This is a genomic window from Peribacillus deserti (assembly GCF_002863585.1).
Taxonomy (GTDB): Bacteria; Bacillota; Bacilli; order Bacillales; family DSM-1321; genus Paraperibacillus; species Paraperibacillus deserti_A.
The window spans coordinates 1-115,343 of record NZ_PGUY01000013.1; the positions used below are offsets into that span (position 1 = coordinate 1).

The 115,343-nt window shown below is 41.4% G+C and carries 103 protein-coding genes, 4 pseudogenes and 1 riboswitch (1 of these 108 running past the window's edge); of the genes and pseudogenes, 82 read left to right on the top strand and 25 right to left on the bottom strand.

All coding sequences use genetic code 11. The features are described 5' to 3' along the window. Nucleotides 1-98: 98 nt before the first annotated feature. Nucleotides 99-464: a hypothetical protein gene (locus CUU66_RS04175; protein ID WP_101640422.1), complete on the bottom strand. Its 366-nt coding sequence runs from the start codon at nt 462-464 to the stop codon at nt 99-101. A gap of 378 nt (nt 465-842) precedes the next feature. Between CUU66_RS04175 and CUU66_RS04180 the strand changes: the two genes are divergently transcribed. Together CUU66_RS04180 and CUU66_RS04185 are read left to right on the top strand one after the other, a co-directional pair. After that, nucleotides 843-1,352 (top strand): DUF2628 domain-containing protein, encoded by a 510-nt coding sequence (locus CUU66_RS04180; RefSeq protein ID WP_180955150.1) that lies wholly within the window; start codon nt 843-845, stop codon nt 1,350-1,352. A 43-nt stretch (nt 1,353-1,395) separates the two neighbouring features. Beyond that, complete coding sequence (locus CUU66_RS04185) at nt 1,396-1,758, top strand: hypothetical protein (RefSeq protein WP_101640424.1); 363 nt, start codon at nt 1,396-1,398, stop codon at nt 1,756-1,758. 563 nt (nt 1,759-2,321) lie between these two features. On the opposite strand, the gene folE is transcribed toward CUU66_RS04185, so the two are convergent. From folE to ytkD, 3 genes are all read right to left on the bottom strand, one after another. After that, nucleotides 2,322-2,966, bottom strand: a complete 645-nt coding sequence (folE, locus tag CUU66_RS04190; protein ID WP_101640425.1) for a GTP cyclohydrolase I FolE — start codon at nt 2,964-2,966, stop codon at nt 2,322-2,324. Between the two features lie 138 nt (nt 2,967-3,104). Beyond that, on the bottom strand, nt 3,105-3,884 hold the full coding sequence (locus tag CUU66_RS04195) for an SDR family oxidoreductase (protein WP_101640426.1): 780 nt from the start codon (nt 3,882-3,884) through the stop codon (nt 3,105-3,107). 565 nt (nt 3,885-4,449) lie between these two features. Beyond that, nucleotides 4,450-4,917, bottom strand: a complete 468-nt coding sequence (gene ytkD, locus CUU66_RS04200) for an RNA deprotection pyrophosphohydrolase (protein ID WP_101640427.1) — start codon at nt 4,915-4,917, stop codon at nt 4,450-4,452. Between the two features lie 298 nt (nt 4,918-5,215). Here ytkD and CUU66_RS04205 point away from each other — a divergent pair, with 298 nt between their 5' ends. Beyond that, the gene (locus tag CUU66_RS04205) at nt 5,216-5,401 is read left to right on the top strand and encodes an Imm53 family immunity protein (protein WP_101640428.1); all 186 of its coding nucleotides are present in this window, start codon (nt 5,216-5,218) and stop codon (nt 5,399-5,401) included. Between the two features lie 388 nt (nt 5,402-5,789). Here CUU66_RS04205 and CUU66_RS04210 read toward each other — a convergent pair whose 3' ends face one another. The 3 genes from CUU66_RS04210 to CUU66_RS04220 all read right to left on the bottom strand — a co-directional run bounded on the left by CUU66_RS04210 (nt 5,790) and on the right by CUU66_RS04220 (nt 9,799). Next, complete coding sequence (locus CUU66_RS04210) at nt 5,790-7,328, bottom strand: YndJ family protein (RefSeq protein ID WP_101640429.1); 1,539 nt, start codon at nt 7,326-7,328, stop codon at nt 5,790-5,792. A gap of 277 nt (nt 7,329-7,605) precedes the next feature. Continuing rightward, nucleotides 7,606-8,442 (bottom strand): protein phosphatase 2C domain-containing protein, encoded by an 837-nt coding sequence (locus tag CUU66_RS04215; protein WP_101640430.1) that lies wholly within the window; start codon nt 8,440-8,442, stop codon nt 7,606-7,608. Between the two features lie 409 nt (nt 8,443-8,851). After that, a complete protein-coding gene (locus CUU66_RS04220; RefSeq protein WP_101640431.1) occupies nt 8,852-9,799 on the bottom strand; it encodes an ankyrin repeat domain-containing protein in 948 nt (315 codons plus the stop codon). Between the two features lie 680 nt (nt 9,800-10,479). Here CUU66_RS04220 and CUU66_RS04225 point away from each other — a divergent pair. The 3 genes from CUU66_RS04225 to CUU66_RS04240 all read left to right on the top strand — a co-directional run bounded on the left by CUU66_RS04225 (nt 10,480) and on the right by CUU66_RS04240 (nt 14,644). Beyond that, the gene (locus CUU66_RS04225) at nt 10,480-11,439 is read left to right on the top strand and encodes an ADP-ribosylglycohydrolase family protein (RefSeq protein WP_101640432.1); all 960 of its coding nucleotides are present in this window, start codon (nt 10,480-10,482) and stop codon (nt 11,437-11,439) included. 327 nt (nt 11,440-11,766) lie between these two features. Then, nucleotides 11,767-14,178, top strand: a complete 2,412-nt coding sequence (locus CUU66_RS04235) for a hypothetical protein (RefSeq protein WP_101640434.1) — start codon at nt 11,767-11,769, stop codon at nt 14,176-14,178. Nucleotides 14,179-14,320: 142 nt separating this feature from the next. Beyond that, entirely contained in the window at nt 14,321-14,644 is a 324-nt protein-coding gene (locus CUU66_RS04240; protein WP_101640435.1) for a hypothetical protein, read from the top strand. Between the two features lie 127 nt (nt 14,645-14,771). Here the strand turns inward: CUU66_RS04240 and CUU66_RS04245 are convergent, their stop codons facing one another. Next, complete coding sequence (locus CUU66_RS04245) at nt 14,772-15,953, bottom strand: S1C family serine protease (RefSeq protein WP_180955151.1); 1,182 nt, start codon at nt 15,951-15,953, stop codon at nt 14,772-14,774. Between the two features lie 193 nt (nt 15,954-16,146). Between CUU66_RS04245 and CUU66_RS04250 the strand changes: the two genes are divergently transcribed. From CUU66_RS04250 to CUU66_RS24710, 4 genes and pseudogenes are all read left to right on the top strand, one after another. After that, nucleotides 16,147-16,713, top strand: coding sequence for a sigma-70 family RNA polymerase sigma factor (locus tag CUU66_RS04250; protein WP_257967888.1), 567 nt, complete (start codon nt 16,147-16,149; stop codon nt 16,711-16,713). Beyond that, nucleotides 16,706-17,767 (top strand): DUF4030 domain-containing protein, encoded by a 1,062-nt coding sequence (locus tag CUU66_RS04255; protein ID WP_101640437.1) that lies wholly within the window; start codon nt 16,706-16,708, stop codon nt 17,765-17,767. The genes CUU66_RS04250 and CUU66_RS04255 overlap by 8 nt, the downstream gene beginning before the upstream one ends. Nucleotides 17,768-18,008: 241 nt before the next feature. Then, nucleotides 18,009-19,889 carry a S8 family serine peptidase gene (locus CUU66_RS04260; protein WP_101640438.1) on the top strand — a complete coding sequence of 627 codons (1,881 nt, stop codon included), beginning with the start codon at nt 18,009-18,011 and terminating at the stop codon, nt 19,887-19,889. A 247-nt stretch (nt 19,890-20,136) separates the two neighbouring features. After that, nucleotides 20,137-20,277 (top strand): annotated as a pseudogene (locus CUU66_RS24710) (IS3 family transposase); the annotation flags it as partial. Nucleotides 20,278-20,328: 51 nt separating this feature from the next. On the opposite strand, the gene CUU66_RS04265 reads toward CUU66_RS24710, so the two are convergent. Together CUU66_RS04265 and CUU66_RS04270 are read right to left on the bottom strand one after the other, a co-directional pair. Next, nucleotides 20,329-22,623: a YhgE/Pip family protein gene (locus CUU66_RS04265; RefSeq protein WP_101640439.1), complete on the bottom strand. Its 2,295-nt coding sequence runs from the start codon at nt 22,621-22,623 to the stop codon at nt 20,329-20,331. A gap of 401 nt (nt 22,624-23,024) precedes the next feature. Beyond that, nucleotides 23,025-24,548, bottom strand: a complete 1,524-nt coding sequence (locus CUU66_RS04270; RefSeq protein WP_101640440.1) for a sugar porter family MFS transporter — start codon at nt 24,546-24,548, stop codon at nt 23,025-23,027. Nucleotides 24,549-24,877: 329 nt separating this feature from the next. On the opposite strand from CUU66_RS04270, the gene CUU66_RS04275 reads away from it, so the two are divergent. Further along, nucleotides 24,878-25,306 (top strand): NUDIX hydrolase, encoded by a 429-nt coding sequence (locus CUU66_RS04275; RefSeq protein ID WP_101640441.1) that lies wholly within the window; start codon nt 24,878-24,880, stop codon nt 25,304-25,306. A gap of 57 nt (nt 25,307-25,363) precedes the next feature. On the opposite strand, the gene CUU66_RS04280 is transcribed toward CUU66_RS04275, so the two are convergent. After that, the gene (locus CUU66_RS04280) at nt 25,364-26,167 is read right to left on the bottom strand and encodes a transglutaminase domain-containing protein (RefSeq protein ID WP_101640442.1); all 804 of its coding nucleotides are present in this window, start codon (nt 26,165-26,167) and stop codon (nt 25,364-25,366) included. 202 nt (nt 26,168-26,369) lie between these two features. Between CUU66_RS04280 and secA2 the strand changes: the two genes are divergently transcribed. From secA2 to CUU66_RS04305, 5 genes are all read left to right on the top strand, one after another. Further along, nucleotides 26,370-28,775 (top strand): accessory Sec system translocase SecA2, encoded by a 2,406-nt coding sequence (gene secA2, locus CUU66_RS04285; protein ID WP_101640443.1) that lies wholly within the window; start codon nt 26,370-26,372, stop codon nt 28,773-28,775. Further along, nucleotides 28,762-29,649 carry an accessory Sec system S-layer assembly protein gene (locus tag CUU66_RS04290; RefSeq protein WP_101640444.1) on the top strand — a complete coding sequence of 296 codons (888 nt, stop codon included), beginning with the start codon at nt 28,762-28,764 and terminating at the stop codon, nt 29,647-29,649. The genes secA2 and CUU66_RS04290 overlap by 14 nt, the downstream gene beginning before the upstream one ends. Before the next feature lie 70 nt (nt 29,650-29,719). Beyond that, on the top strand, nt 29,720-29,908 hold the full coding sequence (locus CUU66_RS04295; protein WP_101640445.1) for a hypothetical protein: 189 nt from the start codon (nt 29,720-29,722) through the stop codon (nt 29,906-29,908). Further along, nucleotides 29,892-30,134 (top strand): nitrilase-related carbon-nitrogen hydrolase, encoded by a 243-nt coding sequence (locus CUU66_RS04300; protein ID WP_101640446.1) that lies wholly within the window; start codon nt 29,892-29,894, stop codon nt 30,132-30,134. Before CUU66_RS04295 ends, CUU66_RS04300 begins: the two co-directional genes overlap by 17 nt. A 1-nt stretch (nt 30,135) precedes the next feature. Then, the gene (locus CUU66_RS04305; protein ID WP_180955152.1) at nt 30,136-30,483 is read left to right on the top strand and encodes a carbon-nitrogen hydrolase family protein; all 348 of its coding nucleotides are present in this window, start codon (nt 30,136-30,138) and stop codon (nt 30,481-30,483) included. 259 nt (nt 30,484-30,742) lie between these two features. On the opposite strand, the gene CUU66_RS04310 is transcribed toward CUU66_RS04305, so the two are convergent. Beyond that, complete coding sequence (locus tag CUU66_RS04310; RefSeq protein ID WP_101640526.1) at nt 30,743-32,896, bottom strand: transglycosylase domain-containing protein; 2,154 nt, start codon at nt 32,894-32,896, stop codon at nt 30,743-30,745. Between the two features lie 467 nt (nt 32,897-33,363). Here CUU66_RS04310 and CUU66_RS04315 point away from each other — a divergent pair, with 467 nt between their 5' ends. Both CUU66_RS04315 and CUU66_RS04320 read left to right on the top strand, forming a co-directional pair. After that, nucleotides 33,364-33,921, top strand: a complete 558-nt coding sequence (locus tag CUU66_RS04315; protein WP_101640448.1) for a sigma-70 family RNA polymerase sigma factor — start codon at nt 33,364-33,366, stop codon at nt 33,919-33,921. Then, nucleotides 33,911-34,954, top strand: coding sequence for a DUF4030 domain-containing protein (locus tag CUU66_RS04320; protein ID WP_101640449.1), 1,044 nt, complete (start codon nt 33,911-33,913; stop codon nt 34,952-34,954). The genes CUU66_RS04315 and CUU66_RS04320 overlap by 11 nt, the downstream gene beginning before the upstream one ends. Before the next feature lie 128 nt (nt 34,955-35,082). Here the strand turns inward: CUU66_RS04320 and CUU66_RS04325 are convergent, their stop codons facing one another. Continuing rightward, complete coding sequence (locus CUU66_RS04325) at nt 35,083-35,583, bottom strand: SMI1/KNR4 family protein (RefSeq protein WP_257967889.1); 501 nt, start codon at nt 35,581-35,583, stop codon at nt 35,083-35,085. A 278-nt stretch (nt 35,584-35,861) separates the two neighbouring features. Here CUU66_RS04325 and CUU66_RS04330 point away from each other — a divergent pair, with 278 nt between their 5' ends. Further along, nucleotides 35,862-36,134: an IDEAL domain-containing protein gene (locus CUU66_RS04330; protein ID WP_101640451.1), complete on the top strand. Its 273-nt coding sequence runs from the start codon at nt 35,862-35,864 to the stop codon at nt 36,132-36,134. 162 nt (nt 36,135-36,296) lie between these two features. On the opposite strand, the gene CUU66_RS04335 is transcribed toward CUU66_RS04330, so the two are convergent. Both CUU66_RS04335 and CUU66_RS04340 read right to left on the bottom strand, forming a co-directional pair. Beyond that, nucleotides 36,297-36,707 (bottom strand): hypothetical protein, encoded by a 411-nt coding sequence (locus CUU66_RS04335; RefSeq protein ID WP_101640452.1) that lies wholly within the window; start codon nt 36,705-36,707, stop codon nt 36,297-36,299. Nucleotides 36,708-37,007: 300 nt separating this feature from the next. Continuing rightward, nucleotides 37,008-38,015, bottom strand: a complete 1,008-nt coding sequence (locus CUU66_RS04340) for a C40 family peptidase (protein WP_101640453.1) — start codon at nt 38,013-38,015, stop codon at nt 37,008-37,010. Nucleotides 38,016-38,425: 410 nt separating this feature from the next. On the opposite strand from CUU66_RS04340, the gene CUU66_RS04345 reads away from it, so the two are divergent. Then, on the top strand, nt 38,426-42,235 hold the full coding sequence (locus CUU66_RS04345; protein ID WP_180955153.1) for a PA14 domain-containing protein: 3,810 nt from the start codon (nt 38,426-38,428) through the stop codon (nt 42,233-42,235). A 265-nt stretch (nt 42,236-42,500) separates the two neighbouring features. On the opposite strand, the gene CUU66_RS04350 is transcribed toward CUU66_RS04345, so the two are convergent. Both CUU66_RS04350 and tagD read right to left on the bottom strand, forming a co-directional pair. Beyond that, nucleotides 42,501-43,667: a CDP-glycerol glycerophosphotransferase family protein gene (locus CUU66_RS04350; protein ID WP_101640455.1), complete on the bottom strand. Its 1,167-nt coding sequence runs from the start codon at nt 43,665-43,667 to the stop codon at nt 42,501-42,503. Next, nucleotides 43,667-44,059 carry a glycerol-3-phosphate cytidylyltransferase gene (tagD, locus tag CUU66_RS04355; protein WP_101640456.1) on the bottom strand — a complete coding sequence of 131 codons (393 nt, stop codon included), beginning with the start codon at nt 44,057-44,059 and terminating at the stop codon, nt 43,667-43,669. The genes CUU66_RS04350 and tagD overlap by 1 nt, the downstream gene beginning before the upstream one ends. A 460-nt stretch (nt 44,060-44,519) precedes the next feature. Between tagD and CUU66_RS04360 the strand changes: the two are divergent. The 6 genes and pseudogenes from CUU66_RS04360 to galE all read left to right on the top strand — a co-directional run. Further along, a pseudogene (locus CUU66_RS04360) lies at nt 44,520-45,830 on the top strand (CDP-glycerol glycerophosphotransferase family protein); the annotation flags it as partial. 99 nt (nt 45,831-45,929) lie between these two features. Then, entirely contained in the window at nt 45,930-46,667 is a 738-nt protein-coding gene (locus CUU66_RS04365; protein WP_101640458.1) for a WecB/TagA/CpsF family glycosyltransferase, read from the top strand. A gap of 389 nt (nt 46,668-47,056) precedes the next feature. Further along, complete coding sequence (locus CUU66_RS04370; protein WP_257967890.1) at nt 47,057-48,133, top strand: glycosyltransferase family 4 protein; 1,077 nt, start codon at nt 47,057-47,059, stop codon at nt 48,131-48,133. 675 nt (nt 48,134-48,808) lie between these two features. Next, on the top strand, nt 48,809-50,314 hold the full coding sequence (gene galT / locus CUU66_RS04375; RefSeq protein WP_101640459.1) for a UDP-glucose--hexose-1-phosphate uridylyltransferase: 1,506 nt from the start codon (nt 48,809-48,811) through the stop codon (nt 50,312-50,314). A gap of 44 nt (nt 50,315-50,358) precedes the next feature. Next, entirely contained in the window at nt 50,359-51,540 is a 1,182-nt protein-coding gene (locus CUU66_RS04380; RefSeq protein WP_101640460.1) for a galactokinase, read from the top strand. A gap of 15 nt (nt 51,541-51,555) precedes the next feature. Further along, the gene (gene galE, locus CUU66_RS04385; protein WP_101640461.1) at nt 51,556-52,545 is read left to right on the top strand and encodes a UDP-glucose 4-epimerase GalE; all 990 of its coding nucleotides are present in this window, start codon (nt 51,556-51,558) and stop codon (nt 52,543-52,545) included. A 223-nt stretch (nt 52,546-52,768) separates the two neighbouring features. Here galE and CUU66_RS04390 read toward each other — a convergent pair whose 3' ends face one another. Then, a complete protein-coding gene (locus CUU66_RS04390) occupies nt 52,769-53,800 on the bottom strand; it encodes a family 43 glycosylhydrolase (protein WP_257967891.1) in 1,032 nt (343 codons plus the stop codon). Between the two features lie 302 nt (nt 53,801-54,102). Between CUU66_RS04390 and CUU66_RS04395 the strand changes: the two genes are divergently transcribed. The 4 genes from CUU66_RS04395 to CUU66_RS04410 all read left to right on the top strand — a co-directional run bounded on the left by CUU66_RS04395 (nt 54,103) and on the right by CUU66_RS04410 (nt 59,335). Next, nucleotides 54,103-55,368 carry an ABC transporter substrate-binding protein gene (locus tag CUU66_RS04395; RefSeq protein WP_101640462.1) on the top strand — a complete coding sequence of 422 codons (1,266 nt, stop codon included), beginning with the start codon at nt 54,103-54,105 and terminating at the stop codon, nt 55,366-55,368. Between the two features lie 257 nt (nt 55,369-55,625). Further along, the gene (locus CUU66_RS04400) at nt 55,626-56,513 is read left to right on the top strand and encodes a carbohydrate ABC transporter permease (RefSeq protein ID WP_101640463.1); all 888 of its coding nucleotides are present in this window, start codon (nt 55,626-55,628) and stop codon (nt 56,511-56,513) included. Between the two features lie 5 nt (nt 56,514-56,518). Beyond that, nucleotides 56,519-57,349 carry a carbohydrate ABC transporter permease gene (locus tag CUU66_RS04405; protein WP_101640464.1) on the top strand — a complete coding sequence of 277 codons (831 nt, stop codon included), beginning with the start codon at nt 56,519-56,521 and terminating at the stop codon, nt 57,347-57,349. 222 nt (nt 57,350-57,571) lie between these two features. Beyond that, entirely contained in the window at nt 57,572-59,335 is a 1,764-nt protein-coding gene (locus tag CUU66_RS04410) for a glycoside hydrolase family 2 protein (protein WP_101640465.1), read from the top strand. Between the two features lie 455 nt (nt 59,336-59,790). Here the strand turns inward: CUU66_RS04410 and CUU66_RS04415 are convergent, their stop codons facing one another. Further along, nucleotides 59,791-61,029: an ROK family transcriptional regulator gene (locus CUU66_RS04415; RefSeq protein ID WP_101640466.1), complete on the bottom strand. Its 1,239-nt coding sequence runs from the start codon at nt 61,027-61,029 to the stop codon at nt 59,791-59,793. A gap of 291 nt (nt 61,030-61,320) precedes the next feature. Here CUU66_RS04415 and CUU66_RS04420 point away from each other — a divergent pair, with 291 nt between their 5' ends. Further along, nucleotides 61,321-61,629 carry a hypothetical protein gene (locus CUU66_RS04420; RefSeq protein WP_101640467.1) on the top strand — a complete coding sequence of 103 codons (309 nt, stop codon included), beginning with the start codon at nt 61,321-61,323 and terminating at the stop codon, nt 61,627-61,629. Between the two features lie 39 nt (nt 61,630-61,668). On the opposite strand, the gene CUU66_RS04425 is transcribed toward CUU66_RS04420, so the two are convergent. Beyond that, nucleotides 61,669-62,700: an LCP family protein gene (locus tag CUU66_RS04425; protein WP_101640468.1), complete on the bottom strand. Its 1,032-nt coding sequence runs from the start codon at nt 62,698-62,700 to the stop codon at nt 61,669-61,671. Between the two features lie 153 nt (nt 62,701-62,853). Then, complete coding sequence (locus CUU66_RS04430) at nt 62,854-63,489, bottom strand: YigZ family protein (protein WP_101640469.1); 636 nt, start codon at nt 63,487-63,489, stop codon at nt 62,854-62,856. 675 nt (nt 63,490-64,164) lie between these two features. Here CUU66_RS04430 and CUU66_RS04440 point away from each other — a divergent pair. The 27 genes and pseudogenes from CUU66_RS04440 to hpf all read left to right on the top strand — a co-directional run bounded on the left by CUU66_RS04440 (nt 64,165) and on the right by hpf (nt 86,325). Next, a complete protein-coding gene (locus CUU66_RS04440; RefSeq protein WP_101640471.1) occupies nt 64,165-65,325 on the top strand; it encodes a sensor histidine kinase in 1,161 nt (386 codons plus the stop codon). 88 nt (nt 65,326-65,413) lie between these two features. Next, entirely contained in the window at nt 65,414-66,097 is a 684-nt protein-coding gene (locus tag CUU66_RS04445; protein ID WP_101640472.1) for a response regulator, read from the top strand. Between the two features lie 472 nt (nt 66,098-66,569). Continuing rightward, nucleotides 66,570-66,806 carry a hypothetical protein gene (locus CUU66_RS24715; protein ID WP_257967892.1) on the top strand — a complete coding sequence of 79 codons (237 nt, stop codon included), beginning with the start codon at nt 66,570-66,572 and terminating at the stop codon, nt 66,804-66,806. Nucleotides 66,807-66,816: 10 nt separating this feature from the next. Then, a complete protein-coding gene (locus CUU66_RS24720) occupies nt 66,817-66,993 on the top strand; it encodes a hypothetical protein (RefSeq protein ID WP_257967893.1) in 177 nt (58 codons plus the stop codon). 122 nt (nt 66,994-67,115) lie between these two features. Then, complete coding sequence (locus CUU66_RS04460) at nt 67,116-67,958, top strand: DegV family protein (protein ID WP_101640529.1); 843 nt, start codon at nt 67,116-67,118, stop codon at nt 67,956-67,958. Nucleotides 67,959-68,021: 63 nt separating this feature from the next. Next, entirely contained in the window at nt 68,022-69,470 is a 1,449-nt protein-coding gene (locus CUU66_RS04465) for a DEAD/DEAH box helicase (RefSeq protein ID WP_257967894.1), read from the top strand. Next, nucleotides 69,467-70,174 carry a ComF family protein gene (locus tag CUU66_RS04470; RefSeq protein ID WP_101640475.1) on the top strand — a complete coding sequence of 236 codons (708 nt, stop codon included), beginning with the start codon at nt 69,467-69,469 and terminating at the stop codon, nt 70,172-70,174. The genes CUU66_RS04465 and CUU66_RS04470 overlap by 4 nt, the downstream gene beginning before the upstream one ends. A 56-nt stretch (nt 70,175-70,230) precedes the next feature. Then, complete coding sequence (locus tag CUU66_RS04475) at nt 70,231-70,632, top strand: TIGR03826 family flagellar region protein (protein ID WP_101640476.1); 402 nt, start codon at nt 70,231-70,233, stop codon at nt 70,630-70,632. A 158-nt stretch (nt 70,633-70,790) separates the two neighbouring features. Further along, nucleotides 70,791-71,054, top strand: a complete 264-nt coding sequence (gene flgM / locus CUU66_RS04480; RefSeq protein ID WP_101640477.1) for a flagellar biosynthesis anti-sigma factor FlgM — start codon at nt 70,791-70,793, stop codon at nt 71,052-71,054. Nucleotides 71,055-71,108: 54 nt separating this feature from the next. Beyond that, nucleotides 71,109-71,603 carry a flagellar protein FlgN gene (locus CUU66_RS04485; protein WP_101640478.1) on the top strand — a complete coding sequence of 165 codons (495 nt, stop codon included), beginning with the start codon at nt 71,109-71,111 and terminating at the stop codon, nt 71,601-71,603. An 18-nt stretch (nt 71,604-71,621) separates the two neighbouring features. Further along, nucleotides 71,622-73,211, top strand: coding sequence for a flagellar hook-associated protein FlgK (gene flgK / locus CUU66_RS04490; RefSeq protein WP_101640479.1), 1,590 nt, complete (start codon nt 71,622-71,624; stop codon nt 73,209-73,211). A 12-nt stretch (nt 73,212-73,223) separates the two neighbouring features. After that, entirely contained in the window at nt 73,224-74,102 is an 879-nt protein-coding gene (flgL, locus tag CUU66_RS04495) for a flagellar hook-associated protein FlgL (protein ID WP_101640480.1), read from the top strand. A 53-nt stretch (nt 74,103-74,155) separates the two neighbouring features. Beyond that, nucleotides 74,156-74,737, top strand: coding sequence for a DUF6470 family protein (locus tag CUU66_RS04500; protein WP_101640481.1), 582 nt, complete (start codon nt 74,156-74,158; stop codon nt 74,735-74,737). An 11-nt stretch (nt 74,738-74,748) separates the two neighbouring features. Next, nucleotides 74,749-75,186, top strand: coding sequence for a flagellar assembly protein FliW (fliW, locus tag CUU66_RS04505; RefSeq protein WP_101640482.1), 438 nt, complete (start codon nt 74,749-74,751; stop codon nt 75,184-75,186). A 6-nt stretch (nt 75,187-75,192) separates the two neighbouring features. Further along, complete coding sequence (csrA, locus tag CUU66_RS04510; protein ID WP_101640483.1) at nt 75,193-75,423, top strand: carbon storage regulator CsrA; 231 nt, start codon at nt 75,193-75,195, stop codon at nt 75,421-75,423. Nucleotides 75,424-75,555: 132 nt separating this feature from the next. Then, nucleotides 75,556-75,972, top strand: a pseudogene (locus CUU66_RS04515) (flagellin N-terminal helical domain-containing protein); the annotation flags it as partial. 2,274 nt (nt 75,973-78,246) lie between these two features. Next, a pseudogene (locus tag CUU66_RS25320) lies at nt 78,247-78,513 on the top strand (flagellin); the annotation flags it as partial. Between the two features lie 77 nt (nt 78,514-78,590). Continuing rightward, nucleotides 78,591-78,830: a hypothetical protein gene (locus CUU66_RS04525; protein ID WP_101640484.1), complete on the top strand. Its 240-nt coding sequence runs from the start codon at nt 78,591-78,593 to the stop codon at nt 78,828-78,830. Nucleotides 78,831-78,918: 88 nt separating this feature from the next. Beyond that, nucleotides 78,919-79,050, top strand: coding sequence for a putative motility protein (locus CUU66_RS04530; RefSeq protein WP_374702968.1), 132 nt, complete (start codon nt 78,919-78,921; stop codon nt 79,048-79,050). 276 nt (nt 79,051-79,326) lie between these two features. Next, nucleotides 79,327-79,698, top strand: a complete 372-nt coding sequence (locus CUU66_RS25325) for a hypothetical protein (protein ID WP_374702967.1) — start codon at nt 79,327-79,329, stop codon at nt 79,696-79,698. Next, a complete protein-coding gene (locus CUU66_RS25330) occupies nt 79,686-79,865 on the top strand; it encodes a flagellin (protein WP_374702969.1) in 180 nt (59 codons plus the stop codon). The genes CUU66_RS25325 and CUU66_RS25330 overlap by 13 nt, the downstream gene beginning before the upstream one ends. A 156-nt stretch (nt 79,866-80,021) precedes the next feature. Beyond that, nucleotides 80,022-80,387 carry a flagellar protein FlaG gene (gene flaG / locus CUU66_RS04540; RefSeq protein ID WP_101640485.1) on the top strand — a complete coding sequence of 122 codons (366 nt, stop codon included), beginning with the start codon at nt 80,022-80,024 and terminating at the stop codon, nt 80,385-80,387. A 15-nt stretch (nt 80,388-80,402) separates the two neighbouring features. Next, nucleotides 80,403-82,448 carry a flagellar filament capping protein FliD gene (gene fliD / locus CUU66_RS04545; protein ID WP_101640486.1) on the top strand — a complete coding sequence of 682 codons (2,046 nt, stop codon included), beginning with the start codon at nt 80,403-80,405 and terminating at the stop codon, nt 82,446-82,448. Nucleotides 82,449-82,465: 17 nt separating this feature from the next. Further along, complete coding sequence (fliS, locus tag CUU66_RS04550; protein WP_101640487.1) at nt 82,466-82,867, top strand: flagellar export chaperone FliS; 402 nt, start codon at nt 82,466-82,468, stop codon at nt 82,865-82,867. Then, nucleotides 82,867-83,214: a flagellar protein FliT gene (locus tag CUU66_RS04555; protein WP_101640488.1), complete on the top strand. Its 348-nt coding sequence runs from the start codon at nt 82,867-82,869 to the stop codon at nt 83,212-83,214. Before fliS ends, CUU66_RS04555 begins: the two co-directional genes overlap by 1 nt. A 105-nt stretch (nt 83,215-83,319) precedes the next feature. Continuing rightward, nucleotides 83,320-85,503, top strand: a complete 2,184-nt coding sequence (locus CUU66_RS04560) for a hemoblobin-interacting domain-containing protein (protein WP_101640489.1) — start codon at nt 83,320-83,322, stop codon at nt 85,501-85,503. A gap of 255 nt (nt 85,504-85,758) precedes the next feature. After that, nucleotides 85,759-86,325 (top strand): ribosome hibernation-promoting factor, HPF/YfiA family, encoded by a 567-nt coding sequence (gene hpf, locus CUU66_RS04565; RefSeq protein ID WP_101640490.1) that lies wholly within the window; start codon nt 85,759-85,761, stop codon nt 86,323-86,325. Nucleotides 86,326-86,374: 49 nt separating this feature from the next. Here hpf and CUU66_RS04570 read toward each other — a convergent pair whose 3' ends face one another. Then, entirely contained in the window at nt 86,375-86,944 is a 570-nt protein-coding gene (locus CUU66_RS04570) for a class D sortase (protein ID WP_257967895.1), read from the bottom strand. A gap of 25 nt (nt 86,945-86,969) precedes the next feature. Then, entirely contained in the window at nt 86,970-87,305 is a 336-nt protein-coding gene (locus CUU66_RS04575; RefSeq protein WP_101640492.1) for a helix-turn-helix domain-containing protein, read from the bottom strand. 351 nt (nt 87,306-87,656) lie between these two features. Here CUU66_RS04575 and CUU66_RS04580 point away from each other — a divergent pair, with 351 nt between their 5' ends. Next, entirely contained in the window at nt 87,657-88,019 is a 363-nt protein-coding gene (locus tag CUU66_RS04580) for a hypothetical protein (protein ID WP_101640493.1), read from the top strand. Between the two features lie 66 nt (nt 88,020-88,085). On the opposite strand, the gene CUU66_RS24725 is transcribed toward CUU66_RS04580, so the two are convergent. Further along, the gene (locus tag CUU66_RS24725) at nt 88,086-88,400 is read right to left on the bottom strand and encodes a hypothetical protein (RefSeq protein WP_257967896.1); all 315 of its coding nucleotides are present in this window, start codon (nt 88,398-88,400) and stop codon (nt 88,086-88,088) included. A 10-nt stretch (nt 88,401-88,410) separates the two neighbouring features. Here CUU66_RS24725 and CUU66_RS25335 point away from each other — a divergent pair, with 10 nt between their 5' ends. From CUU66_RS25335 to CUU66_RS04595, 3 genes are all read left to right on the top strand, one after another. Then, entirely contained in the window at nt 88,411-88,494 is an 84-nt protein-coding gene (locus CUU66_RS25335) for a hypothetical protein (RefSeq protein ID WP_374702970.1), read from the top strand. A gap of 416 nt (nt 88,495-88,910) precedes the next feature. Beyond that, nucleotides 88,911-88,997: riboswitch (cyclic di-GMP riboswitch) on the top strand. Nucleotides 88,998-89,029: 32 nt separating this feature from the next. Beyond that, nucleotides 89,030-89,161: an anti-repressor SinI family protein gene (locus CUU66_RS04590; RefSeq protein ID WP_257967897.1), complete on the top strand. Its 132-nt coding sequence runs from the start codon at nt 89,030-89,032 to the stop codon at nt 89,159-89,161. Nucleotides 89,162-89,393: 232 nt separating this feature from the next. After that, nucleotides 89,394-89,837 (top strand): DUF6557 family protein, encoded by a 444-nt coding sequence (locus CUU66_RS04595; RefSeq protein WP_101640496.1) that lies wholly within the window; start codon nt 89,394-89,396, stop codon nt 89,835-89,837. A gap of 134 nt (nt 89,838-89,971) precedes the next feature. On the opposite strand, the gene CUU66_RS04600 is transcribed toward CUU66_RS04595, so the two are convergent. Then, nucleotides 89,972-90,292 carry a helix-turn-helix domain-containing protein gene (locus tag CUU66_RS04600; RefSeq protein WP_101640532.1) on the bottom strand — a complete coding sequence of 107 codons (321 nt, stop codon included), beginning with the start codon at nt 90,290-90,292 and terminating at the stop codon, nt 89,972-89,974. Between the two features lie 359 nt (nt 90,293-90,651). On the opposite strand from CUU66_RS04600, the gene secA reads away from it, so the two are divergent. The 20 genes from secA to CUU66_RS04705 all read left to right on the top strand — a co-directional run. Then, nucleotides 90,652-93,165, top strand: coding sequence for a preprotein translocase subunit SecA (gene secA, locus CUU66_RS04605; RefSeq protein ID WP_101640497.1), 2,514 nt, complete (start codon nt 90,652-90,654; stop codon nt 93,163-93,165). Nucleotides 93,166-93,324: 159 nt separating this feature from the next. Further along, nucleotides 93,325-94,426 (top strand): peptide chain release factor 2 gene (gene prfB, locus CUU66_RS04610; RefSeq protein ID WP_101640498.1). Its coding sequence is split into 2 segments (ribosomal slippage): nt 93,325-93,396 and nt 93,398-94,426, totalling 1,101 coding nucleotides; the frame shifts between segments, so codons are not numbered across the junction. A 376-nt stretch (nt 94,427-94,802) separates the two neighbouring features. Continuing rightward, a complete protein-coding gene (locus CUU66_RS04615; protein ID WP_101640499.1) occupies nt 94,803-95,669 on the top strand; it encodes a YitT family protein in 867 nt (288 codons plus the stop codon). Between the two features lie 107 nt (nt 95,670-95,776). Further along, nucleotides 95,777-96,100, top strand: coding sequence for a cytochrome c551 (gene cccB, locus CUU66_RS04620; RefSeq protein ID WP_101640500.1), 324 nt, complete (start codon nt 95,777-95,779; stop codon nt 96,098-96,100). Nucleotides 96,101-96,497: 397 nt separating this feature from the next. Next, nucleotides 96,498-97,331, top strand: a complete 834-nt coding sequence (locus tag CUU66_RS04625) for a manganese catalase family protein (RefSeq protein WP_101640501.1) — start codon at nt 96,498-96,500, stop codon at nt 97,329-97,331. A gap of 316 nt (nt 97,332-97,647) precedes the next feature. Next, nucleotides 97,648-98,334, top strand: coding sequence for a cell division ATP-binding protein FtsE (ftsE, locus tag CUU66_RS04630; RefSeq protein ID WP_101640502.1), 687 nt, complete (start codon nt 97,648-97,650; stop codon nt 98,332-98,334). Then, nucleotides 98,324-99,217: a permease-like cell division protein FtsX gene (ftsX, locus tag CUU66_RS04635; RefSeq protein ID WP_101640503.1), complete on the top strand. Its 894-nt coding sequence runs from the start codon at nt 98,324-98,326 to the stop codon at nt 99,215-99,217. Before ftsE ends, ftsX begins: the two co-directional genes overlap by 11 nt. Nucleotides 99,218-99,490: 273 nt before the next feature. After that, the gene (locus CUU66_RS04640) at nt 99,491-100,939 is read left to right on the top strand and encodes a S41 family peptidase (RefSeq protein WP_101640504.1); all 1,449 of its coding nucleotides are present in this window, start codon (nt 99,491-99,493) and stop codon (nt 100,937-100,939) included. 259 nt (nt 100,940-101,198) lie between these two features. Then, entirely contained in the window at nt 101,199-102,956 is a 1,758-nt protein-coding gene (locus tag CUU66_RS04645) for a methyl-accepting chemotaxis protein (protein WP_101640505.1), read from the top strand. A 306-nt stretch (nt 102,957-103,262) separates the two neighbouring features. Continuing rightward, nucleotides 103,263-103,859: a TerD family protein gene (locus CUU66_RS04650; protein ID WP_101640506.1), complete on the top strand. Its 597-nt coding sequence runs from the start codon at nt 103,263-103,265 to the stop codon at nt 103,857-103,859. A 457-nt stretch (nt 103,860-104,316) separates the two neighbouring features. Continuing rightward, nucleotides 104,317-104,895: a TerD family protein gene (locus CUU66_RS04655; RefSeq protein WP_101640507.1), complete on the top strand. Its 579-nt coding sequence runs from the start codon at nt 104,317-104,319 to the stop codon at nt 104,893-104,895. A 118-nt stretch (nt 104,896-105,013) separates the two neighbouring features. Beyond that, entirely contained in the window at nt 105,014-105,592 is a 579-nt protein-coding gene (locus tag CUU66_RS04660) for a TerD family protein (protein WP_101640508.1), read from the top strand. Nucleotides 105,593-105,769: 177 nt separating this feature from the next. Beyond that, nucleotides 105,770-106,510 carry a TerC family protein gene (locus CUU66_RS04665; RefSeq protein WP_101640509.1) on the top strand — a complete coding sequence of 247 codons (741 nt, stop codon included), beginning with the start codon at nt 105,770-105,772 and terminating at the stop codon, nt 106,508-106,510. A 175-nt stretch (nt 106,511-106,685) separates the two neighbouring features. Continuing rightward, nucleotides 106,686-107,891, top strand: a complete 1,206-nt coding sequence (locus CUU66_RS04670; RefSeq protein ID WP_101640510.1) for an HpcH/HpaI aldolase/citrate lyase family protein — start codon at nt 106,686-106,688, stop codon at nt 107,889-107,891. Further along, the gene (locus CUU66_RS04675) at nt 107,830-109,200 is read left to right on the top strand and encodes a phosphoribosyltransferase family protein (protein WP_101640511.1); all 1,371 of its coding nucleotides are present in this window, start codon (nt 107,830-107,832) and stop codon (nt 109,198-109,200) included. The genes CUU66_RS04670 and CUU66_RS04675 overlap by 62 nt, the downstream gene beginning before the upstream one ends. 1 nt (nt 109,201) lies before the next feature. Beyond that, nucleotides 109,202-110,299: a cysteine protease StiP family protein gene (locus tag CUU66_RS04680; RefSeq protein ID WP_101640512.1), complete on the top strand. Its 1,098-nt coding sequence runs from the start codon at nt 109,202-109,204 to the stop codon at nt 110,297-110,299. Further along, nucleotides 110,296-111,105 carry an HAD hydrolase family protein gene (locus tag CUU66_RS04685; RefSeq protein ID WP_101640513.1) on the top strand — a complete coding sequence of 270 codons (810 nt, stop codon included), beginning with the start codon at nt 110,296-110,298 and terminating at the stop codon, nt 111,103-111,105. The genes CUU66_RS04680 and CUU66_RS04685 overlap by 4 nt, the downstream gene beginning before the upstream one ends. A 62-nt stretch (nt 111,106-111,167) precedes the next feature. Further along, on the top strand, nt 111,168-112,778 hold the full coding sequence (locus tag CUU66_RS04690) for a YceG family protein (RefSeq protein WP_101640514.1): 1,611 nt from the start codon (nt 111,168-111,170) through the stop codon (nt 112,776-112,778). A 15-nt stretch (nt 112,779-112,793) separates the two neighbouring features. Next, nucleotides 112,794-113,891 (top strand): toxic anion resistance protein, encoded by a 1,098-nt coding sequence (locus tag CUU66_RS04695; protein ID WP_101640515.1) that lies wholly within the window; start codon nt 112,794-112,796, stop codon nt 113,889-113,891. A gap of 429 nt (nt 113,892-114,320) precedes the next feature. Continuing rightward, on the top strand, nt 114,321-115,343 hold the 5' portion of the coding sequence (locus CUU66_RS04705; protein ID WP_101640517.1) for a PDZ domain-containing protein. Its footprint extends 165 nt past the window's final position; 1,023 of the gene's 1,188 nt are visible here — the first part of the coding sequence; the start codon lies at nt 114,321-114,323; its stop codon lies beyond the right edge, outside the window.

Sequence of the window (115,343 nt, forward strand, 5' to 3'; positions counted from 1 at the left end):
TTCTATAAAATACTGAGAATACTGGAGAAAACGTGAGTTTTCACTTTGTTTATTGAGGGAGGTAGTAAAAAAAGCTATTGAACACAGCATATCTTTGCTTACATACCCCTTTCATCTGCAAATTTCATCATTTCTTCATCTATGGTTTTAACTAATACTTGATTACTATACATATTTAAAACAACTTCTTTTAAATCATCTTCAATATGGATTTCTGCTTCCATACGTATTTTAGCTGGTTCTCCTTGATAAATAACATGAAAGCTCCCAATTTCTTTTATTTCGTTATTTTCCTCCATTTTTTCAATTTTAGATTGAATCGCTTTTATGTCAGATTCAGTAAAACCAGAGTCTAAAACAGAAGACAATTCTATTAAAAACGGTTGTACCTTTTCAAGGTCAAAATTCATTGCCGCAGCAGGTGGTGGTTCAGTGTTGTTTACATTGTTCTTTTTGATAAACATATAGATCGTAACTCCAATTAAAACTATAAGTATAAGACAAGTGATTACATTTTTCATATAGAATTTCATGCCTTTCTTTTATCAGCCAAAGATAAAGGGATTCTTAATAAACTAAAGGTTGAGCCTACTTGGGGAACGCTCTCCATCAGCAATAAAGATATTTTCTGTTCCTATCAAAAATACACATGTACACGGTCACTAGCAAAACCTTACCTTACCAAAAGAGATTTTAGTTCAATAGCTGTGGAGGCAAATGATTTTTTTCAAAACTAGTTTAGTAAGAGTTCTTTCTAACGGATAAATAGTAAGAGGTAGTATAATTAAATGTAGTATGATTTAAAATGAAAACGAACCACCCCATCTAAGGAGTTGAATAAAGTGAATACCGAATTAGAAAACGGAATTGAGGTACCATTAACAGATATAGATCGATTAAATGCTTATGTAAAGAAAAAAGTAAGTACCTATCAAAAGAAATGGGATATAAATGGCTCTTTAAATTTAAACGAGAAGATCAGGTGGTTTATTTCCTGGAACTGGGCAGCCTTGCTGTTTTCATCTCTATGGTTCGCCTACAGAAAGATGTATAAGATTGCATTAATTATAGCAATTGGAACACTCTTAACTTCCAGTCTATCAGACTATTTACTTGGTAATGCAAGCTGGATATATACTATTGCCGAAATGATTGGAATTGGTATAATAGCAAACTATCTATACTTAAGAAAAGCAAACAAGGATATATTAAAGATAAAAGAAAAAGGCTTAAAAACTCAAGATGAATTAAACGAATTGGGCAGGGCTGGTGGAACAAGTGTGGGTGCTGTGTGGTTACTCATAGGATTAAATATTATTCTGGCGATAGCGATGTACTTGATTTTTGGATAAATAGGTAACATTGAAACTAGTACTACCCATGGGAGTGATGAAGGTGGAAATTCCAGACGAGTTAAACCTAATATCTGTATTCGCTTCAATTCCTAAAAGAATAGATAAAACAGAATGTTTTTATTATGATAAATCCACCTATTCATTTGAAAATGATAATGAAGTATTTAAGATAATAATGTCGCCTTTCTATCAAGAGTTTACCCTCAGAGTAACAGATAAGAAATCGAATACCGTTTTGTCCTATTTAGAATTACTTTCAGTAAGGAAACTTGAAGTTGTAGAGGATAGCAAGGATCATTCAGCGATCCGATTGTTTCACGGAGAGGCAGACAGATTCGAAAATGTTATTGATATTTCATTTAAGCCTAAATACAAAATAATTTTCAGAGAACAAAACCGTTAATTAACTTTAATTTTTAACTTTTTTACAAAGATTGTTAATAAATGTATTTAAAATAATGGGCGTTATTTCAACAAGTAACGCTATTAGAGGGGGACACACAAAGTGGAGGATGTATTGGAATAGATGATGAAAAAAATGCAACTAAATTATCCAGGATTGAAGATTGTTCTCCAGTCGTTAGATATTTGTACCATAAGAGTTCATCAGTTAGAGAATCTACAATTCTGTCATTAAAGGCGTGTAAGAGTTCTGAGGCAGAGAAAGAATGTCCCAACCAGCCTCAATCATGTTTCTACAAGTAGGGGACGAACGTTTAGCTGACGAGGTCACGCCCCACGGGTGCTTACGTTCTACCCCGGCTACCGTTTATAAATAAAACCATATAAAAATGGTCAACCAGAAATATCTGGCTGACCTATAATACGAACGGGTGCTTTAATTGTACAAAGTGTTTATATTTTATGTTGGTAAAATATCGAAACGTATTTATTGTTGAATTATGGGCCATTAATGAATAGAAAAATGAACCTATTTGTAGTCAGACAGGTTCATTTTTTGCCAAATTATTTTAGAAGATGTAGAACTTCTGCCCTTGCATGTCTGTCTTCTTCAAACATCCCACGCATAGTTGATGTAACGGTAGTGGCTCCCGCTTTTTTAACTCCACGTCCACACATACAATAATGTTCTGCTTCTAAAATAACTGCAATTGCTTTTGGGTTCAGTACCTTATTAATAGCATCGGCAATTTCCTGCGTGAGACGCTCTTGTACTTGAAATCGATTAGCATAACCGTCCACAAGGCGGGCAAATTTTGAAAGACCCGTAATCTTATCACTAGGTATGTAAGCAATATGTGCCATCCCAAAAAATGGAGCGAAGTGATGTTCACACAGTGAGTTGAAAGGGATATTCTTAACTAAGACAATATCATCATGAGTTACTTCAAATGTTTTGTCTAAATGTTCACTTGGGTCCTCTTGGTACCCTTTTGTGTATTCCAAAATGGCTTTCAAAAATCGGTATGGTGATTCTTGTAAACCATCACGGCTGGGATCATCCCCAGCTAATTGGATTAAATCTTGAATGGAAGACATAATATTTTCTGCCAGAGCTATTTCTTCTTGATTTAAGTTACGTCCAATAACATTCTGTAATTTCATTAATTGATTTTCATTAATATTTATATTTTTTAAAAGTATATTCATGTGTGGTAACCCCCAAAAATATTTGTGAAAGCTAGATGCTTAACAAAAAGGATAACTTTTTCTGGAAGTTATCCCTTAAAATCTTTTTATGTGTACATGTGTTTGGTTCGAAACAAAAATGCCATTCTAATTTATCTTCTAAGAAGATAAAGATTTAAGCAATCTTTTCCGATTTACAACATGTACTCCACCAGATGCGGAAATTACACTGCCAGTAATCATCTCTGAATCTTCTTCGCATATAAACCTAATAAGCCGGGCAATATCTTCGCCTGTACCAGAGCGGCCGATCGGTGTATTTTCATCTTTTATCTTCCTTGCTATTTCAATATCTGTTTCTTTCATTTCTCCTACAATATCTCCGGGACAAATCATATTAGCTGTAATGCCGTATTCTGCCTCCTCAAGAGCTATTGTCCTAGTTAAAGATACAAGCCCCACTTTCGCTGCACTAAAGGCAGAACGATATATCCAGCCCGGTGTATGTTCCGCATCTTGAAAGCCGTAAGTAATGATTCTGCCAAACTTTTGTTCCCTCATAATAGGAATAGTTAATTTAAGGAAATGAAACACAGAACTTAAATTTCCGTCTATTAACTCATGCCATTCACTATCTTCATAATCAACTAATTTTTTCCGTTCAAATATGTATGGACCTGCATTATTTATAAGGTAATCAATACGTCCAAATCTGTTCATTGCTTGTGTAACAATATGTACTATATCTTCTTTCTTAGTAATATCACCTTGAATAAATTGCAATTGGTCCTTATATTGATCCCATTCCTTCACTAATTCCTCTATTCTAGTGAAATCACTTCGATAATTTACTGTAACAGAGCAGCCTTTTTGAAGAAATTGCTCTGTTACCTTCTTTCCAAGTCCTTTAGAACCAGCTGTTATCACTGCATGCCTCATAGAATTCCCTGCCTCAATATTAAGATAATCAAAAAATAATTTAACACTTAAGTTCTATAGACCTTATAAAAATACTTCTTTACCCACGACCTAAATAATTAATTTAAGGCCTTGTAAAGTAACTATTGCCTCTTAACTAATCTGTATATTGTTTTATGGTTAAGATTCTGTTAATGATCTATTATAAAAATATGCCAACATTTTTAATACCTAAAACCCCTTAATTTTCAAACCGAACAACTATTAAACGGCTTAAACTCTAGTTCCAACATCTTCCCCAATGTATTCCGGTAAATTAATTGTATTAATAATACAGCATTTTCGATAAATACACTACCAAAATTTTCATATTAATAATTTTTTAGTGAATATACTCAAATATTAAGATAGTCTTAACTTAATTCTATTATTTTCATAAATATCGTCGGCTTATCTCCAAGGTTTTTCATGAAGGATAAGCCCATGCTGGAACCAAAGAGGAAAGTTAATCCATTTTCATAGATTAAACATAAACTTATTAGTTTTAATTTTTATGGGGATTGAATTTTCACTTTTACGTAAGAATTTATATCAACTCTAATTTTTGAATTTGTATTAAACATTGAGGCAAAATCTCATCTTTCATAATAAAACTAAATTCAGAATGGTTTTTAATATTTTCAGGTAGTTTTGCCAGCAACACCGGTCCATTAGTTTCAAAATAATCGTGTTTTGGTTTTAATTCACAAAGATGAGTAAAATATACGGATTTCACAAATGGTTCGGCTACGCCATAGACCTTATACTGTCCGAGAAATTGCAAATTAGAAGCAATCCCACCTGTTTCTTCATAAACTTCACGAATGCCAGCCTCTTCGATGGTTTCTCCTTTTTCTCGCTTTCCACCTGGAAATTCTAGGCCTCGCTTATTATTGTGCGTTAACACCCAGTGGTCTTGAAATCTACATATCACTAATGTATGCCATGGTTCGCCAAACTCAGGCTTAGGTGAATACTCCACTAAACAATCATTTACATCTCTAAATTGTATCATCTACGTCGCTCCTTTTCTCTAAGATACAAGAACTCTTGAGATGGGAAAAGAAAAAAGTATACCCCATTCACAGAAAAAAATGAATATTATTTATATATGAATTTATCCTTTTTTACTCTTTAGTAAAGGAATCAATTTGTGAGAGTCTTTGAAAAGTTTTTCATTCAAGGTGAAGCCTCTAGAAAGAAAATCGCATCCTTAAACGCTAACTCAACCCTTTAGTAACAGAAGGAGGGGTAAGTTATGTCAGTAGTAGAATGGATTGAAACAATGCATTTTAACCAACGTGATGGAGTAAATGGATAATCCACGCTGGTACGTTACAATCAATCTTTTGGGAACGAATCTGGAAGCAAGAAGTATGGAAAAAGTGGAAATTGAACGCAATGATAACGATCGGCTTCATTGTTGGATTAAAGATAGTTCATGCGAATATGTTACATCGGCCATTGCCAGCCTAATTATGGCGTGCCGCTGGGAGTAAATGCAAAACTCACAACGTCGCCGCCTCGATTGGTGATCGAGTGAGGCGTGATGTGAATATTAAGTTAGTTAAAAACGTCTATATTTTGTGAATAAATGTAAATGCACTTAAACAAACAGATGTATTAGTCGAAAAAAACAGTTAAAAGATTTAACACAACAGGACCTTCCTTTAAGGTCCTGTTAATGCCTTAAAAGTATCACGTTAATGACCTTTAACGTGAATACCGATTTCTTCTGTCCACTTAACCCGCTTATTAAACTAAAAGGAGGTGTATTAAAACGTATGACTACTTCCCAGAGTATTTACTATTTCTTATAGGCAAGAGATAGACCTAGACCTGTCTAACAAAAAATTGTTCTAAAAAAGTATATTAAACGATTGTTCCCTAATGAAACGTGACTTTTTTCTTAATTTGGTAATGTAATTGCAATACGGGAATACCAAAGAGATAACTAATATGATAGGCTTTTATCACTCTATCTTCATTCCAAACATCTATGGTCTCGTTAATGGGCAGCCTGATTTTCTTTTTAAGAATGGTAAGGTAAACCCCATTATGGTCATCCTTTCTTTTGTCGGAAAGAGATGTAAGAGAAACACCGCCCCCTGAAAAATGATTGATACGAAGTACACTTGTCATTCCTCCAAAAGGAAGCGGAAAATAGACATTATAGAACCGTTCATTCTTGTTGTTCTGATGGGTGGAATATGCAGCAACGTATATCGCCTTTTGGTTTTTTTTATCACTTCTTACCCAAGCTCGGACATTATTTCTTCCGTCTTTTTCGTCCTTTATTTTAAACATCTCGCTGTTGACCTTCGTGTCGTTTTCATCCTGGAGGGTAGGAAAGTTCATCTGTTCCATCTTCATGGACCATCTTTTATATAAAAGGGCAAACGGGTAGACCAGTCTGTTCCACTTTGGCTGGACATCCATATCATAGCTGACAGTGTTCACATAAAAGTCAACAATATTCGGATGAATATCAGATGGATGGAACCCTGTATGCTCGAACATGTTCATCTCGTCCACCATTCCGTGTGGGTGATCTTGGACCATGTCAATTAAATCGTGCCGCTCAAAAAAGTCAATGCCGATTTTATTGTCCCCAATGATCGATGAAAATGGAATAACGGTCATATCGAAATGACTTTTTGGTGACAGTCTCAAGTAGCCAATCAAACCTAGACCCGTAAAGAGGATAGCGTTCACGATTCCGTGGAAATAAATCATAAACGGAATATCCACCGTTCTAAAGGAATACAGAATAGATAAGAACATGGTAAATAGTATGGTTGCAGAGGACAGGCTGATGAATGTGCTTTTTAATCTAAAAGAGAAAAAGGCATATAGGATTAAGCCAATGGCAAACAAGATAACTGAAAAGATTTCGAAGGTCCTTGAATACGTGATGCCGATCGCAACCAAAATGGGAGATGAAATGAAGACCATACTGATAAAGGTATACCATTTAGGCAAAGATGCCAGGTTTTTCAATTCTCTCCCCATCAAGCTGAGAAACAATAGGGCAAAAAGACTGGAATAATGAAAGTGAATCGCTGTGAGAAGTGCTATCGTAGAAGAAAATCCATAAAGACTCCAATCCATTTGATAAACAATAAACCAGATTCCCCCAACAGGCAGGTACATCAATGAAAAGTCAATTAAAGTTTCTTCAATATAAAATCCTCCTCTTTTGAACAAACGCCACATTGCATACACGCATGCCATCAAACAAAAGAAAAACCAAAAGAAGGATAATACAGGAAACCAAAAAGAAAAAACAGCTGATAACGCAAAAACAGGGTGAGTAGTACGTAATAGTTTTAACATCCCGCTATTGTCTTGGATAAGTTTGAAATGCAGTGGAATATAAAACACAATTGATAATAAGATGATGATTTGTAAGAATAATAATTCCATATGGGTTACCCCCTTTTATAACTAAAAGTTGAATAAAACAATGATAGTAGACAGGATTTAGTTGAATAAGAGAAAATTAATTTAACAATATAAGATGGCGGCTTAATTGAATGTTAAAGGGGCAGAGGATAACCTCTGACCTTTTTTGTTGTAGTAATTCTCTTGAACCGTTAAGAATTTTATAGGGACTGAGACTATTAAAAGAAGAACACCAATGATGAAGATGATGTTAACTTTTACATATTTATTAAGGGACTCACAGCTGTAAGTCCCCAGTTTACAAATAAACCACGATTCCCGTTTTATCATCCGACTTTTTGAACCGGATATATTCTACACATTCTGGATCGTTTTCTTCAAGGTCAATCAGCTCTTTTGCATATTGTTCAAGACCGCGGGAAAGGATTGCATCTGCAGTCTGCTTCCAAGGTTCACTCTCAGCCAATTCAGGAGGCAGAAATAAGCCATCTGTTAACAGGATAAGATGGGTCAGGCAGGCTGAATTAATTTTCCCATATTCTAAGAAGTCTGCCGCCTCAGCTTCTCCATTTAAAACTCCGTATCCGCCTCTAGCATTACTCTGGTAACGATTGTTTTTTAATTTGTCTGCAACAGTCGCAAATAGTTCTTCTCGGGTTTTCAGCCCTCGCGCCATCCCGTCTTTCCAGATATCGAAAGCCTCTGCTTCTAAGTGGGAAACCTGCATACGGGTCAAAGGGCGGACCTCTCCATCAGCGTACACCGCAAGGATCATGCAGTCGCCGGTCTGTATGAATTCAACGCCGTCTTCTGTTATTTTTACTATAGCGAGGGCGGTGCCCCAGAGTTCGTCTTTCTTAATGATATCAATATTTTCTTCAGTCATTCTCTTGTTAAGAATGGTGTTTGCGGACATAACATGGTCCTTTAAGTTCTCAATTTGGTGGAGCGATTCAAAATAAGATTTAACAATTTGGGAAGCTAAAAAACCACCTGTATCCCCTTTACTATTCAGGTAAGGAACTAAGGAGGAAACCCCGTCTAAAACGCCAAATACTTTTCTTTCCGGATTGATAAACAGTGCATCTTCATTTAACAGTCCGACTCCTTGGTGGGTGTACGATTCATAGTTCACGTTATTTCCCCCATTTATATTTTATATATAGGATAAAGCATAAAGTTGAAGTGCACAAAGTTGATTTATCGATTTGAAGCTTTTTTTTGGTGAGAACCAATTTCGGACAGCTCTTTTTCGACTGTCGGATTTGTTTCAATCCGGGAAAACACTTTAACGAATCATTGACAGGGATATTTGATTAAAAAGAGGTTTTATCGCTGCATCAAAATTCGATTTCCGAACCTGCTGGTTATTTTTTTACGATCCATTTACACACAAGAAAAAAACTGCCAGGTTATCCGGCAGTCTTGCGGTGTCCCATGAAGCTACTTGTGGTGACATTCTATTAAGGGGTCATAAGCATAACTCAATTACAAAAAGCAGCGGGAACTGCATTATGAAATCAATAATAAATACTTTGATAACCTCAATAAATTTTTCTGACTCCAGAACTAATTCCACCGAGCCTTTTTATCCAGTTAATTATTTGTTTGTCACCTGTAAGATTTGCAATATCTAAAGGGGTTTCATCTTCATGAATGAAGTTAATATCCGCGCCGTAATCCAGAAGTAGCTGGATCAGGTGACCTTGACTTTGGTCAATAGCTGCGAGAAGAGCTAATGAACAAATGGTTCTTCTTTCTTCTATATCCTCTGGAAGACCCTTCTGTATCATTTTTTTGACTAGATCTTTGTTTCCTTTATGAGCTGCCATACTCAAAACGTTATGCTCCTGATTGGATGACAAAACAAAATGAGTATCATGCTCTAATAAATAGTTTGCCATTTCTTCATTGTTACGGATCATCGCCGTAAAGTAGGTCTTCGAAAGTATCTTTATCTCCTTCTTTACTAAATAATCAACTACGTCTTTATGATTTCCGAATGCCGCGCTGTCGAGGGCGTCACTATTAACCTTTGCCCCTTTTTCAACTAAATATCTTACGACGTTTAGATCCCCTGATCCAGCTGCGGCATTTAGTGAACCCGCATTCCATTTGTTTTTTAAATTAATATCTGCACCAAAGTGGAGTAATATCTCTAGGATGCCTAAATCCGTTTGATTAGAGGATATAGCAAGATTGAACGCCCCCTGACCATGCTGATTCAATTTATTTGGATCTGCACCTTTTTCTAAAAGTAATTGAACGGCTCCCTTATTTTTATAAAGAAGTGCTTGATAAAAACATTGTTGAATATCTATCTTATCTTCAATTTCTTTTATTAGTTTTAAAATGAAGGTGCTTTTGGTCCCCATATATTGCTGTATCATTGCTGCTTTTTGTTGTTGTAAGAGATTTTGAAAGGGTAAAAGCTGTTCAGCTAACGCCATTTTGCGTTTTATTAGAGCTTTTTCAAATAAGAAATCAGTCAATACATCAGCCCCTTATCACTTGATATTAAATGCATTGTAAAGGAGGACCCCTTTTACGATAAAAGGACAAAGACCTATAAATCTATGGATGAGTTTTTCGTGTGAAATTGGTTCCACTTGCCGATTAGCAAGGTCCTTCTTTTTCCTCCTAAATATCTCGCACCGTTGAAAGCCAGATGTAATACGGCCATTATATTAACAGCCGGAGCGCCATATACCTCCTTCTTATTGTTTTATGACGATAACTAGTACTTATTGAGTTATGGATGGATAGTAAAATAATCATACATTATTGGAATTTTATAACATATTTTCCTTTGCTTATAGTAAAATTTAAATAGTCTTTACAAGAAAGATCTTATTTTTGACGGCCATGAGTGTAGGCTATAACTGCTTTTCAGGTGTGGTTGGGAACTAACTTGTTGGTCAAGGGTCATCGCATTTCCTTCACGATGCTTATCGAGACTTACAAAGATATATACAAAATGAGGACAAAACCCTAACTTGAACAAGTGTATTTAAATCTCCTGGATCACCCATAGGTACAGCTAGAGAAAAATGGACCAGGACGTGGAATGAGTCAGCTTCCTTCATATTTAATGAACAGACAAAAAAAGGGCAAGAAAGAATGCGTGCTGTTGACCTTAAAGTAACATGAAACGTATAAAGGAGGGGGATTAATGGAAAAAAGAGATCGATTTATTGGTAGTATGGTTGGATTAGCTGTAGGAGATTGTGTAGGAGCCAGTGTGGAATTTTGTCCGCCTGGCACCTTCCCGCCAGTTACAGATATGGTCGGGGGTGGTCCATTTGGTTTAGGTGTTGGGGAGTGGACCGATGACACTTCGATGGCATTATGCCTAGCAGAGAGTTTACTTGAATGTCAGGGATTTGACCCTGATGATCAGATGCAAAAATATGTAAGCTGGTACAAACATGGATACCTGAGCAGTACCAACGAATGCTTTGACATTGGGATAGCGACCCAAGAAGCACTTGAACAATATTTAACAACAGGAGAACCGAATAGTGGCTCCAGTGACCCATTAAAAGCTGGAAATGGATCAATCATGAGGCTGGCCCCAGTTCCACTGTTGTGGTCAAATGACATGGAGCAGGCAATCCACTATTCTGGGGAAAGTTCAAAAACAACACATCAATCGGCAGAAACAATTGATGCTTGCTATTATTTTGGGGCACTTATAGCAGGTGCAGCGAATGGGGTAGAAAAAAACCGGCTTTTATCAAAGCAATTTGTTGATTTTATTGAGAGTAAGCTTGAGAGAGAGTTAAGCCCTAATATTAAAGAAGTCGCTGCAGGAAGCTATAAACACCGTCAACCACCTGAGATAACAGGTGAGGGCTATGTAGTTCGGTCTTTGGAAGCGGCACTATGGGCATTTTATCTTACCAGTAACTTTAAAGAAGGTTTATTAAGGGTGGTGAACCTCGGCAACGACTCAGATACAACCGGCGCGATATACGGACAGTTAGCCGGCGCGTATTATGGTATTTCAAACATACCAAACCAGTGGCGCGAAAAGTTAGTCCGATCCGAACTAATTACTAGGTCCGCTGAGGGTTTGTATGAACTTCAAAAAAAAGCTGAAACCGTTTCTGTTAAAAGGACAATTTGGTGAATAACATTCGTTTTTTAATAAACAGCAGTAGACATTTAGGAAATAGCCTTCGATAGTAAGATGGAAATTCGGATGAAACATTAGTTCAAGCAATGCTTAAACATCATGTATTTGTACGGATTATGGGTGGCGGATGCATATCCCCAGCAAAAAAGAGTTTTGCCAAACCCGGTGGAACAAAAGTTAGACTCAGCAAGGAAGCCTGGGACGGATACCAAAACCGAGAAGAATCCAATGTTTTCCACCGTGGGCGAAGGAGAACTGAGCAGGAAAAAAGGGTTGGATTATAAAAACTTCCAATTTTATTTTATGTGAATGAGGTGTCGTATGATTGAGAAATTAATTTCCCTTTCTAAAAAATGTTGGAATGATTATGAAGAATTCAGCCGCATTAACGGAGTGAAACAAGCACTGAAAACACAAGAAATGCGAGAAGCCATGCCCATTTTATTTTTCGGAGATCACAAACGGTATGTAAATTCTAAAGTTAAAATTATTACAGTGGGTATAAATCCTTCCAGAATCGAATTTCCGGCTCAAGATCCATTTCGGAGATTTCCTGATATGAAAGGGATCATTAAAAATAAAAGTAACAGTGACTCTTTTCATAATACTTACTTACATTCTTTAAGCAATTATTTTCAAAGTGACCCATACCTTTTATGGTTTAATCATTATGAACAAGTATTAAGAGGAATAAATGCAAGTTATTTTGAAGAAGGGTTATCGGAGAACATAAGCCTACATACCGATTTATATTCTGTATTCCCGACCGATCCTGTATGGACTACTTTGGAGAAGGAACCTAAACAGCAATTGGCAGAGCATGGAATAAAAATGTGGAGAAATCTGGTCGACATACTACAACCTGATGTTATCTTGATGTCTACTTCGGAGGAAATGACAACAAAACTCGGTCTTCAATTTACTTCCGGTTGGAATACAATCCACTCGTTCCATTATAAAGCAAATGGTGAAGATCGCAGGAGGCCATATGAGGTTAAAAAGAGAACGCTGAAATTATCAAATGGTAAAGAAGTGCAGTTATTTTTTGGAGCAGCTGGAGTTACGCCTTTTCAGTTAATTACTAATGAACAAAAAAGAGAAACAGGGAGAACTATTATGAGTTCATTCAAACAAGAGTGCAATAAGTCATTTGTGCAGTTTATGCACCCTGGAGCTGAGCATGATGGCAGGAAGGCTGATGGGGAAATTTTCCCTTGGAATGTTGGCGAACATAAGCGCAAGTTTATGGTCAATAACGGTAAGTATGTAAATGATTTGGCCGATAAAGAAGTAAAAAAAGTTAGCTTGACTTTTTGGGGAGAATGGGAAGCGGAAGCAAAGATTGTTCAAAGATTGGATGGGATTAATGGACCGCGATATTTGATGCAGCCCTTTTATGAAAAGCCTAATAACTATATAGGCAGGCAGAACACGGATCCATTTATCTTTGGCGATCATTTTTATTATACATGCTGCAGACAATATAAAAAGACAAGGAATGATCGACTAGTTCCAACTTTATTAACGAGATTGCAGTTTGGTTCTGTTATATTGTTCGGTTCAAACTTTGAAGGAGGTTTTGTTTTAGATACGGTATTCGTTGTCAGTGATGATGTTAGGAAGCACAATAAACATAATATTGATGATATTGCCGAGGAACTATCAGAGACCTATGCCGATGTAACTCTTGCTCCTCTTTATCCAGAATATTACTCGGAAGCTGATGTACCTGCAATGAATCCTTCTTCTACTTGTTTAGAAGATTTTGAGACTGAAGAGGTAACTGAAGATGGGACAGCCGATGACCCATCGAACTTGTTGTTTTCACTATATAAAGGGATAAACTACTATGAGCGAGGCTCGGCCAACGGTATGTTTAGCTTTTTCCCAAGTAAACCTTATGATGAACAATCCATTGGTTTTAAACGGCCGACTATTCAGATTGACAATTTTATTAATGATAACTTAAATATGGGTTTTAAGAATTCATATGTAAGTGAACAAAAAGTAAAAGAACTTTGGATGGATGTAGTAAATCAGGTTGTTGAACAAGGTTTTGTTCTTGGAATCCAAACGGAACTTCCTGAACAAATAAAGGAATTTGGAAAAGTGGGTTCGAGTCTTCCAGAAGAGGAATCTATGATAGGAAGCAGAGAAGAGGTACCGGCTTCGAGGGATGATATAAATGGATTTGTTCGTGCCTATAGAACACTCAATATAAATAGAGAAGATATAACAAACCATTATCTGCATCATAAATTTTATAGTAACCATAAAGAGTTTTGGTTTGCTCCACTTGCATTTAAAAATGTGATTCCTCCTTTAGATCCTGTTTATATAAACAAGGTGCATCCATGGAAGTCCTGTTATGCATTTTCCTATTTCTTTTATAAAGTACCGAATGGAAAATTGGCGTTAAAGCTAGAGTTAGGTCCATATAAACCGGAAAACGGTTCTAGGAATAAGCTGCTAAAATTTCTTCATGAGGTCGACAATGCAACAGATCGCCGGTTTAATATAACAAAGGGTGCGTTAGTAAATAAAGAGGCGAAGACGACAAGGCTGGTAAAAGCGGAATGCGAGATAAATGATTGGAATGATGAAAAAGAGATATTGAATAAAATGGAACAACTTTTAATGGCTGTTGAGTTCGATAGCTTAACAAAATACGCAATTGATTTATTTGAAAAATATAACACTAGTTTCCATTCAATGATAGGTACTCAACAGTGAGTTATGTGCCGCCGCTGTACTGGAAGAACAAGGGAGAAATCACGATTGTGTGCCCCCAAGACTATGCAGAAGAAGAGCCAGGGTTATAAACGGTAATTTCTTATTAGAAACCTATAAATTATTTTAATATAAGGGAGATATTATGAAAAAAGAAGTTTTGGCAGTGAAAATAAAGAATGCTGTCCATAAGGATGGAAAGGATTATTACGAAGCTACTAAAGGGGACTGGAGAGCAGCTCGAGATAGAGTTCGAAAAGTTGAATATGTGATAGGTGTCTTAGATAAGGAAGTTGTATGTGTTTACAAACCTTTAGTATGGGAAACCGTAGAAAAAAATGGACGGAAAAGACAAAGGTTTGAAGGAAAAGAAGTGGATAAATCTACATTTAATACATTTAAAGATATGCAAGATGATATATTAAAAGGTTTTGGTGTAGGAGCATCTATTTCTTATAAACAAATTTGATCGAATAGCCAGGGGCGTTCTTTTTTATGAGAAGTAATCAAGATTGCGGAATTTTATATACCTAAGAAAATTAACTGGATGAAACACCCAAAAAGACCTTTTGACGGGTCTTTTTGGTGTTAGGGGTTTAATTGGCGGGTTCACCGTCTGCAGAGGCATCCTCTTCAGATGGAGAGTCCGAAGAGCCTTCAGTTTCCTGCCCATCTTCCGGCAGCTCCTCGTATATCTCATCATCTGTTGACTCAGTTTCATCTATCATTTCTTCTTCCGGTTCAGCAGGGTATTCCTCTTCAGGCTCTGTAAACTCTTCTTCGGGATCAGAAGGTTCATACACATCATAGCCCGAAGGATCCTCATAGGATTCCTCAGAGTCGTAGTTCTCCTCGTCAGAGACCGACTCGTCTGAATAGCTGTCCGTTCCTTCCTCTTCAGCAGAATCATCGTATGTACTGTCCCAATTCTCTTCATAAGCCTCTTCCGGAATGTCCCAGATGTCCGTATCATTGTAAGTGTCTCCATAATCGTACAGCTGGTCTAAATCCATGGGATTTTGGATCCAGCCGTCAATCAGAGGGACTGCCTGCTGGATTGGTATGGAAAAACCGAGTGCTTCTTCGTTTATATAGGAAGCACTGTTTATTGCAATAACCTGGCCAGTTTCTTTGTTCAATAATGGCCCACCACTGCTTCCAGGCCAGATGGGAGCCGTTGTTTGATAAATATTTTCGTAGACAAAGGGAGGAATCTCGAAGCTGCGGTCAATTCCGCTGATAATACCTTCAGAAACGGAATCCTTTAGTCCTTTTGGGCTCCCAAAGGTTATGACCTCCTGTCCTTTTTCAGACATGGCGGACGCTGTCTGTAAATAACCTTTTCCGGCCAATTCTGGTACTTCGATCACAGCGACATCGAGTGTTTCTCCAATGCCAATTACGGTTCCATGCAGTGTAGTATCATCTACTGTAAGGATCTCTACATCCTTAAACCCAGCAACCACATGGGCGTTTGTGACAATGTGCCCCTTGTTGTCATACAGAAATCCTGAGCCGAGTCCTGTACCTGTTACAACCTGAAACACCTTATCCTGGGAGTCGCGGATGATATCCTTTAGATTCTTTTGCTTAGGGGCAGCTTGTGCAGCTGGTACTTTTTTTTCCACAACTTGTACCGTTTTTACTTCTTTTACAATGGTCTGTGCTGGTTCAGCCTTAGGTTCCGCTGCTTCCTTTTGCTGAAAGAGACTGCAGCCTGAGAGAACGGATAAGATTAATAAACTAATGATACTTGAAAATAGCTTTACGGATTTCATAGATATTCCTCCTAATAGGGCTTTCATCCTATTTTTTATATCGGAATATTGTGCAGGAATTAAAGGGAGAATCAAAGAATCAGGAAGAATAATGGAAATTTCGTTACATTATTAAAAGAGAGATTTATATTTTGGTACGGAACCTAGGACCGATCATCCTCGTCTAATGTTTGTGAAGGAAAGGAGGATATGGATGCAAGTGAAGATGATGAGAATAGAGACAACAAAGCCGGCTGAAATCAGCCATCTGTCAAAAGAGCAGCAGCTTGTCTGGCTGATGGAGGAGTATGGGGATATGATTGTCCGTCTTGCCTATACATATGTTAAACAAAAGCAGGCAGCCGAAGATATCTCACAGGAGGTATTTATCAGCTGTTACAACAGCCTGGACCGTTTTCAAAAAAGGGCCGCCTACAAGACGTGGCTTTACCGAATTACCGTCAATAAATGCAAGGACTATGTAAATAGCTGGTCTTTTAAACATATTCATTATAAGGATTACTTCAGCAGCATTTTAATGAGGGGTACATCAAAGGATTCCGAGGGTTTGGATCGTGAAGAGAAAGAGATTATTTTTAAAAAAGTTCTATCGCTGCCGATCAAGCTAAGGGAAGTCATTATTCTTCATTATTATGAAGAGCTGTCGGTCAATGAAATCTCGAGCTTGTTAGCAATCAATGCAAATACAGTAAAAACGCGCCTCCATCGGGCAAGAAAGCAGCTGAAAGGGTTATTTGAGGGGGATGAGATAGATGGTTAATAAATTGAGATACCCTGAGGATGAGGATCTGCGTTTTGAGGAAAAGCATAAGCAGAATGTGCTGCAGGCTGTTAAAAAAGACAATGTGGTGCATCTGAAAGGGGCAGCCCGCAAGAAAAGAAGGAAGATATTATATAGCGTAATCACAGCCGCGGCTATATTTGTTGTATTCATAGTATCCTCTTATTTTTCACCTGTGATGGCCAAAGTGGCGGCGAATATTCCGTATTTCAGTTTATTTATTAAGCAGGAAGAATATAAGTATGCCATCTATGAAGTCATCTCGGAAGTGGGCAGGGATAAAAAGTATAACTTTAATACAATTGACGTTTCAGTGCCTGACCGTGAGATGACGATTTCGGTTGTCGGAACTAAGGCTGAAGTTAAAAAACTTAAAACAGATGTTATTAAGAACGTAAATGCTGAATTAAGAGCTCAAAATTTTGGTGCATATGAGATCAGGGTTAAGCAGGAAAGTCCTGATATCTTACAGCCGGAGCGGGAATTAACTGCTGAAGAAAAGCTGAATGAGCAGAAAACCAATGAGCTTCAGGGAAAGGTAGAGGAGTATCTGAAGAAAAACAATTATATAACTCCATTCCCGCCCCAGGTCCGGATCAATAAAATAGAGAACTATATGTATGTATCCATTACAAAAACGGAGAAGAGAGAGGCTGAGCTTGAACAGGCAATGCGTGGCCTATCCCAGCCTTATGGCGGAAATTTCAAGATTGATATCCGGAAATCAGACATGACAGCCCGCCAGCAGGAAATCCGATGGGAGGAGAAGGGGCTGATCAGCATTATTGTCGGCGGCCTGATGGAAAATAAAGAATTCAAGGTAAAAGGATTTTCGTATTCTTTCCATCCGCTGCCGCTCCAGATCAAAGTGAAAACCTCGGTGAAATCAACAGATTCTGAAGCCAAAGAACTGGCAGAAAGAATCAAAAACGAAATTGACACCTTCATCCAGACCGACGAACTCACAAAAGAAGTGCGAAACGACCCGTATGTCGTCACGGTATATGGAAAAGACAAAAAGAAAATAAAATAAAAGGTAGCGTCTCCGCCTGGGCGGAGGCGTTTTTTCGTATGTAGCTGGGAAATAAAGGGCTGTCCCCATGAAGAAATGGTGAAAGAGAAGGGAATACGAACCCGGGAAATGGGGGACAGTCCCCAAAAATAGGTCTATGCACAGATGTGCTAGCCTCGATTTTGTTAGATAATAGAATGATAACTATTATACATAAGAGTATAATAGTTCATAATTATTCTTCTTTAATTGGAGGACACACATGTTAGGTACTTTTTTTAAGGTGATGGCCCCTCTTGCCCTTACGACTGCTCTTGTTTCTATTATTCCTCATGCAGCTTCTGCCGATGAGAATGCCGACCGCCGGCAGAAGACATTTTATTCTGGAAATGAAGTTCGAACTCCGGCAAGTTCAGCTGATTTGGCTTCAGTTCATGACCGGCAGGCCGTCATAAAGTCTTCCAAGCCGATAAAAGGTTTGTTAGCTTCGTTTCATTTAACATTAGTGGACCAATTTAAAAGCGGTTCTGAAACTGTATATATTATAAGAATACCAGCTTCTCAAAATTACCACTCTATTCTTAAAGTCGCCGGAAAGTTTCCTGGAGTCATTACGGCCGAGCCAAACTATGTGAAAAAACATTTGGCTGTTACGGCCCCAAATGATACATATGCCGCCTCGCAGTGGTACTTACCGAAGCTTGGTATTACTGATGTGTGGGAGACTTATACATTTACTCACCCTGTAAAAATCGCTGTTCTTGATACAGGTATTAATTATGATCATCCAGATCTGTCATCAGGCCAGATTCTGCCAGGCTACGATTTTGTTAACGATGATGCAGATCCACTGGACTATGTTGGACATGGAACGATGGTTTCCGGCGTAATAGCCGCTCAGGCAAATAATCATAAAGGTATTGCAGGTGTAGCAGCCAAGAATCCAAATATTAAAATTCTGCCAGTTAAAATAGGCAGTGCTAAGGGTGCGGAAATAGCAGATGAAATTCGTGGAATAGATTATGCCATCAAACAGGGAGCAGACATTATTAATATTAGTTTTGGAAGCGAAGAATCCAGCCAGGCAGAATACGATGCAATTTCCCGTGCTGTATCAAAGGGTATATTAGTTGTTTCTTCTGCAGGGAATGAGGGAGAATACAAGTTTCCTGTTAGCTTTCCTGCTGCTTATCCCGAGGTGCTAAGCGTTGGTTCGACGGACTCTAAAGACAAGCTCTCTGTCTTTTCAAATACGGGTGAAGCAATAGACTTAGCCGCTCCTGGTGAAAATATTGCAGTTCCGACCAGACGCGGCGGATATGACCTTAAAGCGGCTGGTACTTCATTTTCAGCTCCTATTGTAAGCGGCCTGGCAGGTTTAATGCTGTCTGCCGATAACACACTGGAACCTTATGAAATTGAATACCTATTAGAACGATCTGCTTATAAGATGCCAGGGTATACAAGTTTTTGGAACAAATATACAGGTTTCGGCCGGGTAAATCTATTAAAAGCTTTTCAGACAGACCTGCCCAACCTAAGTAAAGACGCAGGCGATTTACGCACAAAAGCTAGAGTTATAGCTGTAAATAAAACCTATACAGATAAATTTGATACACCCCTTGATAGTGACTGGTTCGTGCTGAAAGCTGTGAAAAACATGAAAATAAAAGTGGATGTGAGCGCAGTATCCTATACAGATCCAGTCATTTGGACTGATCGTCTTGTTAATGGGAAACCAGCTGAGGAAAAAGAGTATGATGCTAAACGAATCAGTTCAGGCGAAAGCTTTACGATCAGCATCAAACCTGGAAGCAACTATATCCAGCTATTTGAGAAAAATAATCATTTTTCACAAAATTCATATACTATGAAAATCACTGAGCTAGATATTACAGCACCAGCTGCACCTTATGTATATGCGGTGAACTCTAAATCCACGGCAGTCAAAGGGAAAGCAGAAAAAGCCTCTACTGTAAAAGTATATTACGGGACAAAATTACTTCGTTCCGTAAAAGCAACAACATCCGGCACATTTTCGGCTGCCATCACCAAACAGCCCGCTGGAAGAGTCCTAACCGTAACGGCCACAGACGCAGCCGGCAACAAAAGTAAGATTACCAAAGTAACCGTAAAAAAATAATGGGGACTGTCCCCCATTTCCCAGATTATTTCCCGAGAGGAGCGTCTCATGAGTGAGGCGCTCTTTTTTGGTTGGGGACGGTTTGCCACATATAAGTCAGGTTCAGCCACATAAATGCTCACTTAGCCACATAAAAAGCGGCTCTAGCCACATAAATCCTTGTGTTAGCCACATAAGCAGCTACTGAAACCGCTATATAATATTTGTTTCCCGCAGGCGCCTTGGGTCTGGCAGTACTTTTCATATTCTTAAGGAATTTAAAAGTGTAGAACACTTTATACTCGAACTTTAAAAATATATAGAATAATATAACCACTAACGTATCAGGGTAAAACTAAAAGGCCTAAGCCCGGTTCAATACCGGGTTCAGACCTTACAAGCTGCCTAATTGAGTTATCCTGTCTAATTTTATGGGGTCACTTCAAACCAGGACTTATTATTACGCGACTAGCTTAATCTTTCCATCCGTTTTTCTGGAACGAAGCAGAGCAATTGCGGCACCTAAAACAGCAAAGATAGCTAGGTACACAACTAAAGTGCCTGTATTGTCCCAGATAAAGTCTGTGTTATGGAGTGTAATGATTGATTTGAATCCGCCGATTGAATAGGTTAATGGCAGGAAGCTGCTTAGGGCACGAAGGTTTTCCGGCAGCAAGTCGATCGGCAGGCTGGAGCCTGTTGTAGACAGCTGGAGAACCAGGAATGCTAAAGCAATGAACCGGCCGATATTGCCTGCGGCAGATACAAAGAAAAATACGATTGTTAAAAAAGTTAAGCTTGCCAGCACTGAGAATAAAATTAAACCGATACTGTTTGAGAAGTTGAGTTTTATGAACATGAGTGAGAATATACTGATGATTAAGGCCTGTGCAATGGCTAATGCAGCCATGCTGCCAAATCTGCCCGCATACCATCTTACTGCCGAAACAGCGGTTTCTGCCGGTTTTCTCAAATCAAAGAAGAAGCTCATAACGAGAATGCCCACAAATAGTGCTAGTGATAAAATGTATGGCGCATTTGCGTAACGGTAGAGCGGGAATTTGTTGACCACTTTGCCGTCAAGCTCAACAGGAGAGGAGAACATGGCAAGGTTCGCAGCTTCTGCATTAATGCTGCCTGTTTCGTCCGCCCCGTCTTTAAGACCGGATGCCAGCTGGCTTGATCCATCCTCCAGCTTTCCAACTCCATTATCCACCTGGGCTACGCCATCTGTTAGGGCACTCCAGCCTGTTTTCACCGTTTGGGTTCCAGCGGAGACCTGCTGCATTCCATTATTCAGCGCTCCAGCCCCAGCGGTTAAGGTTTTCCAGCCAGAGTCTACCTGCTGGTTACCGTCGCTGATTTTAGCAGCGCCGCCCTTAAGCTGGGCAACGGAGCTGGTCAGCGTTCCCCAGGATTTGTTAACAGTGGCATTTCCATCAGCAAGCTGTGCTGCTCCTGCAGCCAGTCTCTGGGCGCCTTTATCAAGCTCAGCCTGTTTCGCAGCGAGTGTATTTACACCCTCAGAGATTTTGGACATCCCGGGAGCTACCTGGTTCAGGCCGCCAGCGATGTCTTGTGCCCCTTTTTTAATTAATGGTGCCTTTACAGCTAATTCAGCTAATTTACCGGCAACTGCTTCTTGGGTGCCGAGCATTTTTTGGAAGCCGGGGTCCTGTAAAAGAGCCGGGTTTTTAGCCGCCATTGCCTTCAAACCGTCGAGTACACCTTTAGCAGCGCCAGACAAAGCAGGGGCCCCATCAGCAATCGTGCCGACAGCATCCTTAAGGCTCTCGCTTCCGGGTGCTAACCGATCATTAAGGGCTGAGCTGATATCCTTGACCGGTCCCTGTACACTTTGAATGCCGCCAAGAATTCCTGCTGTGCCGCCTTTTAGTGTATCCAGTCCTGCCTTTAAATCCTTAGCACCGGTGGATAGCTGATTGATTTTTTCAGAGTTATCCTGCAGTGATTGCAAAAGCTGGCCTGTACCATTTTCAAGCGTTTTAGTTCCTGCGGCAAGTTCAGCAATTGAACCCGATTTAGCCTGCAAAGATTGAACCATATCCTGAGTGCCGGCTTGAAGCTGCTGTGATCCGGCTGCAAGCTTATCAATATCAGGTGACTTTTCTTTAAGCGAAGAAAGAATCTTGCCAGTACCTGCGCGGAGCTCTGTAGAACCGTTATTTAACTGAATTGAGCCATCTGCGGCGTTTTTGAAACCGCTTGCAATTTTCTCCATGTTGGCAAACAGGTTCTTCACATAGGACTCCGTAATTTTGTTGCCAAGCTGTTCACGAAGTTTTTCAGTGGCTCCAGTTGTCACTTTGGCAGCCAGGAAGTGAAGGCCCTCGTTCTGAATATATTTAATTTCAGGCTTTTTTGGACTTTCATCCATTACAGTGATGGCATCCGCTGAAAATGTTTCAGGGATTTGAACCACCATGTAATACTTGAGGTCCTTAAGACCCTCATCGGCTTTTCCGGCATCGACAAAATCCCAGCCAAGAGCCTTGCTTTTCTTCAAATCATCCACCAGATCTCTGCCGATGTTAATTTCCTCGTCCCCGGACATCGCGCCCTTATCCTTGTTGACTACAGCTACAGGCAAATTGGAAAGATTGTCATACGGTCCCCAGCTAGGAGTAAGAATAATTGCTGCATAAATAAGAGGAACCAGTAAGACGGCAGTTAGAGAAATCATAACACCTTTCCTGCTCATAAGCTCAGACAACTGTGATCCAAATCCTTTCATACACAACCCCCTTGAACTATTTTTTACAGCAAAAATGAATGGTCATTCATTTTTGCTGCTAATACATTATATTCTTAATAATAGGTCGAAATTCCTGCTGGGAGGGAAAATATTCCTCGCGGGAGCCGGCAGTATATCAGTTCACATCCCATAAATCGCTAGTAATCCACATAAATGTAAATCTACCCCTCATAAATTTCGATTTACCCCTCTTAAAATCCCGATTAGCCCTCATAAGTATCAGATTACCCCCCTTAAATATGAAGAAGGGTTATTATTGATAGCCTTAACACGATAGAATAATAGAAAAAAGCTATCTGTATAGTGAAAAGTACAGTATTCACCGGCCAAATAAAGAAAACGAGACCCCCAGCTTAATTGGGGGCAGTCTCGTTTTTAAATTATATATTAGCGTTCTTTGCCAAAACCTTTTTCTTCCCTGCGAAATATCGTTTCTCTTTCTTCTGGAAAGAGCGTTCGATTTCTTCTAGAGAACGGCCTTTTGTTTCCGGTACATATCGTTTCACAAAGAGTATGGATACGATACCCAGTGCAACGAAGATAAAGAAGGTTGATGACAATCCAAATGCGTTAAATAAAACCGGGAATAACAGACCTACCAGGAAGTTCATGGTGAAGAGACAGAAGACGGTGATCCCCATGGCTAATCCTCTCAGGTGAAGCGGGAATATTTCTGACTGCATCAGCCATGTTACCGGCGATACGGCACCCTGCTGGAAGGCAAGGAATAAAACGGTCAGCCCTAGAATGATAAACGGAAGGGCAGAGCTGCCTTTTAATGCAATTGAAAAGATACCAATGAGCAGAAGGGATATTGTGGTTCCTAACAGCCCGGTAAACAGCATGGGCCGTCTTCCGACTCTGTCCAGCAAGGCGATCCCCACGAATGTTGCTATAACTGAAATCAATCCGTTCGCGATATTACCGATCAATGCGGCCTGTGTTGAAAAACCAGAGTCTTTAAGGATTTCTGTTCCATAATACATGATGGAGTTAACTCCAGTCAGCTGCTGTGTCATGGCAATCCCGATCCCGATTAATAGAATTCGGCGGACATGAGGCAGTTTGATATCTTTGAATGTTGCTTTTTTAACTTTACCTTCTTCTTCAATGGTTTGTTTGATTGCATTTAATTCTTCATGTGCTCGTTCATTTTTACGGATCTTTTGCAGCACACTGAGGGCTTGTCCAAAGCGGCCTTTTGATGCCAGCCAGCGCGGGCTTTCAGGTACGAATATCATTCCGAGCCATAAGATAACGGCGGGAAGCGTGGCGACTACGAGCATGTATCTCCATACATGTGCCATTTCTCCCATTGTATTGGCAAGAACAGCATTGAATGTATAAGCAAGAAGCTGTCCGGTAACGATCATTAATTCGTTGATTGTCACCAGTTTGCCTCGGCTTTCTGCAGGGGCAAGTTCCGCTAAAAAGGCAGGAACGGTAACGGATGTCGCTCCGACAGCCAGCCCCAGAACAATACGCCAAAATACCATTACACCAACGCTTGAAGCAAAGGTACATCCGAGTGTTGCAGCGATGAAGATCAGTGCTACACTAAGGATTGTTTTCCTTCTTCCTTTCCGGTCAGAAAATCTTCCGCCAAGAACCGCACCAAATGCGGCTCCTAATAGAAGGGAAGAGGCGACTAACCCCTTAGTGAAAGGAGTTAAATTCAATTGGTCCTCCCTGGACATAAATGGAAGGGCGCCGTTTACTACACCTGTGTCATATCCGTATAACAGACCGCCAAATGTAGAAACAAACGTAATTAATCGTAAAAATACTTTTCGTGAAAATTTCTGTTTGGGGGATCCAGCCGATGTGTCAGCCAAAGCAGAAGCTTTATTCATTGAGGAACTTGACTGATTGCTAAAGTCCGGAACATCTTCGTTGTTTTTCATTCTCTTTTCTCCCTCTCTACTAATGTAAATGATATATCGTTATAATTTCTTAAAATCCGTAAGAGAACCAATTTTCCAAACTGCCCGACATCGCTCCTTTCCTAATAAAGTTTGTTACTTTCTTCACAAGTCGAATATATACTAATAACTACCACACATCCCGGGACTCCTAAACATCTTTTAACAGACAAATTTTGGGGACAGTCCCCCATTTCCCGAACCTCAATCCTTTGGTATCGCTTACATCTTTTGGGGGACAGTCTCTATTTCCCAAAAGCTTATTCTGGTATAATCAGGTAAAAAAGAGGATGTTGAAAGGGGAATGGATGATGGAAAAGTGGTTTGGTTCGGCGGGAATTTGTGTGAATGGTGAGGGGAAGATTTTGATGGTCTTGCAGGGCCGGCCTGAAGAGAAAAGGGTATGGTCAATTCCTTCTGGCGGCTTGGAACCGGGAGAAACTTTTGAAGAGTGCTGTGTCCGGGAAGTATGGGAAGAGACGGGCTATGAAGTGGAAATTGCCAGGCCATTGTTCATTAAGGAAGGTGTGACATTCGGAATAGATGTTGAGGTTCATTACTATGAATTGAAACTGATAGGCGGCTCAGCGATTATTCAGGATCCTGATGAATTGATTCATGAAATAGCCTGGAAATCGGCGGACGAAATAAGCGATCTCGATTTATCTTTTCCAGAGGACCGGTCATTTTTATTAGATTTTTTAAAAGGCCAGACGTATCGAATGGTTACACAACTATGAAAGGATAGAGGCGGCCCCAAATAAAAAAGGACAGCCGCAGCTGCCCTAACCACTCCATTACATCTTCGGTTTTACTGAAACAGCCTTAGGAAGGCCAGTCCTTGTCCAGGAATGATCATTATCTATCGTTGTATCAGGAACAAGGAAATAGTTGTAGGTTAACATTGGTTTGCGGTTACTCGTTATTGGATCATCAAATGTAGCATCGACATGATAGTATTTCCCGCTTACTTTCACCAAATTCCAAGCATGTGGACCGCCGTTTGCGTACCCATTCACTTTTACCGCCCAGATTCCGGATTTGTTCAATAGCAGTTTCATAGATTTTGCATATCCATCGCAGACGGCTTTTTTATTTATTAGGGCACCGTAGACTGAATAGGAGGAATCAGGGATCGTCCCCTTAAGGTAATTATCATAATCATATTGAGCAAGATTAACGAGATAGTTATGGATATATAACACTTTTTGCTGCTCCGTTTTTTTAGTCTTGGCAGCAGCCACAATGGAATTTACTTTGGCATTCAGCTTTGTTTTCATAGACGTGATCTGCGCCTTAGAGTATTTATAGGTTAAGAGAAGCTGACCCGTTGAACCGTTTGAAGATACTCTGTAGCTGTTAGGTGCATAAAACAATTCAGGCCGTTCATTCAGAACCTGCTCATATGTTTTCCGCACTCTATTGAAATCAGTTCCGCTTTTCCCAAGCGAGATAGAAGTTTGTACATTAGTAATACCAGTGACAATCGAATCATAGAGCGGATCACTGGCGGCCTTTGCCTTATGAAGCCCGCGTGAATCTACTAAACCAGTCAGCAGCAGTAAAGAAACCATTAAAATAACAGGACCTATTTTTCTCATATGTTCCCCCTTTAAACAATAACCCTATATTACATAAAATCCCATTTGTTAGAAATAGGCAATAAGTCCTGAGTGGGTTTTTTCCCCCTGTCTGTCACAAAACGCTCACCTTTATGGTAATTACTGCCACCAATTAAAATATTTACATAATATGATATAATTCTACTAGTACAACACTTATTGGTAACGGGAGAGACGCCGAATGATTACTAGAGTAAAAGACCTGTTCAATGATAGCTCCAAAGACCTGAAGAAATTACAAAAACAGGTTGCTCAGGTCAATAAATTAGAAGCTAAGTATGAGAAATTTACTGATGATGAATTAAAAAATATGAAAAATAAGTTTCAAGAAAAATTAGCAGGGGGGAAGACGCTGCTGGACATTCAGCTGGATGCATTTGCGGTGGTCAGGGAAGCGGCCAAGCGTGTCATTGGGCTGAGGCATTACGATGTTCAGCTGATTGGCGGATTTGTGCTGAATGACGGCAGTATTGCCCAGATGAATACCGGTGAAGGAAAAACATTGGTATCAACGCTGCCAAGCTATCTTCATGCACTAGAAGGAAAAGGCGTCCACGTTATTACTGCTAACGAATATTTGGCGCGCCGTGATAAGGAACTGATGGGCCAGATTCATGAATTCCTTGGTTTAACCGTTGGACTAAACATTTCCCAAATGCAACCAGAGGAAAAAATGACTGCTTATCAGGCGGACATTACTTATGGGACCGGGACAGAGTTCGGTTTTGACTTCCTTCGCGATAATATGGTCAGCGACCTGGAAAGCAAGGTTCAGCGCGGCCATTACTATGCGATTGTCGATGAAGTGGATAGCATTCTGATTGATGAAGCTAAGACCCCGCTTATCATTGCCAATAAAAACAGTGAAGGCGCGGAGTTGTTTTATATCACGGCTGATATTTTAAGCAAGTTTGTAAAAGATGAAGATTATGAAGTATTCAATGAATCGAAGCAGGCCTTTCTTTTAGACAAAGGAGCCGCGAAAATCGAGGCTGCATTCGGAATTGACAATCTATATGACGCAGATCACCAGGAGCTGCTTCATCATATCATGCAGTCACTTAGAGCCCAGGTGTTAATGAGAAGAGACGTTGATTATATCGTAAAAGACGGCAAAATCGTCATCATTGACGGGTTCACGGGCCGGATGATGGAAGGCCGCACGTTCAGTGACGGGCTTCACCAGGCGATTGAAGCAAAAGAGGGTCTTGAAATTTCTGAGGAAAATGAAACACAAGCTACGATTACCATTCAAAATTATTTTAGACTTTATGGAACATTGGCAGGGATGACAGGAAGCGCCACTCCTTCGAAAACTGAATTTTGGGAAACGTACCACCTGAAGGTCATTACGATCCCGACAAATAAAGAAATTCAGCGGATTGATATGGAGGATCTTGTCTACCAAAAGGCTGAAGACAAAGTAAAGAAGATTGTATCAGAGGTTCAGCGCCTCAATAAGGAAGGACGCCCCGTTCTAATTGGAACAACTTCTATAGCACAGTCGGAGGATCTTTCTGAGCATCTTGAAAAAGCTGGGATAAAACACCAGATACTGAATGCAAAAACCGAGGAAGATGAGGCAAAGGTCATCTCCATGGCTGGTCAAAAAGGGCAGGTCATGCTTGCGACCAATATGGCGGGGCGCGGTACGGATATCATGCTGGGTGAAGGAGTAAGGGAATCAGGCGGACTTCATATCATTGGAACGGAGCGTCATGAGAGCAACCGGATCGATATGCAGCTGAGAGGACGTTCAGGACGGCAGGGAGATCCGGGTTCCACGCAGTTTATCATTTCGCTCGAAGACGACCTGTTCACTTACTATGATGAAGAAGAAAAAGAGAAATTTGAGAAAAAAGTGAAGACGGATGAGACAGGGCTTGTCCTAAGTCCTGATCCGGTTAAATATGTGAAAAAGGTGCAGGAAACCATTGAGAATATGTTCTATTCTTCAAGAAGCCACCTTCTGAAGCTTGAAAATGTAATGGATGAACAGAGTAAAGTGGTTTACTCCATGCGCGACAGAATCCTTACGCTGTCTCCTGAAGAAATGTTCGAAGAGTTACTGGAATACATGGAAAGATATGTACGCTTTGTCATTGAAGGGGCGTACCCGGAGGATGCTTCAGCTTGGAATCCGAAAGGCCTGCTTGAGACGCTTTCTGTTGTGTTTATCCATTCAGAGGTAACGCTCGAAGGCATTGCTGATTTAGAGCCTTCTGAAACGGAAGAGATCATGCTTGCTGAACTGGATAAGCTTAAGAAATTTGTCCTGAGCATGAAGGAAGATGAAATTCTCGGCGGCCAGCTAAAGCAGTTCATGCTTCAGCAGATTGATTATAATTGGATTCAGCATTTAACGATCATGAATCAGATAAAAGATGGCATTCAGCTTAGAAGTTATAGCCAGGAAGATCCATATATCTTGTTTGAAAAAGAGGCCCTTCACGAGTTCAATGGTCTGATGCTGAATATCGAATCGGGCATTACGGTCAGCTTTATGGAATTTGTAAAAAGCCAGTTTGAATTTGAAGAAGTTGCAGCTGATGAGGAAGAGGGAGAATTTGAAGATGGCACTTTTTAAATTTAAGAAGAAAAAAACAGAAGATAAGCCGATAGAAGCTCCTGTTTTAGATCAGCAGGAACTGGATGCGGAAGAAGGAGTCCGCACGGTTCTAAACTTTCATCCTGACTGGGAAATGTCTAGTTCAGAGCGCTACATCTATCAATACCGCCATCAGCAGCTAGAGAAATTAGAACGAAACCAGCTGTCCATCTCCGGATTAAAATTAACGGAAATGTACGGGGATATTTTCGTAACAGCCTTCTTGAGAAATACACTGCCAAAACCGATCCGCTTTGAAACCGTTGATTTACTGCTGCTGGACGTGAATGGCCAGCCATTCGCCAGACAGCAATTCGAACTCGACGACCTTGGGGAGCTTCCTGCTATGAGCTGTACTCCGTGGAGATTTTTGTTTGAGAATGAAAGCGTCCTGACTGCCGACATTCCGGAAGAAGGCTGGAAGATCGCCTTCGAATTAAAGAAAAAAGCAGACCCTGCCAGTCACTCTCTTGATCTAGAAGCAAGCTGGGAAGATCAGATTTCGCAAATACAGCGCGAGAAGCTTACTAACCTTGTAGCCGGTCTGCCGAACTTAGCCCAAGGCGAAGTAAACTTCATGGGCATCGAAGCCGCACCAGCACCCGACGGAGCATTTGCTGTGACCGTTCTGATCCGAAACGGCAGCGAGAAAAACATCAAGCTCGAGCAGATTCCGTTGATTGTAGAGGATGCCGAGGGCGATGTCATCTGCAGAGGCGGCTTTACCCTGGGTAATTTCGAGGTGAAAGGGAATACTAGCAAACCATGGACGTTTGTATTCCCGGCGTCGTTAGTTATGAAGCAAAATCCAGACTTGAGCAGGTGGAAGGTATATCCGCCTAGTGCGGGATAAGTAGACCTGTAGAGGATTCAATTATGAATCCTCTATTTTTTAACCCGAAAATGGAAAAGGAGGGTCATGTATGAAGCTGGCAGTAAACGTCGTTCAATTTGTTTCTGAAGACGGACGTGTAAAACAAAATCTAGAACGGATTTTGGATTTAACGAAAAATGTGGAAAGGGGTCAGGTAATTGTCTTCCCGGAAGGAGCTTTATCCGGGTATTCGGATGACCTTGATTTTCTGGATAAAATCAATGATCGAAGAGCTTGAAGCAGGGCTGCAGGAGCTGCAAAGAGAAGCAGTGGAGAAGGAAATACATATTGTATTTGGTACCTGTTTATATGAACAGGACGAAAGGTACAATGCAGGAATATACCTTTCTCCAAAAGGAGACAAACATATTTATAAAAAGGTAAACCTTGCTTTTCATGAAAGAAAGGTTATGAAAGCAGGAAATGTTTTACGTACATTTGAACTCCGTGTGGGGGGGGCATAAAGTGAAGGCTGGGATCCAGATGTGCAGAGAAATCAGGTTCCCGGAACAATGGAGACATCTTGCGGTTCATGGAGCGGAAGTTATTTTCTATTTAACCAATGTAAAAGGCGAAGATAATTTTCCTGTGTGGAATTCACATTTAATCAGCAGGGCGGCTGAAAACCAGCGCTTTATAATCTCGTCCAATATTGCTGCATCTGAACAGGGATGCTCTTCCATGGCAGTGTCGCCAAAGGGAAACATTTTAACTGAACTGCCTGCCGGTGAAGAGGCGGTTCAGAAGGTGGTAATCGACTTGACTGAGGTCTCTGATTGGTATTTGAGCCAGAGCCGGATGGATTTAATGTGATCAGCATGTTTTTTGCTAGATATTAAGCAGAATTTAAACGTTTTTAGTCAAAGTAATCTCGTTTTACTGGATATTTGAATTTTAAAGCCGAGATTTACTAGATTAAAAGGGTAGAATGATAGTGCCTTGCTGTTTATGCTTATATCTAGCTAGCCACAAATTTCATAACCTCATAATGAAAAAAGGAAGCGGCTCTTTCCTGAGCCGCTTCCTTTTTCAAAATCTGGGAAATAATCCGGGAAATGGGGGACAGTCCCCATCAGTCTTTCTTTTTCCCTTTTGCCTTGCCTTTGCTCTTTGTTTTTGCTGGTTTCTTGCCTTTGGCAGCTGATGCCTTATGCTTGCTTTCTTTTTTCTTCGACACTCCTTTTTTCGGCTTCGCCTTAGGTTTAGGGGCAGGCGGCACCATGTCTCGTTTGACACCTTTTATATATAGCTCGTTGCGTATTTTCTCAACAGAAGCAGGCTGTGCAAACCGTTCGCTGCCGGCGTAGTTCTGCATCATGGTTTTAAAGATGGTGTGGGATATTTTCGTATCCGCTTTGTTCATATAATTTCCAGGCCCATTCTTCGCATAGCCGGTCCAAACTGTCATGGTATATCGCGTAGAATAGCCAGAGAACCAGCTGTCGCTTGTTCCGTCTTCGGGATAACCGAATTTACGGATGACGTTTTCATCAAAATTGGTTGTGCCCGTTTTCCCGGCGATATCGGCGCCTGCCACTGCGGCCATTTTACCGGTACCATTATCCGCATTAATGACTCCGCGCAGCATATCCGTAACCATATACGCCGTATAATCCTGCATGACACGCTTGCTCTTAGGTGTAAAGTCAATGACTTTACCATCCGGCATAACTACCTTAGAAACGAAGTGCGGCTCTGTGTATATTCCCTTGTTGGCAAAAGCCCCGTATGCGCCTGCCAATTCAAGAGGGGACACCGAGTTGCTGCCAATCGAGTAGGATTCGTATACATTTCCACCTGGATAATGGATGCCCAGTCCCTCAGAGAAGGTTTTTGCTTTTTTTAACCCGACACTTTCAAGCGTCTTTAGAGCCGGGATGTTCCTCGATTCGACCAAAGCATCCCGGATGGACATCTTACCCCGGTAATTCTTATATGCATTCCGGATCGGATCTCCGGTTGAATATTTGTAAGGGGCATCTACGATCTGGTGATAGGTGGACCATTTCAAATATTCAATTGCAGGTCCATAATCAAAGATCGGCTTAAAGGTAGAGCCAGGCTGGCGCTTCAATGTCGTAACAAGGTTATGCCCGCGGAAGGTCGTTTTGTATTCATTCCTTCCGCTTCCGATTGCCCGGATTTCGCCTGTTTTAGAATCCATAAATGTAAATGCGGTCTGAAAGCGGTCATTAGGATAGCTTACTAACCGGCCTGACATGATGGAATCAGCAAGCTGCTGCGCTTTCGGGTCGAGTGTTAGATGAATCTGAAGCCCATCCTCACTGATATCCACATTCTTCAGCTTCGACTCTACCTCTCTTACTGCGGCATCTAAAAACGCCTGATAAGGCATGCCATTCTGATCTTTTTCCTGAACAAGCCCCTGAGTGACCGGAACTTTTTTAGCATCGGCCATTTCTTTTTTGGAAATATAGCCATGCATATTCATCAAAGTTAAAACAATGTTCCGGCGCTTCGTTGCAGATTCAATGTTTTCTTTTTTAGTAGGATCATAGTTATTCGGACTTTGTGTGAGGCCGGCAATCATCGCGGCTTGCGGAAGCGTCAATTTGCCAAGGTCTTTAACCTCCATACCGTAATAGTTTTTAGCAGCCGCTGCTACACCATAGGAACGATTGCCAAGATTGATCTTATTCACGTACATAGCGAGAATCTCATGCTTGGTATACTGTTGTTCGAGCTCATAAGCCAGGTACCACTCCTGGACCTTGCGCTTTACCGTTTTTTCCGGAGACAAGAAGGAGTTCTTAATCACCTGCTGGGTGATCGTGCTGCCCCCCTGGCTGCCAAAGCCGCCCGTTATATTCGCCATAATCGCTTTCGCCGTTCTTTTCACATCAATTCCTTGATGCGTATAAAAACGGCTGTCCTCTGTCGCGATAATAGCATGCTCCAGGACTTTTGGGATCTGATCATAAGTGATTTTAGTCCGCTGTTCCTTCCCGTATTCGTGGAGGAACGTACCGTCTTTGTCAAAAAACTTCGATGACAGCGGATCCTGCAATTGCTCTGGATTGATTTCCGGTACATCCTTAATAAAGGCATAGCCGGTGCTTGCAACAGCAACTGCACTGAAAAAACTCAGTAATAGAAACACAATGAATAGCTTTTTAAAAAACGACCTGGGTCGTTTCCTCTTATTTCTCTTTTTGGCCTGTTCAGCCAGCCGGCGTTCTTCCCTGGTTTTATATGTATCTGCCATGATGATTTTTTCCCTGCCTTTACATAAAAAGGCTGATAGTTTCTGAGCCTTCATTTTTTAACTAAATTCTTATTGTATACTATTAGATTAGAAGATTCAGGTGTAATGGTTTGATTCCCATATTTTAGCAAGGGTAAACGGAAGTTTAGTTGAGTTAATGAATGAATGAATGTATGTTACTGGGCATAGGGCAATTAGAGTATCGAGCATAAAAGCTGAGAATCGAGTAATGAGTGACCACAATCGAGTACAAAATCTCAAAATAAAGCAATGGCATTCTATAATGGCGCACAAATTCTCAAAATAGAGCAATGACATTCTATAATCGTGCACAATTCTTCTAACTGGAAGGAGCGGGACCCCCCATGTAAAGCAAATCTGCTAGTAAACGATACAATTTTTCACAAAAAAGGGAACCATCCTATACATTTGTCGTCTATATAGGCAGGAAGGGAGGGCGGCAGTTCATGCTGAGCGCACGTAAAAAGGAGAAGGTAACTGCATTGGAGACGAATGAAATCGATTTAGACTGGATTATGAAGGAGTATGGCCAAAGCATTCTCTGGCTGGCTTATTCCTATGTGAAGGATAAAAGTATCGCCGAAGATATCACGCAGGAGGTTTTTATCAGCTGTTATAACCATCTAGCAGACTTCCGCGGAGAAGCTTCCTTGAAGACCTGGCTGTACCGGATTACCGGGAACCGCTGTAAGGATGTCATGAAGAGCTGGTCGTTTAAAAGCAAGAAAATTACACAGTCGCTTTTCGATGACCACCATTCGTTAGAGCAGACGCCCGAAGAGGCAGTATTAAAAAGAATAGAAGACCGTGAGCTTTCGTTAAAGGTCCTGGCACTGCCGATTAAGTATAGAGAGGTGATTTACCTCCATTACTTTGAAGACTATAAAATTGAGGAAATCAGCAGTTTGCTGGGCATCAAGTCGAATACAATAAAAACCAGGCTGCATCGGGGCCGTGTTTTAATCAAGGACATGTATGAAAGAGGTGGTAGGAGTGGAAAATAAGCTGAAAAATCTTCGGGAAAGCATGACCGAAACGGTATTTGAGGACGTGACCTTCGATAAGGCCCTGCAGCGGAAAATAAAAGAAAAGGCCTTGCAGCAAGGGCTGGGAAGAAGGAAGGCAAAGTGGGGCATAGCAAGGAAAATGGGAGTATACACAGCCGCCGCAGCCGTACTGATAGGATTATTCATCAGCTCCGCATATGTTTCACCTGCCATGGCAGAGGTGGCCTCTAAAATTCCGTACGTGAAGCTGCTGTTTATAAAGAAGGATGTTACCCAGCTGGTGGCTGAGAGGTTAGACGAAAAAAAATATAAATACGATGGCATCGGGCTGTCGTACCGGCCGAAAAAGGAGCTGGTCATCCAAATTCCAAGCTCTAAGGAATATTACAATAGAGTGAAAGCGGATGTGAAAAAAATAGCCCAGGATATTCTTGACTCTCAGGATTACGATGCTTTTACCGTAAATGTAATGAACTTTAATCCAGAACCGGTGGCTGAAGAAGAAGATCCTAAATTATTAGTCTTACAGACCCAAATCTTCGACGAATTAAAAAAACAAAAGTTCGATGTACTGTCCTTATATATAGTAGAAATTCCGGATTCTGGCGGAGAACGAGAAGTTCAGGTCGAACTGGCGGACACGGAAAAGCGGGTTGCGAAGCTTAAAGAACTCATAAATAAAAGGATCGAAGCAGAACAAAAAGAGACTTACGGGATTAAACTCCAAAAAGTGAACCTGGCTAAGAGGGAGCAGGAGGGAAGATGGGGCTCTGTCATTTCGGCAATGGCCCAGGAATTGATGGGTAAAAAGGACTTTCAGGTAAAAGGGCTCAGCTATACCGTACATCCCGAACCGAAACTAACGATACACACAACTGTAAGCGCAGGAGACGATCATGCAAAAGAATATGCACAGGATCTTGAACTGATCATCCATCATTTCGTTACATCCGACGAAATGAAGGAGTTTGTGAAGGGAGAGCCGTACGAGCTGGTGATTAACAGCAAAGAAAAAAAACAGCTGAACTGAAAGGTGTGCGAAAATGCTTTAAGATACAATTTCTTTTCCTGCACACATCTAAAATATTTAAGGCAGAGCCATTCAAAGGAATCAGCTCTGCCTTTTTATGGATAAGTAAATTTTATAAATTACTATTTTTACTCATCATTAAACAAATCTTCGTTTACTAACCCACTGATGAATGCATCAAAGTTTTCAGCGAGAAAGGTAATGTTGGGATTTTCAAAATCCTCCACATCGACATGAATGACACGGGGTTCCCCATTATTTCCGCACTTTGAATAATCCAGCATAACGGCATCATGCCCGCCAGAGGGAGTGGAACATAAAACAATTCCAATGTCCGGGTATCCCCATTCCTGGATCATGAATTGGCTGCCGCTGTCCGTATCGATGCCCCATTCCCCGCCGATTCCATTTATAGAACTAATTGCAATGTGATCCTCTGCCCACGAAGTAGGTGAAGCTGTGGGAAAGCAAGTGTTTATAGGTGTTCCCCCGTTGCGGATTTTAATCAGATCCATATAAGATTTTGGCAGCTTGTAACCGAGGAGGTCTTCCGTTTTCTTAATCATAGTATCGGTAACCGGTTGTGGATTTGTAAAATAATTTTCTGATTCATCCCAAAACATGTTCATATATTCCCCACCTAATAAAAATAATTCTCTACTACGAGTTAGTGCGTTGTAAAAAGGCACACTGAATTTTAACATATTTTACCGGTCAGAAAAATTGTAAAGATTGAATTTTCTTGGGATTTTCCTGAAAGCTAAAGAAGGATATACGCTCATGTTTCCATACCTCGACAGGTGAAGGAAAAAGGGTGTAAAAATGGAAATTGTAAAACTTTTGTTATAATTTATTTTTTTGGGGTATTTATATACACAAATAACCTTTTAGGGAGGCAGGGATCAAGATGAAACACGAATACAAATCCAATCGAAATAATTCGGACCAATATGGCAAAGGACAGGCAGAATATATTATGGATAAGGATGCGTTGAAAACTCGCAAAATCCTGACCCAGGCCCACACAGAATACACAAAAGGAGCTACAAGCCTGATTGAAAATGTACAGCGTGAATTCCTAAACAACAGACGATATATTGAAATTGACAAAGCCCTTGACCAAAGAGACGAGGAACGTTTTATGGCGCTAACCTCCGAGGGTTGGGAAAAGGTGCTATGAACATAGAGCAACATCATAAAACAGCTGGCTGACAAATTCGTTACAATCAGAATAATGTCAGCCAGCTGTTTTTTTTGTTTGGGAAATAATCGGGAAATGGGGGACTGTCCCCCATTAAAAAAGCCTGCCCCGAGAGGAGCAGGGGACAGGCTGTAATGTATATTATGAGAAGTCCGGCCAGTTGGTCTGGATTTCGTCGCCTTCGATTTGTTCGAGGGTACGATACTTGAATGGTGTTAGTTCGGCTTCTTCTTTTTTAATGAATTCTTTGGCGATTTCGAATGGAAGAAGTTCAAACTCTTCGTTTTTCTCGGAAATGAAGTAGGCACCGGCAACTTGTCCTTTTTTTGACATGTCCAAAGTTAAAAATGCTGGATAATAGGTTTGATCACTAGCCTCCAATATTGCTTTTGCAGTCACTGATGATCCGTCCGGCTCATGCTCAACAGAATCATTGCTTATTTTTTCGAGAACCTTTAGAGCCCAGCCTGGCTTTTTGTAACCCCCTATGATTTTTGGCGGGTTATTTTTCAGCTGTTCTATAAGGTCTGTGTTTCGATTCTGGTTATCCATGTTTATCTAACGCCTCCATTAGTGCAATGAAATCTGAAATTATATAAGATTTCAGTATTTCTGCTATCTCTCTATATATGAAGAAGATATGAAAATGATATTAAAAAATATTAAACTGCATGTTTATAAAAAAGTCTGTCTATTTTTAAATTTAGTATAAAAGAACATCGAAAACAATGTCAAAGAATACCAATGTAGTATTATATTAGAAAACTCTGAAGAAAGATAGTGAAACCCTAATTTACCTCATCAAAATGAAACAGGGCAATGCTGCGATAGCGCTAACACTGCCCTGTCCCGTTAAAATAATCTTTTATAGCCTTGAAATCTAGTTTTATAGTAATTCATATTAATGGAGGTGATTTCAACTCCCTTACCCGAACTTGCGTGGATAAATTGCCCGTCCCCGATATACATTCCCATATGAGAGATGCTGGATGATCCATCTATTGTAGAGAAAAATAGCAGATCACCTGGTATTGGTTCTGTGACAGACTGTCCTTTGCTAAAGTAACTAGCAGATGATTGTCTGGTTATCTTATATCCAGTCTTATTGTAAATATAGTAGATAAACCCGCTGCAATCAAATCCGCTTGGTGTGCTGCCAGAATATACATAAGGAACTCCAATATGTTTTTTTGCTTCATCTATTAGAGCTTGAATTTGGTTAGCGTTTGTTTGAGTTGGAACAGATGCTGATTGGTCACTATCTTTAATAGGCTGCGCTGCTGGAATCAGAAGGGATTGTCCGACTCGAATACCGTCTTTAGTTAATTTGTTTGAAGCACTTAAAGTCTCGACAGTAATGCTATATTTACTTGCAATCTTCCAAAGACTGTCACCCGGCTGGACAATATAGGACTGAGGCAGTGCAGGTTTCGGACTTGTCTTTTGCGGTGCAGGTGAAGGTGAACTTTTGGAGGTGCTGGATACTATAAGTTTTTGACCGATCAGTATTTTTTCATTTTTTAAGTTGTTCCATTTTTTTAAATCAGACAATGAAATCTTGAATTTCTTTGAAATTTTATCTAGCGAATCCCCTTTAGCGACTACGTAAGTGGATTGCTTTTTGGTAGATTGAGAAACCGGAGTTATCGTCTCAGGCAGTTGAAGCTTCTGGCCTGCGAAGATAGAATCGCCCTTCAGCTTATTTAACTCTTTTAATTTCGCAATTGTTGTAGAACTGCTTTTTGCTATTTTACTAAGTGAGTCGCCGCTTTTAACGGTATATGTACTTGCTGAAGCTGATGAGATAAAACAGCCAGAAATTAGAATGGAAGCAGTTAATGCTGCAATTGTTTTCCTCAAAACCTACACCCCTAAATTTTCCTCTTTTACATTATTCTACATAATTATTCATTTCAAAAACATTACAGTTATATTACAAAATATGTGTTTCTTCATTATTTCAATTGAAAGGACTTGTAGGTCCAAAAAATAGAGACGATTCCCTTACTGCTTTTTTAAAACAAACGTTTAGTTAACTTATTCAGAAATCTTGGTTTATCAAGGGTTCACGATAAAAATTTCCTGCTAAAGATAGCGAATATTGTCTGGGAAATAAATAGATTTAAATTAAAATAAGATAAATACCCTGTTTTTATGATGTTAAACTAGGTATTTCGACCCTTTTTTCAAAAACTATTAACATTTATACCATTTTTTTGCATACTAGTAGGAGAATGGTTATAAAGAGAAAAAAAGGGAGGATTAGATTGTTGGCTATCAAACTAAAAGTTCTATTTGCCCCAATAATTACTATGTCACTAGCTTTTGTTTTATCAACTTTCGTCTTAGTATCTAATGCTAGCGCAAGTGAATCTACTTGGAGTGCCACCTATTATCCTCGTGTTGACTTCAAAGGTACCGCTGTTAAAACTACAGCAAGCCAGCTCAATTATAATTGGGGAACAAACTCACCTAGCACCAAAATTCCAAAAGACAACTTTTCAGCGGTATATACTAAAAAAATATCACTCTCCAAAGCTGCCAAATACCGCATTTCGGGTAAAGCTGATGATGGAATTCAAATCTATGTGAACGGTGTAAAACAAGTAGATTTTTGGAAAGACGGATCTCATTATTTTAATAAAGAGCTTACGTTAAAATCAGGGACTAACAATATTCAGGTAAAGTATTATGAGCGTGGATCCAGTGCTTATATTCAGGTCAATATCCAGGCAATTGAAGATCTGCGCATCGATAAATGGACCGCTTATTTTTATCCCAAAGTAAATTTTACTGGGACCCCCGCGAAGCAATATTATACCGACCTTAAGTCTGCCTGGAGTGGATCTCCTGCAGCAGGTATACCCGCAGATAACTTTTCAGCAACCTTTGAGAGGAAACTAGTTATCCCTCAAACGGCTAAATACAAATTTTCCGGGAAAGTAGATGACGGAATACGGCTGTATGTGGATGGCGTGAAATATATCGATTACTGGAAGGATGGAGTACATTCCTTCAATAAAGATATTTCCCTTACGGCTGGGACACATACTGTTAAAGTAGCCTATTATGAACGAGGATCAAAAGCTTCCATTGATTTAAATGTTCAGCAGCTTCAGCCGACTATTCCTTCGGATAAATGGCTTGCTGCCTATTACCCAAAATCAAATTTAACTGGCATTGCGTATTACCAGATCGTTAATGCCATTAACTTTGCCTGGGGTTCTGGATCACCAGCTGCCTACATTCCTAAAGATAATTTCTCTGCTGTCTATCAAAAGAATGTAAAGATCACAAAAACGGGCAAGTATAAGCTATCAGGCACTTCTGACGATGGCATCCGGGTTTATGTGGACGGAGTCAGACAGGTAGATTTGTGGAAAAAATCAACGAACAATGCATTTAATAAAGAAATTTCTTTGAGTGCTGGTACACATTTAGTTAAAGTAGAATACTGTGAATTCTATTACGGTTCTAAAATCAAGGTCGACCTAGAGCCATTACCTGTAAATCCTGCACCTCCAGTAAGCTTTGACCACTGGAATGCAGCATATTATCCTTCTTCTGACTTCACAGGTACACCGGTCTACACAGAATTAAAAGAACTGGATCTTAATTTGGGTTCTAATTCTCCGATTTCAGGGATACACAAAGATAACTTTACTGCAATTTACGAAAAGAAAGTAAATATCAGTGAGGCTGGCAAGTATAAGCTTTCTGGTACCTCTGATGACGGTATCCGCATATATGTAGACGGCGTCAAACAGGTTGATTTATGGAAAAAGTCAACGGACAATGCCTTTGATAAGGATCTCTCATTGAGTGCAGGTGCTCATACCATTAAAGTAGAGTATTCGGAGAATTACTACAGCTCAAAAATCAAAGTGGATCTAAAGCCGGCTGCTGTAACGCCTCCTCCTGAGGTTACTTTTGACCACTGGACGGCCGCCTATTATCCTTCCACTGATTTTACAGGAACACCTATTTACACAGAAACAAAAAATTTGGATCTAAATTGGGGTTCAAACTCACCGATTACAGGGATACCTAAAGACAACTTTACCGCCGTTTACGAAAAGAAAGTAAATGTTAGTGAGGCAGGTAAATATAAGCTGTCAGGGACTTCCGATGATGGCATTCGGATTTATGTAGATGGAGTCAGACAGGTGGATTTGTGGAAAAAATCGACTGATAACGCCTTTAACCAGGAGATTTCCTTGGCTGCAGGTACTCACTTAATTAGGGTGGAGTATTCGGAGATATACTACGGCTCAAAAATTAAGGTAGACTTGCAAAGAGCTGCTGCACCGGAACCTCCGCCAGTTACAGAAGGAAGCTGGACAGCAGCTTACTACCCAACCAAGGATTTGTCGGGTACGCCGCTCTATAAAACTGAGAATCAATTAAATTTCTCATGGGGAACAGGGTCACCTGACCCAACAATATCAGCAGATTATTTTTCCGCCGTCTATGAAAAGAAAGTGAACATAGCTAAATCAGGAAACTATCGCCTGGTCGGAAATGTAGATGACGGTATGCGAGTGTATATAGATGGAGTAAAGGTCTATGATCTTTGGAAGGTTGGAATTCAAACCTTTGATCAAAATATATATCTTGCAGCCGGAACACATGATCTGAAAATTGAATACTTCGAAAATGCAAAAACTGCTGGGATAAAGTTTGATATTATAGAAGATTATTGGACTGCTTTATATTATCCACTGCAAAGTTTTGGCGGATCCCCTGTTGAACTTAGTCATGAGGAGTTAAATTTTGACTGGGCAGCCGGATCTCCTGCGCCAGGTATTCCTGATAATAATTTCTCAGTAAAATATAGTAAAAAGGTCTTTATCCCTTCCTCAGGAAAGTATAGATTTTCCGGTCGATCCGATGACGGCATCCGGATTAAAGTGGATGGGACTACTCAGCTGGAGGACTGGACACCGGGTCTCCATACCATTAATAAAGATGTTACATTAACTCCTGGTATTCACTCTATTGATATTGAATATTATGAAGCAGATGCTGAAGCTGTCCTTGATTTAAGTTTTGAGCAAGTAATCATCAAACAAGTAACCCAATATACAAATTATTCTTATACTCTTCAATCTGCTGTTGATAAGCAGGTTGCATCCGCGAATCCGCAGACTGATAAAAAGTATGATGCGTATGTAAGTGCAGGTGCTTTTTCAAGTATCACTGGAACAACTACAAGGGTTGGAACAGTAAGTGGAACGTGGAATGTTAGGGGAGGAATCGGGACTTCGTATTGGGCAATGGGTGAAATAAAACAAGGTCAGAAGATTACAATCCTTTCTGAAAAACTAAAGGCATCGGACGGCAGTTATTGGTACAAAATTACGTACCCTCAGACTTGGAAGACTGCGAATGCATCTGATGTTAAATATTATATGGATGTAAAGAATTTTGGAACCAGCACTTCTGGATACTACCAATTCTTAAAGCTTACTGGTACTGCCGGGACAAATGCATATGAAGTAAACGACAAAATTCTTACAGCCTCTGCTGGAGTACTGAAGGGGAAAGCTCAAGTATTTAAGCAGGCAAGCCAGGCATATAACATTAATGAAGTGTATTTAATTTCCCACTCTTTGCTGGAAACAGGCAATGGAACTTCCCCATTAGCAACAGGTGCCAAAGTCAGACAGAAACGGGATGCAAATGGACAAGTAATACTTGGTTCTGACGGAAAGCCACAAACTATTGTTGTGACATCCGCGGATGCCGATCAGAGCTATGATGCTATTGTTTATAATTTGTATGGCATTGGAGCAAATGATAGCTGTGCCCTGGACTGTGGAGCAAAGCGAGCGTTTATTGAAGGATGGACCTCGATTGACAAAGCCATTATTGGCGGAGCGAAGTTCGTTTCTGAAAACTATGTGCAGCAGGGTCAGGACACTCTCTATAAAATGCGTTGGAATCCAGCAGCGCCGGCAACTCACCAATATGCAACCGACATAGGCTGGGCATATAAACAGACAACAAGGTTTTATCAATTATACAGCACATTAGAAAGCTATACCGCTGTTTATGATATTCCTCAATATTCTTTATAAAATAAAGCAAAAAGCCATTCAGTTTAAAATACTGAATGGCTTACTTTTTGGCTAATTTTCTGTATTGATTGGTCGCTGGAGGTGTCGCTGGCTGGCAATTGATTGTTGATTTTACGCACTATGTTGATTGTAACGGATATGCGAGACTCCTGCGGGAAGTAGCGGTTGAGGGAAACCCCACAGGGGAAAACGCCGAGGAGGCTCCCGGACCGCCCCGCGGAAAGCGAGTGCCTGTAGCGGAAATCAACAGACACATTTAATAAGATCACTTTTTAAATAAGAACTCAACTAACTTTTTACTAGAAGCACCATCAGAATACTCGTTCCATTTTCGTTTAAAACGTCCTACCGCTTCTTGATCAAACGTATTCCTCAACACTTCTTCTAAGATAGATTCAGTGGAATAAACGACAGGTCCGGGCATGGATTTTTCGTAATCTTCCCAGAAACCTCTTTCTTTTTTATATTCTTCTAAATCATAAGGATAGAAGATCATGGGCTTTTCAAGTAAAGAGTATTCAAAAGGAATGGACGAATAGTCCGTTATTAGTAAATCAGTTATCAAAAGTAATTCGTTGATGTCATGATAGCGGGATAAATTATAAAGAAAGCCGGGATACTCTCTTTCAAAGGATTGAGAAACAGTGACTGCAGGATGCAGTTTTAGTAACAGGACGTAACCTTTACTAGACAGCTCTTCGTGGAGCAAACTAATATCCAGCGATAATGTGTCTGTATACAACTGATCCTCTCTATATGTTGGAGCATATAAAATGGTCTTCTTTCCAGGTAAATCAGGAAATTCATGTTCAAGTGTTCCCAGAACCTTTGATTTAGCTGCTTCATCAAAAAAGAAATCCGTTCTCGGTACACCGGTTTTTAATATGTTTCGTTCCTCGAGTCCAAAACTTTCTTTATAAATTTGAGCCATTATCTCCGAACCGACAGTGGCATAGTGAAATTGTTTATATACCTGCAGAAAACGTTTGTTTGCACGGTTACTTCTGTTTATATTAGATGGATCTTTGAGTCCAAATTGTTTAATGGCACCCGCTGCATGCCACACTTGCACACATTTTACATCAGGCTTAAAAGAAGCTGCAGAAAGGAAAGCGAAATAGTTATCAATAATAATAACCTTAGATGTAGCAAGGTGATAGATGGATGCCAGCCAATGAGTGATATTTAGCGTTCCGTAATTAAAGACGATGGTATCCCCATCGTCTTTAATGTTTGCTTTTGATTTGTTTGTTTTTAAGAACACCGTTTTATAAGGGATGTTCTGTTGTTTAATCTCTTCCAAGATGAAGAGGCAATTGTCATCAAAAGAAGAAACAAATGTTACTTTGTTTCTTATAGGGAACATGCTAAATAGTAAAAATACCACTCTGAATATAGTGAGGTAAATACCTATAGCAGCTTCCCGTAACATCACTTAACTTTTAAGAGGTCTTTTTTAATTTTGGTAGTAGAGATACCGATTGTTCTTGGAAGATATACAACCTCACAGTACTCCTTTAATTCATCAAAATGACCTTCCCAGTCATCTCCCATGACAAATACATCTACACCCTCGCGGATAATATCATCCTTCTTTTGTGCCCAATTTTCTTCTGGGATTACTTTATCTACATAACGGATGGATTCAAGAATTTTTTTTCGGTTTTCAAAGCTATGATAAGCTTTCTTATTTTTTATGTCGTTAAACTCGTCTGTGGAGATTGCGACAATCAAGTAATCTCCTAATTCTCTTGCACGCTGTAAAAGATTAATATGGCCCCAGTGAAGTAAGTCGAATGTTCCGTAAGTAATTACTTTTTTCATGTGAATTCCTCCTGTCTTACTCATGTTAACTTCTATAATATTAGACGATCTGATTTAATTTCAGGTGACAATTTGCGACAAAATCCATATAGTATATAATTTATCTTCATACTCTAACTATATCCGGTAATTGTTCAATTAAACAAGTTACTCGAAAATCTATACATAAATGGTATTTTACTTGTTTTTTAGTTTACATACAAGTAAATCGAAGATAAATCGCTGGGTAAATCCAATAAAATGATGGAAATTCAATCAATGATTTCATGTAGTGAAGCTGTGGATTTTTCATATTTTGTCCGCACATTTCTACAAAATTCCAAGAAGTTTTTAACAATATTCAGACGTGAATTTGGTAGAATGATTACCAGCTATGTATATGCACTAAATCAAATTGATGATTAGACTTATGTTCATATAGCTTGGACAAACTGTATCAGCTGTATTGTATGGTAATATGATAAAACAAAATGAATTCAAGTTAAGGATTGTGAAAAACATGGAACTGACTGTAAATCATCCAAATAAAAAGAAAATCTTGCCGGTTAAATTTTTGAGTTCCTTTAAGCGGAGAATGGGGACGCTTATCCAAAGAGCTTTTAAATTCTCATTCCGGCTGGTTGGTAAACTGCCTGCAAAAAAAAATCTTGTCATTTTTGAGAGCTTTCTTGGGAAACAATATAGCTGCAATCCACGGGCGATATTTGAATATATAGAGAAACACCATCCAGAATATGATATGTACTGGAGTGTCGATAAAAGGTACACCAGTGTCTTCGATAAAGAGGGAATTCCATATCTTAAGCGTTTCTCTTTAAGCTGGCTTCTTAATGTACCGAGGGCACAGTACTGGGTCTCTAACAGCAGGATGCCCCTCTGGATCCCTAAGCCTAAACACACCACATATCTACAGACATGGCATGGTACACCGCTGAAAAAATTAGCCGCTGATATGAAGGAAGTTCATATGCCGGGAACAAAAACCGAAAATTATAAAAGAAATTTCCTGGCCGAATCCAGTAAATGGGACTATTTAATTTCACCAAACCCGTATTCTACAGAGATTTTTTCAAGAGCCTTTGCAGTAGATAAATCAAAAATTATCGAATCCGGCTACCCTAGGAACGACATCCTTTATACGGGACTAAACGCTGAAAATATTACTGATACTAAGAAAAGATTAGGCATTTCATTGGACAAAAAGGTAGTCTTATATGCCCCTACTTGGAGAGATGACCAATTTTATTCTGTAGGTAAATATAAATTTGAACTTCAGCTGGATTTAAATAACATGAAGCAGGAGCTTGGGGATGATTATGTGATTCTGTTAAGGCTTCATTATTTGATCGCTGATGATCTGGATTTATCTGCGTTTAAGGGCTTTGCTTACAACTTATCAAGGCATGGCGATATTAACGAACTGTATTTAATATCTGATTTATTAATAACGGATTATTCCTCCGTCTTTTTTGACTTTGCGAATTTAAAGAGACCGATGATTTTTTATGTCTACGATATCGAGACCTACAGGGATAAACTTAGGGGCTTCTACTTCGACTTTGAATCTCAGGCTCCAGGTCCTCTTGTCAAAACCACGGAGGAAATAATCGCAGAGATAAAAATGTTCGAATCAAACGGCTTTAATCCTGGAGAATCGATGGAGGAATTCAATAATAAGTTTTGCGGATTAGAGGATGGAAGGGCTGCTCAAAGAGTTGTTGAAAGAGTCTTTCAGGCAGAACCATCAAAACAAGTGATGAACAACTTTTAATAAGTAGCTGGTCCTGTCAGGGCCGGCTATTTTTAAAAAACTTTAAGGAATAATTAAGAAATTGGGTTTATCTTTAGTATGTAATGAAGGAATGAGATTATGAATGAAAGAACTGTAAATATCCTTGGTTTTCCTTTTATAAACGGTACAAGAGAAGGGTTTGTTCAGCATGAATTAAAACCTAAAATCATGAAACAAGAAAAAGCTTTTATAGTGACGGCTAATCCTGAGATCGTGGAATTGGCGATCGGAAACGAAGAATATAGAAAAACGGTGGAGTCAGCCGATTATATCGTTCCGGATGGGATCGGTATTATTGTGGCTTCCAAAATGCAAAAAACACCGCTGGCGGAGCGGATTACCGGTTTTGAAGTGATGCAGGACCTTATGACACTTGCGGACAAGCAAGGGTTAAACGTATACATGCTTGGGGCACAGGAGCATGTGGTTGCGCGTGCGGCAAACCAAGTAAAGGAGCAGTACCCGAATTTGAATCTGGTTGGCTATCACCATGGTTTCTTCGATATAAATGATCAAGCTTTCGCCGAGAGTGTTGCGAAGCTTCAGCCGGACCTCATTTTTGTAGCTACCGGTGCACCGAGACAGGAAAAATGGATATCCCTGCATGCTGATACATTTGATAAAGGAATATTTATGGGAGTCGGCGGCTGCTTTGACGTCCTTGCTGGTGAAGTGAAGGGAGCTCCCGATCTTTGGAAAAAGTACCATGTCGAATGGCTGTACAGGCTGATCCGCCAGCCCTCGAGGTGGAAGAGAATGCTGGTCATACCTAGATTCCTTTTAAGAGTGGCTAAAAACAGGGCCTCAGATTCGTAACCTTTTTTGCAAAACTCTCGTCTATTGCAAAGAACCGCTTAAATAAATCAAAAAACAGCCGATATAGAGGAAGTAGTGTCTCGACATAAATTTCTTCAATTAGGTTAAGGTAAGAATGGGGGATTTTCTGTCTATAGACCAGTCTGCATGGGTTAAAAGAACGTTCCTCCGTTACAAAAATGTCTAGAATATGACAGGTTTAGTAGTATATCTTCAAATATCAACCTTGTACGAAATTTTCATGGAGAAAAATGCGAAAAGCGTTTATAATGTTTAATTAGGATCTATTGAAAGTAAATGGAATAAAAGACCAGTTCATGGTAATATGTTATAGATTGTGCAACAGTGGGTAATTGTCTAAATACATTTAACGAAAAGAGGTGGGTATCTTGTTGCTGTTAGCCTTCTGTATAGCCTTAATTCTATCACTGCTTGTTACACCGCTAGTCATCCGTTTTTCATTGATGGTAGGGGCTGCAGACAAGCCTAATAGCCGCAAGGTACACGCAAAAGTGATGCCTTCCGCTGGAGGGCTTGCCATCTTCATCAGCTTTGTAGCCGTTTATCTGATCATGACTCCGTACGTACCTTTCGTGGAGTATAACAAAATCGCAATTTTGGCTGGGGCATTTGTCATTGTTTTATTCGGCCTCATGGATGATATCCATGAAATGAAAGCAAGAACAAAGCTCGTCGGACAGATTGCCGCCGCACTGATTGTCGTCTACTGGGGCGGAATCCAGGTGGAATTCATCAACCTTCCATTCGGAGGGAAGCTGGATTTTGGGGTAATGAGCGTACCAATCACCATCATATGGATTGTGGGTATTACAAATACAATCAACTTAATTGACGGGTTAGACGGGCTTGCCGCAGGTGTTTCTTCATTCGCACTGCTTTCCATCTCTGGCATGGCCTTGATCATGAACGATACATTCGTTGCCATCATTGCCTTGATTGTAACTGGAAGCACATTAGGCTTCCTCAAATTTAATTTCTTCCCGGCAAAAGTCTTCATGGGTGATACAGGAGCATTGTTCCTGGGCTATATCATCTCTGTCCTCTCATTGCTCGGGTTCAAGAACGTAACATTTATCTCATTAGTAGTACCGATCATCATCCTGGGTGTACCGATTTCTGATACATTCTTCGCAATCATCAGAAGAATCGTCAACAAGCAGCCAATTGCGGCTCCGGACAAATCCCATCTGCATCACTGCCTGCTGCGCATAGGTTTCACGCACAAACAAACTGTGCTTCTAATCTACGCGATTGCAGCATCATTTGGACTTGCAGCCTTCATATTCACCATGTCAACCGTATGGGGCGCGATGCTGTTCATAGCGGTCATCATCATTGCCATTGAACTCTTTGTAGAATCAATCGGCCTTGTGGGACACGATTATCGGCCATTATTAAAGTTCCTGAATTTAAAAAGCGCCAATAATGTTAAAGATCGGCCATAAAATAAAAGCCTCATTCAGAATTGTGTTTCTGGATGAGGCTTTTTATTTGTGTTTGGAGAGAAATTCTTAGGATTGTGGACATTCTATGTCTATAGAGTGGTGGCAGGCGTGAAATAGCGGAGGAATGATAGGGAAACCTTTTTCGCATTTATCAAAGAATGTGCTGGATTTACGAAGGATTGTTACTCGATAATAATTTTTTCTCGATCAAAAACGACTATACATATTTTGGATTTTACGGGAATGAGATTGCCTGAACTTTTAAGTTGTGAATTACTTTCCTACCAGCGATTAAGTTAAGCCCGTTTGCGAGCATAAATATGGATATGCGAGCAACTCTAATTCACGGCAGAAGCTCAGCTCATGATGAATTTGGTCCATCTTCGAACATGTGAATCTCCTTCCAAGCAAACTAACACCTGAGATAGAGAATGCAGTTATACCGGTAGAATTCCCTCAATCACGCAGCAACTACGACACATAAAGAGACCCCCAAACCTTAAGAAACATCCGTTCAAACCTAATTTAAAATAGCCCCTTCTATCCAATTTTCCACAATCCTTTTAGAAAATCGTTGAAATATCATCTGGAAAGTTCTATTATGAAAGAAAGATAATTAATTAATTTAATTAAGTTATTCATAAATAATTTTTCCAAAAGAAGAGGTGAACTCAGGTGACGATCTATCAATCTATTCAAAGTTTACTAAATTACGGAGTTCAGCAGGGTTTATTGGAAAGTGAGGATGTTGTTTATTCACGCAACCGCATTCTGGATATACTGGGGCTTGATGATTGGGAAGAGTGTGAAGGCTTCACTTCTACTTTAGACAATATACTAAACACAATCCTGGACTGGGCAGCTGGGCAGGGGATCCTTACATCCAATACAACGACAGAGAGAGATATTCTTGATACGGAGATTATGAACTGCCTGATGCCGCGCCCATCTGAAGTAGTACGTACTTTTAAAGAGAATTATACAAAGAGTCCAGAAACTGCAACGGACGCTTATTACCATTTATCGCTGACGTCCAATTATATCCGCAAAAACCGGATCGCCAAGAACAAACAGTGGAAAAGCGAGACGCCGTACGGGGATATTGATATTACGATTAATTTGTCCAAGCCTGAAAAGGATCCTAAAGAGATATTACTTTTAAAGAGCGCTCCCCAGGGGAATTATCCAGCCTGTGCTTTATGCAGGGAGAATGAGGGCTACCGGGGGAATCTTCGGAACGCAGCCAGGGCGACACACCGCATTATCCCGTTAACTCTAAATGACGAAGGCTGGTTCCTGCAGTATTCACCTTATGTTTACTATAATGAGCATTCGATTGTGTTCAGGGAAGAACATCTGCCGATGAAGATTTCCGGAGATACGTTTACTAGACTTCTAGAGTTTACCGAGCAGTTCCCGCATTATTTCATTGGTTCAAATGCGGATCTTCCGATTGTAGGCGGTTCCATTCTGACTCACGACCACTTCCAGGGCGGAAGGTATGAGTTTGCCATTGAGAGAGCGGAGATAGAAGAATGGATTACGCTGGGACGCTATCCTTCTGTCACGCTTGGGATTGTAAATTGGCCTATGTCTGTGATCAGGGTCCGCGGCGATAAGGATGAGGTACAGGCTGTAACGGAATATATCTGGAAAAGCTGGCAGACGTACAGTGACCCGGAAGCAGATGTATACGCATTCAGCGGTGAGACGCCGCATAACACGGTAACGCCGATTGCCAGAAGACGCGGTGATTTGTATGAAATGGATGTAGTTTTACGGAATAACCGTACATCTGAAGAGCATCCTCATGGTATCTTCCACCCGCATGACGAGCTACATCATATTAAGAAAGAGAATATCGGTTTAATCGAAGTAATGGGTCTGGCCGTACTGCCAGGAAGGCTTGCAGAGGAGTTAAAACAGGTGGCTGAGTATCTCCTACACCCGGTTCCGAAAGAGAATTGGGAGGAATCAGTACTCAAGCACTGGGAGTGGACGCAGAACATATCAGCCAGGTATGGCTCTATAACAGCAGAAAATGTGATGAATATTATTGAAGCGGAAGTTGGTGCCGTTTTCCAGACTGTCTTGGAGCATGCTGGTGTTTTTAAAAGGACGGAAGAAGGAAAAGGGGCTTTCTTAAAATTCTTGCACAGGCTTAAGGAAAACGCAGAGTAATAGATTTCTAGTTTTGAATATTATAAAGAAAGTGGGTTGAAGGTATGGATCAGATTCAGCTGAGAGAATTATTCAGGAATCAATTTGGATATGAAGAAGGGGTAAGGATCTTCTTTGCTCCCGGGCGTGTGAACTTAATTGGCGAGCATACGGATTATAATGGGGGGTATGTATTTCCAGCAGCTTTAACTTTCGGGACATGGGCGGCTGCGGCACCCCGAAAAGATAAGGAGTACCGATTTGCTTCTGCCAATTTTCCTTCATCAGCAGCTTGTACGGTGACGGAAGAGCTGGTTTACCAACAGGAGGACGATTGGGCGAACTATCCGAAAGGTGTTTTAAAGGAGCTGCTTGAGCTGGCCGGGCAGGAAGGCCTTGAACAGTATACAGGTGCCGATATCCTTTATTATGGCAATATACCAAATGGAGCTGGCCTTTCTTCATCCGCATCCATCGAGCTTGTAACCGGGCTTGCGTTAAGTAAGCTTGCGGGATATGAAATTCCAATGATCGAGCTTGTCAAAATAGGCCAGAGAGCTGAAAACCGCTTTGTCGGCGTTAACTGTGGAATTATGGATCAATTTGCAGTCGGGATGGGCAAAGAAAACCATGCGATGATGCTGAAATGCGACACATTGGAATTTCAATATGTGCCTGTAAAGATTGACGGCTATAAGCTTGTGATTACAAACACAAATAAACGCCGCGGACTTGCTGATTCTAAATACAATGAACGACGTGCGCAGTGCGAGGAAGCGCTGTCAATCATTCAGAAGCAGCTGCCCCATGCTCAAAATTTGGGAGATGTCAGCGCAGACCAGTGGGGAAATGTAAAAGGTTTTATAGAAGATGATGTAATCCGCCGCCGCGCTGAGCATGTGATTACGGAAAACGAGCGTGTGCTCTCTGCAACGAAAAGTCTAAAGGATAATGATTTAAACGCATTTGGCGAGATGATGAAACAATCACATATATCGTTACGGGATTTATATGAAGTAACCGGAACCGAGCTCGATACACTATTTGAAGAAGCTTCTAATGTGGAGGGCTGTGTGGGAACCCGCATGACCGGGGCTGGATTCGGAGGCTGTAATGTGAGCTTAGTAAAAGCTGATGTGGTGGATGAATTTAAAAGCAAAGTGGCTGAAAACTACACGGAAAAAACCGGCCTGGAACCTACCTTTTACGTGTGTGAAATAGGGGACGGTGCAAAAGAAATTTTATAAGGGGAGGAAAATAGAATGGCAATTTTAGTCACTGGCGGTGCAGGATATATTGGAAGTCATACGGTTGTTGAGCTGTTGAATCAAGGCGAGGAAGTAGTCGTTGTCGATAATATCCGTACTGGACACGAAAAAGCTGTTTCAGGAGGGACCTTCTATACTGGAGATCTTCGTGATGAAGGCTTCCTAGACTCTGTGTTTGAAAAGCATGACATTGAAGCGGCTATTCACTTTGCCGCATGCTCGCTGGTAGGGGAAAGTGTACAGCAGCCGCTTAAATATTATGAGAATAACCTAATTGCATCTCATACTCTTGTTTCCGTTATGCTTAAGCATGATGTGAAAAAGATTGTATTTTCTTCTACAGCTGCAACCTACGGGGAACCGGAACAAGTGCCGATTTTCGAGGATGACGCAACCAATCCAACCAGCCCTTATGGTGAAACCAAACTGGCCATGGAAAAAATGTTCCGCTGGTGTGACGGGGCTTATGGCTTAAAATCCGTTTCCCTTCGATATTTTAATGCGGCAGGTGCACATCCTGACGGAATCATTGGTGAAGACCACACACCAGAAAGCCATTTGATCCCGATCATTCTGCAGGTAGCCCTTGGACAAAGAGAGCATATCGGCATCTTTGGCGATGATTACCCGACAGAGGATGGAACATGCATCCGCGACTATATCCACGTAATGGACCTTGCCAATGCGCATTGGCTGGCGCTGAAGCAACTGCGCAGCCATAATGAAAGCGGTGTGTTTAACCTTGGCAATGGCAAAGGCTTCTCTGTAAAAGAAGTCATCGAAACAAGCAGGGAAGTGACCGGCCATGAAATTCCAGAGGTTGTCAGTGAACGCCGTGCGGGTGATCCGGCTATCCTGATTGCTTCCTCTGAAAAGGCTCAAAAGGTGTTGGGCTGGAAGCCAAAATACAATGATCTGAAGACCATCATAAAGACGGCTTGGAAATGGCATAAGGCCAATCCTAATGGTTATCAGGATAAATAAGAACAAAAAGCTAAAGCAGCCCTTGGTTCATAGGAGCTGCTTTAGCTTTTTATAGCGATTTAACGAATGTGATCTTTATAAGGGTTCAGAATCCGCCTGGCATAGCAGGATTACTCCTATCATTAGTCAGTACATGCGCTGTTAGCTAATCTGTTCCTTAGGTAAGCATCAGTATAAGTACTAAAAAACAAGAAGAAGGCTGTCCCAGCTGGGCAGCCTTCTATCACTTCTTTATAACCGGTGCATTCTGTAATTTTTCACCAGGTTCTTGATTCTTGATTTGCGGCCAGCCGTCCTTCCAAGTGATTGGGTCAATCATTAGGGGCCGGCGGGTGATGCCGCTGATCATTTTTGGTTCTTTCACATCTATGGCGTGATAGACGATCCAGTCTTGGTCTTTGTCATCCGTAATGATCGCATTATGTCCGGGGCCGGCAAATTTCTTGCTGCCTGTCAAGATGACGGTTCCTTCCGTGGATACAATATCATTCCCTGACCTATCAAGGTATGGACCGGTAATACTTTTGGATCTGGCTAGTGCCACATGGTAGGTGCTGTCCGCACCTTCACAGCAGGAGCCCGATGAAAGGAACATATAATAGTAGTCTCCGCGTTTTATCACATATGGAGCTTCAAAAGCATTGCCTGCCACCTGGAACGGTTTTCCGGCCACCTTAAAGCCATCATTGGAAAGCTTGACTCCATAGATGCCATGGAAGCTTCCCCAGAAAAGATAGGGAGTTCCATTGTCGTTATAAAAAGCAGGATCGATAGAGTTTTCTACGCCAATTTTTTGGCTGCGGAAGAGCGGTCCTTTATCGGTAAATGGCCCTTCAGGCTTATCACTCACTGCTACGCCGATACCCGGATCTAAATCTCCCCAGGTGGACATCGAGTAGTATAAATAATATCTGTCTTGATAAAACGAAATATCAGGAGCCCAAATGCCGCCTTCCTTCCAGGCCGGCTTATCTACTGCTTCGAAGGCCTCTCCAGTATACTTCCATTTGACAAGATCCTTGGAGCGGATTACAGGAACATACCGCGGGCCCTTGCCGTCTCCCCAGTTATCTTCTGTTCCATATGCATAGAAATAACCGTCTTTTCCTTTAATAATGGAAGGATCGGCAATCACGGGCTCGAATACCGGGTTCTGATACTGTGGACTCTTTGTTTTATTTTCAGCAGGAGAATCCGAACAACCTCCTAATGCAAGGAGGCTCATACATACTGCAGCTGCCAATCTTTTTCTCACTCTTCCACCAGCCTTTGGATTCCTTAATTAAATAACTTAATTTACCACCTAAGATTCTATCTTACTTTTTCCTAAGCATCAATATAATTCTCAGCGGTAAAGGCAGGGGATATAAGAAAACTAGTAAGTAATTCGAGTTTAGTAATCTTAAAATTTTTTGGATTGAAAGCGTTGACAAAAATAGGCTGTGAGATTATGATAAATATACAAAGTAAATTAATTTAACTAACTAAATTTACTTCATCAGTAAAGCTTTATTTCTAGGCTATTCACTAACATTTACCCAAGGGGGAAAACAAGGGATGAACAAGAAAAAGTGGCTTGGCGTTGCGATGACAGCAGCACTTGCGATTGGTTCTTTAGCTGGCTGTTCTTCCGACAAGGAAGCAACATCTTCTAAAGGCGGCAAGGATAAAATTACTTACTGGGCTCCATTCTCAGGTGCAGATGGCCCGCGTATGAAGAACATTGTAGCAAACTACAATAAGTCTCAGGATAAATACGAAGTAGATTTACAGATTGTACCGCAAACTGATTATTATAAAACGGTTGACCTTGCATTCTCTGGACAGAAGAGTGCACCAGATCTTATGATCATGCACACTGACCAGCTGACAAACTATGCTGAAAAGAATCTATTAAAAGATATGACAGACACAATTGAAAAGAATGGCGTGAAGGCTGAAGATTACTCTGATACTGCATGGCAGGCAGGATCAATCGGCGGCAAGCAGTATTCCATACCGCTCGATATTCACCCGCTTGTTCTTTACTACAACAAAGATATGTTCAAAGCAGCCGGTCTAGATCCGGAGAAGGCTCCAACAAACCGTGAAGAGTTTGTCGCGGCAGCTAAAAAACTTACAGATGAGTCTAAAAAGCAATATGGTTTCGTAGTACCTACACTATGGCCAAACCAGTTCATCTATCCAACAGTTTTCTTCCAGAATGGCGGAGAGCTGATGAAGGATGGCAAGCCTAACTACAACAGCCCAGAAGGCGTTGAGGCACTTACTTTCCTAAGTGAACTTGTTACGAAGGAAAAAGTTTCACCGGCTAACGTACAGCAGGATGGAGAGGTTACACTATTCCTTCAAGGCAAGAACGCTATGCAGTTAAACGGTCCTTGGATGATGGAACAGTGGGATAAAGCAGGCATCAACTACGGTGTAGCTCCGGTTCCTCAATTAGGTACGAAGCAGCAGGCAGTTTATGCAAACGGTCATAACTTCGTAATCCCTGCTTCTGTTAAAGACTCCAAGAAGCTTGAAGGGATCTCTGACTTCTTGAAATATGCAGCTGACAACACAATGGAATGGGCTAAATCAGGCCAGGCACCAGCGTCTAAGGCAATTTACGAACAAAACGATGAGTTCAAAAAGATGGTTCAGCAGCCACAGGTTGCCAAACAATTCGAATATGCGAAATTTGCTCCGCGTGTAGCGAACTGGGGTCAATTGTCGGAGCCGCTATGGGCTGAAGTAAACCTTGCATTACTTGGCAAGAAAGATCCTCAAAAAGCACTTGACGATGCTAACAAAAAGGCTGAGCAGCTGGTTCAAAAATAATCAGGTAACCAGGCAGACAAAGAAAGGAGACGGACAGGTGGATAAAGAAGTACTCACCTGCTCGTCTCTTCTTTTATAAAGATGGATAGTTAAGAGAAAAAGGACTTGTCGCTTAGGCATTCAAATGTTCTTCGGCAGTAAAAGTCCTGGCAATAGACTTTTATTGCCCAAGGTTATTTGACCGAGGAAAGCCGCTATACGATTAAAAAGAATAACAGATAAATCATTTTAAAAAATTTGAAAGGGGGATGTAAGACATGAACACAACATGGAAATCGAAATTAACATCAAGTTTGTTCGTTCTTCCGTATTTAATACTGTTCACTGTTTTCCTTCTGATCCCGATTGTGTATGGGGCTTGGATGAGCTTGCATAATTGGGATTTGTTAAATCCTGTACATGAATTTGTAGGACTGAAAAACTACGCAAAGATATTTGATCCCAAATCATATGTTCATAACCTGTTCTTTGAGGGACTGAAAAACACCCTTAAGTTCGTCGTATTCAGCGTTCCGTTACTTGTAGTTGTAGGACTTGGGCTGGCCCTGTTGATCAACAGCCTCCCTGGAAGACTAAAGGGACTATTCCGTACTGTGTACTTTATCCCTTACTCTGTGTCCGTATCAGTCGTTGCGATCATTTGGCTGTGGCTGCTTGATACAAACAGCGGTTTAATCAACAATTATCTGACAGGCTTGAACCTGCCGGCCATTCCATGGCTGACTGACATGCCTTGGGCGTGGGTATCCATTGTCATTGCGACCCTATGGTGGACAATCGGGTTCAACATGGTTATTTTCATCAATGCCTTAAATGATGTTTCTGAAGAATTATATGAAGCAGGCTCACTGGATGGTGCAAACAGATGGCAGAGATTAATCTACATTACCCTGCCAAGCATCAAGCCTACCATGCTGTTCGTCTTGATTACTTCAACAATCGCTTCCTTTAATATTTATGGTCAGCCGTACTTGATGACAAGGGGCGGCCCGGGAACCGAGACGAAGGTTTTATTAATGAATATCGTGGATGAAGCGTTTAAACAAAGACAATTAGGAAATGCAGCAGCTATGTCATTATTGATGGCCTTACTGATGATCATCATCTCAGTTGCACAGCTCCGTATTTCAAATAGAAAGGAGTAGCAGACATGCAAAGTAAAGCAAGTAAAACGGTTGTCATCATTGTTGCCATTCTGATCGGGTTGATTTTCATCGTTCCGATTATCTGGATGCTGGCTACTTCTTTCAAAACTGACCAGGAAGCCTTTACAGCCGGACTGAAATGGCTGCCTGAGGTTTTCACTCTAGAAAATTATCAATATGCCTTGGGGGGAAATGCAGATACCCCAGTACTGCAGTGGATGGGCAACTCCCTTTTTGTAGGAATCGTCGGGACTCTCATTGTTTTGGTAGTAGATACACTCGCAGCCTATGGCCTTGCAAGACTGGATGTTCCTTTTAAAAAGTTCTTCATCGCCATGTTTATCGGATCTCTAACGATCCCTTGGGTGATCACGTTCCTACCATTATATATGGAATTTAACACGTTCGGACTTTTGGATACGTATGCTGTGCTGATTCTTCCGTACTCAGCCAATGCCTTTGGTGTCTTCCTTTTATATCAATATTTCAGAGGTTTCCCAAAAGAGCTTGAAGAAGCCGCATTCCTTGACGGAGCTAACAAATGGCAGGTCTTCACGAAGGTTGTACTGCCATCTGCGCGCCCGGTCATCTGGACACTCGCAATCTTCACATTCATGGGAATATACAATGATTTCCTATGGCCATTAGTCACAACGAACTCACCGGGAATGAGAACGATCACAACCGGTATCGCAGTTATGCAGCAGGGAAGCTTCGTATCATCGCCGGCTAAATTAATGGCGCTGACATCGATTGCCACCATCCCAGCGGTTCTACTGTTCGTGATTGGACAGCGTTCATTTATTAAAGGTGTTACACAATCGGGAATTAAATAAGCCTGGATTTCTTTTGAAAAAAGCAAGATGATTTGTCCACTATGTTGATTGGAGCGGAAGGTGCGAGACTCCTGCGGGAATAGCGTGTCAAGGGAGACCCCACAGGCGTTAACGCCGAGGAGGCTCCCTGACCGTCCCGCGGAAAGCGAGTGCCTGCAGCGGCAATCCACAGAATGTTTAACAGATCGAACAAGAACTAGTATCAGGAAGGATTGAACACACATGTCTATTCCCCGCAATGATTATCCTAGACCACAGTTTGTCCGCAATGAGTGGAAAAACTTAAACGGACAGTGGGATTTTGCATTTGATGATGAAAATAAAGGACTTACGGAAAAATGGTTTGAGCAGTTCCCGGCAGGTCAGACGATCACCGTTCCATTTGCCTACCAGACAGAAATGAGCGGGATCAATGACCCATCGTTCCATGATGTAGTCTGGTACCGCCGCAAGCTTAGCGTTCCTGAAAAATGGGATGGCAAACAGATTATCCTGCACTTCGGTGCCGTTGACTACCGTTCATGGGTATACATCAATGGTAACCTTGCCTGCCACCATGAAGGAGGAAACACGCCGTTTTCCGTAAACATCACACATCTTTTAACTAAAGATGGCAGTGAAAATGAAGTTACATTACGTGTTGAAGATCCATCTGAGGATGTTACTATTCCCCGTGGAAAGCAATACTGGCATGAAAAATCTGAATCCATCTTTTATACAAGAACAACAGGAATTTGGCAGACTGTATGGATGGAGCCTTCAGAAGAGGTTACATTAAGCAGCATCCGCTGGACTCCAGATATCGACCGCGGTGATATTGACCTGGAGTTTGAGGTTGACGGTGGGGTAGCTGAAGGTCTTTCCTTGTCAGTTGAAATCTCCTTTAACGGTCAGAAAATCATCTCTGATTCTACGAATGTATTTGAGATTTATAATAAGCGCAGCTATAATGTGCGCAATCGTTTTACGGACCGAAGCAATATCCATGGGCCGGGCTGGTACTGGTCTCCAGAGCATCCTAATCTGTTCGATGTAACTCTAACCTTGAAAAATGGGGAGCAGGTCCTGGATCAGGTGGATTCCTATTTCGGGATGAGAAAGGTATCGATCGAAGACGGTATCTTCATGATGAACAACATGCCTTATTATCAGAAACTTGTCCTTGATCAAGGATATTTTCCAGGGGCGTTGTTAACTGCTCCTACCGATGAAGCCTTAAAGAAGGATATCGAACTTGCTAAAGAAATGGGCTTCAATGGCGCAAGAAAGCACCAGAAAGTTGAAGACCCGCGCTTCCTTTACTGGGCAGACAAACTTGGCTTCCTTGTATGGGGAGAGATGGCTAATGCATCTGAATACAGCGAAGAAGCTGCGCGCCGCCTGGCAACTGAATGGTTTGATGTCGTAAAGCGTGACTACAGCCATCCATCCATCATTGTATGGCTTCCGCTTAACGAAAGCTGGGGCATCTCACGAGTTGCCTATGACAAGCAGCAGCAGGCCCACGCAACGTCCATGTACTGGCAGACAAAGTCCATCGACCAATCACGTCCAGTGCTGTCAAACGACGGCTGGGAGCATACGACCTCAGACATCTGCGGCATCCACAACTACCGCAGTGCTGAAGAAATGGCCGAAGCATACAAAGATGTGGAAAGTGCCATCACTACAACACCGGCTAATCGCGTCATCTATGCCAAAGGCTTCTCATATGGCGGAGAACCGATTCTGATCACTGAATACGGCGGCATTGCCTATAAAGTGGACGAGCAGGAAGGATGGGGCTACTCAGCCGTCCAGTCCGCTGAAGACCTGGTAGAAGAATACCGTAAAGTAACTGATGCATTGTTCAACAGTCCGGTTGTCCAAGGCTTCTGCTACACGCAGTTAACAGACGTAGAGCAGGAAATTAACGGACTGCTGACCTATGATCGTGAGCCTAAGTGTGACCTTAGTAAGATTAGAGAGATTAATAGTAAGAAGTAATATGTTTGTGATCCCCGTGCTCTAGGTGAGTGCGGGGATTTTTGTGGTACATGCGGGAGAGTAAGTTGGTGTGTTTGGGGCGCATGGCGGAAAAAGCTAAAGGGGAGTGTGGCAGAGGTGAAGTGGGTGAAATTTGTTATAAGAATTGCTGGAACTTGATTAAATTGTTATCCGCTAAGTGTTTAATATTAGATGCGCACAGTTTTAGCAGAAAATAATGCCATACTAACTAGTTTAATGTTCGCTCTATAATTCCGCGCAATTAATTCGTTATATGTAGCAATTATTTTTTTATCCGCTACAAAAATTTAGTTATACGTTACAATTAATTTTTTATCCGTAGTAATTATTTACGTATTCGCTACAATTAAAACAGGTACAAATAATCCTAAAAATGCCGTAATTATCCCAACTATGCACCCCTCAGTATTACATATCAAAAAAACAACCCCCACTCAAAGAGCGGAAGCTGTTTCCGTATTCCTAGACGTAAACAATTCAGCCAGTATGAGCGCCACAGCACCCATTGCTGTGGCATCCTCGCCAAATTTAGATAAGATAATCTCTGTTTCTTGCGCTGGACGAGTCAGTGCCCGCTGAGAGACGGTTTCCACAATGCTATCCATGATAAGGTCGCCGGCATTGGAGACGCCGCCGCCGATGATGATTCGTCTTGGGTTGACGGTGTGGATGAGGTTGGTTAATCCTACTCCCAGATATCGTCCTGCCCGCTGCAGAATGCCTCTGCATAGGGTGTCTCCGTCCATGGCGGCTTGGTATATGAGTTCGCCTGTGACGCTCTCCAGATCGCCTCCTGTAAGCTCAGACAGCAGGCTGAATTGCCCCAGCCGTATTTCCTTCTTGGTTCTATCAACGATTGCGGGGCCTGAGGCAAAGGTCTGCAGGCAGCCGTAGTTGCCGCAGGTGCAGCGAGGGCCGTCGATGTCTATCACCATATGTCCGATTTCGCCGCTGATATAGTGGCTGCCGTGATAAAGCCGGCCATTCATGATGATTCCTGCGCCGATGCCGCGGCCGACGTTGATGCAGACAAAGCTGTCGATTCCCGCGCCATTCCCGAACCATAACTCGCCAAGGCCCATGGCACGGCCGTCATTTTCTACTTTTACAATCATGCCGAATTGTTCTTCGAGGACTTCTTTAATAGGAATGTTGTGTAAGTTTAAGTTGGGAGCGAATACAGATATCCCTTGATCGGCGTCTACAATTCCATGCATTCCGACTCCGATGCCGACTACTTTTTCTTCATCAATTTCCGTATCTTCTAAGATGCTCCGTACGGAATCTGTTATGGCTGATAGAAGGGTATCATTCGTAACCTGTGCTGGCAGAGGAACGACGGAGTGTTTAAGGATGGCCCCATTAATGTTGGTCAGGATCGTTTTAATATTTTGCGAGCCAATGTCCATACCAATTACGTGGAACATTTCACTGTTTAATGTTAATAGGGTGGGTTTACGCCCGCCGCTGGATTCGCCTAGATTTGTTTCTATTATAATTTCAGCCTGAAGCAGCTCTTTGACCAGACTGCTTACAGTAGGAGGTGTCAGCTTGGTAAGCTTAGCTATTTCAGCTCTCGAAATGGAGCCTCTTTCCCGGATGATATTTAATATTAATGAGCGATTCATGGATTTCATCAGTTTGAAACTGCCTCTGAGAAGGTTTTTCACCATATAGATACCCCCGGTACATAGTTACTTAATTAAATTTAATTATAAACTATGTTGCTCAGTTATTAAACACCCTGATAAAGGTTTAACAATTTTCCCAAGTTTAAAAAGGGTAAATGATTAATCTGACCTATTTTGAACTTTAAAATATAAAGGTAAATATATATTAAATTTTACCAATAAAACCTCTTATTGACACTCTGGCCTTTTTTTAATAGAATTCTTGCGTAAATACTAGCTTTAAAGGGGTTTGTTGGGCGACTTGGGATAAATAGACAGAAAGGGTGCTGAACAATGGATAGTGGGAATACTCCTACATTACCTTATGATCCGGGGACGAGGCTTACTAGAAATGAACTGAAGGATATATTAGAGGACAGTATCAGCTCTTTTAGGGACTTATCAATTAAAATAGCTGAAGAGAATGAAGTGAAATTAACTAAAGGCCGGGCTACCAATATTCTATTAGACGGATGTAATAAAAACCAATTAGTCGAAATTATTAATCAGTTATATTTAATTAACCAGCGAAATTCGAATGAGATTTCATTTTTAAAATGCATTTTAACAGGTCTTTTAAGTGAACAGTTAAAAAATAAATAAAAAAATGCCATAGAGCGTAAGAGCCCTATGGCATTTGGTTTATTCCTGAACAGTAGTTTCATTTTCTGCTGAAGCGCTGAACTTATCCGTTTCTTCCGGTGTCAGCTCTAAGTGAGTTTTCAGGGTATTTCTAATTTCTTCGAGCGACATATCATCGAGCTGGTAGTAGTAAACTCCATTGATGTTATCGTCTGTACCTTTGAGGTCAAGAGATTCAAGCTGAAGTCCGTCGCTTGAAAGTACATAGTCCAGGAATGCTTTCATTTCTGAGAAAGTAAGGTTTGTTGTCATATTATCGCCGATAGCGTCAATTACCTCGGTATATTTAGAGATAGCACCCGCTGACGCTGCTTTGGCTGCAATTGCCTGCATGACTTGCTGCTGGCGCTTACCGCGGTAGATGTCACTGTCTTTATGTCTTGTACGGACAAATGCGAGAGCTTCTTCGCCGTCAAGGGTCTGTTTACCAGGCATCAGGTGGATGGCATCTTTACGGTCTTTTGAATCTTGTTCTAACATTTCATATGGAACGTCGACTTTGATACCGTTAAGTGCGTCAACAACATCCATGAAGGCATTGAAGTTCATTTTTACATAGTAGTCAACCGGGATCTGCATTAATTCTTCAACGGTTTCAACCGTTGCTTTTGTGCCGCCGATTGCATGTGCATGTGTAATTTTGGTATACGTATCATTTTCCGGAATGTGAACATATGAGTCACGCGGGATACTGACCAGCTTAATTGTTTTGTTTTTTGTATTAAAGGTTGCCAGCATCAGTGCATCGGAACGGGTATTCCCTTTCAGATTCCGTTTCTGGCTGTCATCAATCCCGATGAACAGGACACTGATATTATCTTCGCTAGGATCGACAGCTGCTACCCGTTTTGACGATTTACCGATAGATTCGTAGGCTCCGCCTAAAACATTTTCTGCTTTGTTGTATAAAAAGGCTGCATAGCCTGTTCCTACTAAAGCTAAAACGAAAATAGGAACGAGTATGAAAGATAAAAGCCTTTTACGCTTTCTCTTTTTCTTATAAACTTTATAAACTCTTCTCGTAGAAGACATGATAGTTTCTCCTTTTATGGATTGTGTAAAGGCTCTGTATATTTATCGACAGATTCCTTATCATATTTTACAATTTATTGCAAAATCCGTAAACAACATTTCTTCACGGGAAAATGGCCCTATTGTAAAACGACTGTATCTATGAAATAAAACTTATTTATAATCTTGCTCTAAATAAAGGACTTCGCCTTTAGTAATGATGCCCTGACCATTTGTAAGCTCGGTCATCCAATCTGTAAAGGTGCCGATTGAACCTTCTTCAACAAAAGTTTCAATTTCGACCAAGTCACTGTAATGAATATCTTTTAATGTGTAAACAGAAGAACGGAGCTCGTTTTCCAGTTTCCCCAGCCAGGTGTAGTCGACTTTCACATGCATGACACGCATCAGCTTTCGTTCGACTATTCCGGTTGCTTCAAGCCCCTCGGAAACTGATTTCCCGTAAGCACGGATCAATCCGCCTGCCCCAAGCTTAATGCCGCCAAAATACCTGGTTACCACAACTACTGTATCCTTTAAATCCTTCTTTTTAAGGACCTCCAGCATCGGAACTCCGGCTGTACCGCTCGGCTCGCCGTCATCATTGGCCTTCTGTATCAAATTATTTTCACCTATTAAATAAGCAGAGCAATTATGGTTTGCATCCCAGTGCTTTTTCTTAATCAAAGCAATAAACTCCTGGGCAGCTTCCTCCGTCTCCGCACGTTCGACATATGCAATAAACCGAGACTTCTGAATCACAATCTCATGCTCTCCGTACCCTCTAACCGTCAAATAACTCGCAAGCATACTCTCACCCTTTATGGGGACAGTCCCCAATTTCCCGTAGTTATTACAGGCCTTGCCAGGAAAAGTAAAATATTTCCCAACATCCTAAACACCTATTATAATATTTTACCGCTTACAGGGCAATGGAGGAAGTTAGGTAAGCTGTTAATGTTTAATAAAGCTGGAATATTCCATGAAACGACACGTTTCGTAACTTTAATTATGCAAGATTGTAAAGAGATTTTAATATTACTAAAGACATAGCATGATATAATGAAAAATATTCTAATAGATAATTTTTATTATTTTGCAATACATAAGTTTCATTTTGCTTTTCTTGAAAATGGCGGAGAATCAGGGTTTGCCGCGAATAAGGTGAAAAAAGGGATAGTTAAAAAGGTATACAAAAGAAATTATCATAAGAAAATGGTTCTATTCATTTTCCGATGTGTCTTTAGGTCCTTTTCACTCTTTTACCCAGAGCAATATTTTCCCAACCTCAAAGTTCGCTGAATTCTGAAAATTTCTGTTACAATATAAGTAGAGAAAATCACTAAATAATAGAACAAATGGAATTTAATGAGAAAAATACATAATAGAATCTAGTAGAATAGTAGAGTATGAAAATTGGGTACTAATGATTAATTATATTTTTGATTCAGCTGGGTCTGAATTCGTAATCGGTGGGGGAGTAGGATGCCTTTTAAAAAAGTGGATTCCAATGTATTGGACTCTATATTACAGACGATGGTCGATACTGTCGGGAATAGTAAAAATGAAATCTTCCATATTGGCGAACAGTGCCGCCAGGATTACGTATCTCTGTCCACTGAATTAAAAGAAATTAAAACGACTGTCCTGAAGGTCATTGATCAAGGCGATAAGCTGGAGATCAATGCGAGGTTTGCCCGCAAACGGCTTTCCGAGGTCAGCCGCCATTTTAACCAATTTAATGAGGAACAGGTGCGGGAGGCTTACGAAAAGGCTCATTCCCTGCAGGTCGATCTGCAGATGAACAGGCAGATGGAGAAGCAGCTTCGAGCAAGGCGTGATGATCTGGAACGCCGCCTTCATGGACTTGAGGAAACCATAGATCGTGCGGAGCAGCTAAGCTCCCAAATATCCGTAGTCTTGAATTATCTGACCAGTGATCTCCGCATGGTCGGTGAAGCGCTGGCTGATGCTAAAAGAAAACAGGAATTCGGCCTGAAAATAATCGAGGCGCAGGAAGAGGAACGTAAAAAACTTTCACGTGAAATCCATGACGGGCCGGCACAGATGCTGGCGAATGTAATGATGCGCTCGGATTTAATTGACCGGGTTTTCCGGGAAAGAAGTGTTGAAGAGGGGCTGAAGGAGGTTAAGGACCTGAAGCGGATGGTGCGCAATGCATTATATGAAGTGCGCCGGATCATCTATGACCTTAGGCCGATGGCTCTCGATGACCTTGGATTGGTTCCGACCCTCAGAAAATATTTGCAGACCATCGAAGAGTATAACAATACCGTTAGAATTACGTTTACGAATCTAGGTGAAGAAAAAAGGCTTCCTTCCAAAATGGAAGTGGCTCTGTTCAGGCTTATTCAGGAATCGGTTCAGAATGCTTTAAAACACGCCCAGCCGAACACTATACATATTAAAATGGAAAGCTTAAAGGATCGGGTCACCGTCGTAGTCAAAGACGATGGAGTCGGATTTGATTCATCTGCTAAGAAAGAGGGCAGCTTTGGTTTAATAGGAATGGGAGAACGGGTGGAGCTGCTTGAAGGGAATTTGAGCATTGATTCAAATATAGGTGCAGGTACAGTGATCATCATTCAGGTTCCGATCAAAGTGTCGACGGCTGCTACTATGTAAATTTTGAAGATCTCCACATTCTTGGAGTTTCATATAAAAACTAACACGATAAAAATAAAAAGTACTCAAAAATAGGGAGGCGAAGGCGTTGACAACAAAAATCATCATTATTGATGACCATCAACTATTTCGCGAAGGGGTTAAGCGCATACTGGATTTTGAACCATCATTCGAAGTTCTTGCAGAAGGCGATGACGGCTCTGAAGCTATGAGATTAGTTGAAGAAAATAACCCGGACGTTATTATTATGGATATCAATATGCCTACAACTAATGGAATTGAAGCAACACGCCAGCTGGTAGAAAAATACCCTGAATCAAAGGTTATCATTCTATCGATCCATGACGATGAAAACTATGTAACACATGCACTGAAAACAGGTGCCTGCGGATATCTGTTAAAGGAAATGGATGCCGATGCGTTAGTTGAAGCTGTTAAAGTGGTCGTTGACGGAGGATCATACCTGCATCCTAAGGTTACACACAACCTTGTGGCTGAATACCGCAGGCTTGCTGCTGAAGAAGGGCAGGATCAAGGTCACAGACCTACCTACGACATCCGCAGACCGCTTCACTTGCTGACACGCCGTGAGTGCGAGGTTCTTCAGCTATTAGCGGACGGACAGAGCAACCGCGGAATTGGTGAAACGCTGTTCATCAGTGAAAAAACCGTAAAGAACCACGTAAGTAACATCTTACAAAAAATGAACGTAAACGACCGTACCCAGGCTGTAGTATTAGCCATTAAGAATGGCTGGGTTGAAGTAAAATAATAGGGAAGGCGCCTTCTATTGGAAGGTGCCTTTTTTGCGGTTTGGGACTGATCCCGATCGGGGGACTGTCCCCCATTTCCCAAGACCTAAACCCAAGGCATTCTTGAGTCTGCTAGAGGGTCAGTGTTTATTTCCCGGCTTGTTTTTGGCTCCGGCAAAGGTGGAACCTGCAAGCTCTACGGACGCGGAACTTCCGTGCGAACTAAATAGTAAACCTTGCCCGGCCGTCGGGAGTGCAATGAATCTATTTTATATCCAAGATGGTCTTTTTTTACCTTTTTTGTACTATATTGTAATAATTTGTGATTTTCGACAGTTACTATTTTCCAGGGAGTGGGGTGAAATTTCTGACTAAGGAGGGATACACCCCATTAAGAAAGTGGTCAAATTTCTAATCTTACCCTTAGTTTTTCTGTGTGCCATAGGTTATGGAGTTTATCATTATGGTACGAACATAGCGTCTGAAAAAATTATGGATAAAGTAACTACAGATTTAGAAAATAGCGGTGAAATTGAAGAAGTGAAACAGGCAATTGAAAATGACCCTGAAATCAAAAAATTAATAACCGATTCTAAGGAGAATACGTCAACTGATAACAACGATACGGTGAGTGATACAGAACAAGCTTCTCAACAAGCATCAGCAGAAACAAAGGGTGACGTCAATTCAGTCGACGAAAGCAATCCCCCTTTTACTACTAAAGAGTAATGTAAGAGTAGTGATCAAAAAGGTAGGGATTTCAAAGCTGAATGAAATACGAGCGGACGTGCAGGAAGGACATCTCTCCAAGGAAGAAGTTATGCAGGAGCTGCAAAGCAAGCTGTCCCAAGAAGAAATAACAGCATTAAAAGTGATTGCTTATAAAGAGATGAGTAAAGGAAACGGGACTGAGTAAATCAGTCCTTTTTTTATTGCTGCGGGAAATAATTCGGGAAATTGGGGACTGTCCCCATTTCCCGTTTTGGGATAGAATGGGGATAGATTATGGTGTTATTTTATGATAAGGCAGGTTTTGCTATGAAGACGGCTGTCGTTACGGATAGTACGGCGTATATTCCTCACGATATTCTACAAAAGTATGATATACATATGGTTCCGCTTAATGTGATTTTCGGTGACGAATCTTACCGGGAGGAAGTGGATATTACTGCGGAGCAGTTTTATGAAGAGGTCAAAAATCATGATAAGCTCCCGACGACTTCACAGCCTTCAATCGGGCAGCTCGCTGAAAAATATGAGGAGCTGTCTAAGGATTTTGATGCAGTAATCAGCATTCACTTATCAAGCGGCATAAGCGGCACCTACCAGGGTTCGGTTACGGCTGGCAGCATGGCTGAGAATATCAAGGTGTACAGCTTTGATACGGAAGTCAGCTGCATGGTTCAGGGATTTTATGTGATTGAAGCGGCTAAAATGGCACTGGACGGCCGCAGCCCCGACGATATTATGGAGCGCCTGAATGAGATGAAGCAGACTTCTGATGCCTATTTTATGGTGGATGACCTTTCACATCTTCAGCGGGGAGGACGTCTCAGCGGTGCCCAGGCTTTGATCGGCAGCCTGCTGCAGATTAAGCCGCTATTAACCTTTGAAGATAAGGTGATCGTGCCTTCTGAAAAAATCAGGACCCGCAAAAAGGCGATGAAGAGAATTGAAGAAATACTTCAGAATGCACAAACAGGAGAACCGATGCAGGCCGTCGTTATCCATGCAAATCGAGAACAGGAAGCTAAGGATTGGGTGGCTGAGCTCCAACCACACTTTTCAAACGTAGAATTTTCTATCAGCTACTTTGGCCCGGTGATTGGGACTCATATTGGCGAAGGTGCCATGGGTCTTGGCTGGGCAAAAAGATATTAAAGGATATTTCCATTCGGTGCCGAACTACTATGTGTTGGCACCGGATTTTTTGGAGGTGAAAAGTTGCCTATTTATTCTTCGCAAACTGCTCCGTTTGAGCTCTCTTCTATAACAAGGAATCCCCTAACTCCATTTAATTTTTCTCCAGAGCTGCAAAAGTACCTCACCGGCAGGACTCTTCTCCTTGATGAACTTGCTGTTTTTCATGAAATGTTAGAAGAACATATTGCACATGGGTATGTCGGCTGGTATCAAGGACTTCATGATCCAAATGGAAAGTATACCTGCGGCCGCTGCGGTAATAAGGCAAAGCATTTGTTTGCTGAATTTCCCTGCAGCAGATGCGGAAACTCCTGTGTTTATTGCCGGAATTGCATCATGATGGGAAGGGTCAGCTCCTGTTCAAAGCTGTATACCTGGACAGGGCCGCACTATGAGTTTTCGCACAAGCAGAATTCGCTTGCATGGACTGGCACCCTGTCCGAGGCCCAGGCTGCTGCATCACAAAAAGCAATCGAGGCCGTAGAGCAGAATAACGAACTTCTCGTGTGGGCGGTATGCGGTGCCGGAAAAACCGAGATACTATTTCAGGCTATTGAAAAAGCGTTACAGACTGGGAAAAGAATCTGCCTGGCTACGCCTCGTACGGATGTGGTGCTTGAGCTGGTGCCTCGCTTTAGAAAAGCATTCCCTCAGACAGAAATAGCAGCGCTGTATGGCGGAAGTGACGAGCGGAACCTCGCCGGGCAGCTCATAATCAGCACCACCCACCAGCTGTTTCGGTTTCAAGATGCCTTAGACGTCCTTATTATTGATGAGGTGGATGCCTTCCCTTATTCAGCGGATTATTCCCTGCAGGCTGCCTCTCAAAAATCCCGCAAACATATCTCCTCCCGCATTTATTTAACCGCAACACCTTCTGCTGCATTAAAAAACGAAGTGAAGAGCGGCAAACTAGAGTCCACGATTATTCCTGCGCGCTTCCACCGCAACCCCATCCCTTTACCCCGAATCGTCTGGTGCGGTAATTGGGAGAAAAGTCTTCGGAAAAAGAGAATTCCTAAGAAACTATTAAATTGGATTTCCTTCCGCCTGCAAAACAACTCCATTCCCTTTCTCATATTCTTTCCTACGATAAAAATCATGGAACTAGCTCTGCCTTTATTTCAAAGTCTTCATGAGGATATAGCAGCTGTCCACGCAGAGGATCCCAATCGAAAAGAAACAGTAGTTTCGCTTCGAGAAGGAAGAGTGCCGGGCCTGCTGACCACCACCATTTTAGAACGGGGAGTAACCATTCCACGCCTGGAAGTGGCTGTCCTTGGTGCGGAAAGTCTTATCTTTACCGAAAGTGCCCTTGTTCAAATTGCAGGCCGGGTGGGAAGGAAAGCTGATTTTCCTACCGGGAATGTGACTTTCTTTCACTACGGGAAAACGGAAGCCATGCTCGCTGCAGTACGGCATATCCGAACGATGAATAAACATGCGGAGGAGAGGGGTTTGTTTGGTTGAAGTATTGTTTATATTGCGGTAATCAGCTTGAGAATAACATAACCTGGGTGTCCATATTAGGAAGGGAAAGCAAGGATCCCAGCTTCTGTGAGGAGTGCACGGCTGGGCTTGAGAAAATATCCGGTGAAAGATGCAAGGTATGCAGCCGTTCTTTAGACCGGTTAGATGAATCTTTCATCATCGAGGATTTGTGCCTGGACTGCCACCGCTGGGAACGGGAGCCAGAATGGCAGCGTGTGTTGAACAAAAATTTATCTCTCTACACCTATAACGATTTTTTGAAAGATTTAATCGCACGTTTTAAATACAGAGGGGATTATATTTTAATCAAAGGTTTTAAAAAGATGCTTTTCGAAGTCTCCAAACAATTAACCTTTGATATAGCTGTACCTATACCATTGAGCAGTGAACGACTGCTGGAACGAGGCTTTAACCAGTCCGAGGCCGGGCTGATAACAATAGGCTTAGATCCCGTACATGCATTAACAAGGATTCATTCGGAAAAACAGTCGAAGAAGACCCGGCATGAGCGTATCCAACATGAACAGGTTTTTTCAATAGTAAGCGGAATGGATATCCAAGGGAAACGTGTCCTCATTTTGGATGATATCTATACCACCGGCTCAACCCTCAGGCATGCGGCAAAAATGTTAAAAGAGGCAGGTGCGGAAGAGGTTTCCTCGATTACATTGGCAAGAGGTTAAAAAGCAAAGCGTTTCGGCCGATATAACTCATACCTACACTAAGGGAGAGAATAAATATGGCTGAATTGCTGAATTGTCCAAACTGCAATGCCCTTTTCGTACAAAACAGCGTACGCGACGTTTGCGAAGCATGCTATAAGGCGGAACAGGTCCAGTTTGAGACTGTTTATACCTATATAAAAAAGAGAGAAAACAGGACCGCCACGATTGACCAGGTGATTGATCATACTGGCATTGAAAAGGAACTCCTTTTAAAATTTATCCGTACAGGCAAACTTAAACTAGCACAGTTTCCTAACCTGGGATATCCCTGTGCGAAATGCGGCGATTTAATTAGGGAAGGCAAGCTGTGCAGCAGCTGTAACACAGCTTTAAAAGGACAGCTGAATGCGCTCGAAAAAGAAGAAACCAGGAAACAAAGTGTTGAGCACCGAAGTACCTATTTTACTAAACGATAAGTGCCTGGCGGATACCCGCAGGCACTTTTTGTATGTTAAGTAATATTCCTGAAAAATTTGTCAACAAAAAGTAACACAGAAAAATTTAAAGTTTTTCTGTGCCATCCGATAAAATAGATAGGGACAAAATTGAACGGTTGAAAGAGAGGTTATCTATTATGAAAATCAACCATGTTGGTTCTGCAGGAATGAACCCATACAAACGTCAATTAAATAAGATGGATGAAGTGAAACAAAGCTCATTCAAATCAGATAAAGTGGAGATCTCACAGTCTGCAAAAGAACTTCAGCATACATCCCAGATCCCGGCCCAGCGTGAAGCAAAGGTTGAGGCCCTAAAGGAACAAATTAAGAACGGAACCTATAAGATAGATGCCGGTGAAACGGCTAAAAGCATCATTAAGTATTACTTTGATAAATAAAACAGTATGCACCCATACTGATTACTTTTTTGAACTTGCAAGGAGGAGCGGAACATGTCTGCCCAGCACATCATAACAGCCATGGAAAAGCTGGTGAAGCTTCATAGAAGTCTGCATGACCTGGCTGAGAAAAAAACGAATATCATCAAGGCGGGCAGCATGGAAGCCCTTAACAAAATCATGATTGATGAACAGAAGCATGTGAAGGCGATTGGGATGATCGAGCGTGAAAGGGAGCAGGCTGTTTCTGAATTTTTGCAGAAAAAAGGTTCTATGCCTTCAGCCAATGTATCGGCTTGTATAGAACTGGCTGAACACAGTGAGAAAGAAACATTGACTGTATTAAAGCAGAGCCTGCTGGAAAGCGTGCTTAGCTTAAAAGAGATTAATTATCTCAATCAGCAGCTCATCTATCAATCTCTTCAATTCATCAATCTATCGCTCGATATGGTACGGCCAAAACAGCAAGTCTTTAATTACGAAAAGCCGGTGCAGCAAAAAGGGCAATATCAGACTGGAAACAGATCATATTTTAATTCGAAAGCTTAACAAACGGAGGAACATCTCATGATTTCTACTTTTCATGGCTTAGAAGTGGCCAAGCGCGGTATGTCTGCCCAGCAGAATGCCCTTTACGTCACCGGCAACAATATATCGAATGCAAATACCCCAGGCTACACCCGGCAGCGCGTTAACTTCGAACAAACAGAAGCCTATCCTCCTGCATCCATGAACCGGCCGCAGATACCGGGCCAAATGGGTACGGGTGTTAAGGCTGGCAGCATTGAGCGGATCAGGGAAGGCTTTCTTGACATCCAGTACCGCAATGAATCTACGAAACTCGGATACTGGGAATCCCGGGCCGATGCACTTCAAAAGATGGAAGAGGTCATGAACGAGCCGTCCGATGCCGGATTGTCGGCTGTTATGGATCAATTCTGGCAGTCGCTTCAGGATCTATCGATTAACCCGAATAACTCAGGTGCACGCTCCGTTGTAAGGCAGCGTGGAATTTCTGTAGCGGAGACCTTCAATTACGTTAGTTCCACTCTTAAAGGTGTGCAATCGGATCTGAAAAATGAAATTAAGGTCTCAGTTAAAGAGATCAATTCACTATTGAATCAGATTAATAGCATCAATAAGCAAGTTGCTGATGTAGAACCGCATGGTATGCTTCCAAACGATTTATATGATCAAAGAGACCTTCTGGTGGACCAGTTATCTTCACTTGTCAATATATCCGTAAAATCCGTACCTGTTGGCGGAATGCCGGCAGCTAAAGCGGATGGAACTCCGATGGCGCTTGGGAGATATACGATTGAGCTGGTCAATGCTAATGGTACTTCCATTCCGTTAGTCAGCGGTTCTGCTGATTCTGTTAATGAGATCAAAGTGAACTTGAATCCTGACAGCCAGCTGGTGGAAAGTATTACGGTCGGGTCTCGGGTAAGGGACGCAAATGGGAGTCCAACAGAAGAAGTGAAGGGCAGTCCGATTTCTATTAATAGCTTTACTTCAAGCGGAAAGCTCCGCAGTTTAGTGGATTCCTATGGCTTCCAAGAGACATCCGGGGCTAAAAAAGGCTTGTATACTGAAATGCTGGATAAGCTTGATCAAATGGCGTTCACCTTCGCTACTGAATTTAACAAGCAGCACATGCTAGGGTATGATGTTAACGGTATTAAAAATACACCGCCGACTACAACAGTTAATGCATTTTTCAGTATCGGTACAACAGCGGCAGGTGCGGCTAGTTTAATTGCAGTTGATTCGTCCATTTTAGCGTCCCTTGATAATATTGCGGCAGCCTCAAAAGGGAACTTGGGAGACGGCGGAAATGCGCTTGCACTGGCATCGGTTAAAAATAATACCTTAAGTGTTGGCGGGCAGACCAGCACCATTCAAAGCTATTACGAAGGAGCAATCGGCTATATGGCCGTCCAGTCACAAGAAGCTGTCAGAATGGCCGGCAACAGCAGTGTTCTTCAGCAATCAGTAGAAGAGCGCCGGCAGTCAGTCAGCAGTGTTTCTTTAGACGAAGAAATGACCAATATGATTAAATTCCAGCATGCGTACAACGCAGCTGCACGAAATATCACAATGGTAGACGAGATGCTAGACAAAATTATTAACGGCATGGGTACCGGCGGAAGGTGAGGTGAAAGATAAATGCGCGTAACACAGAATATGCTGGCTAACTCTTCTCTCAAACATATCAGCAACAGCTATCAGCGGATGGGGAAGTACCAGGATCAGCTGTCGACAGGGAAAAAGATCACCCGGCCGTCTGATGATCCAGTTGTGGCGATGAAGGGGATGTACTATCGTACGAACCTGACTGAGGTTGAGCAATACAAGCGGAACCTTTCAGAGCTGAATTTGTGGATGGAGAACTCGGATGCCAGCCTGGACCAGGCGAATTCATCCCTGCAAAGAATCAGGGAACTGCTTCTCCAAGCAAAGAATGGTACCAACACGGTAGACGAACGGACCGCTATCGCTACAGAAATTAACCAGTTAAAAGAAGATTTAGTTAACGTAGCAAACTCTAAAGTAGCGGATAAATTTATCTTTAATGGCACAGATGTAAACAAGGAACCGGTTACCCTGATGGATGGCAAAGCTGTGGTAAGCAAAAACAATGAAGATTTTAATGTAGAAGTTGGACCGGGTGTCAAAATCAGGGCTAATATTCACCCGGGTAATGTGTTCTCTGAAAATTTGTTCGGGGATATAGAAAAAATTGTAACGGATTTGAAAGCAGATAATACCTCAGATCTCGATAACCTGCTTACAAAGGTTGACGATCATATGGATAATCTTTCTTCAGAACGAGCTGATTTAGGGGCACGCTATAACCGGCTTGAAATGGTAAGCTCCCGTATTGATACCCAAGAGATTTTTGCTAACCGGGTCCTCTCGGATAATGAAGATGCAGATATCGAAAGAGTCATTACCGACTTAAAAACACAGGAAAGTGTCCACCGAGCAGCATTAAGTGTAGGGGCACAAATTATTCAACCGACATTAATGGACTTTTTAAGATAAGCTATTCAAATTGAATAGCTTTTTTTACTATCTTAAATAAGAGGAGTGGTATAGTGAATATTCCACAAATACGCCTTGAATCTACTAAAGGGCAGATTGAATTAAGGACAATCCAGCCAAAACAGTCTATTGAACAAAAGCCGGCCGATCTTTCTATCGAACAGCCAAAAGCAGAGCTCCGGATAAAAACCACTCCTGGAAGATTGACAATCGACCAGGCGAAGGCGCGGGAAGACGTTGATTTAAAAAGTATGTTCAAGCGGACTGAAGAAGCTGCCCAGCAGGGGTATCAGGATTGGCTGAGCGGATTAGCGCGTGTTGCCAGTGATGGGGAAGAGCTCATGAAGATTGAGAACGGCTTTCATGCGCTTGCCAATCAAGCAAAAAGTAACAGCGAAAGTCCTATATATGACTTTAATATTGGCTGGATTCCGTCTGAAGGCAGTGTCAAAATAAACTATGAGCCTGCAAAAGTAAGCATTGAGGCTGATCCACAAAAACCGAGAATAAATGTGAATGTTAATAAACCTTTTCATGAATATACGCCAGGCAGGACAGAAGTATCTTTAAAACAATATCCCTCATTAAAAATTGACTTTACCAATCATGATCCGACTTTGGACAAAAAATATTAAGGAGATACCCTATGCTCATACAAACGAAATACCATGATCAAGTTGAGATTAAAGAACAGGCCATCTTACAATTTCAAGATGGCATTCCTGGATTCTTAGATGAAAAAGAGTTTGTTTTACTTTCCTTGGCTGAAGAACTTCATGTCCTGCAATCAATAAAAACAAAGGAAGTCGCCTTTATTATTATCAACCCTTTTATTTCTTTTAAGGATTATGACCTTACATTGGATGAGAATACTATTGAGCAATTAAAGATAGAAAAGTCGGAACAGGTTCAGGTTTTCACCATTATGTCTGTAAAGCATCCTTTTAATAAATCAACGATCAATCTAGCGGCTCCAGTCGTAATAAATGTAACCCATAAAAAAGGAAAACAGGTTATCTTGCAAAAAACGGACTACTCTATTAGAACTCCATTACCAGAACTAGTTTTAGGAAAAAAGGGGTGAGAAGCTATGCTGATACTGACTAGAAAAAAAGGGGAGTCCATTCAAATAGGTTCCAATATTGAAATAAAGATAATCTCGGTGAGCGGCGACCAAATTAAAATTGGGATAGATGCCCCTAAGCATATAGATGTATTTCGAAAAGAACTGTATGTGGAAATACAAAAAGAAAACCAGGAGGCACTATCAACCGAGGACAACTTAAGTGTTTTGATAAATTCTTTCAAAAAAAATGATTAATTCTTAGGGATACTATTAAAACAATCCTAACTCCTCCGATAATAATAGTGTAAAGGTTGAAAGGCGGCCGACTTTCGACCTTAAACGGGCACACAAGGACGTGAGCCATACAATTCAAGGAGGAAATTACTAATGAGAATTAATCATAATATTGCTGCACTTAACACGTATCGTCAGTTAAATAGTGCTTCAACAGGTCAAGCAAAATCTATGGAGAAATTATCTTCAGGTCTTCGTATCAACAAGGCTGGAGATGATGCAGCAGGTCTTGCTATCTCTGAGAAAATGCGTGGGCAAATCCGCGGTTTAGATCAGGCTTCTCGTAACTCACAAGATGCCATCTCTATGGTACAAACTGCTGAGGGAGCATTATCTGAAACACATGACATTCTTCAACGTATGCGAGAGCTATCTGTACAAGCATCAAATGATACAAACACAGCTGATGACCGTGAAGAAATTCAAAAAGAGGTTAACCAGTTAACTTCTGAAATCAACCGTATCGGTAACACTACTGAATTTAATACAAAAAAGTTATTGAATGGTAGCGTAGCAGTAACTGGAGATGGACGCAAAGTAACGACTGACACGTATACTGTGGGCACAGCAGGGGCATTAACAAACGCAAAGATTGGCCAAACTTCTGATTTAGCTTCTGGAAATTATAAAGTAACAATCACAAATGATGCACAAAACGTAATCTCATCAGCTCAGAATAGTGAAATTACTGATGCCAGCGTACTAACAGTTGGATCCAGTACTTTAGCTGAGGGAAGCTATAAGGTTGCTGTCAAACAAGAAACGGTACAAGCGTTATCGGCAACACCTACAAATACAGACAACTTATTAAATGACGCAAATAGTAACGAGGCAATTAAAATTGCCGGTAACTCTAATTTAACGGCGGGAACATATAGTATTGACGTAACTAAAAACGTTACAAAAACAGCAACAGGAAGTAATGCTGCTGGTATCAGTGCTTTGGATGTATCAGCACTTGCGGATAATACTAGATTAGACATAGCAGTGAACACAGTTATCGATAAAGCTAGTGTGAATGGTACTGGTGTAGGTACTGCTGCAGGTGATGTATTCAATGCTGATAATACGAGTGGTGCGATTAAAAATTTATCTATAGCGAAAAACTCATCATATGCTGAGGCCGATAATTATAAAGTTAAAGTGACTCAACTAGGAGACACTCAAGCATCATTATCTTCAACGACTTATACGAATAATAGTGCCAATTTATCAGATGATAGTTTGACCCTTAATGGACAAACTATCAACTTAACAGATGTTAAAGCTTTAGCTGGAGCAGGTACTTATGATCTAACCGATACTACTAAGATAGATGCACTAGTTACAGCTTTACAAAGTGATATCAATGATACATTTGATGGTACAGCTCAAAATGGCTTAACTTTTACGGTTGAAAGATCAGGGACAGGCATCACGATTAAAAGTAGTGATGATGCATTAGGTAGTACGTTTACTATAGGTGGTACAAATGAATTGGCACTAGGGGGTACATCGTCAGCAGTTACCAATACTACAGACGACGTCAAGATGCGCTTTGATTTAACAAGTAATACTGGCTCTGGTGATACAGTAGTACAATCAGCTGAAGCTACCTTTACTAACACGGCAGGTGCTCAAACAATTGTTCTTGGAGACATTTCGTTTGATGTGGATAAAGCAAAAATGTATGCAAGTGATGCAACAAAAAATGATGGCACAGCAGGTGCTTTTAGCGGTGATGTTTTAGATTTAAGTTCTAATGCAATTAGGACTCAAGTATCTGTTGTAAAAGACGGAGGTACTGCAGTAACTAAAACCTTTAAACAAGATGGTACTGATGATGGTGCAGTTACCTTTGATATGAATGGTTTAGGAACTCAAAACTTAGGCATGACCATTGATGCAACACAATTAGCTGGTGGGCAAACCCAAACTACAACAGTGGATGTCGATACTACTTATGACGTAACTCTTTATCAAGATGCGGATGCAGGTAATGATTTTGATGCTGGTGAAGCACTTGGTACTACGAAAACATTATCAGAAGCTGATTTAGCTGATCCAAATAAATTGAAGAATATCGCACTAGGAGCTGCAGGAAACGGTATATTCGTTGATTTAAATTCAGCAGGTCTTACTGCTATGACGCCAGTTGCTGGAACTGTAAGTAAAAATGTTGACTTTACAGTAGCTTCACAAACAACATATACTGCAGAAATACAAGATGCGGACGGGACTAACGGACAAGGATCTAAGGTTCTAAATGGAGCTGGGGACAATTCTCGCATTGACTTAGGCAATGGAGTTTCGTTCGAGTATGACAAGGCAGATTTGTCAGCCGCTGGAGATGTATTCTTCTCGGTAAAAGCTGGTGTTGATAACTTTAAAGCGCAACTAACAAATACAACAACTAATAATAATGTAGGTCAGGCAATTGGTTTCAATAAGGGAGATAAACTTGATTTTGGCAATGGGGTAACACTAGAAACATCAAATAATGTTACCGCTGGAGATAAGGCAGAATTTAAAGTTGAAAATGATACAGTAGACAATTCTTTATCAATGCAGGTTGGGGCAAGCGCGGGTCAAACATTTGCTATAAACATGAATGATATGCGTGCTGATGCATTGGATATTTCTAATACTACAGCTGGAGCTACAAAAACTGTAAAAGATAGCTTAGGAAATAACATCGATGCTTCTTATCGTGCGAATACAAATGGTAAAGAAGTAACAAATGGAACAGACAATACTGGAACTGAATACGCTTTGGATGTTACGGATGCTAAAAAAGCTACTGCTGCTGTCAAGGTACTTGATGAAGCAATTCAAAAAGTTTCCCAAGAACGTTCTAAATTTGGTGCTTACCAAAACCGTTTAGAGCATACAATCAATAACTTGAACACCTCTTCTGAAAACTTAACAGCTGCTGAGTCTCGTGTACGTGACGTAGACATGGCGAAAGAAATGATGAATCAAACTAAGAACTCAATTCTTTCTCAAGCTGCTCAAGCTATGCTTGCTCAAGCTAACCAGCAGCCACAAGGAGTTCTACAACTTCTTCGTTAATTTTAGATTATTTGGAAGGGACTCTAGTTTTACTAGGGTCTCTTTTCATTTAAAGCTGTTCGACAGGAGGAAACTCGATGGATAAAGATGCCCAAGAACATAAAAAGTTTCTTGAAGTACAGCTCAAATGGTGTAGGAAACAAGATTCTATCTTGGAAGAGATAGACATAAGGCTTCAAAAAATGAAAAGAATAGCTGAATACACCCGTGACCATGAACTTACTTCGAAAGAAGTTGACAAGTTGAATGATAAATTGAATGATTTGAAAATAGAAATTCATTCCCTAGAAGAGCAGTTACATTCGATTGTTCATTAGCACTAGAAAGGTGATGTTTTCATGGATATTGCATCTGTCAATGACATTAAGTCAAGGACAAGTCCAGCAACAAGCTTCGATGTCAGTTATGAAAATGGCAATGGGCAATGCCGAACAGCAAGGTGAGGCTCTTCAAAAGTTGATGAGTACAAATAACATAGCTGCTATTCAACACGCTGCTCAGCCACATTTGGGTGGGAACATAGATTTAAAATTATAGAGGAGACATTTTGGAGTAACCCCGTTGCTCTTTTTCTTTTTGAGAGAAAATGAGGAAAGTTGATTTATCCCCTGAAAGTCCCTACCAAAAGTAGCCCATACATAACCAGTAATAACCCAATATTGAGACATATATTATAATTAACGTAAATTTTCTATGTGAACATTAGATGTTCAACACGTAAGCAATCTGAGCCTCTACTTCAAGATTCGGAGTAGGGGCTATTTTTATTTTAGGAGGAGAAAAGATGATGTATTTAGACTAGTTGTAGGAACAATGAAAAAGACATTTAAAGGTGCTGTAGGTAACGCTCTTGCTACTGTAGGTACAGGCGCTACTATTACACCTGGTGGAGTTAATCTTCAAATTGGTGCAAACCAAAGCCAAAGCTTAACTCTTGATCTAGATGACATGCGTTCTTCTGCTTCAGGTATTACAGGTACAGCAGGAGCTACAGGATTTACCGCTGCTAATTCTGTTACTGATGGAAAAAGCAATAGAACAACAGAAGCAGCATTGGATGTTACTAGTGCTTCAACTGCATCTGCTGCTATTACCAAAATTCAAATTGCAATAGAAAAAGTATCTGCAGAGCGTTTAAAAATTGGTGTTATACTAACCGTTTATAGCACACTATTAACAACTTAGGTAAATCTTCTGAAAACTTAACAGCTGCTGAATCTCGTGTACGTGACGTAGATATGGCGAAAGAAATGATGACTGAAACTAAGACCCCTATTCTTTCTCAAGCAGCACAAGCTATGCTGGCTCAAGCGAACCAACAGCCACAAGGGGTTCTACAATTTCTTCGTTAATCATAATTATCAATAAGGGACGGATCGTCTTTTATAGACATCCATCCTTTTTTCTTTTCTACCTTTCCAGATAAAATCCTATAAATAGTTAAATATATTCGTAGTTGTTCCGATATTAGTAGTGATGTTATTAATATGTATTTGCGGAGGTTTCCCATGATCGAAAGAACACTTAATCTTTCACCTGCTGCATCAAGATATACAACAATTGCATCTAACACCCAAAATGAAAATATAGCAGAATTAGAAATTGAATATAAACCTAAGAATGTTGATGATACGATTCAGCCTAATCCAACAAAAGAAAAAGTCAATGAAATGGTTGAGAGCTTGAACAAATTTCTCAACCCAACCCAAACTGCGCTAAAGTTTGAATTTCACGAGAAACTACACGAGTATTACGTAACGATTGTAGATAGTAATACGAATGAATTAATAAAAGAGATTCCGCCAAAAAAAATGCTGGATTTATATGCTCAGATGACTGAGTTTTTAGGTATTATGGTGGACAAGAAAATATAGTGGTGGTGGTACTTCATGGTTAGGATCAGCGGTCTTGCAAGTGGAATGGATATCGATACGATGGTTAAGGATTTAATGAAGGCTGAACGTCTGCCGATGGATAAGATGAAGCAGAAAAAGCAGGTTCTTGAATGGCAAAAAGAAGATTGCCGTTCAATGAATACTCTTCTATATGACTTCCGAAACCAGCTCTTCAATATGAAACTATCTTCCTCCTATCGTGCCAAAGAAACGTCCAGCTCGACTGAATCAAAGGTAACTGCCACGGCGAGTGCGAGTGCTTCAAACGGCAGCTATACTATTTCCAAGGTAACTCAGCTGGCGGAAGCAGCTACAAAGGCAAGTGTCTCCGGGATATCGGCTGGGAGTGGGAAGGTGGATCTGACAAAAAGTCTTAATCAGGCTGCAGGACAATTTGCAGCAGGGGCGGATTTTGACTGGAAGTACGGAAGTGTTGAGTATCAAAAAATCGCAGTCCCTGAAAGTGGAAAGACGTTTAAATTAAATCTTCCAGAGACTGTCTCTCTAAAAAACATCACAACAGACTCTGTAGTACAAGTAGATGGTAAAGCATACAAAGTTGTATCCGGAAAACCTGCCGATGATAATCAGGTCGGGTTGGATGAAAGTGGAAATTTAATGTTTTTAAACGATATAAATAAAGGCAGCACTATTGATGTAGATTATTATACCCATTTTAAAGTAGATGAATTGACACTTAGCAAAGATGCTAAAGAGTTTCAGTTATCAAAGGCTGCGATTAATGCAAGCTCGTTAAACATTAAAGTCGGCACATCATTAACTTTAAAAGCTATTATTAGCGGAACAACTGGAAAGGTAGACTTAGTGGACGAGGCGGATGGGAAGACTGTAAAGGGGTCAATCGATCTTGATACGGGGAAGGTCACATTAAATGATGCATTTTCCGAAGAAACAAAAATAACAGCATCTTATCAGCAAAAGTATTTTACATTTGGTATCACATCACATACTTCCCAAGGAATCGTTACGGAAAAGTTTGGTGTTCAAGGATCTGAAAGCTTGAACAATGTGATCAGCAGGGTAAATAGTTCCACTGCAGGCGTGACTATGTTTTACGATACGGCGAGTGATAAAATGTCCATGACCCGTAAAGAAACCGGAAATTTTAATGGTGAGGAAACAGACCCAGAAATAGTTACAGATGGAGGCTTTATCAACGATGTATTAAAGTTTTCCACGGCAGTAGAAAAAGGCGGGAAAAACGCCGTTTTCATGCTGAATGGTCTAGAAACGAATAGGAGTTCTAACTCTTTTGAAGTAAATGGTGTAACATTCACTCTTAAACAAACTTTTGATGACACGGTCTCCATATCTACCAAAAATGATAGCCAAAAGATCTATGATAATATAAAAGGCCTTGTCGATAAGTACAATGAGCTGATTGGAAAGATTTCTTCAAAGATTTCACAAGAAAGATATCGGGACTTCCAGCCTTTATCGGATGAGGAAAGAGAATCTCTTACTGATAAGCAACAGGAACAGTGGGAGGAAAAAGCTAAAAGCGGGTTAATTAAGAGAGATCCTATCTTAAGTGATGTGTTAAACAAAATGCGGATCGACCTTTCTACACCCGTCAACTCAGCAGCTAACTCCTTATACAAGCAGCTAAGTAATCTAGGAATTAAAACCACCTCCAACTACTTAGAGGGCGGTAAGCTTGAAATTGACGAGGCAAAGTTAAAAAAAGCTATTGGGGAAGATCCAGAAGGCGTTGAAGCCTTATTTACAGCAAACGGCACGACATCTTCACAAAGAGGTATTGTTCAGCGCTTGTATGATTCCGTCGATCAAGCTTGGAATAAAGTGAAGATAAAAGCAGGGACCGCCTTATCAGTAAATTCCCAGTTTACAATTGGCCGGGATCTCAATAGCTTAGATACAAGGATTAATTCTTTTGAAGACCGTCTTGTCCAAGCCGAAGACCGCTACTACCGCCAATTCACAGCAATGGAAAAAGCAATACAAAAATCCAATTCTCAATCCACCTACCTCATGCAGCAATTCGGCGGAGGCTACTAAGAAAGGATGACATTTTAATGGCAGTGCATAATCCATATCAGGCCTATCAAAACAATAGTGTAAATACGGCATCCCCTGGGGAACTTACTTTAATGCTATACAACGGGTGCATTAAATTTATTCACCAGGCTAAAACGGCTGTTGAACAGAAGCAAATAGAAGCAAAGAATACTAACATCCAAAAGGCTCAAAAGATCATTCAGGAGCTGATGGTCACTTTAAACATGGACTTGGAAGTTTCCAAGAATATGATGTCCCTCTATGATTATATGAACCGCCGTCTCATGGAGGCTAATATTAATAATGATCTTGCTATCCTTGAAGAAGTGGAAGGCTTGGTCACCGAGTTTCGCGATACGTGGAAACAGGTGATCCAGACTAACCGCCAAAAGCAATTTGTTCAAGGTGGCTCCATTTAATGAACCGTCTGCTGCCTTACCGCTCTCTTTCCCTGCAGCTTATTGAGTTGATTAATACTTCTAGCGAAGAAAAACGGGATGAACAGATTCAAGAAATAGAGAGAATTCTTGAAGAGCGTCAAGCTGTATTGGCTAACGCCATACCTCCTTTTTCGGATGAGGAAAAGACTACAGGCTTATTGCTGCTGGGTCTGGAAAAACAGGTAACCGAAAAGCTTTCTACCATAAAACGGGATATCCAAAAAGATATCAAACAACTCCAATCCAAAAAACAAGGGAATCAAGCATATGTTAATCCCTATCAGTCTCTTGCAACAGATGGATATTTTTATGATAAGCGTAAATAATGACCAGCCCATACTTCTATGGGCTTATTTTTTTACAAAAAAATCTAAATAAGTGGGTATTTTTACCGATATATATATTCGAAACAAGGAAAAAAGGGGGATTTTATGAGTAAATTTAAATTTTTGGCCAGCTTTTTTATCATTATTATCGTACTGGCCAACACAATGGGCAGTCATTCTCCTTTTAAAGAAGAAAAGGTAGAGGCAGCAGCGAAACAAACGATTTCACAATTTAGGATTACAGTCTTAGACGGTGACTGGCTGGACAGTTCGAAAAAGCCGGCAGGCATGTCTGGCCTAACTGTGAAGACGCTGGATCAAGGCGGCAATGTTTATGATGCTGGTGTTGTGTATGAGGGTAACGGAGTATACACATCCTCATCAAATTTAGTTCCTGGTACATATAAGGTTCAGTTTACAGGTGGGAAAAATACAGTGGCAGCTCCTGTGACTGTAAAAACTGGCAATGCACCAACATCGCTTACCGTAAAATTTTATTCCGATTCCTTTGATGCCACTAAGACTGGTGCAATTAAAGATATCGTCCGTTCACAATACGGCGATCCGCTTCCGGAGGTAACGGTCAGAGCCATTTCTCCCAAACTTACATATGAAACGATCACAGATGCTAAGGGGCAGTTTACTTTGCTGGTTCCCCCGGGAGCATATGATTTAATTATTGTTGGAAAAGAACAAAACGCAAATCAAGATAGAAAGAAAAATACAGTATATAAGAAGATTTCTGTAGTAAAAGGGCAGGCTTCTTCACCTATTGAGGAATTAGTAGGAGATCTTGCTTGGACTTCAGGAGATAATACACAAGGGCTTGAGGTTGAGGAACCAATAGCTGGGGATACCGTAATTAAGGGTGTTACACTTTCTCAAAATGCGGTAATCAATGTTTATGAAGAGCGGCCGGAAGGAAAAGTTTATATAGCGTCTGGAAAAACAACGGCCAGCAAACAGAGCAGTGCAGCAAGCTTTAATGTTAAACTTCCACGCAGCTTCCCAGGAAGCACTCTAGTGGTTGAGGTTGTAGATGAAGCACAAAATGCTTATAGCACTGAAGTATCATTTGATATGGCAGTGATAAACTTTGCTGCGGACGATACAGACAATACAATTGGTAAAGCCCTAGATTTAACTTTTGATGATAAAACCAATACAGTAGCTTCAACACCTTACTTAAAGGTCTGGTTTAATAAAGAAGGAGAAAGTGAAAGGCTGTTAGTAAAAACAACAGATCCTAAAGCACCGGCTGACTACACGGTTGCAAAAGGAAAATTGACCATTTCGCCTCAGCTATTTATGAAGAGCGGATATTACGAAGGATCTTATGAGTTCAAGATTGAAGTAAAAGGATATGATGTAAATCCAGAGCCTCTTACTCAGGAAATAAAGAGCTCCGTTCTTGCGGCTTCTTCTATTGCAGGAGCTAAACTTGAGAAGGGAAATACGGCTGGAGAAGTCAAAATCACAGGAGCCTCCCTTCAAGCTGGAAACCATTCTGAGTATGAAATTGTTGAAGCAAATTCAGCAGAGGTACTCCCTAAATACGGAGAAGTTGTGCCAGTCAAGTCGGGCTTACAAAGTTATAACTTAGGTGCTGAAATCAGCGGTATAACACCGATAAAGAATACAATCGTTATATACGAATTGAATAGTGACAGAAGACTTGTGAAGGTATCTGTCTTGAAAGCAACTTCTTCTGTTATATCACTTACAGGAGTTTCAAGCAGTAAACCGGTTGCTGGTTCTGCCCAGGATACAGTAAACTTTACTGTAACACCTCCTGCTTCAGGAAAAATTAAGTATTTAGAATCCTATAAAAAGCCATCTACTCCTATCTGGGGCTCTAATGTCTCAGCGAATGCAAAGGAGTTTACAGGACAAGAAATAACAGTTGTCTATCCGCAAAAATTCCTTGCTTTGTATCAAGTAGATGAACAGGATCATATTGTCGGATTTGGTGTAGTTGATATCGGTTCAGTTGTTGATTACTCAACTCCTGAGGTCCCTTACGGTATAGAGCAAGGCAGTAAAGTAGGAAAAACGAAAGTTACTTTTAAAGAAAAACCTATTAGCGGTAACACTTTTAAGTACAAGATAGCAACAACCATACCAAATTCAGAAGTGAAACAGTCTGTACCTGGTTTGAAAAGTATAAGTTCAGTTTCTGAGATAGCAGCTACTGAGAATTATTGGCTCGGGCTTTACGAAGTTGACTCGCAGGGCAAAGTAGTTAAGTTCAGTAGAGTTCAGCTGACTTCCGATTTAATTAAAAAGTAAACAGGGACGGCCATCTGATTTTTCAGGTGGCCGTTCTTAAAACTAAAGGAAATCAATAACTGATGTATATATATAAATTATTTCTTTAAGGTATTTTTTAAGTTCACCAGAATTATAATGTAGATAACCCCTTTGTAAATGGCTAACCGCACCAAGTTTAAAAATTCGACATAATTCTTTTCACGTTTATGAAGGAATTGTAAAGGGTACCGTTGAATGTATAGTACATACCTTATTTAAAGGAGGAATTCATCGATGAATTATAACGTTCGTGGTGAAAACATTGAAGTAACTCAAGCTTTGCGTGACTATGTAGAGAAAAAGATTGGCAAGTTAGAGAGATATTTTAATGATACTCCCGATGCAAATGTGCATGTTAATTTAAAGGTTTATAACGATAAATCTACCAAAGTTGAGGTAACTATACCGATGTCGGATCTCGTGCTTCGTGCAGAAGAATCTAATAATGACATGTATGCTGCCATCGACTTGATTACTGATAAATTAGAACGGCAGATCCGTAAACATAAAACGAAGGTCAATCGTAAATTTCGTGAAAAGGGAAGTGTCCAGGGGTTATTTACTAACGGCTCTAGTGAAGCTGAAGCAAGTGCAACGCTTGTTGATGTTGAGGAAGAAAATGATTTGGAGGTTGTCCGTAATAAGCGCTTTGATTTAAAGCCGATGGATAGTGAAGAGGCTATTCTCCAAATGAACATGCTGGGACATAGTTTTTTCGTATTTACGAATGCTGAGACCAATTTGACGAATGTAGTGTATAAGCGTAATGATGGACGATACGGGCTAATTGAGCCCAGTTAAATAGAATAATAAAAAATGCCTGATTCCCTTTTAGCGGAGTCAGGCATTTTTATTGGATTCTTTTTGCCTCAATGATGTACCGTTCTGGTGCATTTTCCACAAAGTAGAAAGGGTAGTATGTGGAGAGGGTGAGTATTTCTTTAGGAGCAGTGTTACGGATAACAGTGGTGTTGTCTTTGTCCACTATGTAAAGTTTGTAAATTTCATAACGATAGGTTTCTGACGGCATTTTAATTTCTAAAATGTCTCCTTTCTTTAAATCTCCTAACTTGCGAAAAACAGTGTCACGATGACCAGAAAGGAGAATCTGATTTTCTTGGTCAGGCAGCGCAGATTTACTGTAGTGGCCGACCCCTTTAGCAAGGTCATCTTCATGTGTTCCTTCGATTATTGGGAGTTCTGATTTTAATACAGGGATTGTTAGTATTCCAATAATGTCACCTGTTTGGAAGGAGTTAATTGTTTTAGTTTGCTCTGTTTTTATTTCCTTTTTGGTTTTATCCTTTGAAGACGGTGAATTTACAATTTTATTAGCATTTTTAAGTGCTTGATCCTGTAGGTGACTTTGATTGCTTATTTGAAATAAGGAATGGACGATAAATCCAAATCCAGCTAACATAATGATTATTCCGATCCAGAAAACCTTACTCTTCCGCTTCATTAATTCGTACCTTCTTATAAATATTGAATTCCAGCCACAATCTAAATTCCTCCTTACTCACACCTTGCTGCTTTGCTTGAATGATAAGATTGGCCCAATCTTCATCAAGAGTAATATCACTCATACCATCTCCCATTAAATCGTCCATACTGCAGTCAAGAACCTGGGCAAGCTTCGTAAGAATGTTTATTGAAGGGTTCTGCTGCAGTCCTCTTTCTATATAACTTAAATACGACTTAGAAATACCCGATCGGTCCGCAAGCTGGCTTATTGAGTATCCCTTCCTAATCCGCATCCTCCGAAAAGCTTCACCATCCATAGTTATAAATCCCCTTGTACTATAATTGTAAATTCATTATATAGAACAATAAGTTCTTTAAAAAATAAGGAATGCTGAGTTAACATGAGAAAAAATAAGATAATTAATAGAAAATGTTCGTTTTTAAGAAAATTTAGCTTATTTTAAGTTTTTTCATTACCGAGACTTATCAATTATACTAAAGTTGTTAGTTCTTTAAAACGAACAAAATAAAAGCATCTTAATAGAGAAGTAGGTAGTTACTTTATTTGGTTAAGGTGTAGAGAGATAGACAATAAGTCATCAATTTCTAGCTGTGGAGGTAAACATCCCATTCTATATTAGATAAAAAAGTTGAAGTGAGGTTATGCCATGTATCAAAAGAAACTTTTGGCAAAGCCTGTAGTAATAATAATGATTATATTTGTGCTTTATAGTTTCTTAGCGCCAAAAGGAGTTAACGCAGCGAACAATGAAATCAATATTACCACAGATCCTCAGAAATCCTTGTTTCAGGTAGTTGAAGCAGCTCCAGGTGATGTGTTATCCAAAGAGATTACGATTTGGAATTCGGGAACCAAAAATTTTCAATACACATTCGTCACTGGAATCCACAAATCATATATAGATTTATATGAAAATTTGACTCTGAAAATCGAGCAAAGTAGTAATCTTTTATACTCAGGACTATTAAAGAGTTTTACTGGGATTCCCCCCAGGTACTTGGAAACTTGAAAATCTGAGAAGCTGAGAAGCTATTGTGTTTACAGTGACCATACCTTTGGAGTTAGGTAACGAATTTCAGGGTTCATCCGCTGAAGTAGAGTTTAAGTTTGTAGCATCGAGTATGGATGCACCACCTACCACCTGTGAAGAAACCAACACATGTCCAGAATTGCCAAGCTGTGAAGAAACTAACGCGTGTCCAGAACTACTAAGCTGTGAAGAAACCAACACATGTCCAGAGCCGGAACCAAATCCTGAACCAACACCAGCGCCTGATCCGGAACCAAACCCAGTCCCAAATCCCACAGTATCACCGACTGATTCTAATCCAACACCAAGTACCACCAGCAGGAATGACGACAACAAGCTCCCAGACACAGCAACGGACAATTATAATTACCTGTTAGTTGGTGTCTTTTTAACGTTATCTGGAGGATCAATTTTGTTTGTAAATAACCGCAGGAAAAAAGAAGAGGATGAATAAACTTTAGGGGGAAACCAAGGTGTTCCGTAAAAATTGTTATAAATGTCACAGACCTTCTTTTAGCAGTTCGGAATTGGGCCAATGGACGTGTCCAGTTTGCGGGGAAGATCTAACGGGTCAGAGGTTGTTTAATGCAATGACAATGGAAAAGGTGGGAAGGCGATCCGCAAGGTTTCCCGAACCTAAAGTATACTCGAAAAAAAGGTGAATACTTTTTCCATAAATTTTTTACAATTACGACTAATATAGACAAATATTTTGAAGGATTCATACTGCAAAGTAGATTTTTTTACAAAAATTGGCTGAAAAATGCGATTTCCTGAAGATAAAAAGACTGAAAATTTAGTTTTCAACTGACATAAAGCAACAAAGTAATTCGGTTGCTTTGTTTATAATCAAATTTGTGAGATAAGCACTACAGAAAAAGGCAAACCATGCTGAAAGGCAGGGACGCAAAGTCACAGGTCTACGGTAATAGATACTATGGCGGCTGGGCTGCCTGAAATACATAAGGTATTTTAGGAGGGTAATGAGATTGGTAATAACTGTACCTGAGTTGGATCAAGAGTGGGTTGAATTGCTGCTTCAAGCAAAAAAGATGGGAATGAAATTGGACGAAGTCAGAGAATTTTTGCAGAGTGCTCAGGGACAGATAGAAGCCGTGTAACCTGAATGGGGAATTAAGATAAAGGTAAAAACCTACCCTTAAAAAGTGAGCTTGCCTGACAGGCTTTCTTTTTAAGGGCTTTATTTTTTAAAAAGGGTCTGTTTAACCAATTACATCGATACTGGATAATCATAACAGTAAGTAAATTAAGATGAAATTTTCTGTAACCATCGATTTAACGTATGATAAGCTGAATTTATTAAACTATGAATTATTATGTATGGAGGTTTTGATGACTACCTTAAAGGATTTAGTTTTATTAAGCCCTTTTAATGAAGTTTGGGAGAAAATCGTTTTGCATTATTCAAATAGAATAGAACGCAAAATAGAGTATATTCAGGCAGATTTTAGAGAGTTATATAAAAAACTGCATTATGCTGGTCTTAAAGAAAATCATTCTAATATGTTTATCTACATAGATGCGTTTGAGACAGATGAAAATGATGAACCAGTTTGGATAAAATCTTTCGATGAAAATAATAAGGACCTTTATTTTGATGTTTCTGGAAGAGACGATGAGCATATTGGATATTCTCTAGTCGGTTATAATTTTAATGAATGGTTAAATTTTTATATCGACTCAGACACTTTACACTCAATGAGTGCTGAAAGTCTTCTGGCCCATTGTTTGTGGGAAATGACGTTTGGTGGTTACGACAAGTTCGATAATGAATAAATTGATTGTTTAAATGAGAGGTCAGAAAAAGGACTCCCAATTGGGGTCCTTTTCTTTGTCATAATCAACAATAATATTGAACAGAGCCTTTTAACCAAAAGAAAAAACAAGGTACCCACAGCACCTTGTTTGGTTTATTCTTTATTGATTCTCCATTTATTGAATTCGATAAATTCACGAAACTGATCCTTTGATACTCCTGAATTCATAGCTTCCTGGACCAGTTTCATCCAATCAGCGTCCAGGCTGTCTTTCTTCGGCTGGTCATATAAAAGAGAATCCAGCGGCACTTCCAGCACCACCGCAATTTTCTCAATGAATTGGATAGAAGGATTGGATTGTAAATTGCGTTCTAAAGCACTGAGATAAGATTTCGCCACGCCCGCTTTCTCAGCAAGCTCTGACATAGACATTTTCTTTTCTTTTCTTATATTTTTTACTCGATCACCGATCATCATGAATATCACATCCCGCAGGCTTTAATATGTATGGTATCAACTGTATCTTAATGAAAACTTAACAAATGTACTTTATACTGAACTCTATATTAACTTACTATAATTTCTGTCATTTTTATAGTGCTTTTCTTACTTTTTTATCCGGAAAAAGTCCTTAATGGCAGGTTATTTGGCTCTGGTTGTACCGGTGGACAAGAAGTGGTAAAATTATATCTAGTACTTTTAAATATTCAGTAGAGGAATTTCGGCTTTTTTGGTGAATTTCTTCCTAATAAATATATTCCATTATTATATTCATCAAGAGTGCCCGCTACGCAGTTGGGCTCACTTACTTTTATAAAAGAGGAGCGCTTATCATGCTGGGGATTTTGAATAAAGTTTTTGACCAGAATAAACGCGAAATAAAACGCCTTGAGAGACAGGCCGATCAAATAGAAGCTTTAGCATCAGATATGGAACGTTTGTCAGATGATGAATTAAGAGCAAAAACTGAGGAATTTAAGGAGCGCTATCAAAAAGGCGAGAAGCTGAACAGCATTCTGCCTGAAGCATTCGCGGTTGTCCGTGAAGGTTCGCGCCGTGTGCTAGGTATGTATCCTTTCCGTGTGCAGTTAATGGGCGGTATTTCCCTTCATGACGGAAATATTTCTGAAATGAAAACCGGGGAAGGTAAAACCTTGACTTCCACGATGCCGGTTTATTTAAATGCGATTACGGGCAAGGGTGTTCACGTTGTTACGGTAAACGAATACCTGGCAAGCCGTGATGCTTCAGAAATGGGCAAACTGTATCATTTTCTTGGGTTGACTGTCGGCCTTAACTTGAACAGCATGACAAAGGAAGAAAAGCAGGAAGCATATGCTGCTGATATTACGTACAGCACCAACAATGAGCTCGGGTTTGATTATCTTCGTGATAACATGGTTCTTTACAGCGAACAAAAGGTTCAGCGTCCGCTTTATTACGCCGTAATCGATGAAGTTGACTCGATCTTAATTGATGAAGCTCGTACACCTCTGATCATTTCCGGCACTGCCGAGAAATCGAATGTGCTTTATATCCAGGCGAATGCGTTCGTTCGTACCCTTAAAAAAGATGTTGATTATACGTACGATGAGAAAACAAAAGGTGTTCAGCTGACAGAAGAAGGTATCTCTAAATCTGAACGTGCTTTCGGCATCGATAACTTATTTGATATTTCACATGTTACGCTTAACCATCATATCAACCAGGCCCTAAAGGCTCATACAAGCATGCAGCTTGATGTGGATTATGTAGTACAGGACGATGAAATCGTCATCGTTGACCAATTTACCGGCCGTCTTATGAAGGGACGCCGCTACAGCGACGGACTGCATCAGGCGATTGAAGCTAAAGAGGGCGTTGAAATCCAAAACGAGAGCATGACGCTCGCGACGATTACGTTCCAGAACTATTTCCGTATGTATGAAAAGCTTTCCGGGATGACTGGTACAGCTAAAACGGAAGAAGAGGAATTCCGCAATATCTATAATATGTATGTTATTGTGATTCCGACGAATAGAGAAATCGTCCGTGATGACCGTCCGGATTTGATTTATGCTTCGATGGAAGGGAAGTTCAATGCAGTCGTTGAGGAAATTGCTGAACGCTATTCTAAAGGACAGCCTGTTCTTGTTGGTACCGTGGCAATAGAAACATCTGAACTGATTTCACATCTGTTAACACGAAAAGGCGTTAAACATGATGTATTGAACGCGAAGAATCACGAACGTGAGGCTGAAATTATCGCTCACGCCGGCGAACAGGGCTCTGTTACGATTGCGACCAACATGGCTGGCCGCGGAACAGACATTAAGCTTGGCGAAGGCGTGAAGGAGCTGGGCGGGCTTGCCGTAATCGGTACTGAACGCCATGAGAGCAGACGTATCGATAACCAGCTTCGCGGACGTTCCGGACGTCAGGGAGACCCGGGTGTCACTCAGTTCTATCTTTCTATGGAAGATGAATTGATGCGCCGCTTCGGCTCCGATAACATGAAGAACTTGATGGCCCGCCTTGGAATGGACGATTCTCAGCCAATCCAGAGTAAAATGGTCACAAGAGCGGTTGAATCTGCGCAAAAACGTGTTGAGGGCAATAACTTTGATGCCCGTAAACAGCTTCTGCAATATGATGATGTGCTTCGCCAGCAGCGTGAAATCATTTATGCGCAGCGTAACGAAGTGCTTGACAGTGAAAACCTTCGCAGCATTGTTGAAAAAATGATCAGTACTTCTCTTTCCAGAAACTTTGAAGCTTTTGTTTCTCCTCATGAAGACGAAGAGGACTGGAACTTCACCGGCCTGATTGATTATATTCACGGAAACCTTCTTCCTGAAGGCGATCTAACGGAAGATGATCTAAAAGGCAAAGATCCAGAAGAGATGGTTGAATTCATTCTTGGAAAAATTAAAAACCGATACGATGAAAAAGAAGAGCAGCTTACTGAAGAACAGATGCGGGAGTTTGAGAAGGTCATCGTTCTTCGTGCGGTTGACAGCAAATGGATGGATCACATTGACACCATGGATCAGCTCCGCCAGGGTATCCACCTTCGTGCTTACGGGCAGATCGATCCGCTCCGTGAATATCAAGAAGAAGGACTGGCTCTGTTTGACGGCATGATTGCTGCCATTGAAGATGATGTTGCTAAATATATTATGAAAGCTGAGATCCGCAACAATCTTGAGCGCCAGGAAGTGGCGCAGGGACAAGCTGTGAATCCTAAGGATGACGGCGAAGCGGTGAAGAAGAAGCCTGCACGAAAAAAAGCCGAAGTTGGACGCAATGATCCTTGTCCATGCGGCAGCGGCAAAAAGTTTAAAAACTGCCACGGACAATTGCAATAACCTCTGTGTTTAGAGAAAGGACGGTAAGCTCAAGGGTTTACCGCCTTTTTCCTGTTTGAAACAAATGTTTATTGGCGGTATAATAGATTGTTACTGTCAGATTGAATGTATTCACATAAATGTATAGATATATAAAATTTTTAAAAGAGGTGTTCGAGCATGGAATTATCAGAAATTCGTAACGAGCTTGAGAAAACAGCTAAGAAATTAGCGGACTTTAGGGGGTCTCTTTGACTTAGAAGAGAAGGAAGCCCGTATTGCCCAGCTGGAAAATGAAATGTCCCATCCGGACTTCTGGAACGACCAGACTAAAGCGCAGGTTGTCATCAATGAATTAAACGGGATTAAGGATGCTGCTAATCAGTTTAAAGCCATGTTTGAGAACTATGAGAATCTAGATTTAACCTTTGAATTAGTTAAAGAGGAAAATGATGCAGAGCTTCAGGCTGAGCTTGAGTCAGAATTGATGGACCTTACTGAACAATTAAATCAGTATGAGCTTCAGCTTTTGCTTAGTGAAGAATATGATAAAAACAATGCGATTCTAGAGCTTCACCCGGGTGCCGGCGGTACTGAGTCCCAGGACTGGGGTTCATTGCTGCTCCGCATGTACACACGCTGGGCTGAGAAAAAAGGCTTTAAGGTGGAAACGCTGGATTATCTGCCAGGTGATGAAGCAGGGATCAAGAGTGTAACGCTATTGATTAAAGGCCATAATGCTTATGGTTATCTAAAGGCTGAAAAAGGGGTTCACCGCCTCGTTCGTATCTCGCCTTTCGATTCTTCAGGACGCCGTCACACTTCCTTCGTTTCTTGTGAAGTGATGCCGGAATTCAATAATGAAATTGAAATTGAAGTCCGTACAGAAGATCTAAAAATTGATACGTACCGTGCGAGCGGTGCCGGCGGTCAGCATATCAATACGACTGACTCAGCTGTCCGTATTACACACATTCCAACAAATGTTGTGGTTACCTGCCAATCCGAACGTTCACAGATCAAAAACCGTGAACAGGCGATGAAAATGCTGAAAGCGAAACTTTACCAAAGAGAAATCGAACAGCAGCAGGCGGAATTAGATGAAATCCGCGGCGAGCAAAAAGAAATCGGCTGGGGAAGCCAAATCCGCTCCTACGTATTCCATCCGTATTCAATGGTCAAAGACCACCGTACAGGCAACGAATCCGGAAACATCCAGGGTGTTATGGATGGAGACCTTGATTCGTTTATCGATGCGTATTTGCGTTCTAAATTAGCATAACATTATACGAAGAAACGGGGCTGCATTCTCCGTTTCTTTTTTTATGTAAAAAATTCTTATTCCCAACATACCCTTGTAAAACCTGTAATAAAAGTTTGGTGCACCTATTTTGGAAAAGCTTATATCGGGATATAGGGGAAATGGGTACTGTCCCCCAATCCTAGTTTTTTGCCTTGGGAAATAAGGACTGCCCCTGGCCGGTATTCAGTGCTCGCAATGGGTTAGCTCCTCGGAAATGGGCACAATCCCCAAATTTTTGCCGGGAAATAGGGACAGTCCCCGTAAGGCCATGGTATACTCTATTTTGTTGTGCGCGTTTGTATGTTTCGGCGAATTTAATAGATACTATTTTGTAATAGATGATGGAGGATTATGGATGCGGAAAAGAAGAGGTATGGCCTATTCACACCCGGTTGCAAATAAGCTGCTTGAGATTGGCTATGTTCTTTTGGGCTCGGCAATTGTGGCAGTGTCTTTTAATGTGTTTTTGCTGCCTAATAAGATCGCCTCTGGCGGCGTGAGCGGGATCAGTACGATTCTGCATGCGCTTGTCGGCTGGCAGCCTGCTTATGTTCAGTGGGCATTCAATGTGCCTCTTTTCATTGCGGGACTCGTCTTTCTCGGTGCACAGTTCGGTGCCAAGACACTGCTTGGAACGGTATTCCTGCCCTTTATTGTATTCCTGACGAGCCATTGGGAACCGTGGACAAATGATCCGCTGCTCGGTGCGCTTTTTGGCGGAATCGGTGTAGGCCTTGGGCTTGGGGTGGTGTTTAGGGGCAGAGCTTCGACAGGAGGAACGGATCTGGCAGCTCAGATCATTAATAAATACACTGGCCTCTCGCTTGGGACCTGTGTGGCGATTATTGATGGTTTAATCGTCCTGTCAGCTGCGATTTTCTTTGATATCGAGCTTGGGCTTTATGCGTTAATCGGTTTGTACGTCACCAGCAAGACGATTGACCTTGTGCAGGTGGGAATTGGCCGCTCGAAAATGGCCATGGTGATTACTGCCCATGAAGCAGAAGTCAGGAACGGCATCATTCATGAGATAGACCGCGGCGTGACGAAGCTGTCAGGCATGGGCGGATATACAGATGATGAACGCCCTGTGCTGATGTGTGTGGTGGATCAGACAGAATTCATAAAGTTGAAACAACTCGTGAAAAGCATTGACCCTAATGCGTTTGTGGTCGTTATGGACGCTTCAGAAGTGCTCGGAGAGGGTTTCAAACGAGTTTGATACAGGTATAATGGGAAATGGAATAACTCTTTCAAGATGGCCAAAATACTTCCGGTGTTTTGGCCTTTATTTCAATGAGAGGCTGAACGACTTAAGGAGGTATGGATATGAAAAGAAAATTTGCAATGCTTCTGCTTGGAACTTCCCTAGCATTGGCAGCGTGTGGAAATGATAATAGCGGCGAAAAAGATTCAAAAGATGCTGGTTCAGTGGCAAGTTCAGGAGAAAAGCTGTATCAGAAGAACTGTTCAAGCTGTCACGGCGGTAACCTTGAAGGCGGCTTCGGACCGAAGCTGACAAATGTAGGAGCTACATATTCAGAGGATGAGATCGGTAATATCATTAAAAACGGTAAAGGCCAAATGCCGCCGAATATTGTTAAAGGTGACGATGCCAAAGCGGTTGCGGACTGGTTGGCCGGGAAAAAGTAAGTACATATGGGAGGCGGTGCATTTCTCTTTGGGGTGCGCTGCTTTTTTGAATACTGCACCCATATGCTCATCCTCCTAAATTGCTGAAATCTTCATAAGGTTTGATATGCCCCATAAAAGTCCGGTTACCCCTCTTATTTTTTGATTTACCCCTCATAAATTTCGATATACCCCTCTTAAAAACCAGTTTACCCCTCATAAACCTCCCCCGGCCCTAAAAATTCAAGCCAGCAAGCATTCACCTAGCATTTAAACTGCTGCAGCTGCCAATCTTAAACCGCCTACATCATAAAAATTCTAAAAAAGTAAACATTATAGTTTCATATAAAGGGTCAAGGGTATATTCAATCTGTAGGGTGCGCACCCGGAATAAAATAGGGCATAGGAGGTTTTTTTAATGTTTTCTCATATAAAAGAACTACAATTTGAAGCGAAGCCAGATAGACCGGATCCGTTATTTGCGAAGAAGCTCCAGGAATTAATCGGCGGTCAGTTTGGTGAGATGTCAGTGGCTATGCAATACTTATTCCAGGGCTGGAGCGTCCGCGGAAATCAAAAATATAAAGACTTGCTTTTAGACATAGGAACAGAGGAAATTGGACATATTGAGATGCTTGCTACCATGGTTTCAAGACTGCTTGATGGCGCACCGGTAAGCGCTCAGGAAGAAGCGGCGAAGGATCCAATTATTGCTGCTGCTATGGGCGGCATGAATCCGCAGCATGCGATTGTGTCAGGACTTGGGGCACGTCCGGCTGACAGCGTCGGCAATCCATGGATGGGCAGCTATATTATTTCCAGCGGGAACCTTCTGGCTGACTTCCGCTCAAACTTAAACGCTGAATCTCAGGGACGTCTGCAGGCTGTCCGTCTCTATGAAATGAGTGAGGACAGAGGCGTGAAAGATTTGCTTTCTGTGCTGATTGCCCGTGATTCTTATCACCAGAACCAGTGGGCTGCAGCCATCGCTGAGCTTGAAGAAGCGGAAGGATTCCTGGTTCCGAGCACCTTCCCTCGTGAAAAAGAAAGATTGGACGTGGCATACACGCTATATAATTTCTCTGAAGGTGAAGAAGCAGCAGCGGGCCGCTGGGCACAGGGGCCAAGCATCGACGGCCATGCGGAGTTTAACTATGAATCTACTCCAAAGGCAGAAGGAGCAAAGCCGGTGCTTAAACCAGCACCGCCTAACCTTCATAATACACTGCCAATGGACAATATACCTAAATAATTGGTACAAGCAGAATCCTGCCAGGGATTCTGCTTTTTAGTCTTTTATTCCTATTGTTTTTCCGCAAGAAATAGATATAAAGCATCATGACATTTCCTCCGCTGTATCTCTAATGAAATGAAATTGTAATATAATTATTCTTAAAACTGACAAACTTGAATGTTATAATGTGTGGAGACGAAAAGAAGAAAAGGCTGGGACTTTTTCTTGGTTTTTGTCGTTTTTTGTTGTTTCCGAGGGAAAATTAAGTTCATTTAATTGGATTTTTATATAAAAGGAGCACAAAGTTTTAACAAGAAGGTTAGGTGGAATGTTCATGATAGAAATGTCTGAAGTATATAAAACCTATCCCAATGGAGTTTCGGCCATTAATGGGATTTCTGTAAAAATTAATAAAGGCGAGTTTGTTTACGTAGTGGGCCCAAGCGGTGCTGGTAAATCGACTTTTATAAAAATGATGTACCGCGAAGAAAAGCCCACAAAGGGAAGCATCACGGTTAATGGTATTCAGCTGTCTAAACTGAGAAATACCAAGGTTCCTATTTTCCGCCGTAATTTAGGTGTCGTATTCCAGGACTTTAAGCTGCTTCCAACTCTTACGGTTTACGAGAATGTCGCGTTTGCGATGGAGGTTATCGAAGAACATCCAAAGCAAATTAAGAAGCGTGTTATGGAAGTGCTGGATTTAGTAGGCTTGAAGCACAAGGCGCGTATGGTGCCGACTGAACTTTCAGGCGGGGAGCAGCAGCGTGTTTCGATCGCACGTTCGATCGTTAATTCTCCTCAGGTTGTGATTGCTGATGAACCGACTGGTAATCTGGATCCTGAGACGTCATGGGAAATTATGAATATTTTAGAAGAAATCAATAATCGCGGGACCACGATTGTAATGGCCACGCATAATCGGGATATTGTAAATAATTTAAAGCGACGCGTAATTGCTATTGATAATGGGAAGATTGTACGTGATGAGCAGCGAGGAGAATACGGATATGAGTATTAGAACCGTTGGCCGCCACTTTAGAGAGAGCGGAAAGAGTTTAACAAGGAATGGCTGGATGACGTTTGCATCCGTCAGTGCGGTAACGGTGACTCTTCTATTGGTTGGCGTATTTTTTGTAATCATGATGAACTTGAACCATATTGCTGAGAACATCCAGAAGGATGTGGAAATCAGGGTCCATCTTGATCCCGCAGCAGATGATCATAATAAGGATTTAATCGGCAAGAAAATCGAACAAATTTCGGCAGTTGATACGGTTGCTTTCTCCCCAAAAGAGAAAGAGTTAACGAACCTGATCGATGAGATGGGTGAGGACGGCAAAACGTTTGAACTTTTTGAACAGGATAATCCTCTGAATGATGTGTATGTAGTCAAAACAAAGAAACCGACAGACGTCGTTAAAACGGCCAAACAGATCGAAAAATTCCAATATGTTCAATCCGTGAAATATGGACAGGGCTATGTAGAAAAAATGTTTGATGTAGTGAATGTTGCACGGAACATCGGGATTGTTTTAATCCTTGGTTTATTATTTACCGCAATGTTCCTGATTTCAAACACCATTAAAATAACAATTGTTGCCAGACGCAGAGAAATCGAGATTATGAGATTAGTAGGAGCCACCAACAGCTTTATCCGCTGGCCTTTCTTCCTTGAGGGAGCTTGGCTGGGCATACTGGGGTCGATTTTACCGATCGCGTTCATCGCTGTCGCCTACTCCTATATCTATGACTTTGCATCACCAAGAATCAAAATTAAGTTCGTAGAGCTGCTTCACTTCAATCCATTCATTTGGCAAATATCGCTGATTCTGCTGCTGATAGGTGCAGTGATCGGTGTTTGGGGAAGCTTGATGTCTGTACGTAAGTTTTTAAAGGTATAAATTGCAAGGCCGGCATAATGAGTGCCGGTCTTTTTTGTATTCTCCTTCCCCTTGCAGTGGCAGATCATGAATGCCGGGCTAATTCCCTTCTGCATTTAGACTCATCATACGCCTCAAGTTCACTTTCTCCATATAGCGCTCTCACAGAACCCGCCGGAAAATTCCCATATAAAACATAATACGTCCAAGCTCCTCATATATAAATAAGGACAAGTATACGGTTTAGTGATGCGGGCCGAATATCAGGCTTTTTTATAAGAGAGGAGCTTTTTTATGGGGAAAAAATGGGTGCTGCCGCTATCGGTCGCTCTGTCACTTACGACAGGAGCTGCCGGTGGCGTGTATGCAGGAATTAAGATTAATGAAGGAGATATTACGATTCCTGGTTTTTCACAAAAGCCTGATGAAAAAATCAATCCAGTTGATGGCAGCTCTTTAACAAAGGTCCATCAGGCGTATCAGCTGATTAAGGAAAATTATGTCGAAAAGGTAGGAGAAACCCAGCTGGAAGAGGGGGCAATCCAGGGGATGCTTTCTACGTTAAAAGATCCGTATTCAGTCTACATGAATAGGGAAACTGCCGAGCAGTTTAATGAAGCACTGGATAGCTCCTTTGAAGGAATCGGTACAGAGATTGGTGAGGAAGATGGGAAAGTGATCATTATTTCTCCTTATAAGGATTCACCTGCTGAAAAAGCCGGCTTAAAGCCCCGGGATCAGATCATTAAAGTGAATGGCGAGAGTGTGGAAGGGCTGAATTTGTATGATACACGCCTGAAAATCAGAGGGAAGAAGGGCACCGCCGTAAAGCTGGAAATCAAGCGGGCCGGCGTTTCGAACCCGATTGAGATGAAGATTGTCCGCGATACGATACCGATTGAAACCGTGGTTTCCAAAGTGAAGGAGCAGCGCGGCGAGAAAATCGGGTACCTGACGATCACTTCATTCTCCGAACATACCAGCAAGGATTTTAAAAAGGAACTTACTAAATTAGAAAAGAAGGAGATCAAGGGGCTCATCATTGATGTCCGCGGCAATCCGGGCGGCCTATTATCATCCGTGGAGGAAATTCTAGGGCAGTTTGTAACGAAAGATAAGCCGTACATTCAAATACAGAACCGAAAAGGCGAAAAGAAAGAATACTATACGACTTTGAAAAAGGAAAAGCCGTATAACGTCGCTGTACTGATTGACAAGGGAAGTGCTTCAGCCTCAGAAATACTGGCAGGAGCTTTGAATGAGGCAGAAGGCTATCAGCTCATTGGTGAAAGAACGTTCGGTAAAGGGACCGTACAGCAGGCTGTCCCGATGAATGACGGCAGCAATATCAAGCTGACTCTCTATAAATGGCTGACTCCGGAAGGCAACTGGATTCATAAAAAAGGGATCGAACCAACGATTGAAATCAGCCAGCCGCAGGCTTTCCAGGCACAACCGCTTAATGTGGAAAAATCCTTCAAAAGAGACAGCAACGACGAGCAGGTCAAGCATGCACAGGAAATGCTGAAGAGTTTGGGATTTGAGACAGGCAGGGATGATGGATATTATGATAAACAAACCGAAATTGCCGTAAAAGCCTTCCAGTCGCATAATGGCTTAAAAAAGAGCGGTGTCCTGGACAGTAAAACGGCGAAGGCACTGGCAGACGAAGTGCTTAAATATATCAAAGATGAGAAGCACGATCTTCAGCTGCGAATGGCTATGAGTTACTTAACAAAGTAATGAAGAATCCTCCCGGAAATTGGGAGGATTTTTTGGATTCGAATGTGACAGCGGATTTATTACCAGCAACGGCGGAAAAATCTACAATTACGGCGGAATTCTCCAGCGTGTCTGACTTCAGTGTCCACAAAGACAGCTTAGCATACCCCATTTCACCTCTGGATATAGGGACATTCCCCTAAAAAAATTTCAGCCCTATATAATTTGCTTCTTTTCTGCCGATATCATTAAAAATAGGGTTTATTTAGGGGGAGCACCAGTGTTCAACAGGATTTCGACAAAAATGATTCTCGCTGTTACATTATTAGCAATATTAGCAACGGGGAGCTTAGGCACGATCAGTTATTATTTTGCAAAAGAAGAGTTAGTGAGGAGCGGCGAATTAGATCTTCAGCATATCGTGAATACGTCTATCGCTACACTTGAAGAATTAAACAATCAGGTGGAGAATGGAACTCTCACGCTTGATGAAGCACAGGAAAAGGCTAGAGAAATTCTGGTTGGTCCAGCTGTGGTGAAAGATGGTGCAAAGACATACGACTATACAAAGTCAGCTTTTGTTTACAAATCAGACGGCTACTTGATGGCTTATGATTCACAGTATAATGCCCGGCTTCATCCTATTATTCCAATCGGGGAAAATAAAAAGGACGTTGTAAATTCGAAGGGCCAGCATGTTGTTAAAAATATTGTAAAGCTGGCTAAGGCTAAAGATCCGAGTGACCGCTATTACTCATATAGCTGGAAGAATACAGGCGAAAAGAATGAAAGAGATAAAATAGTTTATTTAAGCTACTATGCACCATGGGATTGGAATATCGGGATGGGGGCTTATGAGGAAGAATTTTATGCTTCGCTTGATAAGCTTAAATGGATTGTAGGAATAACGTCACTTGTGATTACGGCACTTGGTGCTTTCTTCTTTTATCTGGGGGCAAGAAGTAAATTTAACATATTGAAGCAAGTGACACAGGCATCTTTAGACATTTCAGAAGGGATCCTTAAAGAAAGGGATCTTCCGGAATCTGCCGATGAAATAGGCCAGCTGAGCAAAGGGTTCAATAAGATGACTCACCAATTACGGAGTATCATTACAAACATACAGGAAATGAGTGAGAAAGTTTCTAATTCCTCATTAGAGCTTTCGGCCCTATCTGAAGAAACCTCTGCCACTAGCGAGGAAGTCAGCAAAGCAATTAATGAGATTACTAGAGGAACTGTTGCCCAGGCTTCTGACATCGAAACAACGAGCCAGAGAACAGATGCCCTGGTAGCTGCCATCAATCAAATCAATGAGCAGAACAAAAAAATGATTATGCTGACAGAGGAATCTTCCAGCTCTATTGCAGTGGGAAAAGAAAAAGTTGTTTTCCTGCAGGAATCAAACCAGGAATCGATGAATTCTGGTGAAAAAGTCAGTATAGGAATTACCCAGCTATATAACCGGATTAGAGATATATCTACCATTCTGACAACAATAGACAGCATCTCAAAACAAACTAACTTATTAGCCCTGAATGCAAGCATAGAAGCAGCTAGAGCCGGAGAATATGGAAAAGGATTTGCCGTTGTCGCCGAGGAAGTCCGCAAACTCGCAGAGCAGACTAATGGCGCAACTGCCGAAATCAATTCCATGATTGAAAAGATAGAGATGGATACCGAAAATATCGTAATGACAATGGCCGGTTCAGCAGATATCTCCAAAAACTTAAATCAGGCTGTAAGCGAGACTGAAGGCCAATTTAACCTTATATCGGATTCTATGCACCAGATTCTGGCTGCCATCAACAAGATGGGCGAAGAAGTAACGCTGGTTACGGAAAACGGTAATGATATTATGGGAGCCATTCAAAATATAACTGCTGTTGCAGAAGAAACGGCTGCTTCTTCTGAAGAAATCATGGCGTCTGTAGATGAGCAGGTAGGAGTGATCAGCACGATTGCTGCTTCAGCGGAGAATTTGACCTTATTATCTGAGAAGCTTAACCAAATCAGTGAGCAATTCACCATTGAATGATTACCATCAAGAATATAGTAAGAAGGTCCTTGGACAGGCTGACTTCATGTTGGTCTGCTCAAGGACCTTTTTGCTGGGGATGTGTGATCTGCAAAAAAGTAAATATTTCCCTCCACCTTTTTTCAAAAACTTTGAAACCTTTTAACACTCGCTCCGTATATAGTAGGCGGGATGCCCGTACTACTGGTTCTAAGAAGAGCTTTAAGGTTAATTGGAACTGTAGGTTATATTTGGAACTAGTTGTCCGGAAATGTTAAAATTTAATAGAAATTCAAGTATGTCATTGTTTAAGGGAGAGTGCAGGAAATGGCCATTTCATTACAAAAAGGGCAAAAAATTGACCTGACTAAGGGCCGGGCCGGTTTAACTAATATTACGGTTGGTTTAGGCTGGGATCCGGTGAAAAAGGGAGGCCTGTTCGGAGGGCTTTTAGGCGGAGGAGCAGATGTTGACTGTGATGCATCCGTTCTTATGCTGGATGAGAATGACAAGCTGTCTGATCCGAAGGACCTGATTTACTTTGGCAACAAAACTAGTAAAGACCGCAGCGTTAAACACTCAGGTGACAACTTGACCGGTGCAGGCGAAGGTGATGATGAGCAAATCACTGTTGATCTGCGAAATGTGCCTGCGAATGTACATAAGCTGCTTTTTGTAGTGAACATTTATCAGGCAAAACAGAGAAAACAGCATTTCGGTATGATCCAAAACGCATTTATCCGTGTAGTCAACTCCAGCAGCGGGGAAGAATTAATCAAATTCAATCTGACAGATGATTATTCAGGACTTACTTCCTTATTCCCGGGTGAATTATACCGCCATAATGGCGAGTGGAAGTTCTCGGCTGTAGGACAAGGCACAAGTGACCTGTCAATCGGGGATATCGCAAACCGTTATCGTTAATCAAGCATTTTTAATGGCTCTTTTTTAAAAGATTGGTGTTTTTTAATTAGTTCTGGGAACTCATCCTATGTTAAACAGGTTGATTGGAACGTAAGGTGCGAGACTCCTGCGGGAGCAGCGGGACAGGTGAGACCCCACAGGCGAAGCCGAGGAGGCTCAGCGCCCGCCCCGCGGAAAGCGAGCATCCTGTAGTGGAAATCACCTCCTTGTTCAATAACAACAAAGTTTGCGAAAACAGCCTTTTTAATAAAAGCCTATGTTTAAGTTCATTGTAGAGTTGGGCACTATGTTAATCTTCACTGCAGGTGTGGGATTATGTGACAGGGAAGACCCCCCCGGCGTATAGGCGCCGGTTAGGCTCCCCGGACCGCCTGCGGAAAGCGGGCGCCCTTCGCTGCAATCAAGAGGAAATTTAATAGAACAAATAAAAAAATTATAATAAAGCGAGGTTATATTAATGGCAATTTCTTTATCAAAAGGACAAAAAGTAGATCTTACAAAATCTAACCCAGGGCTTCAAAACATCGTTGTAGGCTTAGGCTGGGATGTAAATAAGTACGATGGAGGGAATGATTTCGATCTTGACTCTTCAGTATTCCTTTTAAATGCTTCTGGCAAATGTGATTCTGAAAAAGATTTCATTTTCTTCAATAATCTTGTTGGAGCAAACGGTGCCGTTGAACATACGGGCGACAACCTAACTGGAGACGGTGATGGGGATGATGAGCAGGTTAAGATCAACCTTTCTCAGGTTCCTGCCAATATTGAAAAAATCACTTTCACAATTACAATCCACGAAGCTGAAGCACGCAACCAGAACTTCGGCCAGGTATCTAATGCATTTGCCCGCATTTTTAACCCGGCAAACGGTGAAGAGCTGATCCGTTATGATTTAGGAGAAGACTTCTCTATTGAAACAGCTGTTGTTGTTGGAGAATTATACCGTCATAATGGCGAGTGGAAATTCAACGCAATCGGAAGCGGCTACCAGGGCGGACTTGCTTCACTTGTACGCGATTATGGATTAAACGTTTAATACTTGTAAACATGTTGCGGGGCGGAATCTGCTGGGAGCGGGTTCCGCCTTGTTGGAAAACAAAAGCATCTTCTCTTTGATAAAAAACAATTGTAATATAATGTATGGGGTGAAGAATATGGCGATTCAATTAGCGAAAGGCCAGCGTATTGATTTAACCAAAACCAACCCTGGCCTTACAAAAGCGATCATTGGGTTAGGCTGGGATACCAATAAGTACTCAGGCGGTTCTGCTTTTGACCTTGATGCGTCAGCGTTTTTGGCTAACGATCAGGGAAAGGTACAAGATGATTTAGAATTTGTATTCTACAATAACTTAAAAAGCCCCACAGGTGCAGTTGAGCATACCGGGGATAACCGGACTGGTGAAGGTGACGGAGACGACGAGCAAATCGTGGTGGACTTCTCCCTGCTGCCTGCGCACGTCACAAAAATCGGCATTGCCGTAACGATTCATGATGCAGATGCGAGAAAACAAAACTTCGGTCAGGTTTCTAATGCGTTTGTCCGTGTTGTAAATCCAGAGAATGATGAAGAGATTCTGCGTTACGACCTTGGGGAAGATTTTTCGATTGAAACAGCTGTTGTCATCTGTGAACTATATAAACACGGTTCAGACTGGAAATTTAACGCGATTGGCAGCGGATTTTCAGGCGGATTGGCCGACCTTTGCCGCAACTATGGTTTAGAAGTTTAACTTGTTTCGTTGATTCGTGGTAAATCGAGCAAAATCCTCTTAACTGGAACGACATTGTGGAATATAAAACCCCTTATCTACTAAACTAGTCAAAAACTATACAGGCGTTTAGAAATGAATCAGCCTATAATTAGAAAAATAAGCTGCGAGCCTGTATTAGAAGGAGAATTTTACTAAATGGAATTTATACAAGATTTATTATCAAGTTATGGATCGTTTTTCTCTTGGGATGCGATTAAAACGGTATTATCTGACCCGGCAGCATGGGGTGTCATCGGTACCCTGATTATTCTTGAAGGCCTTTTATCTGCAGATAATGCATTAGTTTTAGCCGTCATGGTTAAACACCTTCCGAAGAAAGAACAAAAAAGAGCTTTATTTTACGGGATTTTAGGAGCGTATTTATTCCGTTTCCTGGCTATCGGTTTAGGTGTATTCTTAATTAAAATCACCTGGATTAAAATTGCCGGCGGTTTATATCTGCTCTGGCTTGCCGTTTCCTACTTTATTAAGAAAAATAAAGAAGACGGAGAAGAAGAAGTCAAAAACAAGCCAATGGGCTTCTGGAGAACCGTTCTTTCGGTTGAAATCATGGACATTGCCTTCAGTATCGACAGCGTAATCGCTGCGTTCGGTGTATCCGATCAAATCTGGGTTCTTTTCCTTGGCGGTATTCTTGGGGTCCTTATGATGCGCGGTGTCGCACAGGTATTCCTTGCCCTTATTGAGAGAGTTCCAGAATTTGAAACAACAGCCTTTGTTATGATAGCATTGATTGGTATCAAGATGATCGCAAGCCCTTGGTTCCACGTTGAAGAGCTAGTATTCTTCAGTCTTCTTATCGCTGTGTTCCTAAGCACGTTCATTGTACACAAAATCAGGAAGAACAGATCCAAATCGTCTGAAGTCAGCAAGTAAGCATGGTTTATACAGGAGGGAAGAAACGACATTGTCTCTTTCCTCTTTTTTATTTATATCTATTGTAAAATTTTAGTAGTTTGCTGGTTGTGTATTGGGTAGTGAGTATATAATATTTTGGTAAAACTTATACATTTACCGCATAGTAGATGATTAGACCAGGAGGTATGTGCCGGTGAAGCACTTTGGATATCTGGATAAAGAGGAAAGAAAGCAAATATTTGCGCATGAACCGGTGGAATTCACGAAGAATTCCGATAAAGAGCTGGTGTCCTATGCATTAGGAGCCACTCTGTACATGCCTGGAACGCGATCGAGGATTTCTAATGATGTACTATCTGGTAAATTTTTGTCAGGCGGGCATGAGGGGCTGACATCCATGGTTATTTGTCTGGAGGATTCGATTTCAGATGGCGAGGTAGGAGATGCAGAGCTCAATCTGGTTCTGCAGCTGCAGGAAATAAAGCGTGCGGTCGACAGCGGGCTGTTCCGATTCCAGGATGTGCCGCTGCTTTTCATCAGGATACGAAGCGAGGAACAGCTGCATAAACTAGCGGAAAACCTGGGGACTGCTTTGGAACTAGTCAGTGGATTTGTTTTTCCAAAGTTTAACATCGAGAAAGGCGAGTCCTATTTACGCGCACTTACCGAAATCAATCAAGCCTATTCGCAGAGTCTGTATGCGATGCCTATCCTTGAGACACCTGAAGTGATTTATAAAGAAACAAGAATCTCAACGCTGGTTGAAATGAAAGAACTGCTTGACCGTTATAAAGATCTGATTTTAAATGTAAGAATGGGTGCGACCGATTTCTCCGGTTTATTCGGTATCCGCAGAGACAGAGATACGACCATTTACAATATTGGTGTGATTTCTGACTGCATCACGGACATCATCAATATTTTTGGTAGGGAAAATGAGTATGTGATTTCCGGCCCGGTATGGGAGTATTTCGGTAAACAGCGGATTATGAAGCCGCGGATCCGCCAGACTCCTTTCGAAGTGATCAATGACGGCATCAAACTGAGGGACGCCATGATCAGCCGGAATGACGATGCCCTTATCTATGAAATCGTATTGGACCGTTCCAACGGTATTATTGGTAAGACGATTATTCATCCTTCACATATTAAAGCCGTTAACTCTCTTCATGTAGTCAGTCTTGAGGAATATATGGATGCATCCGCAATCATCGAAAGCGCCGGCAGCTTTAATGGTGTCATTAAAAGTGGGTTTTCCAATAAAATGAATGAAATTAAGCCTCATTATAATTGGGCAAAGAAAATCATTCTTAAGTCAAAACTTTATGGAGTGTTTCATGAACAACAATCTTTCCTTGATCTCCTTACAGCCAGATCTGAAACAAAACTATTCATATAACATATTAGATAAAATAAAAGTCGATATAGATATTCTGGATAATCCTTATAACATCCCTTTGGACATGCTGTTCGGCATGGCTGCCAGAATGAATAAAAAGCGTTCTTTTTTATTTGTAAGCAAGGTTCTTGGCAAGCATTTGCCTGTTGATCCAGCAGTCTCTCTTTTGATAGGCGCAGCTCTTGCAGCCCGTTATGCGGAGAAAGTATATGGGATGGCCCATCCTTATATGGGGGAGCTCATCAGCGGCATTACCGGCGAACTTGATCCTAATATCAGGCTCTTAGACTATCATATTGAGCTTCCGGAACCGACGCTGTTCATTGGCTTTGCGGAAACGGCGACAGCTCTTGGACATTCTGTATTTGAAGTGTGTGATAATGCAGCTTTCTTCCATACTACTCGAGAACAGATCGACGGTCTTCCGTCTGTTATCAATTTTGAAGAAGAGCATTCGCATGCGACATCTCACCGAAGCTATGTAGACCCGGCGCTTATAGACAATGATCATCCCATTGTCCTCGTTGACGATGAAGTGACAACAGGGAAAACAGCAATCAATATTATTGAGAGCATCCAGGCTAGATTCCCAAGGCGCACGTACACCATTGTGTCGATTCTGGACTGGCGTACGGAAGAAAATAGGGAGGCATTCCGTGAGCTGGAAAGAAGGCTGGGAATTACCATCCATGAGATTTCACTAGTTTACGGAACGATTCAAACCGAAGGCAGTTCCATAGAAGGAGAACAGGAAGCATCTTTGTTCCCGCAATTGGAATCTACCGTTGAAACCATTGATTTATCGGAACAGCATATCCCGCTGTCTTCTTATTATTCAGTTACAGATCAGAATACCCCTTATCTGCAGAACTCTGGGAGATTCGGTATATATGATTACGATAAACTCGATATCTATCATTGGATGGATCCGCTGGCATCCCATCTGAAGAGCCAGCGAAAAGGGGAAAGAACGCTGTGCCTGGGGACCGGGGAATTTATGTATCTTCCAATGAAGATTGCCTCGCAAATGGGAGAAGGAGTCAGCTATCAATCTACAACCAGGAGCCCGATCCATCCAGCGGACCGCCTAGGATATGCCATTACGCATGCTTTTTCTTACATCAGCCCCGAAACCGAAGAAGTAATGAATTATTTTTATAATATTGAGCCGGGCATGTATGATGAGGTATTCGTATTCCTAGAAAGAGAAATGCCAGAGAAAAAACTAGAGCCCCTTCTTTCGCAGCTGAAAAAAGTGGTTCCTTCGATTCGTCTAGTGCCATTAAGTGCTGCTGAAAAGGAGGGATAATATGAAGAGTGCTGATGAAGAATTCGGCAGCTATTCAAGAGATGATGTTGTTTTTTTGCTGAAGGATATCAGTGATGCCGATCTGGAGAGTAAGACAGAAGAGCGGGAGAAGTCCATGCAGACCGGGGGGCATTATTCAGAATCTCTTCCTATAGAATTTCAGCCAACGCAAGAGTATCTTGATTTATTTCACCAGTCTCTCGATGAGCATCAGTGGAAAATGGCCGCAGCCATCCGGACGGTTGCTGATAAGATCTATAGAAGCAAGGGCAGTCAGCTTGTTTTGGTCTCACTCGCCCGTGCAGGCACTCCGGTCGGGATTCTAATCAAGCGATATCTATCCTTTGCCTATCAAATTTCAGTTCCGCATTACAGCGTTTCTATTATTAGGGGACGTGGGCTGGATCTGAATGCCCTCTCCTATATTGTAAAAAAGCATGGCAGCGAGGCTGTGCAGTTTATGGACGGCTGGACGGGAAAAGGAGCTATAACGAAAGAGCTGATCAAATCCGTTTCTGCATTCAATCGAGAGCAAGGGGAGAATGTCAGTGATCGCCTTGCAGTTCTTGCCGACCCGGGGGAATGTGCGGATATATATGGTACCAGGGAGGATTTTCTGATTCCAAGCGCCTGTTTAAACTCTACGGTTTCCGGACTTGTATCCAGGACCGTGCTCAACCGGCAGTATATTGGTCCTAATGACTTTCACGGTGCTAAGTACTATAGGGAGCTGGAACAAGCGGATTTATCCAACTTTTTTATTGATAGGATTTCCAGGCTATTTCCTGAACTTTCGGAAGAGGCCCCTGGTGCGAAAGAAGATGGGGGCAAAACTTGGCAGGGTCTCAAGGATATTGAATCGATCCAAAAAGAATTCGGTATTGAAAATATCAATCTTATCAAACCGGGTGTAGGGGAAACGACGCGGGTCCTCTTAAGAAGAGTTCCGTGGAGGATATTGGTCAAAGACCCCTCGATGCCAGAGCTGAAACACATTCTGTATCTGGCAGGAGAGCGGAATGTGGAAGTGAACGTTTTCCCGGATATGTCGTACTCATGCATCGGTTTAATCAAACCCATCAATGGAGGAGAATCATGATTTTTGCAACCGACCTGGACCGCACGCTGATCTATTCAAAGCGTGCCTGCGGGATAGAGTTAAGTGACCCGGGGATTTCAGTGGTGGAAGAAACGCCTGAGCGGCAGATTTCCTATATGACGAAAGCCGCCATTGAACTGCTTCGAAAAGTTAATCAAACGTTTGATTTAATTCCGGTCAGTACAAGGACGGTTGATTTATATAACCGCATAGGGCTGTTTCGAGATGAAATTATCCCTAAATATGCTGTGGTCAGCAATGGCGGGACCGTACTGATTGACGGCAAGCCAGATCTGGAATGGACGGATTTTTTAACCAGCAGACTCGCCCTTGAATCAGCACCTCATCATGATATTTTAAAAAAGTTTGAAGACATCCACCAGGGTGATTGGGTGCTAGGCTCTAAGGTATGCGATGATCTGTTCTGCTTTGCCAGCATCTTGGATGAAAAAGTGCCAATTGACGAGCTGCAGGTATTTGGGGAATGGCTTCAACAGCACGGATGGAGCTTGTCCTTGCAGGAGAAAAAATTGTACATGCTTCCGAATCCGCTCAATAAATGGGCGGCAGTCGAGTATCTTAAGAAAAAGCTCTCAGCCGAAACGGTGATTACAGCTGGAGATTCTCTGCTTGATGTATGTATGCTTGAGGTAGCTGATTATGCGTTCACGCCCCGGCACGGGGAAATATTCGTGAAAAAAATGAAGCTGCCAGAGAGAGTCAGGGTGACTTCAAAGTCCGGAATTTTCGCAGGTGAAGAAATACTAGAAACCATTCTTGAAATTGCAGCACGAAAAGCCGTGTGAACATAGACCCAACTGGTGTAAAATAAGGATAGAATGATTTTTACAGAAAGAAGCTGAAACAAATGTCTAACTTTCTTTCTTCTCAATTCATTGATATTAAACAAGAGAACTGGGTAAGCATCCTAAAGACCCCTGTCAAATCGAGGGCTTCCTCTTCTGCGGGGGAGCAGCCTGCATACAGCCAGGCTGCAGGCGTTTTTCTTGGGATGCATCCAGACAAAGATGATTATCTTGAGTTTTTATATGAGCTTGCCCATGATCCTTCTATACACATATATATGTTAAGCGAACACCTCAATAAGCAGATTGAGACGGCCCGCTTTCAGGCGATCCAGAGAATTTTGCTCATCCTTCAAAATGAAAAGCTTTCTATGAACCGGTTCATTGCGTTTATGGAAGGAGAAAGACTCATACCTCATTTCCAGAATCCTGAATACACCAAGAAAATACGCGAGGCGTTAAAGGTCGTCTTTGAAAAGTTCAGCAGCAGCCATAAAAACGGGCTGCAGGACGTTGATTTCCGCCGTGTGGCCGTTGACATGGTCAAGTGGATGTGGAATCACGCTTATGAATGGATGGATTCAGAGGATTATCTGGCTTCTGCCCCCAAAATCCTCTGGTATGGAGAGGCGTCAAAAAGCGAAGCGTATTTTCTCTATTTTCTAATTACTCTAGGCTTCGATGTGCTGATTTTTCACCCAGCAGGTAAAAATGATCTGCTGGCGGCAGACACCGAGGAGGCTGTTCCAGTGCTGGAATTCGGGCCGGCGGCCGAAGTGCTCGAACCTTTTCCTAAGACAAAACCCATCAGGAGAACGACACTTGCGTTTAGAGCATCGAAAGAAATTGAACGGGTCCTGCACACCGACGATTCGATGCTGTATAAGCCATGGCAGTTTAGATCCTATACGCCAGCGGCCCTGACCCTGAAAACCACGTACGATGAATTGTTCTTAATCATAAAGGAACGGGCGTTTATCCGGCCGAATTTTGAAGTGAGAGATGAAACCGTATGGATTCCCAATATTTTTGCAAAGGTTTCCGGAATATCTAAGAACCGGCGCGAATATTGGGACCGGGTACAGGGTCTTTCGGAATCAGAGCTGTCCCTGACAATCCGGTCCTATCCGTTCTCGCGTGAAGTCAGGGCCAATAATCTGTTTCATTACCAAAATTCGCTAGGCAGTGATGGTACTCTGGATCCTGAGAAAATGCTCCAGGGCAATTGGTGGAGATACAAGCAGCTGCCGACAGGCCTTCAGCTTGGAATTGCCCATGCGATATCCCGTTACTGTGACAGCCCTAGGCTCAAGCCGCTGCCGCATGAGGACAGGGGCGCGCTGCAGATGTATCTGTTTAATCAGGCGATGGATATCCCGCTGGATGCGGTAAGGCTTCTGCAGAAGTTTGACTATGCTCAGGAAGTCCCGAGGATTGTGTTATTCAAATCAGAGCAGAGCGGCTCGATATTCAGCCGTTCAGATGCGGCGCTGCTTCTGCTCCTGAATGAATTGGGTGTGGATGTCGTCATCCTGAACCCGACAGGCCAGAATGATATTGAGATGTTTGTGGATGAAGAATATTATGATGTTCATTGGCTGGAAGAGGTCAGCTTCGAACAGGACTTTAGGGAGCCGTCACTATTTAAGAAAATTTTTAAAAAAATCTTCTAAAAAGGGGAAATAAAGATGACCAATACAAACTCTCTTCAAACGGTTAATCTTGATAAAATGGAGGAAACCTTGGAGCAGCAGCCATCGGAACTTAAGCTGCAGCTTAGGAACAGTCCGGAAGTAACCCAGCTTGCGCGTGCGATTGACCACAAAAACCAGATTGCCCTTTTAGAATTCGGCAAGGAGCCTGCCAATGAAATCTCCAATTTTTCCGGCAGGATTCTTAACACCATAAAATCCAGCAGCATGGAAGAATCCAGCGCACTTCTGAAGCATCTTGGAAAGATTATGGACAAGTTCGATGCTAAAGACTTTGCGAAGGAAAAGGGCGGCTTATTCTCCAAGATGTTCAACAAAGGCCAAAAGATGATGGACAAGATCATGTCCAAATATCAGACGATGGGCTCTGAAATTGATAAAGTTTATGCAGAAATCGTAAAATATGAAAACGAAATGAAAAAGTCAACAACCACTCTTGAGCAGTTGTACGAGCAAAACTATCGATTTTTTATGGAGCTTGAAAAGTACATTGTAGCCGGGGAAATGAAGTCTGAGGAATTAAAGCAGCAGCTTCCTGAATTAGAAGCGCGTGCAGCAACTGGAAATCAGCTGGCTATGATGGAATTGGACAGCCTCCGTAATGCAGTGGAACTGATTGACCAGCGTGTATATGATCTCGAGATGGCGAAGCAGGTTGCCTATCAATCTGCACCGCAAATTAGGATGCTGCAGAGAGGGAACACCAAGCTGATCGGAAAAATCAACTCAGCCTTCGTTACAACGATTCCAATTTTCAAGTCAGGGTTAATCAACGCGATCGCGGCAAAGAGACAGAATCTTGTGGCTCAGTCCATGAGGGAGCTTGACCGCCGAACCAACGAAATGCTCTTGAAAAATGCGCAGAATATTTCCAAGCAGAGCGTCGACATCGCACGCTTAGCCGGGCAGCCAAGCATCAAGGCCGAAACCCTTGAAGAAACCTGGCAGATCATCATCCAAGGCATGCAGGAAACCAAAGCCATCGAAGACGAAAACGTCCGCCTGCGCGAAGAAGGCAAAAAACGCCTTGAGTCTCTGCAGGAAAACTTCAAGAACCGCCAGATCACGGGCTGATGGGGACAGTCCCCCATTTCCCGGAGGTGGAACCCTTGTGGGGCAAGGGTTCTGCACTAGCTTTAATTATTTCCCTGAATCTGCGAACAAGCTGGGCATATTGCCTGGCTTTTCTTGTATAGGGGTGTGAATCAAGCTGGAGGCGCCGTGAGCGCAATATGAATCCTGCAAATAAGTAAATAATCCTGCATAAATTTCAATAATCCTGCAAAAGACACAAAAATCCTGCAAATGTTTCAGAAATCCTGCAAATAGGCTCCATAATCCTGCATAAGCATCCAACAGCATGCTCAAGTAGCAGGTTTAAAGATTCCAACCAATAATTGTTCTGTCCAATATCTCGGGAATTAATAGGGAAATAGGGACAGTCCCCATAATTTTTGATAAGATAGAGTTATCTATTTTTGTCGTGAGGAGGATGGTAGAAGGATGTCGCAGGTTTGGATTAGTGAGTTCTTGGGAGGGGCTGGGAAGGTCCTTCTTCATCCTTTGTTTTATTTGTCATTTATTTTATGTTTAGTGATCGGGAATACACGGATTAAGCGGGAGCGGCAGGATTTTCATACACGAGTTGAAGATCTTTTTTTAGAATTAAGATTTCTGCTTCCAGCTGGAATCGTCATGGGACTAATTTTATCTTTAGTGACTGTCATTTCCGGGCTGGTTGTGCCTATGGCTGCCATCCTGTTAATCGCGGTACTGTCGCTAGTGGCGGCTGCAACACTGAAAGTCAGGTTTCTATCACCAGCTTATACAGTTGGGATTACGTTCTTTCTCTTGATGCTGCTATCTAGAGAAACACTAATTCTTCCTATTTTCAAACAGGCTTTTAATAGCATAGATCGTTCAATATATCCTTCAGTCGCTATACTAATAGGTGTATTGATTACCATCGAAGGCCTGTTAATCCAGCGAAATGGCCACAAGGCGACTTCGCCAAAGCTCATTCCATCCAAGCGGGGTTCAACGGTCGGTGCGCATGAATCGAAAAGGCTTTGGATGGTACCTCTATTTCTTTTCGTTCCGGGCGGAGTACTTGAGGTCCAATTTGACTGGTGGCCGGTGTTTCATCTAGGGGAATCCACATTCACTCCTATTCTGGTACCTTTTCTGATTGGGTTTACCCAGCAGATTCAGGGAATGCTTCCTAAAGATGCGGTTCGTTTAAATGGAAGACGTGTCACCGGACTTGGCGTGATAGTCACCCTTCTTGCAATTGCCGGTTATTGGTTTGACCTTGCTGCGATTGCAGCAGCCGGAGCTGCCATCCTTGGCAGGGAGATTCTTTATATCTATCAAAATGTGTCAGAAAAAAAGAAGCCATTCTACTTTTCCAGACGTTCGAACGGATTATTGATCCTGGGTATCATTCCAAAATCACCAGCTGATAAAATGGGTTTGTCCGCTGGTGAAATGATCACAAAAGTGAACGGCGTCAAAATTGAGAACGAG

Excerpts from the sequence above, each read along its gene's own strand:
- CUU66_RS04665 (WP_101640509.1), top strand. The coding sequence starts at position 105,770 with ATGGAATTTATACAAGATTTATTATCAAGTTATGGATCGTTTTTCTCT.
- CUU66_RS04380 (WP_101640460.1), top strand. The coding sequence starts at position 50,359 with ATGGATCAGATTCAGCTGAGAGAATTATTCAGGAATCAATTTGGATAT.
- CUU66_RS04225 (WP_101640432.1), top strand. The coding sequence starts at position 10,480 with ATGGAAAAAAGAGATCGATTTATTGGTAGTATGGTTGGATTAGCTGTA.
- CUU66_RS04555 (WP_101640488.1), top strand. The coding sequence starts at position 82,867 with ATGAACCGTCTGCTGCCTTACCGCTCTCTTTCCCTGCAGCTTATTGAG.
- CUU66_RS04460 (WP_101640529.1), top strand. The coding sequence starts at position 67,116 with ATGAAGACGGCTGTCGTTACGGATAGTACGGCGTATATTCCTCACGAT.
- CUU66_RS04240 (WP_101640435.1), top strand. The coding sequence starts at position 14,321 with ATGAAAAAAGAAGTTTTGGCAGTGAAAATAAAGAATGCTGTCCATAAG.
- fliW (WP_101640482.1), top strand. The coding sequence starts at position 74,749 with ATGCTCATACAAACGAAATACCATGATCAAGTTGAGATTAAAGAACAG.
- CUU66_RS04640 (WP_101640504.1), top strand. The coding sequence starts at position 99,491 with ATGGGGAAAAAATGGGTGCTGCCGCTATCGGTCGCTCTGTCACTTACG.
- CUU66_RS04205 (WP_101640428.1), top strand. The coding sequence starts at position 5,216 with ATGGATAATCCACGCTGGTACGTTACAATCAATCTTTTGGGAACGAAT.
- CUU66_RS04195 (WP_101640426.1), bottom strand. The coding sequence starts at position 3,884 with ATGAGGCATGCAGTGATAACAGCTGGTTCTAAAGGACTTGGAAAGAAG.
- CUU66_RS04675 (WP_101640511.1), top strand. The coding sequence starts at position 107,830 with ATGAACAACAATCTTTCCTTGATCTCCTTACAGCCAGATCTGAAACAA.
- ytkD (WP_101640427.1), bottom strand. The coding sequence starts at position 4,917 with ATGATACAATTTAGAGATGTAAATGATTGTTTAGTGGAGTATTCACCT.
- CUU66_RS04235 (WP_101640434.1), top strand. The coding sequence starts at position 11,767 with ATGATTGAGAAATTAATTTCCCTTTCTAAAAAATGTTGGAATGATTAT.
- hpf (WP_101640490.1), top strand. The coding sequence starts at position 85,759 with ATGAATTATAACGTTCGTGGTGAAAACATTGAAGTAACTCAAGCTTTG.
- secA2 (WP_101640443.1), top strand. The coding sequence starts at position 26,370 with ATGATTACTAGAGTAAAAGACCTGTTCAATGATAGCTCCAAAGACCTG.
- CUU66_RS04650 (WP_101640506.1), top strand. The coding sequence starts at position 103,263 with ATGGCCATTTCATTACAAAAAGGGCAAAAAATTGACCTGACTAAGGGC.
- CUU66_RS04690 (WP_101640514.1), top strand. The coding sequence starts at position 111,168 with ATGTCTAACTTTCTTTCTTCTCAATTCATTGATATTAAACAAGAGAAC.
- CUU66_RS04295 (WP_101640445.1), top strand. The coding sequence starts at position 29,720 with ATGAAGCTGGCAGTAAACGTCGTTCAATTTGTTTCTGAAGACGGACGT.
- CUU66_RS04350 (WP_101640455.1), bottom strand. The coding sequence starts at position 43,667 with ATGTTACGGGAAGCTGCTATAGGTATTTACCTCACTATATTCAGAGTG.
- flgM (WP_101640477.1), top strand. The coding sequence starts at position 70,791 with ATGAAAATCAACCATGTTGGTTCTGCAGGAATGAACCCATACAAACGT.
- CUU66_RS04335 (WP_101640452.1), bottom strand. The coding sequence starts at position 36,707 with ATGGATAACCAGAATCGAAACACAGACCTTATAGAACAGCTGAAAAAT.
- csrA (WP_101640483.1), top strand. The coding sequence starts at position 75,193 with ATGCTGATACTGACTAGAAAAAAAGGGGAGTCCATTCAAATAGGTTCC.
- CUU66_RS04275 (WP_101640441.1), top strand. The coding sequence starts at position 24,878 with ATGGAAAAGTGGTTTGGTTCGGCGGGAATTTGTGTGAATGGTGAGGGG.
- tagD (WP_101640456.1), bottom strand. The coding sequence starts at position 44,059 with ATGAAAAAAGTAATTACTTACGGAACATTCGACTTACTTCACTGGGGC.
- CUU66_RS04365 (WP_101640458.1), top strand. The coding sequence starts at position 45,930 with ATGAATGAAAGAACTGTAAATATCCTTGGTTTTCCTTTTATAAACGGT.
- CUU66_RS04655 (WP_101640507.1), top strand. The coding sequence starts at position 104,317 with ATGGCAATTTCTTTATCAAAAGGACAAAAAGTAGATCTTACAAAATCT.
- CUU66_RS04250 (WP_257967888.1), top strand. The coding sequence starts at position 16,147 with ATGCAAGTGAAGATGATGAGAATAGAGACAACAAAGCCGGCTGAAATC.
- CUU66_RS04615 (WP_101640499.1), top strand. The coding sequence starts at position 94,803 with ATGCGGAAAAGAAGAGGTATGGCCTATTCACACCCGGTTGCAAATAAG.
- CUU66_RS04430 (WP_101640469.1), bottom strand. The coding sequence starts at position 63,489 with ATGCTTGCGAGTTATTTGACGGTTAGAGGGTACGGAGAGCATGAGATT.
- CUU66_RS04570 (WP_257967895.1), bottom strand. The coding sequence starts at position 86,944 with ATGTTAGCTGGATTTGGATTTATCGTCCATTCCTTATTTCAAATAAGC.
- CUU66_RS04405 (WP_101640464.1), top strand. The coding sequence starts at position 56,519 with ATGCAAAGTAAAGCAAGTAAAACGGTTGTCATCATTGTTGCCATTCTG.
- CUU66_RS04680 (WP_101640512.1), top strand. The coding sequence starts at position 109,202 with ATGAAGAGTGCTGATGAAGAATTCGGCAGCTATTCAAGAGATGATGTT.
- CUU66_RS04600 (WP_101640532.1), bottom strand. The coding sequence starts at position 90,292 with ATGATCGGTGATCGAGTAAAAAATATAAGAAAAGAAAAGAAAATGTCT.
- CUU66_RS04280 (WP_101640442.1), bottom strand. The coding sequence starts at position 26,167 with ATGAGAAAAATAGGTCCTGTTATTTTAATGGTTTCTTTACTGCTGCTG.
- CUU66_RS04245 (WP_180955151.1), bottom strand. The coding sequence starts at position 15,953 with ATGAAATCCGTAAAGCTATTTTCAAGTATCATTAGTTTATTAATCTTA.
- secA (WP_101640497.1), top strand. The coding sequence starts at position 90,652 with ATGCTGGGGATTTTGAATAAAGTTTTTGACCAGAATAAACGCGAAATA.
- CUU66_RS04660 (WP_101640508.1), top strand. The coding sequence starts at position 105,014 with ATGGCGATTCAATTAGCGAAAGGCCAGCGTATTGATTTAACCAAAACC.
- CUU66_RS04325 (WP_257967889.1), bottom strand. The coding sequence starts at position 35,583 with ATGAACATGTTTTGGGATGAATCAGAAAATTATTTTACAAATCCACAA.
- CUU66_RS24715 (WP_257967892.1), top strand. The coding sequence starts at position 66,570 with ATGGATAAAGTAACTACAGATTTAGAAAATAGCGGTGAAATTGAAGAA.
- CUU66_RS04485 (WP_101640478.1), top strand. The coding sequence starts at position 71,109 with ATGTCTGCCCAGCACATCATAACAGCCATGGAAAAGCTGGTGAAGCTT.
- CUU66_RS04260 (WP_101640438.1), top strand. The coding sequence starts at position 18,009 with ATGTTAGGTACTTTTTTTAAGGTGATGGCCCCTCTTGCCCTTACGACT.
- CUU66_RS04420 (WP_101640467.1), top strand. The coding sequence starts at position 61,321 with ATGGATAGTGGGAATACTCCTACATTACCTTATGATCCGGGGACGAGG.
- CUU66_RS04175 (WP_101640422.1), bottom strand. The coding sequence starts at position 464 with ATGTTTATCAAAAAGAACAATGTAAACAACACTGAACCACCACCTGCT.
- CUU66_RS04595 (WP_101640496.1), top strand. The coding sequence starts at position 89,394 with ATGACTACCTTAAAGGATTTAGTTTTATTAAGCCCTTTTAATGAAGTT.
- CUU66_RS04400 (WP_101640463.1), top strand. The coding sequence starts at position 55,626 with ATGAACACAACATGGAAATCGAAATTAACATCAAGTTTGTTCGTTCTT.
- CUU66_RS04330 (WP_101640451.1), top strand. The coding sequence starts at position 35,862 with ATGAAACACGAATACAAATCCAATCGAAATAATTCGGACCAATATGGC.
- fliD (WP_101640486.1), top strand. The coding sequence starts at position 80,403 with ATGGTTAGGATCAGCGGTCTTGCAAGTGGAATGGATATCGATACGATG.
- CUU66_RS04395 (WP_101640462.1), top strand. The coding sequence starts at position 54,103 with ATGAACAAGAAAAAGTGGCTTGGCGTTGCGATGACAGCAGCACTTGCG.
- cccB (WP_101640500.1), top strand. The coding sequence starts at position 95,777 with ATGAAAAGAAAATTTGCAATGCTTCTGCTTGGAACTTCCCTAGCATTG.
- CUU66_RS04685 (WP_101640513.1), top strand. The coding sequence starts at position 110,296 with ATGATTTTTGCAACCGACCTGGACCGCACGCTGATCTATTCAAAGCGT.
- CUU66_RS04410 (WP_101640465.1), top strand. The coding sequence starts at position 57,572 with ATGTCTATTCCCCGCAATGATTATCCTAGACCACAGTTTGTCCGCAAT.
- flgK (WP_101640479.1), top strand. The coding sequence starts at position 71,622 with ATGATTTCTACTTTTCATGGCTTAGAAGTGGCCAAGCGCGGTATGTCT.
- CUU66_RS04415 (WP_101640466.1), bottom strand. The coding sequence starts at position 61,029 with ATGGTGAAAAACCTTCTCAGAGGCAGTTTCAAACTGATGAAATCCATG.
- CUU66_RS04290 (WP_101640444.1), top strand. The coding sequence starts at position 28,762 with ATGGCACTTTTTAAATTTAAGAAGAAAAAAACAGAAGATAAGCCGATA.
- CUU66_RS04310 (WP_101640526.1), bottom strand. The coding sequence starts at position 32,896 with ATGGCAGATACATATAAAACCAGGGAAGAACGCCGGCTGGCTGAACAG.
- ftsX (WP_101640503.1), top strand. The coding sequence starts at position 98,324 with ATGAGTATTAGAACCGTTGGCCGCCACTTTAGAGAGAGCGGAAAGAGT.
- CUU66_RS04255 (WP_101640437.1), top strand. The coding sequence starts at position 16,706 with ATGGTTAATAAATTGAGATACCCTGAGGATGAGGATCTGCGTTTTGAG.
- CUU66_RS04210 (WP_101640429.1), bottom strand. The coding sequence starts at position 7,328 with ATGGAATTATTATTCTTACAAATCATCATCTTATTATCAATTGTGTTT.
- CUU66_RS04475 (WP_101640476.1), top strand. The coding sequence starts at position 70,231 with ATGGCTGAATTGCTGAATTGTCCAAACTGCAATGCCCTTTTCGTACAA.
- flgL (WP_101640480.1), top strand. The coding sequence starts at position 73,224 with ATGCGCGTAACACAGAATATGCTGGCTAACTCTTCTCTCAAACATATC.
- folE (WP_101640425.1), bottom strand. The coding sequence starts at position 2,966 with ATGAATATACTTTTAAAAAATATAAATATTAATGAAAATCAATTAATG.
- galE (WP_101640461.1), top strand. The coding sequence starts at position 51,556 with ATGGCAATTTTAGTCACTGGCGGTGCAGGATATATTGGAAGTCATACG.
- CUU66_RS04425 (WP_101640468.1), bottom strand. The coding sequence starts at position 62,700 with ATGTCTTCTACGAGAAGAGTTTATAAAGTTTATAAGAAAAAGAGAAAG.
- CUU66_RS04695 (WP_101640515.1), top strand. The coding sequence starts at position 112,794 with ATGACCAATACAAACTCTCTTCAAACGGTTAATCTTGATAAAATGGAG.
- CUU66_RS04525 (WP_101640484.1), top strand. The coding sequence starts at position 78,591 with ATGGATAAAGATGCCCAAGAACATAAAAAGTTTCTTGAAGTACAGCTC.
- CUU66_RS04530 (WP_374702968.1), top strand. The coding sequence starts at position 78,919 with ATGAAAATGGCAATGGGCAATGCCGAACAGCAAGGTGAGGCTCTTCAA.
- CUU66_RS04560 (WP_101640489.1), top strand. The coding sequence starts at position 83,320 with ATGAGTAAATTTAAATTTTTGGCCAGCTTTTTTATCATTATTATCGTA.
- CUU66_RS25325 (WP_374702967.1), top strand. The coding sequence starts at position 79,327 with ATGAAAAAGACATTTAAAGGTGCTGTAGGTAACGCTCTTGCTACTGTA.
- CUU66_RS04625 (WP_101640501.1), top strand. The coding sequence starts at position 96,498 with ATGTTTTCTCATATAAAAGAACTACAATTTGAAGCGAAGCCAGATAGA.
- fliS (WP_101640487.1), top strand. The coding sequence starts at position 82,466 with ATGGCAGTGCATAATCCATATCAGGCCTATCAAAACAATAGTGTAAAT.
- CUU66_RS04440 (WP_101640471.1), top strand. The coding sequence starts at position 64,165 with ATGCCTTTTAAAAAAGTGGATTCCAATGTATTGGACTCTATATTACAG.
- CUU66_RS04575 (WP_101640492.1), bottom strand. The coding sequence starts at position 87,305 with ATGGATGGTGAAGCTTTTCGGAGGATGCGGATTAGGAAGGGATACTCA.
- CUU66_RS04270 (WP_101640440.1), bottom strand. The coding sequence starts at position 24,548 with ATGAAAAACAACGAAGATGTTCCGGACTTTAGCAATCAGTCAAGTTCC.
- CUU66_RS04580 (WP_101640493.1), top strand. The coding sequence starts at position 87,657 with ATGTATCAAAAGAAACTTTTGGCAAAGCCTGTAGTAATAATAATGATT.
- CUU66_RS04265 (WP_101640439.1), bottom strand. The coding sequence starts at position 22,623 with ATGAAAGGATTTGGATCACAGTTGTCTGAGCTTATGAGCAGGAAAGGT.
- ftsE (WP_101640502.1), top strand. The coding sequence starts at position 97,648 with ATGATAGAAATGTCTGAAGTATATAAAACCTATCCCAATGGAGTTTCG.
- CUU66_RS04315 (WP_101640448.1), top strand. The coding sequence starts at position 33,364 with ATGCTGAGCGCACGTAAAAAGGAGAAGGTAACTGCATTGGAGACGAAT.
- flaG (WP_101640485.1), top strand. The coding sequence starts at position 80,022 with ATGATCGAAAGAACACTTAATCTTTCACCTGCTGCATCAAGATATACA.
- CUU66_RS04300 (WP_101640446.1), top strand. The coding sequence starts at position 29,892 with ATGATCGAAGAGCTTGAAGCAGGGCTGCAGGAGCTGCAAAGAGAAGCA.